Genomic DNA, 109,922 nt, shown 5'->3' on the forward strand with positions numbered 1-109,922 from the left:
TGCAACAAAAAATGCTGCTTTCTCCTGATCCGAGTACCTCCGATGGCACTTCGATTCACCACTTAAACGCGACACGGTCGTTGCAACTCCCAATAACGGGTGTTGCAACGACCGCTAGAAGCCGCCCCCCGGGATGCGGGCCGCCGTCGTTGTTCAGTCGCCGCCCCCGCGGCCGAGCCCGGCTTAGCGTGTGACGGGCTGCTGCAGCTCGGTCACCCAGTCCGGCTGGTCCTCCGACTCGGCCCTCAGGTACACCTCGCGGCACGGTCCGGACGGGGTGTAGCCGCGGGCGATGATCTCGGCGTGGACGGCCTGCCAGCTTTCACCGATGCGGTCCATCGCGCCCAGGTGGACACCGCAGACCGCCGTGGGGACACGGGGAAGCTCCACCGCCTCGACGCCGTCGGGAATGGTCCCCGTGGCGGCGTACCCGGCGGTGATGCGCATGCCGTCCTCGCCCGCCTCGTACTGGGCGATCGGAGTCTCGAGGGAACCGCCGGCGGCGCTGAACACCCCGGCCACGCCGTCGAACAGCGGCCCGACGACGCCGGCCACCTCGGTTGTTCGGCGACTGCGGCGGTCCGTGCCGCGAGACGGACGGCGGGGAGGGACTTTTCGATGATTTCGATCTGGGTCATGTGCTATTCCTTCTCAATCAGGTGGAGCCTCCGCTCGACGTCGATGAGCCGTGCCGTGGCCAGCCGCTGTTCCTCCGCCACTTCGGCGCGCCGGATCTGCAGCAGCCGGGCCATCCGCTCCGCATCAACCCCGGTCTCCAGCATGGCGGCAACGTCCGCCAGGCTGAACCCGAGCTGGCGGAGCGCGACGATCCGGTGCAGCCGTTCCAGCTGGGCGGGATCATAGGAGCGGTAACCGCTTAACTCATCCACATGCGCGGGAACGAGCAGCCCGGAGGTGTCCCAGTGCCGCAGCATGCGGTGGGTGACCTGGCCGAGCTGCGCGAACGCTCCAATGGATAACATGACTCAGTTCTCCTGCCTTCCACAGTGTCAGAGTCAAGTATCGCGGCCCAACGGAATCTCCGGCTCAGGAAGCCAGCAGGTCGCGCATCCACAAGCTCGGTCCCACTCACAGGAACGGCCGCACCTCGACTTTGCGGTTGCAGGCCTTGGATCCCTCGGCGGCGAGCTTGAGCGCCGCGTCGAGGTCTGGGGCCTCGATAATCCAGAAACCCGCGAGGAACTCCTTGGTTTCGACGAACGGACCGTCGGTCACCACGGGAGCGGCGCCACGGTTGTCAATGACGGTGGCGGTGTCGGGAAAGCCGAGGCCACCGGCGAAGACCCAGTGGCCGTCAGCCTGCAGCCGGTCGTTGAATTCGTCGATGGCCGCCATCTCGTCCGAGGGGGCGAGTCCACGCTGGTCATGGATCACGGAAAGCAAATACTGCATGTCGCATCATCTCCTGTGGTTGGGACCCACCCGGCGTGGACCTCTCACCCTTGCTACGAACCACTCTGCCCCGATTCGACAGGAAGGGGGCGGATATTTGTCCGGCGTCAGCCGGCAACGCAATTCTGGCTCCGAGCTTGGCCCTACAGAATCAGCCGTCCAGGACCTGTCCGATCCCGAAGGCCCCCACGGAGAACATGCGCGGATTGTCGTCTGACGTGCTGACCATGGCAGTGGATAACACGAGGGCCCAGCCACGCGCCCGCGTCCACATTTCCTCGTCAGCGGACGGGCCAAGGGCCTCACGGAAGCGCCGACGGGCGCCGGCGTCGAACATCAACCACCCGGCGGCAAGATCCACGGCCGGATCCCCGGCGCCGACATCGCCAAAATCGATCACGCCGGTCAGCGAGCCGGAAGCATTAAGGAGGATGTTGGCCGGGTGAAGGTCGCCGTGCAGCATCATCGCGGGACCGTCCCATGCGCTGGCCTCGCAGGCCGCTGCCCAGACTGCCTCCAGTTCCGCGGCCCGGGGATAGCGTTCCCTGTCCCGGAGCCGCTCGCGAACCGCCGTATCGCGGTGCATCAGCGGCACACCGCGGACGGGGTTCACCGGGACTCCGGCGCCGGCCGGAATATGGAGGGACCGCAGGAACGCGGCAAGGCCAGCGGCGGCCGGTCCGCGATCAGCTGCCCCGGCATCGGCCGCCGGGGCACCGGGAATCCAGCGCACGACGCTCCACGGCCATGGAAAGTCATCCGTTGGCCGGCCAATGTGGACCGGGAAAGGCACCGGAACCGGCGCTCGCTTGGCGATTCCGGGCAGGTACAGCTGCTCATGCAGGATCAGCGGCACGGCTTCGGCCCGGCGGGGCAATCGGACGGCCAGATCGTCCCCGAGGCGGAACGTCACGTTATCCCAGCCATGGGCTTTCCGGACCAAGGAGAGGTCGGCGAGGTCTGGACGCTGGGCGCGGAGCAGCGAACGGACGACGGCTGCATCCACTTCCAGCGTGGCGCTTGGCATGACCGCCATTCAGGGGACCCTTCTTCCGCTTCAAAGCTCGCGATAGTAGTAAAGCATTGGGTCTGCCCGGCCCGCTTCCGTGTTGGTGAACCCGTGGGCCTCGTAGAAACGGCGCGCATCGGTGTCCTCGCCGTCCACGTTGATCTCAAGGAGTTCGCCGCCCCGGCCCCGCACCAGATCCAGGGCCGCGTCCAGGAGTGCGCTGCCCAGGCGGTGGCCACGGAGCTCAGGGCGGACGTAAAGCTCGTCGAGGATCGCGACCGGCCCCCGGTACCAGACGTTAGGCCGAAAACTCAGCACAGCAACCCCACTTGCTGGCTCGCCGGTCAGCAGGATCATTACATCGTCACCCGTCAGCAGTTGCGTCAATCGCGATTCGAGCTCCTGGGTACCGGGCGTCGGCGTCGAGAACTCGGTGTTGAAGTCGTGGAGCAGCCGGGCAACGGCGGCGGCGTCGTCCGGCGTTGCCCGCCGCGGCGTCGGGTCGCCTGCAACATCGTCGGAAGTCATGTCTTTCACCGCTTAGTGAGGGCCCTACGTGGCCCAGTCTTCCTCGTTGAAGGGGCGGCCGCGGAAGTGTGCTCGGAGGTATTCGCCGACGACGGCGGCGCCCAGGTCACCGGTGTCCGGCGCCACCACGCGGCCCTCCACCCGGCGGGCCATCCGGGCCACGAACCGTTCCAGCCCGGGGTCGTCGCCCAGCCGGAAGAACGTCGCTTGCACCCCGGCGCGGCCCAGCCGGTCCAGCTCCGCCACGGTCAGCCGGATGGTTTCGGCGTCCGGCGGCCAGTTGAACCAGGAGTCGCCGTCGGCTTCCAGGTGGGCGGTGGGCTCGCCGTCGGTGACCACCAGCAGCACCGGCTGCATGGAGGGGTGCTTGCGGAAGAACCGGCCGGCCAGCAGCAGCCCGTGGTGCAGGTTGGTGCCCTGTTCGCGCACCGCCGGCAGGGCCGTCAGCTCGCCGATGTCCATGGTTTGGGCGTACCGGCCGAAGCTGATCAGCTGCAGCCGGTCGCCGCGGAACCGGGTGGAAACCAGGTGGTGCAGGGCCAAGGCGGTGCGCTTCATCGGCACCCAGCGGCCCTCGGCGGCCATCGAGAAGGAGACATCCACCAGAAGGGCGACGGCGGCCTGGGTGCGGGCCTCGGTCTCGATGACCTCAATGTCGTCAACGGCCAGGCGCAGCCCGCGGCCCGGGTCGTCGCCGTCGCCGATCGTGCGGCGGATCGCGTTGGTGATGGTCCGGGTGACGTCCCACGGCTCGGCGTCGCCGAACTGCCAGGGCCGGCTGGACCCGGTCTGCTCCCCCGCGGCACCGGCTGCCCTGGTTTCCCGGCGGCCCTGCCGGCCGGAGAGCTGCTTGGCGGTATCCCGCAGCAGCGAGCGGCCAAGCCGGCGCATCGCCTGCGGCGAGAGGCTGAGATCACCGTCGGCGCCACGGCGCAGGAAGCCGCCGTCGTGCATGGCCTTCTCGATCTCCGCCAGCGTCCGGGCGGACACCGCGGCGTCCTGCCCCAGCTGCCGGGCCAGGGCGTCCAGGTCCACGTCGTCCAGGCTGGAACCGCTATAGGACTGGGAGAGCTGGTCGGCCAGTTCATCCAGCTCGGCAAGGTCCTGCAGCACCCCGGTGCCGTCGCCCAGACCCAGTCCCTCCTCGCCCTCGAAGCGCTCGGACCCGGACCAGTCCTCGCCGGGACGCAGCGCCTGCAGGTTCGCGTCGAGTTGGCCCAGCTGTGCCATTAACTCCGGGGAACCGAAGGCCTGGGCGGAGAGCTGCATCAGTTCGGCGCGCTGCTCGGCGGTCATGGAGCGCATCATCCGCTGCGCGGCGGCGGCACGCTGGGCGAGCGCGTCGATCAGTTCCTCGACGGATTGCGGGTTCTCCGGGAAGAAGTCACCGTGCTTGGCCATGAAGTCCTGGAAGTCCTGGTCCGTGTCCTCGCCGCGGCGGTGCTTGTCCAGGAGTTCGTTCAGGTCGCCCAACATGGCGGCGACGGCGGCCCGGTCCTCGTCCGTGGCGCCCTCGAGCGCCTGCTTCATCCCGGCGAAGCGTTGCTCCAGCACCTCCCGTCCCAGCAGGTCCTTGATCTGCTCGTAGGCCTCCCGCGCGGTGCTGGACTGCCAGTCGTAGGAGGAGAGCTCGTTGACGGCGGCGGCCGTGGATTTGGGCAGGTTCTGCATCTGCATGTCGCGGAATGCCCGGTCCGTGTCGTCCATCCGGACGTCACGGGCCAGCTGCTTGCGCTCCTCCAGCACCGCGGTCTCCAGCAGCCTGCGGACCTCCTCCAGCGTCCCGTCCAGCTTGTGCCGGCCCAGCAGGTCCTTGCGCCGCTGCTGGATCCGGCCGGCGAGGTCGTCCAGGCCGTCCCGGTTCCTGCCGCCACGGCGCAGGTACTCCTGCAGGGCACGCCGGGGTGAGTACCCGGCCATGACGTCCTCGGCGACTGCGTCCAGGGCCTCGGTCAGGTCCACCGGGGGCGCCAGCGGATCCGGCCCGCCGCTGTAGCGGCCGTACCGGGACCGGTTGTGAGCACTCATCTGGTCTCCCGTGTCAGGACGGAGCTACCCGTAAATGGTTTCCTCGTCGTCGGAGTCCTTGGAGATCCGGCGGGCGAGGTAGAGGCCCTCCAAGGCCAGTTCGACGGCGGCGGCGCGCTGGCCGTCGTTCTCCGCGCCCAGCCGCTCACCCACCTCGTCGTACAGCCGCGAGCCGTTGAGCGAGGGCAGGCCCTCGAGGAATTCGCGCGCGGTGACCAACTGCCCGGTGGTGACAGTGGAGGACCCGTCCAGGGCGGAGACCAGCGGGCCGAGGTCGATGCCGTGCAGATGTGCCCGGACCGTCTCCGCCGTGGCCATCCGCAGCAGGTGGTCCAAGATGTCCTGTTCCCGGCCCTCCTCGCCGGACTCAAACTCGATCTTCCCGGCCAGCACGTCCACGGCCGCCTCCAGGTCGATGATCCGGGCGACGGCGTTGTCTTCGCCGCGCACGCTGGCCCGGCGCAGCGCCGCGGCAGCCACGGTCTCGGCGCCGGCGATCGCGAACCGGGCCGAGACGCCGGAGGTCTGATTGACCGCCGGGGACTCCCGCAGCGCCCGGGTGTAGCGGGCCAGGATCTCCAGGATCACAGGCGGGACGGCCGCCACCAGGTGGCCCTCCTGTTCGATCACGGCCACCTCATCCTCGAGTTCGATCGGGTAGTGGGTGCGGATTTCGGCGCCGAAGCGGTCCCGCAGCGGGGTGATGATGCGGCCGCGGTTGGTGTAGTCCTCCGGGTTGGCGGAGGCCACCACCAGCACGTCCAGCGGCAGCCGGAGCACGTAGCCGCGGATCTGGATGTCCCGTTCCTCCATCACGTTGAGCATGGACACCTGGATCCGCTCGGCCAGGTCGGGGAGTTCGTTGATGGCGATGATGCCGCGGTTCGAGCGCGGGATCAGGCCGTAGTGGATGGTTTCCGGGTCACCCAGGCGGCGTCCCTCGGCCACCCGCATCGGGTCGACGTCGCCGATCAGGTCCGCCACGGAGGTGTCCGGCGTCGCGAGCTTCTCCACGTACCGCTCCGACCGGTGCCGCCACGCCACCCGCAGCCGGTCCCCCTCGGTGAGCGCCAGGGCGCGGGAGTGCTCGGTAATGGGCTCGTAGGGGTGTTCGTTGAGTTCGGAATCCTCGATCACGGGCGACCACTCGTCCAGCAGCCCCGCCAGGGTGCGCAGCAGGCGGGTCTTGCCCTGGCCGCGTTCGCCGAGGAGGACGACGTCATGCCCCGCCAGCAGGGCGCGTTCGAGCTGCGGCAGGACGGTGCGACTGAACCCGAACATGCCGGGCCAGGGATCGCGGCCGGCGGCGAGCGCTGCCAGCAGGTTGTCTCGGATCTCGCGGCGCAGGTCCTTCTGGACGTGGCCGGAGGCGCGCAGTTCACCAACGGTGTAGATCTCGGGGCGTTCACTCACTCCTCCACCGTAGACCTGCACCCGGGGCGTAATCGAGGGATTTCCTGAGAAACCTCGGCGCTTCCTCGAGCCGGGAAGTTAGGGTTGGTAGCGATGGCTACCGCAACAGCAGACAACGCCCCCGTTCCCCCGGCACCGGCGCGCCCGGCGACGCTCCTGCTGCTGGTGCGGCACGGGCAGACCCCCACCACCGGCAGCGTCCTTCCCGGCCGGGCGCCGGGGCTGCACCTCTCGGACCGCGGCCGGGAGCAGGCCGAACGCGTCGCGGAACGGCTCGCCGGGCTGCGGGTGGACGCCCTCTACTCCTCGCCGATGGAACGGGCGCAGGAAACGGCGGCCCCGACGGCGGCGCGCACCGGCCTGGCGGTCACCAACGAGGAGGGGCTGCTGGAGTGCGACTTCGGCGGCTGGACCGGCTCGGCGATCTCGGACCTGGCGGCCCTGCCGGAGTGGCAGACCGTGCAGCACAGCCCGTCCCAGTTCCGGTTCCCGGACGGCGAGAGCTTCCCGGAGATGCAGGCCCGGATTGTCGGGGCGATGGAGCGGGCCCGGGACGCCCACGCCGGCGGGGTGGTGGTCTGCTTCTCGCACGCGGACCCCATCAAGGCCGCCGTCGCCCACGCCCTGGGTACCCCGCTGGACCTGTTCCAGCGCATCTACATCAGCCCGGGGTCGGTGTCCGCGATCTCCTACACGGACGGCCAGGACCCAGCGGTGCTGATGGTGAATTCGACGGCGGAGCCGCTGAGCGGGCTGAGGCCGGAATGACCGCCGCTTCCGGACGGGTGGAACCGTGGCCGGCCGCGAACTGACCCTGCTGACCGAGGGCAGCATCGAGCTGGTGGGGGTCATCCCGCGCAGCAGCAACCAGACCTTCCTGGTGCAGGTGTCCCTCGGCGAGGACGTGGGCTTCGCGGTGTACAAGCCGGAGTCCGGCGAGCGGCCGCTCTCCGACTTCGACCCCGGGCTCTACAAGCGGGAGCGTGCCGCCTACCTGCTGAGCGAGTGGCTGGGCTGGGGGTTCATCCCGCACACCGTGATCCGGGAGGACGCGCCCCTGGGCGTCGGCTCGCTGCAATGGTTCATCGAGTGCGACTTCCAGCACCATTACTTCACCCTGTTCGAGGATGCCCCGGAGACGCATCCCGCACTGGCCCGGATGGCTCTGTTCGACTTCGTCGCCAACAACACGGACCGCAAGAGCGGCCACGTGCTCCGAGGCGACGACGGCCGCATCTGGGGCATCGACCACGGGCTCTGCTTCTCGGCAGTGTTCAAGCTCCGCACGGTGATCTGGGACTTCGCCGGCGAACCGATCCCGGAGGAGTTGCTGGCGGACATCGCCCCGCTGGCCGAGGCGGTCCCCGCGGAGCTGGCGGAGCTACTGGACGACGACGAGGTCACCGCCCTGCAGCGGCGCGTCCAGCGGATGATGCTGGCCGGGTCCCTGCCGGTGGACCGCACCGGCATGCGGTACCCCTGGCCGCTGGTGTAGAGGGCGCCGTTGGGCCAGGCGGATGGTCGCGGTCCCCCCTGCTGTTAGCCGCCGTGCACGGCAGTGAATTGCCCGGGAGTTAGCCGTTTCACGGCGTGTACGCCATCGCGGACGGCGGCCGCCGGATAGTCTGCCGTTCCTGCCCGGCTTACGTGAGCTCACGCGCCGGACGCAGCAGACACCCCGCACGGCCGGCATGAATCAAGGAGAACAGCGATGGGCACCCTCATCAGGACACCCCGCCCGCGGCCGGCCCGCGCGCGGCGGGAACCCGGCCGGATCCGTACCTGGATCGGGGATGACCCCTCGGATCGGCAACGGCCCATCATCCTGGCCGTGGTGCTGACGCTTGCCGCCATCGGTTTGGTGGAGGTGGCCTCCGCCTCCTCCGTGGAATCCGTCGCCGCCGGCGCGAACCCCTACGACCTGCCGCTGAAACAGGGCATGTGGACCGTGGCCGGGATCGTGCTCATGCTCTTCCTGGCCGGGCTCAGGGAGCAGCACATCCGGAGGCTGGCCTGGCCCATGCTGATCACCGCCGTCGTTTCCCTTGTCCTGGTCTTCACCCCGCTGGGCATGACGGTCAACGGCAACCGCAACTGGCTCAGCGTGGGCGGGTTCACCGCGCAGCCGTCCGAATTCGCCAAGCTCGCCCTCATCGTCTGGGCCGCGGACATCCTGACCCGGAAGCAGAAGCTCCTCGGCCAGTGGAAACACGCCGTCGTCCCCCTGCTGCCCGTGGGAGGCATCATTATGGGACTCGTCGCGCTGGGCCACGACCTCGGCACCACCATGATCGTCATGCTCATCCTGGCTGCCACGCTGTTCTACGGCGGGGTGCCCATGAAGGTGATCTCGGTGACGGGGTCTATCTCCGCCTTCGCGGCGCTGATCCTCGCCGCCACCAGCGGCAACCGCATGGGGCGGATCTCCTCCTGGCTGGGCGGCGGCTCCGCCGACGATTCCCAGGGCCTCGGGTATCAGGCGCTGAACGGCCAGTACGCCCTGGCCTCCGGGAGCTGGTTCGGCACCGGGCTGGGCCAGAGCCGGCAAAAGTGGAATTGGATCCCGGAGGCGCACAACGACTTCATCTTCACCATCCTGGGTGAGGAACTCGGATTCGCCGGCACCCTGCTGGTGCTGGCACTTTTCGCCGTGCTCGCCGTCGCCATCTTCAAGACCATCGCCCGGACCGAGGGGACCTTCGCCCGGGCGCTCTCCTGCAGTGTCGTCACCTGGATCATCGGCCAGGCCGTCATCAACATCGCCATGGTCAGCGGCCTGCTCCCGGTGATCGGCGTGCCGCTGCCGTTCATCTCCTACGGCGGTTCCGCGATGGTGTCCTCCCTCGCCGGCATCGGCATGATCCTCGCCGTCACCCGGTCTCCGGCCGGGCCTAAAACGGGTTCAGGAGCCGGTTAACGAACTGCCGGGTGCGTTCCTCGCGGGGATCCCGCAGCACCGTGTCGGGGTGTCCCCGTTCCACGACGACGCCACCCTCCATGAAGATCACCTCGTCGGCAACTTCCCGGGCGAAGGCGAGTTCGTGGGTGACCACCACCATGGTCCATCCCTCGTCCGCCAGTTCCTTAATGACGGTCAGGACGTCACCGACCAGTTCCGGGTCCAGGGCCGACGTCGGCTCGTCAAACAACAGCAGCTGCGGGCGGAGGGCCAGGGCGCGGACGATTCCGACCCGCTGCTGCTGGCCGCCCGACAGCTCAAAGGGGTAGCTGTTTTCCTTGTCCGCGAGCCCGACGCGGGCAAGGAGTTCCCGCGCCTCCTGAACCGCTTGGGCCTTGGGCTTCTTCTGAACCTGGACCGGGCCCTCGATCACGTTTTCAAGGGTGGTCTTGTGCGGGAAGAGGTTGTAATGCTGAAACACCATCGCGCTTCGATCCCGCACCGCCGCCAGCTGTTTCTTGGAAACAGGGGCGGAGAAATCCACGCTCAAACCGCCAGCGAACTCCACGACCCCGGCGTCGGGGATTTCCAGGCCGTTGAGGGAGCGCAGCACGGTGGTCTTCCCCGACCCGGAGGGCCCGATCAGCGTGACGACTTCACCGCGGCGCACGGTGAGGTCAATGGATTTCAGCACCTCCTGCTGGCCGAAGGCTTTGCGGAGTCCGCGGACCGCCAGGAGGGCGCCGTCGTCCGGGAGTGCGGATTCAGTGGGCGACATAGCGGTCCAATCTCTTCTCGAGGGCCGACTGACCGCCGGCGAGGACAAGGCAGATGACCCAGTAGATCACGGCGGCTTCCAGGTACAGCAGCATGAACTCCTGGCTGAAGGCCGCCACCTGCTGCGCCTGCCGGAACAGCTCCGTCACCAGGATCAACGACGCCAGGGAGGTGTCTTTGATCAGGCTAATGAAGGTGTTGGACAGGGGCGGGACCGAGACCCTTGCCGCCTGCGGCAGGATGATCCGCACCAGGGCCTGCCGGCGGGACATGCCGATCGTGTGACCGGCCTCCCACTGTCCCTTCGGCACGGACAGGATGGCAGCCCGGATGACCTCCGCCGCGTAGCCGCCAACGTTGAGGGAGAAGGCGATGATTGCGCTGGGCCAGGGACTGATGGTGATGCCGACGGACGGCAGCCCGTAGAAAATGACGAAGAGCTGGACCAGCAGCGGGGTCCCGCGGATCACCGAAATGTAGACACGGGCGATCGATGAGAGGACCACGTTGCGGCTGAGCCTCATCAAGGCGACCAGCAGGGCCAGCACCAGGCCCAGGCCGAACGAGGCCAGCGCCACCGGGATTGTTCCGGTGACGGCGCCCATGAGGATCGGTCCGAGCGAACTCCAGACCAGCTCCCAGTTCACAGTCATGGCCGGACCCGATCTACGCCGAGGGTACCCATGCCGTTACTTGGTGACGTCGGCGTCGAAGTACTTCTGTGAGATCTTCGTCAGGGTCCCGTCGGCCTGGAGCTCGGACAGGGCCTTGTTGACGGCGTCGGTGAGGCTGCTGGAGCCCTTGCGGAAGGCGAACGCGCTCAGGGACTTATCGGTGGTCTCGGCCGCGATCTTGATGCCGTCGTCCTTGGCCGTCTTCTGCTGGTCCAGGTAGGTCAGCTTGTCGTTGATGGTCGCGTCGACGCGGCCCTGCTTCAGCAGGGTGATCGCCTGCGCCCAACCCTCCACCGACTGCACGTTGGCGCCGCTCTGCTGGGCCAGCTTGTACCAGTTGCTGGTCAGCGACTGGGCCGTGGTTTTGCCCTTGAGCCCGTCGAAGGAGGTGATGCTGGAATTGTCGGACTTGGTGACGATGACGCCGGTGCTCACCGTGTACGGGGTCGAGAATTCGTACTTTGCCTTGCGCTCGTCCGTGATCGAGACCTGGTTCGCGACGACGTCGAACCGCTTGGCTTCGAGGCCGGCGAAGATCGCGTCGAACTGCGTCTCCTGGAACGCCGGCTTGACGCCAAGCTTGCCGGCGACGGCGGTGATGATTTCGACGTCGTAGCCGGTGAGCTCACCGTTGCCGTTGGCATGGAAGGTAAAGGGCTTGTACGTGCCCTCCGTGCCGACCTTGAGCACGCCGGCATTCTTGACGTCACTCAACGAGGTGTCAGCGCCGCCCGCCGGCGCCGAACCTGCGGGGGTCGTGGAGGCAGACCCGCAGCCGGCCAACGCCAGCCCCGCAGCTGCGATCAGACCGATGAGGGAAATTCGTGTGCGCTTCATGGTGGTCCTTCGTCCAGGCGCCGGGGGCAGCTATCTTAGCCAAATAGCCGGCTTCGTACCTGCGACGATAGCAACACCTGCGGAGGACGGAAGAGCCCCGGTGACGGCTTGTGACGCCGTGCGGCGCCTGGGTTGCCGTGAGGATGGTTTCGCGGTACCTGCGACCCCTCGGCCGGGCCACTGCTACGCCGATATCCCGGTGCGCCCGCCGGGAGCTGGCCGCGCTTCGGCGCAGCTGCGAACGCCTTTAGTTGCTTCAGCGGCACTTCGGCCGGTGAGCCGGACCGGGTTGCCGCCCGGGCACCAAGCGGCGCTACCCTAGTCCCACTACAGGACAAACCCGGGAGGAACCCCATGCCGTACGTCGTCGACTTCAAGGACGTGTCCACCGCAGGGCTCGAGTCCTCCCCGGTTGCGGAGGCACTGGCCGGGCTGCGCGCCAACGAGGCCCGCTACTACAACACCAAGTACGGCCACGCCTTCACGGTCAGCCCCGCCGAGGAGGCCCAGGCCACCGTGGACCGAGTGGCCCGGATCCTCAAGGAGGAGCGGGACCTGGTCATCGGATCCCGCCCGCTGGAGGCCACCAGCTTCGAGGTGGACGGCCTCCGCATGGACTACGTGTTCTACGAATCCGGCCTGTCCATCAACGTCATGTACAGCATCGAGGACGGCGGCAAGCGGGCCGTCGGCTTCAAGCTCTCAGACGGCATGGAGGTCCCGGAGGAACTGGCAGACAAGTTCAAGTTCGCCCGGCAGAAGTCCAAGCTGGCCGGCACCATCCGCGGCTCGTACTTCGTGATCAAGGGCGAGTACTGAAGTCATCCTTAAACCGGATACCGACGGGCTTGCAGTGTCTTACGACTCCAGCAGGGAGGCAGCCTCGGAATCCAGGAACAGTGACGTACGGGGATGGAGCTGGAGGAGTGAAGCGGGGAAATCCTCTGTTACGGGCCCAGTAAGTGCTCGTTTGATAGCCGTTGCTTTACCTCTACCGTGTGCGATCAGTAGCAGATGCCGGGCTTCAAAGATCGTGGCGAGACCTTGCGTCATCGCGTGGGTTGGCACGTCTTCGGGCGCCGCGAAAAACCTGGCATTGTCCTGTCGGGTTCGCTCCGCCAGTCTCACCACACGGGTCCGGGATGAGAACGCTGCGCCGGGCTCGTTGAAGCCGATGTGGCCGTTCGAACCTATGCCGAGGATCTGCAGGTCGATTCCTCCTGCCGCGCCGATCGCCGCCTCGTACGCTTCGCCGGACCGATGCTCATCCCGGGGGTTCCCGTCCGGCACGTGGACTCGGCCGGGCGTCATTCCCAAGGGCTCAACGACGTGGTGGCCAATGACAGCGGCGTAACTCTGTGGGTGGCCGGGCGGCAGCCCGATGTACTCGTCCAAAGCAAAGGCAGTCACTGCCGCGAGGTCGACCTCATTCTTAGCCAGGGCTTCATAGAGAGGCAGCGGCGAGGATCCCGTCGCCAGGCCCAGGACCGCCGCAGGGTGGCACTGCACGAGCGCCGCCACCTCGCTGGCGGCAGCTTCACCGGTTTGCTCGGCGGAAGGGTGGATGCTCAGGGTCATCCTCGTTTCGTCTACGGTGCTCATCCCTTAATCCTGGTTTCCTGTTCGGTGGGGGCAGCCGCTGCGGCTGAGGCCGGTTCCCAGTCGTTGAGTTTGAGTAGGCGGGCGGCGTTACCCCCGAAAATCTGCTGGACTTCGTCGGCAGGCATGCCCATCTCCCAACAGATACGCAGCTGGTCGGCTAGGTATCGCCTGGCGAAACCACGCGGAAACCATGACGAGTCCGAGCCAAAGACGATTCGCTCGGGCCCCATCGTCTCGTAGAACCTGCGGAACAAGTCCTCCAGGGTGAGGCGCTGCGGCATGTACCTGACCCACTGGTTGGAACCTGACGTATCCACCACCACATTCGGACACGCCCACATCAGGAAAAGAACTTCCTGTACGTGCTGGATGCCGAAGTGCGGGATCACGAAGGTGACCTCCGGGTACCTCTTGGCAGCCTGCTCCAGGCTGGCTGGGTTACTGAAGGCATTCTGGGCGATGCCGCCCGCGGATCCGCAGTGCCCGAAGTGAATGAGGACAGGCACCTTGTGACGGGAAGCAACATCCCAGACCGGGTTGGCCGCCGTGTCATCCATCCGGGACGAGGCCAGCGGTGCAAAAAGTTTCAGCCCGCGAAGACCTCCGTCGGTGACGGCCGCTTCAAAGTCCCGCACGGCACCCGGGGCGAAGGGATCTGCCATGGCGGCCATCCCCAGGAACCGCCCCTCCCCGCGGTCCACGAGGGCGGTCATGGCGTCATTCCCGCCTGCGGTAACGAAGGCTGCATGTTCGATGCCATGACCGCTGAGTTCCTCAACCCAGCGGTCCGCTTCGGCCTCCCAGCCGGCGTCGTCCGACAATGGCTCCGGGTCGGAGAAGTCCCAGCTCTTCCGCCATTGGGCCGACGTTCGGGCGACCGCGGCGGAACGGGCCGCCTGTCCGGCGTCGAATTCCTCGCAGCCGCTGCGTGCTGACGTGTTTGATGGCCCGAACTGACCACCGCTCAGCGAGCGGGTCAAGGGGTCGTGCGGCATCCGGAAATGCAAATGAAAGTCGATGATCGAGAGGCCTTGGACGGTGGGCCGGCCCGCGATGAACTCGTTACGCAAGACTTGCGCTCGTTTCTGTTGTCGTTTGGGGCGTCATGGCCGGGAGGCCCACCTCAGAACGTAGCTGCGGCGGGGTGGCGACCATCTGGGTGGCATAGCTGACGGCAGATGCGAGCGCCGCCTGCCACGGGGCGCCCCTGGCGGCCGAGACGAGGAAGGCGGCATTGAAGCCGTCCCCGGCACCGGTCGAATCGACGACGCTGACCGGCGACGCCATAACTGCCGTCCACGAACCATCCGGCATGGCGAGGCCAGCGCCGCGGGCCCCCATCTTGACGGCAACGAGGGTTTCCGTCCGGACTGCCAGTTCGCGTGACGCCCGTTCGGTGTCCTGGTCATCCATGAGCCCGTGGAGTTCGTCGTCGTTCGGCACGAAAATATCAACGGAGTCAAGGGCTGTCAGGACCTCGTGCCGCGTACTCTGCGTCCACCCCTCCGGCGGCCAGCCGGTGTCCAGCACCGTTTTCGCACCTGCGCGGCGGGCGCGGCCGAACAGCTCGGAAAGCGCTGCGCCACGCATCTCGGGGAGCAGGAAGTAGCCGGCCAGGGCAACGCACTCGGCGGCTAGCATCTCCTCGGAAATATCCGCGGGACGCATCCGCGCCATGGCGCCGAGAGATGACAGAAAGGCGCGGTCCCGTCCCGGAGCCTCGATGGCTACCGAGATGCCGCTGGGTTCTCCTGCCGTCCGGAGCAGCCGCGGGGTGAGGGATGGGTACTGCAGTTCGGCTTCCAGGATCGGCAACGAGGCATCGTCTCCGACCCTGCTGACCAAGGTGGTCGGATAGTCCAGACCGGCGCACCGGACCGCCCAGTTTCCCGCGGAGCCTCCGAGCCGTAGGGAGATCGACGGCACCACGCGCTCAGTTCCCGGGGCGGGGAGATCCCGCGTGTCGGCGACCATGACGTCGATGTTGGTGTTTCCGATGATGGTAATTCCACCGTTCACCACCGGCCCCCTTCGGCGGCCGCGGTGGCGGATTCCAGCAGCCGTTTCCGTGCGGCGTCAATCAAACTCAAGCGGCGCTCAAGGTCGATGCCTAGGGCCTCGGCCCGGTCTTGGGACTCGGTCGCGTTACGCCGCACGGCATCCGCCCCCGGACTCCCGGGCTGGGCCCGAGAGAGTATCAGGGCGGGCCGCTGACCCGCGTTGAGCGTCGTGGCTACCATTTCGGGACTTGCCTCGAGACCAGCGTCGGCGAAAGCCTTCTCGACGCCGTCCTCGGTCCAGTCCGCCGGAGCGTTGGCGCGAACCAGGCGCCCCACGATGTCGTGGGCACCTCGCCATGGAATACCAAGAGCCGCGAGAGCCTCCGCGACCGCCGTGGTCGTCGCTCCCGAAGCGACGATTTCGGCGTGGTCTGGCAACTCCAATACGCGGAGGTCCAGCATGAGCCCGTCCATCATGCGCATGAAGCGCACCACGCGTTCCCCGGCCCGCCACAGATGTTTTTGAACATCGGTGGTGGCATTGTTCGAGTCCTCATACCAGGCCGAACCGATGTTGGCGTACGTGGCGGACATGTCCGCCGCGGTCACGCCCGCCATGGACACCATGTGCTCCAGGACCACGGGATTCTTCTTCTGCGGCATGATGGATGAGCCTTGGGTGTAGGCGGTGGGGGTTTCGACCCACTTGAACGTCATCCATTCCAGCAGCACCCGGGAGAACCGGGCCCCGGTAGCGGTTATCCGGGCCTGGACCGCCGCCAGCCGCATGAAGTGCTCGGCGCCCGCGACGGCTTCGTAGCTGGATGAGAAGCTGGCGTCGAAGCCGGTCAATTCGCCGACCATCGCAGCGTCGACTGGCAGGTCCGTGCCGGTGAACGCCGCCGACCCGAGCGGCGAAATGTTGAGCTCTTCGTAAATGCTGAGCATTTCCCGGCCTTGGCTGAGGAGCGCCTCGGCGAACCCCGCCAGCACGTGGCCGATCGTCGTCGGCTGCGCCGGCCGGCGGTGGGTGAAGCCAATGATGAGGCTTTCCGCGTTGGCAGCGGCCTGCGCGGCAGCGTCCGCCGCCGTCTGGATTACCAGGGCGGCCTGCTCGAGCACCTGGCGCCGCAGCACCATCCGGAAGACTCCGGCGTCGAGGTCGTTCCGGCTCCGTGCCAATTGAACGTCCAACTCCGCGGTGGAGATCCCGCACTCGGCGGCCAGCTGCTGCTCCAGGAAGTAGTACGGATCTTCAACACTGCCGTCGAAGATATACCGCTGCTCGCCCGACTCACTCCTGGCCCACAACGCCAACAAACCCTTGAGCAGAAGTTCCCCTCGGCTGCGTGGCAGGATTCCCTGGCGGGTCAGCATCAGGACGTGGGCCAGGCTGGCCTCGACCATGGCCGGGTAAATGTGCGGCGCGGCCTCGTCAAAGGCCTGCCGAAGGTGGTTATCCCAGTAGACCGAGAGGTCTTCGCGGCCCTTAAGCGCGGGGCGCGGCATTGACTGGTTCGTTGGCGTGTTCATTCGTATCACCGGTTTCGTGGATCGGATTGAGCGCGGGGGCCAGCACGGGCGTCAGTGCGACGGCGGAATCACCGCGTGAGACTTCCCTCGGCTTCTTGGCCCGGCGCGGGTTTTCAAGTCGCTGTGAGACGGCCAGCACCAAGAGGATCAGCACCATCTGGAGTGTGCCGTAGGCCGCAGCCGTGCCGAACTCGTTGGAGTAGATGCGGTTGTAAATCTCCACGGACAGAGGGGCGTAACGGGCCGGATAGACCACGACGGACGCCACGTATTCTCCGAAGCCCTGAATGAACGCCATGAGCGCTCCGGCGATAATGCCGCGGGACATCAGGGGCACGGTTACGGTCCGCAACGCCCGCCACGGCCCGGCACCCAGGCTCCGCGCAGCTTCTTCCACACTCGGGTCGATCTGGGCCAACGACGCGTTGGCCGATCGGAAGACGAGTGGCAGGAACCGGACGAAGTAAGCCACCGGGAGGATCCACAACGAGCCGATGAGGACTTGGCCCAGGTTGAAGGGCGTGGGGCTGGCGAAGGCCGTGACAATGTTGACACCAACCACCGTGCCGGGCAGGGCCCACGGCAGCATCACCATCACATCCAGCAGAGCCTTCCCGGGGCCTTTCCACCGGGTGACGACCCAAGCGGCCAAGACGCCAACCAACACGCAGCCGATCATGGCTACGAAGGCCATCTGGGCGCTGACCAGAATGGGGCGCAGGGTGAGCGGATCGGTGAAGATTCGGGCGAAATTCGCCAGCGTGTATTCGGGCGGCAGGATTTGAGTGGTCCACGTGCCGTCGACGGTAAAGGACAGCAGCGCGATGGTGGCCGGAGGGGCCATCAGGACCAGGACCAGCAGGAGAGACCCGAGGCCCGCAGCTGTGCGGGGCAGGGTCCCATGGAGAACCTTGACAGCCTGCGGAGTGCCTTTGGATGATCCCCGGTGAATGCGGCGGTTTTCATACCAACGCATGGCCAGCAGGAAGCCGATGGAGACGACGGAAAGAACGACGGCCTGGGCGGCCGCCACGTCGTACGCTCCGCTGGTTCGGGAAGCCACGATCTGCATTGTCAGGGTCTGTACGTTGTAGAACTGCGGCGCCGTGAAAGAGGCCATCGAGACCATGAACGTCAGCAGCGTCCCGGAGACGAGCGCCGGGGTCAGCATGGGCAGCAGCACGGTGCGCCACATGCGGAAACGACTCGCCCCCAGATTGAGTGCGGCCTCCTCCATGGACGCGTCGGAGCCCGCCAGGGCGGCGGTAACGGCAAGGTAGAAGTACGGGTACATGGTCATCGTGTGGACGAGCAGGACGCCCCACACCCCGTTCGCGGAGACGGCCGCTGCATCGGCTCCAAAATACTGAGCCAGGAACCGGGGAAGAATCCCGCTCTCGGCATACAGGAAGTAGAACGAGACGGCGCCGATCAGGGGCGGAAGGGCCATGGGCAGCAAGGCAAAGAGCCGGAGGATTTTGCGCCCGGGGAAGTCAAACCGGGACAGCAGGACGGCCAATGCTGTGCCCAGGATGCCGGTGGTGAAAACCGAGGCCAGCGAGATGCCTACCGATAGACCCAGGGCCGTGGCCGAGGTGCCGTTGAGGAATCCTTTATAGGCGGTGCCACCACCCTGCGCGCTGGTGGCGGCGGTGGCAAGCATCGGCACCACCAGGTAGACCAGCAGGACCAGTACCAGCGGGGCAGCGAGCAGGTAGACAAAGCGGTCCGAAGACGTGAGCGCCGACCGTTTCCGAACCTGGGCTGTGGCTAGGCTCACGGTTCCACCATCCACACCCGGTCCTGATGCGGAGCCATGGCCACCAGATCCCCCGGTTCTGCGCGGTCGAAGCTGTCCGGGGCCGATACAACGATTCTCTGCCCCTGCCAGTCGATCTCGTAGATGTTCACCGCGCCGGTGAACTCCGCCGTCACAACACGGCCCGTCAGTTTCCCTGCCTCTTCGGGGCCCGGGTTGATGGCCAAGGCAATCGACTCAGGGCGCAGAGAGACGGCCGCCTGGTCTCCGGCCGACACGCGGGCGGAGATGGTCCCCTCGACGCGGGGAGCCTTGAGGACGGTTGAGTCGGCAAGCCTGACGGAAACAGATCCGCCGTCGACGCCGAGGACGGTGCACGGCAGCACATTGGAGCGGCCGATAAATTTGGCCACGAATGCGGTTGCCGGACGGTTGTAGACGACCCTCGGGGAAGCCACTTGGTGCAGCTCCCCGGCGTTGAGGACCGCGACCCGGTCGCTCATCGCCATGGCTTCCGCCTGGTCGTGGGTGACATAGAGGCAGGTCGTCCCCGCCGCCTTCTGAGTGGACCTGATTTCGGTGCGGGTCTCTTCCCGCAATTTAGCGTCAAGGTTTGAGAGCGGCTCATCCAGCAAAAGAGCGGCCGGACGTATCACCAGTGCCCGAGCGAGAGCCACGCGTTGCTGTTGGCCGCCGGAGAGCATGTCAATGCGGCGGTCGCCGAGCTCCTCGAGACCAACCTGGGCCAGAGCCGCATTGATCCTCTTGGCCTTTTCTTGCCTGCCGACGCCGCGGACGTCCAGCCCATAGGCGACATTCCCCCGGACGCTCATATGGGGAAAGAGGGCATAGTTCTGGAAGACCATGCCGGTGTCCCGCTTGTTCGGCGCAGTGTTGGTCACGTCCTTGTCGCCGAAGTGGATGCTGCCGCTGGTGGGCTGGATGAACCCTGCCACCATACGGAGGGTGGTTGACTTGCCGCAGCCCGAAGGTCCCAGCAGGGTGAAGAATTCGCCGTCTTCGATGGTGACGGTGAGGTTGGACACCGAGGGCTTCGCCCCCGGATACTGCTTGCTGATCCCGTTGAGGAAGACGCTTGTCATGGATGCTCCACTGAAAAATTGTTAGGTACGGACCGGCGAAGGTGGCTGCCGGCGGCGAGCGGAATGCCCGCCGCCGGTTCCGCTCTTAGCTCTTGTTCTGGCCCTTGATGTTTGCGGCCCAGTACTTGCTCCACTCGGGCTCGTTCTTGTTGACGCGGTCCCAGTTGACCTTCATTTCCTTCAGGTCCAAGTCCGCCAGCCAGGCCGGCTCTTTGGCCAGGGTGACGGTGGGGATCTGGAAATACTTCTCGGAGAGCTTGGCCTGTTCGTCCTTGCTCAAAAGGAAGGAGAGAAACGCGTCTGCGCCGGCCGACGAGGGCCCGTTCTTAATCTTGGCGACGCCGTCGACAAGCATCGGGGCTCCGGAGGAGGGGACCACCGGGGTGTAGGGAGCCTTCTGGTTTTGGATCTGCAGCATCACGTCCTGAAGGTTCCAGGCGGTGACTGCAGCTTCCTGACGGGTGATGCGGAGATAAAGGTCAGTGGGGTTGGCGGCGTACACCTTCGTATTCGCGTCCAACTTCTTGAGCCACTCGTACCCGGCGTCCGGGCTGCCGGCCGCGTCGAACTTACGGTCGATCATGGAGGCGAAAATGCTGCGCATCGTTCCGGACGCCAGGACATCGCGGATGGCGATCTTGCCCTTCAGTGCCGGGTCCACCAAGTCATCCCAGTCCTTGGGAGCCTGATCCGGGGAAAGCATGTCCTTGTTATAGAAGATGACCTCGGCGAGCTTCATTTCGCCGACCCAGAGACCTTCCGGGTCCCGGTCCGTTGCGGGCACGGCGTCGATGACGTCCTTCGGCGCGGCGGCGAGAACCTGCTCGCCGGCGGCCTGCTGCATCTGCTGCTGCGTACCACCCCACCAGATGTCGCCTTGGGGGTTGGACTTCTCGGCCTTAATCCGCTCCAGCGCTTCCTGCGCGCCCAGGGTCAGCACCTGGACCTTGCCGGCGTAAGCCGGGTTGGCCTTTTCGAAGTCGGCGACGACATCGGTTGCCAGCCCCTTGTCCCTGGCGGTATAGATCGTCAGGGTTCCGGACCCGGCGGCGCCGGCCGATGAACCGGAATCCTTGGGTGCGTCGAGTCCGCAGGCGGTCATTCCCAGAGTGAGGGCGAGACCGCTGGCTAGAAGTGCGAATCTCAAGGGTCGTGACGTCATTGATTTCTCCCATTGATTGTGTTGGCTGAGGTGAGTGAACATGTCGTGGGTGCGCTCATCCGACGGATCCGGAAAAGAGAACAGCGGGCGCCTGCATCACTTTCGCGATAGCGCCGTGCAGGATGGCTGCCTCCCCCAGTTCGGCAAAGACGACCTCGGTCTGGGATGGCGCTGCATCCTGCACCCGGTCGCGGAGCAGTTGACGCGCGTCGACTCCCAGGGCGACGGCGTCGCCGGAAAAGATCACCCTGGACGGGTTGACCACGCACACGCACACGACGGCGGCGAACGCCCAGGCCCTGATCACATCGGCCAGGAGGTCCCGGCCCGCCGTCGCCCCGCTGCTGCAAAGTCGCTGAATTGTTTTGTCGTGCGGCAGTGGCAGGCCGCGCCGGTCCGCCTCTTCCTGAATGCCCGAGGCAGTCCATCGCTTTTCGAATTCTCCCCGGTCCCCGTGCGGGCCTGTCTCCAGCCCCTGCGGCAGGAAGCCGATCTCGCCTGCGGAGCGGGAGGCTCCGTCCAGCACCTCCCCGTTGGCGATGATGGTGGCGCCAATTCCTTCCGCGACATGAATCAGAACAAGGTCGTCGACACCGTTGCCGGCGCCGCTGGCCCGCTCCCCCATCGCGATGAGGTTGACGTCGTTTTCCACGGTGGTCCTCAGACCGGTCGCGGCCTCCAGTTCGTCCGCCAGGCGGAGATGGGCAACCGGGCCAAAGGCCGGCGAGAGTGCCAGGGAACCGTCGGAAGCGACGACGCCGGGCAACGCAACCACAACGTGCACGGGGGGAATTCCGGCCCGCTCGTGCAAGCTCATGACTGCCTCCGCGATGCTGCCCACGGGGTTCTGGGGGTCGAAATCGTGGTCGGTGGAGTCAAGCTGGCTGCCTTCGAGATCGATCACTGTGCACCAGACCCGTGGGCCGCGGAAGCCGACGACGGCGGCGGTCACGGCGGACTTGTTGAGTTCGATCAGCGTGCGCCTCCGGCCACCGGTGGACTGCTGTTGCCCCACCACGCGCAGGTAGCCGGCATCGCTAAGTTCCTGCACGATGCCGGTGACGGTGGAGGGGCTGTACCCGGTCCGTTGCGCCAGTTCCGTCCGCGCCAGTGGGCCGGAGGTCAGCAGCGTGCCGAAAATGGCGCTGGATCGGATGCTGCGCAGCGCATCCCGCCCGGTCGGTGCGGCTGGGTGTGACTCGGATAACATTCTTACTTTATACGGTGAAAAAAGAAAGAATGCAAGAGCGGCCCTCCCCGGGGGCGAAGGTTTTACATCCCCGAAACGTAAACGCCTTCCGGCAATGGAATCTGCAGAGTATCTTAGATGCAATTCCACTTGCAGAGTGATCTGCATTACAGAACGGTTCCTCGGTGCAGACATCTCCCCCATCTAGCGACAACCCTCAGGCCGAACGGGCCGCCGGGTCCCCCGCGTGGTTGGGGGACGCCTTGCCGGACCTTCCGCTGACCAAGGCCCAAAGCCGCGTGGTTGAGGTCATCGTGCGAAACCCCCAGCTCTCCTCCTACGCGGACATCGCAGAGATCGCCCAACGGGCGGACGTGAACAGCTCCTCCGTGGTCCGCACCGCCCAGCACCTGGGCTACCGGGGCTGGCCAGACTTACAGCGGGAACTCCGCTCCCGCTACCTCGTCATGATCTCGACGGAAGACACCCTCGCCGTACACGGCGAAACCCGCAGCCCACTCCATGCAGCCATCACTCACGACATCGAAAACCTCCGGCTGACCCTGGATTCCAACACCCCTGACGATGCCGGGGCCGCCGTCGCCGCATTGGCAGCGGCCACATCCATCACCGTCGTCGGCATCGGCTCCTTCGCCGGGCCCGCAGGCGTCATGGCCCATCTCGGATCCACCATGGGATACCCCATCACCCTGGAAAACCGCGGCGGACCCCACCTGGCCTCAAGCACCAACAGCCTCGGGCCCGGAGACGTCCTGGTGGTGATCAACATGTGGCGTTCGGTGAAGCAGATCATCGTGGCCGCCGAGGCTGCCAAACAGGCTGGCGCCACCGTCATCGCCATCAGCGACCAGCGCCGCGGCCGCTTGGCGTCCGCGGCTGACCACCTCATGATCGTAGCCTCGGAGGGCATCTCGTTCTTTCAGTCAGTCACCGCCGCAAACTCCCTCATCTACGGGCTGCTCGCCGGTATGGAAGCGGCTCATCCGGAGCGTAGCCGGGCCACTATCCGCCGGACCCAGCAACTTTGGAAAGACCTGGACATCTACCTCGACTAGGCGCCAGGGCCCACAACGACGTCCCAAGACCCTTCACCAAAGCCCCAGGAGTACCACTATGAACGTGCCACAAGATAACCGCGTCGCCGTGATCGGACTCGGCGCCATGGGAGGAGCCATGGCCACCGCCCTGCACCACGCCGGATGGCGCGTCACCGGATTCGATCCCTCGAAGACTGCCCGGGAGGCGGCCGAGGCAACCGGAATCAGCACCGCCGACACCCTTGCTGCCGTCGCCGGCACGCCGTATGTTGTCCTTTCGTTGCCCGCGGCGGCCATCGTGGAGGCCACGGTGCCGCAGCTGCTGGCGGCCCCCGGAACGGTGGCCATCATCGACACCACCACATCCGAACCGTCCACCAGCCGGCACATGGCGGAACTGGCCGAGAACAGCGGCGCCGCCTTCATCGATGCCCCGGTCTCCGGCGGTCGCGACGGCGCCGCCACCGGCACACTCAGCGCCTTCGTCGGCGCAACGGATGCCGCCCTCCACGCGGCCGAACCGGTACTTCTGGCACTCACGTCCGGGAATTACAGCCACATCGGCGGTCCGGGCAGCGGCAACGTAGTCAAGCTCCTCAACAACGTCCTGGCCGCCGCGAACCTCGCATCCGTCGGCGAGGCACTGGGCGTAGCGAAGGCGTACGGGATCGACCCCGCTACCGCAGCGGCGAGCATCAGCGGCGCTTCCGGCGGCAGCAAGGTCTCGGCCACTATGTACCCCAACTGGGTGCTGAGCGGCAGCCATGACTCCGGCTTTTCCCTGGGCCTGATGGCACGGGACGCGGCCCTCGCTGTGGACGTGGCCGAACAGGTCGGCCAAAAGCCGGAACTGCTGGGCGCCGTCGCCCAGCAGTGGCAGGTTGCCCTCTCGCTGCTCGGACCCAAGGCCGACTTCACCGAGATCGCCCGTGCCGTTGCGCCGGCCATTACCCCCGCTGGCGCTCCCGCTTCCCAGCCCGCCGCGTAGCGCCGGCATCCCGCCCCACTCTGAAGGAAAACCGCATCGTGACAATCACCACCGCCCCCACCGCCTCTTCCACGGCCACCGCCCGCGCGGTCCTGGACGCCGCCTTCCCCACGGGTCTGGGCGCATTCGTCAGCGGCCGGATCGTCCCCGGCGGCGGCGAGACCATTACCCTGACCGCAGCTGCCACCGGCGAGGCTTTCGCCAGTTACGCCGACCCCGGAGCCGAGGGCGCGGACGCCTTACTGCAGAGCGCGACGGCGGGTGCCGCCGCCTGGGGCCGGCTCAACGGTTTTGAGCGCGCCGCCATCCTCCGCAATGTCAGCCGTGCCGTCGAACAACACACCGAGGAATTGGCCATCCTGGAATCGGCCACCACCGGTAAACCCATCCGCGACGCCCGGGCCGAGGCGGCCAAGGTCGCCGAGATGTTTGGCTACTATTCCGGCTGGGCGGACAAGCTCACCGGGCAGACAATTCCCGTCCCGGGCAACTGGCACACCTACACCGAGCGGGTGCCCTGGGGCGTCGTCGTCGCCATCACCCCGTGGAACGCCCCGCTCTTCACCGCAGGCTGGAACTCCGCCGCCCCGCTTGCCGCCGGTAACGCCGTCATCATCAAACCGAGCGAATTCACCCCCGCGTCCTCGGTCCGGCTTGCCCAGATCGCGTATGAGGCCGGCCTGCCGGCCGGAGTCTTCAACGTCGCCGCCGGACTGGGACAGACCGTCGGCGCGGCCCTCACCACGGACCCCCGTGTGGGGAAGGTCAGCTTCATCGGCTCCGTCCCCACCGGCCGCCGCGTCGCCGTCGCAGCCGCCCAAGCCGGCATCCCGGCACTGCTGGAGCTCGGTGGTAAGAGCGCCAACATCGTCTTCGCCGACGCGGATCTGGACCGCGCCGCGGACGGCGCCATCTCCGCAATTTTCTCCGGGGCAGGCCAGTCCTGCGTTGCGGGCTCAAGGCTCCTGGTACAGCGCAGCGTCCACGCGGAATTCGTCGAGATGGTCGCTGCCAAGGCCGCGCTGCTCCGCGTGGGCGACCCCTTGGACACGGAAACTGAGGTTGGGCCCATCATCACGGCGCGGCAGTTCGCCACCGTCACCGGCCTGATCGACGCAGGACTGGACGACGGCGGACGTCGCCTCACCGGGGCCGACCTGCCGGAGGCCCTGCGCGGATCGGCGCTGCGGGGCGGCCACTGGGTGATGCCGACGCTCCTCGACGGGGTGACCGCGGAGAACCGGCTGGAAACTACTGAGGTCTTCGGTCCGGTGGTGGGTGCTGATGCGTTCGACACCGAAGCAGAGGCTGTCGCCCGCGCCAACAACACCAGCTTTGGCCTGGCCGGTGCGGTCTGGACCTCGGATGTCTCCCGTGCCCACCACGTGGCCCGCGAGGTTAAGGCCGGTACGTTCTGGATCAACGCGTACAAGACCATCCACGTCGCCGTGCCATTCGGCGGATTCGGAGACTCCGGCCACGGCCGATCCTCCGGGCCGGGCGTCCTTGACGAATACACGCAGGCCAAAGCCGTCTGGGTGCCCACCCGGGCCGCCGATTCCCCCTTCCCGTCGCTGTCCTATTAGGAGACCCATGGACACCACACAGACAACCACGGCGGCGGACGGGCTCCGGCAGTCCCTGGCGGATGGCGTTGACCGTTGGAAGCCCCGCGTGAAAGCACTGGCCCGGGACATCCACGGGTTCAAGGAGATTTCCTTCGAGGAGGCCCGGTCCGCGGAGGCGATCACCGCGCTGCTGGCCGAGGGCGGCTTCGACGTAGAACGCGGCACGGCCGGACTGCCCACCGCCTTCACCGCGAGCGCGGGCACCGGCGATCTGACCGTGGCCCTCTGCGTCGAATACGACGCGCTGCCGGGGATCGGCCACGCCTGCGGACATAACCTGATTGCCGGAGCGTCGGTGGCAGCGGCCCTGGCGCTGCAACCGTTCGTGGATGAACTGGGCCTCACACTCAAGGCCATCGGCACCCCCGCGGAGGAGCACGGCGGCGGCAAGTCGCTGATGCTGGAGCGGGGAGCGTTCGACGGCGTCGGGCTGGCCCTGATGGTCCACCCGGTGCAGGACGGCTTGACCTACAACCCGGCCGGGACCAGCGCCCAGGCCGTGGGCCGGTACAAAGCCACCTTCACCGGCAAGGCCGCGCACGCTGCCGCGGCGCCGCACCTGGGCGTGAACGCGGCCGACGCCGCAGTGCTCAGCCAGGTGGCGATCGGCCTCCTGCGCCAGCAGATTCCTTCCGACCACCGGGTGGCCTGTTATGTGGCCGAGGCCGGGCACGTCACCAACATCATCCCGGAGAAGGCGGTAGTGGAGTTCGAATGCCGGGCGTTCACCCTGCCCGAGTTTGAGGCACTGTTGGTGCGGGTGCGACGCTGTTTCGAAGGGGCGGCCCTCGCCACCGGCACCAGCCTGGAGTTTGAGGACACCGAGCCACTCTACGAGCCCCTGATCCAGGACCACGACCTCGCCGCCCACTGGACCGCCGCCATGGATTCCCTCGGCAAGGACACCTCCCCCGCGCCCGGCCTGAGCGGCGGCTCCACCGACATGGGCAACATCTCCCAGGTCATCCCCTCGCTGCATCCCTGGCTGAGCATCCCCGGCGCGGACGTTCCTATTCATTCGCACGCGTTCGCCGCCCTGGCTGACACGCCCCCGGCGTACCAGGTGATGTCCGAGGCCGGCCTGGCGTTGGCCTGGACCGTCGCCGCGGCAGCCTCGAACCCCACTCTCCGTCAACGTTTCACTCACGCGGCATACCGCCGTCGCACTCTCTCCCAGGAAGGCGCATCATGACCACTCTCACCACAGCCCGGACCGAGAAAGCCGGCACCAAGCTGACCATTCCCATTGCCGCGTTGGCGTTCGTGATTGCACTCGCCGTGCAGTTCATCGGCCAGGCCAAGATCGATCTGGGCATCGGCGCGATCGTCATCTTCCCGATGGTGTGGGGCCTGATCCTTGGCCTGCTGGTGTCCATTCAGAAGTTCAAGCCGCTAGGGATTGACCTTCAGCGCGTCGCCGCCGCCCTGGTGGGAGTCGCCGTCCTGCTCCTGGTGGCCCGGCTCGCCTTCAATATCGGCCCCAGCCTGCCCACCCTGCTCAAGGCCGGTCCGGCCCTGCTGCTGCAGGAGGTGGGCCACCTGTTGGGCACCATCGTGCTTGCGCTGCCTTTGGCCGTGCTGCTGCGGATGGGCAAAGCGACTGTGGGTGCCACGTTCTCTTTGGACCGCGAACCGTCCTTCGCGATGGTGTCCGAGAAGTACGGCCCGGACTCGGACCAGTACCGCGGCGTGCTGGCCATGTACGTCTTCGGCACCCTGTTCGGCGCCGTCTTCATCACATTGTTGACCTCCCTCGTTGCCAACTGGAAGATCTTCGATCCGCTGGCCCTCGCCATGGGCGCCGGCGTGGGCTCCGGCTCCATGATGGCCGCATCTGCCGCGAGCATCACCGCCGCGTACCCGGCGGACCAGGAAGCCATCCTGGGTATGGCCGCGGTGTCCAACCTGATCACCACCGTGCTGGGTGTCTACGTCGGCATTTACCTCGCTCTGCCGTTGGCGGACAAGTTCTACAAGTTCCTGACCCGCAAGCAGGAGAGCCGTGAGTTGGTCACGGCTCACGGAAGCCGCAGCGCCGCCGACGTTGAGCGGCAGGCAGCGCAGGAGGAGGAGAACCGCCAGTTCCGCGAGCGGGTGGCCGAGTCTTCAGCCGAGATGAAGCTGCCGCTGTGGCTGTCCCTGTCGGTGCTGACGGTGCTCGGCATCGGCACGGCAGCCGTCGCCGCGAAGGGCCTGAGCCTGTCCATCGTGGTGGGATATGCCATCATGCTGGCACTCGTTCTCGTGAGTATCGGTCTGGCTAAAGTAACCAAGAAGATCTCAGCGATCGTTTTCATCACCACCATCGGCGCCTACATCTCCAGTCCGTGGTTCTTCGGCGCCGGAGCCCTGAACGCCGCGGTCAAGACCGTCGATTTCCTTTCCATCGCCACCGTGATGCTGACCCTGGCCGGCCTGTCGCTCGGCAAGGACATCCCGCTGCTGAAGAACATCGGCTGGAAGATCATCCCCGTGGGGCTGGTGGCCATCACCGCCTCATTCCTGCTCTCCACGGTGATCGCCGAGTTCGCGCTGGGGTTCTGGCACTAAGGTAGGTTGCCGGCCGCCGTGGCGGCGGCCCGAACTAGGCGGACGACGGCGGGCGGGAGCCCGGCGTCGTCCGCTCCGGTTGGGTCCGCCAGTGGTTCATCGCGCACGACTTCACGGACCACTACTTCACCCTGTTCGCGGACGCCCCGAGACGCACGCCGAGCTTGGCGGATCGCCCTGTGAGACCCGAGGAACTGCCGGCGGGCGGTAACACAGGTCGTTCGAGGTGGACGGGCTTCGGATGGACTACGTCTTCTACGAGTCGGGCCTGTCCATCAACGTCATGTACAGCATCGAGGACGGCGGCAAGCGGGCCGTCGGCTTCAAGCTCTCGGACGGCATGGAGGTTCCGGAGGAACTGGCGGACAAGTTCAAGTTCGCCCGGCAGAAGTCCAAGCTGGCCGGCACCATCCGCGGCTCGTACTTCGTGATCAAGGGCGAGTACTAACGGGCGCTAATTAGCCTCGGGCCCCGAGCGTCCCGGCGAGGTCCTCGATCGATTCCACGACGACGTCGTAGTCGCCGTCGGACGCCTGGTCCGCGTGCCCGCCTGGCCCGTATTCGTCTGGCCGGGAGACGAAGGCCGTCCCCAGGCCCAGTGCCGCGGCGGCGTCCAAGTCATATCGGTGCGAGGCCACCATGAGTGTCTCTGCCGGCTCTACGCCCAACAGGTCGGCCGCGCCCAGGTAGGTTGACTCGTGCGGTTTGAAGGCGCGGAACTGCTGCGCGGAAAAGACCGCGTCCCAGTCGAAGCCGCAGGTTCGTGAGGTTGAGATGACGGCGGAGAGGTCGGCGTTGGACAGGGCCGCTACGTGGTGCGACCGCCGTAACCGCCGCAGTCCTGCAGCCGCGTCCGGCCAGGGACGCAACTGCTCCCACCCGTCCGTGAGGAGAGCGATCTCGTCGTCCGTCACCCCATCCTCGAGACCACGCCGTCGAACGATGTCCGCCAGCCCGTCGGCATAGATGGACCGGACCGACCGCCACTCCCTCGCCTCGGAGAGCTCCGCCACCATGGTCCGGTAGACCGCCCGCCACTCGTCCACCACCGACGGCCAGTCGAGCGCCGCGGCCCTGCTGCCCAGGACGGACCGGCCGTGGTCCAGCAGAGTGGTCCGGAAATCCGTGAGGGTCCCTTGGACATCGAACAGGACTGCCTTGTAGTGCTCGCGGGGCATCTATGCTCCTTCACGGACGGGTGGCGTTGGCCGGGGCTCAGATGTGCCGAGCCTAGCGGATAGCAAAAGCGCATAAAGAAACCGCAACGGGGCGGCGCACGTTGCGAATAGGCGATGGTCCCGGTGACCATCATTCGCCGCCCCACTGCGGTTCGTTGCCCGGGCCGGTGAAGGCCCGGGCAGCTTGCGGGTTACTTGCTGTAGCCGAAGACCTTGTTCCACTTGGCCAGGTCGTCCTTGCCGAAGCTGATCGCATCGGTGTTGGCCATACGGTAGACCTTGCCGGAGTCGGCGGCCGGCAGCTTGATACCCATGATGGTGGGCGGCTCAACGTCGGTGCGGGCCGGGTATTCGCCCAACTGTGCGAAAACCTTCTGGCCCTGCTTGGACAGGTTGTAGTTCATGAACACCTTGGCCGCCTCAACGTTCGTGGCGGACCCGGCCATGCCCAGGTAGTAGTCGTACGCCACCAGGCCCTCGTCCGGGACGATGAACTTCACCGGAGCCTTGTCCTGCACGGCGGAGATGTTGGTGCCGCTGATGGTCACGGTTCCCACCGCCACCTCGCCGCGGGCCAGCGCGGTGGCCTCGGCGCCCAGGGAGTCGTAGATGGTGGGCTTCTGCGCGGCGTACTTGGCGAAGTAGTCATTGCCCAGCTTCGATTCCATGAAGCGGTTCAGGGAGGCGGTGCTGCCGCCGGAGCCGCCCTGGACGATGCCCAGCTTGCCCTGCCACTTGCCGCTGACGGCGTCGTTCCAGGACTTCGGGGCGTCCGCATCCTTCACCAGCTGGGTGTTGTAGCCCAGCGTGTAGACGGAGTTGAACATGCGGGTGAACTGCCCGCCGTCCACCGAGACGTCCTTGAACTGCGAAGCGCCCGGCACGTCGTAGGCCTTCCAGACCTTCGCGTCCTCCAGGGTCTTGGCGATCCGGTAGTCGGAGGTGCGGATGACGTCGGCGCCCAACTTGCCGGCGCCCTGTTCGGACTGGACGCGCTCGGCCAGCTTGTTCGGGGTCAGGCGGACCACGTTGACCTTAATACCGGTGTCCTTGGTGAAGGCGGCCACCAGGGCGCTCTCGGAGGATTCGGTGTAGCCGGAGTAGAGGCTCAGGGTCTGGGTCTTGGCCTTGTCGTAGGTGGCCTTGTCCGCGATGTTCTCGCCGTTGATCACCAGCCCGTCGTCGGTCTTGACCTCTGCCGTGGCGGTGACCACGCTGTTGCTCGCGGCGGCGCCGCCGCAGGCAGCCATGCTCAGGGAGAGGACGACGCCGAGGCCGAGCAGGGGGATTTTGGACGCTAACTTCATTGTTTAGACCCTTTCAAATGGTGTGGTGCGGGAAGCGTTACTTGGTCTCGAGCTTGCGGTCGGCGCCCACCTTCTGGGCGATCACCGCCAGCACCGCGATCACGACGATGTACAGGACGCTGACGGCCGCGGCCGACTGGCTCTGGCCGTTGTCGAAGTTGTCGAAGACCAGGATCGAGAGGATCCGGGTGTTCGAGGTGAACAGGAAGATCGAGGCGCTCAGTTCACGCATCGAGAGCATCAGGAACAGCAGGAAGGAGGACGTGATGCCCACCCGCATCAGCGGCAGGGTCACGTTCACGATCGCCTTGGAGCGGCGGGCGCCGAGCATGACGGCGCTGTCCTCCAGGTCCTGGTCCATCTGCAGCATCGACGCCGAGATGCCCCGGTAGCCCTGCGGCAGGAACACGGCCACGCAGGCGATCGCCAGGATCAGCAGGGTGCCGTAGACCGGGACCGGCAGCAACAGCCAGGTCCACAGCAGGCCGATGCCCATGACGATCGCGGGCACCGCCAGTGGCGTCATGGCGATCAGTTCAATCAGCTGGCCGCCGCGGGTCTTGGTCCGGTAGCGGACGTAGGAGGCGATGAAGCTGAGCGTGGTGCCGGCGATCGCGGCCAGCAGCGCCACCATCACGCTGTTGCGCAGCGCCAGCTGGAAGTCGTGCGAGGCCAGGACGTCGGCCAGCTTGGCGAAGCTCATGGCCCCGGTCTCGAAGAGCTGGGAGATGGAGGCGACGAACGGGGTGGCCTGCATGGAGGCGGCCAGCAGCGCGAGCATCGGCAGGACGACGGCGACGGCGAAGTACGCCAGGGCGATGATGGTGAACGGCCAGCGCAGCTTCCTCAGCGGCACCTGGCGGGGACGGTTGCCCTTGCCGGTGACGGTGGTGAACTTGCGCTTGTTGATGATGCGCTGCTGGATCACGGTGATGACCAGCAGGGCCGCGGTCAGGACGATCGCGATGCTGGCGGCCTGGTTGCTCTTGGCCGGCGTCGCGCTCATCAGGCGGTAGATGTACGTGGGCAGCGTGTCGATGCCGGCGGGGTTGCCGATCACCTGCGCCACCGGGAAGTTCTCCATGGTCAGGGCGAAGACCAGGATCGCCGAGCCCAGCACGGCCGGCAGGGCCAGTGGCAGGGTGACGGTGCGGAGCATGGTCTTCAGGGTGGCGCCGTGGACGGTGGCGGCCTCTTCGAGGTCGGCGTTCATCATCGACAGCGAGCTGTGCATCAGCAGGAACGCGTACGGGGCGTAGAAGATCCCGAGGACGAAGATCAGGCCCGGCAGGCTGTAGATGTTGATGACGAAGTCGATGCCGAGGTCGCGGAGCAGGATGTTCAGGTAGCCGGCGCTCGGGGAGGACAGCAGCGACCAGGCCAGCGCACCCACCAGGGCGGGGATGAACATGGGGGCCATGCCGATAAAGAAGATGAACTTGCGCATCGGCGCGTCGGTGCGGGCGCAGACGAAGGCCAGGAACGCGCCGATCACCAAGGCGACGACGGCGGATCCGGCACCCACCATGAGCGAGTTCCCCAGCGCGCCCAGGGCCTCCGGGCTGGCCAGGAGCATCAGATTGTCCAGGGTCAGCCCGCCCAGGGAGATGTTGCCGGGCCGGGGCACGGCGTCGGAGAATGCCGCGAGCAGCACCAGGGCCAGCGGCAGGAGCACCAGGACGGCCAGGATCGCGATGATGATCATGGCGGGGGTGCCCTTGCGCAGGTTCCCGAGGGCTTTGGTGCCGCGGGAGGACGCGGGGACGGGGGAAGCCGCGACGGCGGGATCCGCCAGCGGGGTCTTGAGGCTCATACCAGCACCTCCGCCGGGAGGATCTGGACCTGCGCGGGATCGATGCTGACCCAGACGGAGTCGCCCACCTCGTGCTGTTCGCCGCGCTTGATGGTTCCGAGCGCGTCCAGTTCCAGGCCGCCGTCGAGCTCCACGGCGTAGCGGACGTCGTTGCCCTGGAAGCCGGCCACCCGGACCTTGCCCTTCCAGGCGTTGGCGGCCGCGGTGGGCTGGGCGGACAGCTGCAGGTCCTCGGCGCGCATGCAGACCTTCATCTGCTGCGGGGCCGTGGTGGCGCGCTGCGCGGAGTGGATGGTGAGCCCGTGGTCGGTCACCTTGGCGGTGGCGGAGCCGTCCGGGGCGGCCACCGACTCGCAGTCCATGACGTTGGAGACGCCCAGGAAGTGCGCGATCGAGGCGCTGGCCGGGGTCTCGTACATCTCGCGCGGGCCGCCAATCTGGACGATCTTGCCGCCCTGCAGCAGCGCAATCCGGTCCGCCAGGGCGAACGCCTCGTGCTGGTCGTGGGTGACGTAGACGCAGGTCAGGCCCAGGCGGAGCTGGATTTCGCGGAGCTCCACGCGGAGCCGGTCACGGAGCCGGGCGTCAAGGTTGGAGAGCGGCTCGTCGAGCATCAGGACGCTGGGGCGCATCACCAGGCTGCGGGCCAGGGCCACGCGCTGCATCTGCCCGCCGCTGAGGAGGCTGGCGCCGCGGTCCGCGAACTTCTCCAGGCCCACCAGGGTCAGGACCTCCATCACCCGGTCCCGGGTTTCGGACTTGGAGAGCTTCTGCAACTTCAGGGAGTAGGCCACGTTCTGGAAGACGGTCATGTGCGGCCAGACGGCGTAGGACTGGAAGACCATGCCCACGTTGCGCTTGTTCGGCGGCAGGTTGATGCCCTTTTCCGAGTCGAACACCACGACGTCGTCGATGATGATGCGGCCGGAGCTGGGCTCTTCAAGCCCGGCGAGGCAGCGCATGGTGCTGGTCTTGCCGCAGCCGGACTGGCCCAGCAGGACCAGGGCCTCGCCGTCGCCGATCTCGAGGTTGAGGTTTTCGATGGCGACGAAGTCACCGTATTTGAGCTGCAGATTCTGGATGCTGATTTTCATGACACGTCCTTGTGAATGGTGGTTTGCCTGCCGCCCGGTCAGTCGCCGGGGACGAGCACGGTTCCTTCGCTGATGACCCGGGCCGACCGCTGGAAGGCGACCTTGCTGGGAACGGGCGCGTCCAGGGCTGTCCTGGTGGCGCCGTTGAGGAGGTGGATCGCCAGGGTGTCCCCTCCGTCGTTGTCTGTGTTGCCGGCATTGCCGGAGTTACCGGAGGTGCCGACGGCGGCGTTGGCGACGATGGAGCCGGCGCGTCCGGAGGCGGCGGCGATCGCGACGGCACTGGTGAGTCCGATCGCCGGGTGCAGGGCACCCATCGAGATCATCCGCGCGGAGACGCCGGTCTCCCCCGCCGGCGGCGGGCCCACGATGCCCACCTTCGGGATGGACGTCAGGTGGCTGGGGATGCCCATGACCTTGGCGGCGGCGGCCCGCAGCTCCGGCGCCAGGGCCACCAGTTCCTCCAGCTCCTCCGCGTCCTCCCGTCCGGTGAAGCCGAAGTCCCGCGGATCGAAGATCGCCGCCGGGGCGCCGGCATCGATCAGCGTGGCGTGGAAGGTGCGGCCCTGGACGGTGACCTCGTCGACGGCGTGGCCGGTGGGCATTTCCGTCTCGAAGCTGGTCCAGCTGCTGCTCTCGAAGATGATGTCCACGGGGACGCCCGGGTAGTACTGGCCCGGGATCTGCCGTGAGCCGTAGGTGGGGACCTCGCCGCCGGGGGTTGGGACCTCGCAGACCAGGCTCAGCCCGGTGACCGTGTTGACGATGGTGACGCGGGAGACGCCGTCGGCCGGCGGAACCAGCCGGGCGTGGAGCGCGTACAGGCCCAGGCCGGTGGCGCAGTTGCCGCAGTTGCTGTCCCATTCCACGGAGGGCTTGTCGATCGCCACCTGCGCGAAGCGGTAGTTCACCACGCCGTCCGCCGAGCCGAGGTCGTCCACGATGATCGCCTTGCTGGTGGTGGAGGACGCGCCGCCGACGCCGTCGATCTGGCGGAGGTCCGGGGAGCCGAAGGTACGGATCAGCAGGCGTTCAATGTCGGCGGTGTCCGCCGGCAGGTCGCTCTGGCGGAAAATCCAGCACTTGCTCGTCCCGCCGCGGACCAGGGCGGCCGGGACCTGAATGACTGACGTTCGCGGGGAGTCCGATTCCCCCAGTTGGACCGTGCCGGTGGGGCTGGTCATGGTGTCTCCTCAATGGTGCCTGCGTACCGTCGTTGGTACCGGTCGATCTTTGAAGCACTTTCGGTACAGTTTTAAGAAACTGTCCTCGCTTTCGGTCGAATGTATACCGTTTGCAGGAAGCGAGCAACAAAAATGTGTGTTGGCACACACCCGTTACCGAAATGTGACGAGCGTCTTGACGCCGTCTGAGATTGCTGTTCACGAAAAGAGCCAGCTGTATACCGTGTGTTAAAATGGCCTTCGACTGTATGGTGAGTTGCATCAGGCCCGCCTGATGTTCACACCGTTGCTGCCACGAGGAAGAGACCAGCGATGAGCAATCCGGCCCTGATGAGCCCGTACCTGATGATCCGCAACGCGATCATTGCCCAGGAGCTCCCGCCCAAGGCCCAGCTGGTGGAGACCGCCTTGGCCAAGAAGTACAACGTCTCCCGCACCCCCATCCGCGAGGCCCTGCGCCGGCTGGAAACCGAGGGCCTGGTGGAGCGGATCGGCTCGCGCATGCAGGTCCGGGAGTACCGGCCCGAGGAGATGCTGGACCTCTACGAGGTGCGCTCCTTCCTGGAGGAGGCCGCCGCTAAGACCGCCGCCCTGCGCCACACGGACATGGACCTCATGCTGATCGAACGAGCGCACCAGAGCATGGTGGACCTCAAGTTCGAGGAGGCCACCGCGGCGCAGCTGGCCGCCGTGAACCGCACCTTCCACGAGCGCATCTGGGCCGCGAGCCACAGCGCGGCATTGCTGGATCTGCTGGACCGCATCCTGGTGCACTTCATCCGCTACCCCGGGACCACACTGTCCACTCCGGCCCGCTGGAGCCAGGTGCTGAAGGAACACGAGGAACTCGTCGCCGCCATCCGGGACCGGGACGCCGAACGCGCCGGCAAGATCGCCAGCGCCCACCTGGAAGTGGCCAAGAACATCCGCATCGAGATGTACATCGACGCCCAGGAGATCCCTGCGCCGTGAGACCCACGCACGTCACCCGGTGCCCGTGGGGCTCCGGGAGCACAGCCATGAGGAACTAACGAAGGAGATCGACCAGTGTCAGGCATTGTCATCGTCGGCGTCGACGGATCAGAAACAGCCATGAAGGCAGCACGTACCGCGGCGGACCTGGCCCAGGCCATGGGCGCCACCCTCAACGTGGTCACCGCGTACGCCAGCGACAAGACCGAGGTGGTGGAGATCGCGGGCGAGGACTGGACCGTCTCCGACTCGGAGCAGGCCCACAAGGTGGCCCAGCGCGTAGCCGCCCTCCTCGGCGCCTCCGGCGTCAGCACCACCTACACCGCGGCGCGGGGCAAGCCGCACGAGGTGCTCATCAGCGAGGCCGAGCGCCTCGAGGCGAAGGTGATCGTGGTGGGCAACCGGCGCATGCAGGGCCTGGGCCGCGTCCTGGGCAGCGTGGCCAACACGGTGGCGCACAACGCCCCGTGCGACGTCTACATCGCCAAAACGAACTAGAGCAACGCCAACTAGAACCAACAAAGCGAGCCCCTCGCGGGCGCAGCGCGTCATGCAGGGAGCCCGGCCGGGCTGGAGAAATCCAGACCACGGCCGGGCTCCCTGCTGCATTCCGCGCTTCTAATGCCACTCCCCCGCAACACTTTGGACCACCTCTTGTCGGATTGCATTCTGTTGTATACATTCGTATTCATCATCGACTGAGGAGCTTGGACAATGGTGGAGAACATAGACGTTCTGGTGGTGGGCGGCGGCAACGCCGGGTTTACGGCGGCGCTGGCGGCGGCAGAAAACGGCCGCTCGGTGCTGCTGCTGGAGAAGGCGGACAAGGACCGCGCCGGCGGCAACAGCTACTACACGGCCGGCGCCACCCGCATCCCGCACGGCGGGCTGGAAGACCTGGCCGACGTCGTCGAACCCGACGAGCGGCACGCCGTCACTGAGGTGCCGCCCTACACGCAGGAGGACTACCTCGCGGACCTGGCGAAGGTCTCCGGCGGCCGGAACGATCCGGAGCTGTCCCGGGTGCTGGTGGAGGAGAGCCAAGGGACGCTGCGCTGGCTGCAGCGGCAGGGGTTGAAGTACCGGCTCATGTATGAGCGGCAGGCGTACAGCCAGCCGGACGGGTCGTACCTGTTCTGGGGCGGCCTGCACATCGGCAACGTGGGCGGCGGCAAGGGCCTCATGGCCGACCACGCCGCGGCGGCCGGACGCGCCGGCGTCAGCGTCCGCTACGGCCACGCCGTCACGGAGCTGATCGTCGAGGACGGGCGCGTGGCCGGCGTGCGGTTCCACGACGCCGACGGCGGTTCCACCGGCGAGGTGCGGGCCGAGTCCGTGATCCTGGCCTCGGGCGGCTTCGAGGCGAATCCGGAGATGCGGCAGCGCTACCTGGGCGAGGGCTGGCAGAACGCGAAGGTCCGCGGCACCCCGGGCAACACCGGCGAGATGATCCGCGCCGCCCAGGACGCGGGCGCGGCACAGGGCGGGGACTGGTCCACCTGCCACAGCGTCGCCTGGGACTCAGGGTTCGCGGAGAACGAGAGCAACTATGAGCTGACAAACCAGCTCACCCGCGGCGGCTACCCGCTGGGGATCGTGGTGAACCGTGACGGTGCGCGGTTTGTGGACGAGGGCGCGGACTTCCGCAACTACACCTACGCCCGCTACGGCAAGGACATCCTGCAGCAGCCCGGCGCTGTGGCCTACCAGCTCTTCGACGCCACCACCCGGCCCATGCTCCGCGCCGAGGAGTACCAGATGCCCGGCGTCTCGGTAATCGAGGCCGACGACCTGGCCACCCTGGCCGAACGGGCGGGCATCGACCCGGCGGGGCTGGAACGCACCGTGGCCGAGTTCAACGCCGGCATCGACACCGGCCGCGCGTTCGACCCGAACGTCAAAGACGGCCGGGCGGCCGCCGTGGTGCCACCCAAGAGCAACTGGGCGCTGGCGCTGGAGACGGCCCCCTTCTACGCCTTCCCCGTCACCTGCGGCGTGACATTCACATTCGGCGGCCTGAAGACGGACACCTACGGCCGCGTGCTGGACCACGACGGCGCGCCCATCCCGGGCCTGCTGGCCTGCGGCGAGGCGCTCGGAGGGCTCTTCAGCGGCAACTACCCGGGCGGCAGCGGGCTGGCAGCCGGGGCGGTGTTCGGCCGGCGGGCCGGGTCCATCGCCTAAGTCCTATCCGGCTCCTGCCTCCGTGCGCTTCGCTACCCGGCGACGACGGCGTGGAGGGCGGCTGCGGTGCCCGCGGGGTCAGTCAGCATGGCGCAGTGGTCCCCGTTCATGGTGACCAGCCGGGTGGCAGCCGGCAGGTTGGACAGGGACATCCGCATCCGCCGCTCGGTGTTCTGCCGGTCCTCCTCGGGCCAGATGTAGGTCACGGGGACGCCGTCCAGGGAGCCGGCGGCCAAGGTCCACGGTTCGAGGAGCGGTCCGACGGGCTGCGGGGTGAGGCGGAAGCGGATGGCTTCGATCCTCGGGTCTCCCGGGTCCAACGAGGAGAGCCAACGGGCAGCCACCACCTCGGCGGGGACCACGTAGCTGCCGTCCCCGCGCTCGGCGGCCTCCCGTTCGTAGGTCTCGCGGATGGCGGGGTCCAGGGTGTCCGCCCAGGACTGGCCCGGTTTGCGGGCCTGGGCGCTGAAGTAGACCAGGTGCCGGACCTTCTCCGGGCGCTGCAGGGCCGCGGCGGCGATCGGGTACCCAGCCATGCTGTGCCCGGCGAGGACCACGGGTTCCGGCGCGGCGTCCAGACGTTCGACGACGGCGGCCACGTAATCCGCCACAGTCACCGAGCCGCGCGGGGTGGCGTTCTTTCCGTGGCCGGGGAGGTCGAAGGCGGCGGCCTCCGTACCGAGCGCGGCGAGTTCGGCGATGGTGTCTTCCCAGCACCAGGCGCCGAGCATGCTTCCGTGGACCAGCAGGATCTCGGCGGGCATGGACGCTCCTTCTTCGTTGCCGGGCGCGGCCGTCCGGGCTCCGGCGCCGCAATTGAATGCAAATGTATACTGCCAGCTGGGTGATGGGAACCCGGATAAGTTGCCTTAGACGCCGGTCCGGGCCCCGGTGAGGAGCGTGCATGGTGTTGGAGAAGTCGGTCTACAGCCGCCTGCGGGAGGACATCCTGAGTTCGGCGATCACGCCGGAGGAGACCCTCACCGAGGTCAAGCTCACGGAGAGGTACGGCGCCTCCCGCACGCCGGTCCGCGAGGCGCTGCAGCGGCTGGAGCAGGACGGCTTGCTGGAGCGCCGCGGCAAGATCCTGGCGGTCCGGACGCACACGGCCGAGGAGATCGTGGACATCTACGAGTCGCGGATCGTGCTTGAGGAGGCGGCAGCGGCAAAGGCTGCGCGGAAGCGGACGGACCTGGACGTCCGGCTACTTCGGGCCAAGTACCAGGTCATGCGGTCGCTGGATCCGGCGGACGGGCCGGCGCTGGCCGAGGCGAACCGGGAGTTCCACGGCCTGATCTGGACCGCAGCCCACAGTCTGTCACTGGTGCGACTGCTGACCGGCCTGGACCAACAAGTCCGCCGCTACACCCTGACTACGCTCACCCACCCGGGCCGCTGGAACGCGGTACTGGCCGACTACGAAGCCCTGGTTGCCGCCATCGAGGCCAGCGACGCGACCACAGCGGGCGACATCGCCGCCCGCCACATGACCGAGGCTCTGGAAATCCGCCTGCAAATGTACGCCGAGGACCCGCAGCGGTTGTAGGGATTTCCAAGCCGTGGCTCTACAAGCGCGAACGCTCCGCCTAACTGCTCAGTGAATCGCTGGGCTGGGGCTTCGTCCCGCCCACCGTGATCCGCGAGGACGCTCCCCTGAGCGTCGGCTCGCTGCAGTGGTTTGTCGAGCGCGAATTCCGGCAGCACTACTTCAACCTGTTCGAGGATGCCCGGAGACCCACGCCGTGCTGGCCCGGCTCACCCTGTTCGACTTCGTCGCCAATAACACCGACCGCAAGAGCGGCCACGTGCTCCGCGGCGACGACGGCCGCATCTGGGGCATCGACCACGGGCTCTGCTTCTCGGCCGTGTTCAAGCTCCGCACGGTGATCTGGGACTTCGCCGGCGAACCCATCCCCGAGGATCTGCTGGCGGACATCGCCCCGATCGCCGAGGCGGTCCCCGCAGAGCTGGCGGAACTGCTCGACGACGACGAGGTCGCCGCCCTGCAGCGGCGAGTGCAGCGGATGCTGGTCGCCGGTTCCCTGCCGGTCGACCGGACGGGGACGCGTTATCCCTGGCCGCTCGTGTAGGTGGTTATCTGTCAGCGTGCTCGCGCGTATGCCGCCCGCACCGAAAAGCGGGGGCGGCGGTCAGAGACCTGAGAAGCCCGGCCGCGAAATCGACTGTCGCACATGCGCGCGACTCCCGATCATCAACGGCGAGCCATCTGCTCAACAATAGTTGCTTTGACGGTAGAAAGAGCTTCGCGGTCAAAGCCGGATGGAATGATTCCGAACCGATGAAGCTGATGGGGCTTATCACCTTCGGTACGACCATCCGGGTGGCGATCGCTCTCAGTCACTTCGATAAGGCCGAACCATTCCAGGGTTTTTCGTGCGCGTGCATAAACGTCCGGTCCAATCCCGTAATGGAGTACTCTGTCCTCGCCAGAAATAGCCACGCCCCCGCCGGCCAGGCTCCTGGCGCCGCAAGCGATCATAAGCAGAAGGTTGATCTCCGAGTCTTCAAGGACATGGAGCCAAGACATGGTAATGAAGCCCGACGGCAACGTGATGGTAGCGTCCCTAGGCCTTGGAACTTTATAGACGCTGGGTTCCATAACGGAACCGCCAGCTTCGTCGAGGAGAGTGTAATTTTCGAAATCAGTGCTACCTCCCGGCTTTGAACCGAGATCGACCAAACCGGCGCTGCTGAGCGTTAGCATGCTGCTGCGAATAGACCTGGCACGTTTGTCACGCGCATGGAGGAAGTGGTTTTTTTCTTTGGTTTTGACCGCATTCGTTGCGACAACGTCGGTCAGGCCGAGAAGGTCTGTATTCTTCTCGGCGTCCCCAATGATGGGCAGGGAATCAGCTGTCGCGCCAGCCGTCTTGCTCATCTGGGCGATAGCAATGGTCATGAGGTAGAGCCTGAGTGTTGCCCCCTGGCTAGATGAGATCCAGGTCGCAGGCGGCCGGAGATTATGCGGAGGAACCTTTCTGTCGGAATAGTCGCCCGGAGGAGGGGTGGACTTGTAGGAGAAGGCAGGTCTGACCCGAAATCCTCTTGAGGCAAGGGGGCCCTTTCCGCCGAGAAGGTGGGCCGTACTAGCAGCAACGCGAGTCACGGAGTCACCGTAGCCCCCTTCAAGCCGCCCCAACCTAGCGGCGAGAGCCCTGCGCTCCTTGACGTTAGGAGCTCGGGAAAAATCCACTGTAAAAACACTCATGTCCCTTAATTTCCGCGCATAAGTCTGAACGCATAAAGCCGCATGAATATGACTTACGTCATTTCTATTTTCTACGTCTCACAACTTGCGGCTTTAGCCGTCATCTCAGTGTAGTGGAAATGCCCGCGGCCAGTCCATAGAGTCTTGCTTGTTCGATCCACACAGACCCGACATCCTCAAGGTTGGAGTGGTTCCACTTCAACGGCGGGATAGAACAGGAGGTGATTACCTGATGGCTAGCATGCGAAAACCCCGCGTACGCGTTAAAGTGAACGCCGCCATCCACTTGGACTGCACGAAAGTCCTCTATGGGATAGCGGCGATCATCCTTGCATTTGGTCAACTCGCCAACGATTGGGCCTTCTAGCCAATCTGAACCGAGAGGCCTCGCTCTGCCAGGAGCGGGGCCTCTCCATATTTGCTCTGGAGAGTCGCTACCAGCATAACCCGTCACGCCTCTGTGAACTATGCACAGTCCCAGCGCTGCTCCTTTTGATAATGGGAATAGACCTAAGGCTACTCCCCCATACAGGCAAGAATTCAGTCTCCTGCAATCTCCGCAGTGGACGTATGGGCTCCGATTACGGGCGGCAGATTCGTTCTCCTAGTCCGCCTTAGAGTTTCAAACCTCTACGTACCAGCGATCACAGAACGCCGCCACGAGGCGCTGAGCTCCAGGCATGATGCTGAACCTGGCACAGTGGCTGGTGCTGGTTGATGGTGGGGCCGGGTGCCACGGCGTTGGAGCGCAGGCCCCGGACCTGTTCGTCACCGAGGAGTTCTCACCCACTCCGACGTGTGCTTGAACGCGGTGTACGCTGCAACGGCGGCCGAAACCCCGGAGGCCGGCCCAGAGGCGACGTTGACCGCGGAGCCGGAACCGGCTCTAAGTATCAGCGGCACAACGGCGCGGGTCGAGCGGATGATGGCCCCGACGTTGATTCTGAAGACCCGCTCCTACTTGACGTCGTCCACATCGTGGATTGTGGCGAAGTGGGCTTTGAATCCGCGTGGCAGGACATCGCAAGATTCCCGTCGACAGCGATGTCCACCCTCGAAACGCCATTCAAGACGTGCCGCGACTCCCTTTTGGATCGGTTAGTCCGCTTTCACTTAAGCTAATCCTATGTATCGCCCGTTGGTCGCATTCGACGACATCCGAAACCTCCCGCTACCCCATCTCGCATTGAAGCTATTAGAAAGGCTGGGAAAGGGAGACGTCAGCGCCAACAGCACTTTCAGAAATCTTGATGAGGCGATTAGGGTCAACCCCCAAGTGGACCATAAATTCTTATTGAACCGGCTCAGTGACGCCTGGGCGTGGCTGGAGAGCCACGGCCTCATCGGCCCGGGTACGGCGGCGGCCTCAAAATGGCAGCGGGTAACGGCCCCGGGGCAGGAGCTGGCAGACGACCCGAACTCAATCTCAAAAGTATGGGCCGCTGAAAGGTTGGCCGGTCCTCTGAACCCTCTGCTGTCGTCGGCTCAGACCAACTTTTCCCTTGGGGACTTCGAAACTGCTTGCTTCGCTGCGCTCAAGACCGTAGAGGTGGAGGTCAGACGTGCAGCCGGGCTCCCCGACGAGTTGGTCGGTGTAAAACTGATGCGAAGGGCGTTTCACGCAGCTGATGGACCCTTGACGGATGCTGATGCTGAAGGTGGAGAGAGGGAAGCAACCGCCAGCCTCTTTGCCGGTGCCATAGGCGCCTACAAGAACCCGGCAAGCCATCGCACAGTCCAGTTCGATGATCCCGTAGAAGCGGCTGAGATCATTCAACTTGCAGATCTTTTACTGAGGATTGTTCACAGAGCTGAAAGACGGCTTATTTCCTAACTCACGTTACTCGGGTTCGGTGCCGACGTTGGCCAAGGCCCCGCATTTGTAAAAACGAGCACAACTGCGGTCCTGCGTTCAGCGCCGTGCGCTAATTGGTGCGGTGAAGAGAGCCCCATCCTAAAAGCCGAACACCTGTCAGCGACGGTCGAAGACCGAGCCGATTTGTGGGTTGAAAAGCGAGCCACGTTGACGTTCGCTATTCGGCCTAATTTTCCGGTCGTGTCGGGTAACGAATCCGTGCGGCGCGTTTGAGACGGTAGCTCGAGGCCAACAAGGTCACGACTTCGGTGGGGACGATGCGGTGGAGACGATGACCTGGTCTCCGAACACGACCCCCCATCGTGCGAACGGCAGGTTCGATGTCAGAATCAGCGAGGCGTGCTCGTAGCGCTATGAGACGAGCTGGAAGAATAGGTTCGCTGCACCCCCTTCGAGCGGGATGTAACCGACTTCAATCACGATGATCAGCCCGTAGCGGAGCAGCCGGACTAGTTCCGATGGCGGCCGTTCGCTCTGCCGGCGGCATTAAGCCGGGCGACCCAGTCGATGGCGGTCGCGAACAGGACTCAAGGGCGCGGCTGAGTGGCGCGCAACCCCAGACCGGTCGCGATGCGTTTTTCGCCAGTTCCGGCCGGGCCGAACCGGACGATGTTGGATGTCTCGCTGAGCAAAGCGCTCGGGGCCAGGTGCACGCTCGCGTCGCATTTGGGGCCGGGATGGTGGTCGAAGCTGAAGTCATGGAGTGATCTACGGGCCGGGGAGCCGGCGGCCCGGGCGCGCGCTTAGTAAGCGGACCTGCGGATGACCTCCATCCCCGTGAACTTTGCCGGTGCCCTGCCCGGACTGGGTACGCTCGGCGGGCTCGTTTGGCGTCAGAGGCAACACGTTCACCTTCATAACGTTGTCCCTGGTGAAGGCCTCCACCAGGGCTCCCGTCGAGGGCTCCGGTAGCCGTAGTATAAATTTTTGTGATTCCTCGTGCATGCCACCCATGGGACGCAAAGCTCGTTTGGCAGAAGTCGCAGGTCAATCTAGAGCGATTCATGAACTCACCGACTTCTAACCTAGCTGTCATTCAACTACTGCGTGAAAGAATCACTGTATGGCTTCAACGACTGCAACCAATATCCGTTCTGCGAAGCAGGACGATCACGCTGACGTATGGCGGCTTGTAACAGAAAACATCACTTGGAACCAAGGTGACAGGGCGGCGAATCAGCGGGACTTTTTGCAGGACATAGTCGATTGGAGGAAAAACAAGCGAAGGCACTTCGTCGCAACGACAGAGGATGGTCTAGTTATTGGCTTTGCGAGTGTCAGAGAGTGGCCCAAATCCGTAGGTAAACCGACGAGCGTAGGTATGGCGACAGTAATCGCTGTGGATCCAGAGTTCCAAGCCCAAGGCGTAGGCTCAAACTTGTTGCATGCCTCAGTTCAAGCAGCCAGCAAGGTGGGATTCTCCATGTTGATTGCAGCTGCAACTGAGTCGAGCGGAAAGTTTCTTTCGAAACGGGGATGGCAGATCGGCGCGCCAAATACCGGCATAGGGTGGATAGAACGGGAACGACCTGATTCTGCAGGGGGCCGTATGCCGGATGACATAGTCGGCATCCTAGACAGCGCAGCGCCCATCCGTAGTACCCCCGCTGATGACGGGCAGGGATACAACCGACCCTGCTACATAGTCCTGGACAGCCATGAAGTCACTGACGTGTGGCAGTACGACATCGATCCAGAGAGCGGCGATAACGGCGTGTTTAAGAGCTTTGCCGAACGAGTTGCCGGTGACCACTCGCGCGTCGAGAAGCTACAACTGTCAACAATGCTTTGGGCGTTAGGGGCCATAGCCGAACTAGAGTCCCGACTCGCCGCCCGCCAAGTCGCGCAGCAGTGGTTGCAAGCAAACCCGAGTGGGACGTATGAGGCGCCCAAGCGCCTGAAGTTTCCGTCTAAAACGGCCGCCGAAATCTTCGACTACTACTTCGGCCCGCTGGACTGATGCCTAAGTCCAAGGCGAGCCAAAATCCGACAATATGGCTGTCAAAGCTACGGCCATTTGTCTAGGTTTTGCTCAATGTGAATGGCTCAGAACGAACGCGTCTTGAACAACCTGCCGGAATCACCATCATCGTGCAGCCTGTGCACCACCTCATCCAGACGAATGGTACTGTCACTTGACTCTATGGTATCGGGCAAATCAGAGCTAAGAGTCGTTATTACCGGCTGTAAGCCGAGCTCCGCGTATTCTCGCAGCACCTCGATTAGCCGGCGCTTGGCCCGTGGCTCAAGACTCTCGAATACGCCGTCATGAAAAGAAAATCTTGGAAAATTTTGCGCCTGATACGAACGCAAAACAGCAAGATCAAATGCAATGCATAGCAACTTCTTAAAGGTGAAGCCTCTACTCGCGCTAGTTGCACTCCCCGTTGAGTCAACGATATCGGCAGAAAACTCAAGACTGCCCGTGGAGGTCACCGAAACTGATAGTAGGGCATGCTCGTCGAGAACCGAATGCACGATGCCATCAAAGTATCTCTGGATCTCCTGATACCGACTAGAAGAGTTTCCTGCCTGTGCCCGTACGTCTTGCTCTATCGCCGTCTGCAGCTGATTTTTGCGGTCCTGAATCTGACGTAGATCCTGCCTCAGGTGCACAATCTCGTTAAGGGCATCCCGCTGTCTCTCCAAAGATGAGATGTCGGCACGAAGCAAAATGACCTGCCCCGAAACTTCTTTATACTTCGCGAGCGTGTCCGATCCCTCAAGGAAACTAAATAGCCTACCTCTTTCACTCTGCAATTCGTCCAATTCAGGCCTTAGTTCCTGCAACCTCGACTCAACTTCAGCACGTTCAGCGAGCAAATATTCACGTCGCTCCTCAGAGATTGCACGATTAAAAGCGACCAACTGTTCAAAGTCCCTCTTGATCTGCCCCTCGAAAGCTAACCCCGCTTCAGCGAATAGCCTTGTGGCTTGGTCAGGACTAAACAGAATTGCCTCGTCACCCAGCGACTCGTCGAGGCGCTGCAGGAGTTGCGACAGGCGGTAGGTCTCCTCATTTCGTTTGGCAATATCTTCCTCTACTCGCTCAACTAAATCCTGATTAGCATCCGCATCAGCTCGTGAGAAATCGAAACTATCTAACGTTCGTTCAAGCTCGGAGAGATCTCGCTTTCTAATACCGATGATGCCTTCGAGTTTCACAACGTCAGCGTCATTGGCTGTTCCGCCCTCTCGCTTGTAACGAGCTATTGCTTGATCAAGTTCGGCTGCACGTTCATTCTCTGCATAAAGCTCGACAGTAAGATCGGCGTTCAGACCCAAGAGATGGGCTAAAAAGGGCTTCCACTCCTGATGTTTTCCGCGAAACTTCTTCAAATGGAAAACGTCTCCATAGTCGTCCTGCTCTCGCAGGACGTAGCCCATGATATCGCGGTAATCGTATGGCGAAATGACCGAGAATCCAAAAAGGCCGTCGAGCAGACGCTTGGCGGGGGCAATTCCCAATCCCACGTGGGACCAGTTGCTCAACTCAACCTCTGCCGCGTTCTGCACATCTTCATCCGAAGTGAGAATGGAAACCGGGTTTCGAGATTCAAGCGATCGAGCTATCGTTAGGTAGCTACCATCTCGAAGCTGCAACTCGAGGAAGAATGTGAATCCGGCAAACAGCTCCTGGTGTTTGAAAAGAAAGAACGATGCTGAGCGGCCTTTGAGCAGACAAAAATCGACGAGACGCGCAACTGTGCTTTTGCCCAGATTATGAACCGTTTTTCCCCGATTCTCCGAACGCCTTATTTCAGCAAGTATGGCTGATAGGCCCTGATTGAAGTGGATAGGTTCAAAAACGTCAGGCCTATTTGAGTAGAGTCGTACCAGCTTCATTCTGTTCCCCCTCTAAGCCATTCGAAAGAGTCCGACTTAGGTAGATATTGAACAAGCCCAAGTAGATATAAGAGACTAATGGCCGGCGAGAACAAATATTCCACGTGCAGGCTCGCGCGCTGGCAGTGTTCAAACAACGAATCATATTTCGCAACTCTATGTCGCGATAAATACTTGATCATCGTTGTCGCAAGAGCGATGACAGTATGATCAGGGTTCTCATGCTTGCCGGGAAACAGCACGCGCATCCTCTTCCGTGTCGCCTATATCGCAATTCCAGTACATGTAAAATACGACCGCCCGCGTCAGTCTTCTATTACGACCCAGGAGGGAATCGCGACTGACAAGAATATCAACCAGACGTCCAAATACTGAATCAAACGTGTGATGCTGCTGCTTATGCGCAACAATCTTCAGGTCAAAGTCTTCGGCGCAGTCAACATATATCTGTCGAATGCGGGCGTTCCCTGGTTCAGCCAAGAACTTCTGGATTTGGCGAAGTAGATGTCCGTAGTTCCTCATTAGGCGCGTGGAAGTCTTTTCAGTCATGGCGTTCAATTCGTTCTTCCTGGCAAGCGAAGTGCGATCCTGAGGGCGACTGTCCGCGGAAGCGAACTCGAAGTTAATCCCCTGTGCAATTGCTTCGACCACCTCTGCCAGTTCGCGGCTGGAGACGATAAGAGGCCCGTCAAGGGGATTGATTCCGGCGAGCTGTGCTAGTCGCGGCTCCTCCCGAAATGCTTCATCCAGCGCCTCTACGCCGCAAAGGTGGATGCTTTCGGTGGGAATGCCGATCCCTGACGCCAGCTGCCGCACCAAGGCCTCGTTCGAATTAGCTGTCAAGAAACGATTTGAGTACAGGAGATAGTTGTCCAGCATACCTTCATCGTGAAGTCTCTTGGCTCGCACGATTTCCTTGTTCAAAACTGAGGTTTCCGTATCGCCGCTGAAGTCTGAGTCGCTGAAATAGCCATACGAGTAGGTGTGTTTGGCTTGAATTATCGAGATGCCATCCCACGGACGCGAGTAGCTGGGAAAACCATCTGCGAGGCCCTCGAATCGTGCGTCTCGGCCACCGTCTACACCGGTCGCGAACGCTTGGACACCTTTACCCAACTGCACCTTGGCAGCTTGCACGACCAGTGCCTCAAATTGCGCCTCAGCGAGATCCTCATACGGGTAGCCCATGGGTCAAAATTGTACCGGCGCATCGCTCCGGCGTTGACTCGGCGCGTCCGAGCGCGAACAACCTTAGTAGAAGAGGGTGTTAGTACTTGTCCCGCCTGCCTAATAACCCCGCATCGCCTCCACACGACTCTGGAGATCGCTCAATGAGGCAGCAGGAAATATGTCCTCGACTACTTATTCGGCTGTCGGAATTCGCAGCGAAGTGAACTCCTCTAAACCTCGGCCACCGGTGCCGCGAACTGGGCCTCGTAGAGCCGGGCATACGCCCCGCCGGCCTCCAGCAGCGAGGTGTGCGTGCCCTGCTCCACGATCTGGCCGGCCTCCATCACCAGGATGAGGTCGGCGTCGCGGATGGTGGAGAGCCGGTGGGCAATGACGAACGAGGTCCGGTCGGACCGCAGCGCACTCATGGCTTTCTGCACCAGCACCTCGGTGCGGGTGTCCACCGAGGACGTTGCCTCGTCCAGGATCAGCACCGACGGCCGGGCCAGGAACGCACGGGCGATGGTCAGCAGCTGCTTCTCCCCCGCGGACACGTTAGCGCCTTCGTCGTCGAGCACGGTGTCGTAGCCCTGCGGCAGGGACCGGACGAACCGGTCCACGTACGTCGCCTTGGCCGCCTCGAGGATCTCGGCCTCCGTGGCAGAGGGCCGGCCGTAAGCGATGTTGTCCCGGATGGTCCCGCCGAACAGCCAGGTGTCCTGTAGCACCATGCCCATCCGCGAGCGCAGCTCGTGCCGGGACATCAGCGCCACGTCCACCCCGTCCAGGGTGATCCGGCCGGCGTCGAGCTCGTAGAACCTCATCATCAGGTTCACCAGGGTGGTTTTGCCCGCCCCGGTGGGCCCCACGATCGCCACCGTCTGCCCCGGCTCGGCCACCAGGGACAGGTCAGAGATCAGCGGCTTGTCCGGCGAGTAGGCGAAGGACACGTCCTCGAAAACCAGCCGACCGCGCGTCGCCTCCGGCGTGACCGGCGCGTCCGGGTCGGTCAGCTGCTCCTCCGTGTCCAGCAGCTCGAACACCCGCTCGGCCGACGCCACGCCGGACTGCAGCAGGTTCGCCATCGAGCCCAGCTGGGCCAGCGGCTGGGTGAACTGCCGCGAGTACTGGATGAACGCCTGCACGTCGCCCAGCTGCATCGCCCCGGACGCCACCTGCAGGCCGCCCACCACGGCGATCCCCACATAGACCAGGTTCCCGATGAACGTCATGGCCGGCATGATCAGCCCGGAAATGAACTGCGCTCCGAAGCTCGCCTGGTACAGCTCCGCGTTCTTCTGCCGGAACGTCTCCTCCACCTCGCGCTGCCGACCGAACACCTTCACCAGCGCGTGCCCGGTGTACGTCTCCTCGATCTGCCCGTTCAGCTCGCCGGTGTTCTTCCACTGCGCCACGAACAGCTTCTGCGAGCGCTTGGCGATCAGCGCCGTCGTCACCAGCGTCAACGGAATCGTCACCAGCGCGATGATCGCCAGCGTGGGCGAGAGGATCACCATCATCACCAGCACCCCGGCCACGGTCAGCAGCGAGGTCACCGCCTGGCTGATGGACTGCTGCAGGCTCTGGGAGATGTTGTCCACGTCGTTGGTGACGCGGCTGAGCAGCTCGCCGCGCTGCACGGTGTCGAAGTAGCGCAGCGGCAGCCGGTTGATCTTCGCCTCGATCCGCTCGCGCAGCCGGTACACGGTCCGCTGCACCACGCCGTTGAGGATGTAGGCCTGCATCCACATGAACGCGGACGCCAGCACGTACAGCGCCAGCGCCCACAGCAGCACCGAGGACAGCGCGGTGAAGTCGATCCCGGTGCCCGGCGTCAGGTTCATGGCGCCGAGCATGTCCGCCTTTTGGTTCTCCCCCGCTGCGCGCAGCCGGTCGATCAGCTGGTCCTTGGTCACCCCGGCGGGCAGCTGCTTGGAGACGACGCCGGCGAAGATCAGGTTGGTGCCCTCGCCCAGGAGCCGCGGGCCGATCACGGAGAACGTCACGCTGACGACGGCGAGGAGCAGTACCAGCGTCAGCCAGAGCCGCTCGGGGCGGAGTTCGCCCAGCAGCCGCTTCGCGGACGGGCCGAAGTTCATCGCCTTCTCCGCGGGGACGTTCATCCCAGCGAACGGGCCACCGCGGCCGGGTCCGCCGGCCGGGCGAGGAATGCGGAGCGGGGCGTCCTTGCCGGCGCCGGGACCTCCGGAACCGCCGGGAGTGGAAGCGCCGCCGGGGCGCGGACCGCCCGGGCCGTGCCCGCCAGCGCCGCCGCCGCCGGGCCCGCCTGCCCCGCCGCCCGCCGTCGGGGTCTGCGATTCGACCTTGCTCATACCGCCTCCTCCGCCGCGAGCTGGGAGTTCACAATCTCGTTGTACGTCTCCGAGGTCTCCAGCAGCTCCTCGTGCGTGCCCTGAGCGACGATCCGGCCGTCGTCGAGCACCAGAATCCGGTCCGCGTCCGCGATGCTGGAGACCCGCTGGGCGATGATCACCAGGGTGGCACCGGCCGTGTGCTGCTTGAGGGCCTGCCGCAGCCGGGCGTCCGTGGCGGTGTCCAGCGAGGAGAACGAGTCGTCAAAGATGTACAGCTCGGGCCTTTTCACCAGCGCCCGGGCGATCGCGATCCGCTGCCGCTGCCCGCCGGAGACGTTGGTGCCGCCCTGCGAGATGGGCGCGTCCAGGCCGCCCTCCATCTCGCGGACGAAGTCCTCGGCCTGGGCGATGGCGAGGGCCTGCCAGAGCTCGTCCTCGCTGGCGTCGGGCTTTCCGTAGAGCAGGTTGCTGCGGACCGTGCCGGAGAACAGGTACGGCTTCTGCGGGACCAGGCCGATGTGCCCCCAGAGCAGGTCCGGGTGCAGCTCGCGGACGTCCACGCCGTCGATCCGGACCGAGCCGGAGGTGGCGTCGAAGAGCCGCGGCATCAGGTTCACCAGGGTGGTCTTGCCCGAGCCGGTGGAGCCGATGATCGCCGTCGTCTGCCCCGCGCGGGCGGTGAAGCTGACGTCGGAGAGGACCGGGGCCTCGGCACCCGGGTAGGCGAATCCGACGTCGCGCATCTCCAGCTCGCCGCGGGCGCTGCCGGCAAGGCTGACCGGCCGCGCGGGCGGGCGGACGCTGGATTCGGTGCCCAGCACCTGCCCGATCCGGTCCGCGGAGACGGCGGCGCGCGGGATCATGACCGCCATGAACGTGGCCATCATGACGGACATCAGGATCTGCATGAGGTAGCTCAGGAACGCGATCATGGTGCCCACCTGCATGGACCCGTCCTCGATCCGGTACGCCCCGAACCAGATCACCGCCACGGAGGAGACGTTCAGGACCAGCATCACGGAGGGGAACGCGAGCGCCATCAGCCGGCCGGCGCGCAGCGCGGTCTCGGTGACGTCCGCGTTGGCACGGCCGAAGCGTTCGGTCTCGATGTCCTCGCGGACGAAGGCGCGGACCACCCGGATGCCGGTGAGCTGTTCGCGGAGCACCCGGTTCACGGTGTCGATCCGGGTCTGCATCCGCCGGAACAGTGGCACCATCCGGGTCACGATCAGGCCCACCGCCAGCAGCAGCACCGGGACGCTGACGGCGATCAGCCAGGACAGCTGCACGTCCTGCCGAATGGCCATGATGACGCCGCCGATGCTGAGCATGGGGGCGGTGACCATCAGCGTGGCGGACATCAGCACCAGTTGCTGGACCTGCTGGACGTCGTTGGTGGAGCGGGTGATGAGGCTGGGCGCGCCGAACCGGGTGACTTCCTGTTCGGAGAATTCGGCCACCCGGGTGAAGATCGCCCCGCGCACGTCCCGGCCCAGCGCCATCGCGGCTTTCGCGCCGAAGTAGACGGCGGCGATGGTGCAGGCGATCTGCAGCAGCGTGATCATCAGCATCCAGCCGCCGGTGCGCAGGATGTAGTCCGTGTCCCCGCGCGCCACGCCCTGGTCGATGATGTCCGCGTTCAGGGTGGGCAGGTACAGCGAGGCGATGGAGGCGGCCAGCTGGAAAAAGACGACGGCGAGCAGCAGCGCGCGCTGCGGCCGCAGGTATTGGACGAGCAGTTTCCAGAGCATCCGGTCTCCACTTCTGAAAGCGCCACTCGCAACGTCCCCACGCGCTGCTGGTTCGAACGCCAGTTTACGTCCGGATGCTGGGCGTGAACCGGGTTCCTCTCAGGGCTGATCCGGGGCGAGCGCCTGACCTCCAGTGCCGCTTGAGATCAGGAACCGTTGATACGTGGACGAGGTTGCTCCCAGTCGCGGGCGAAGTCATCACTCACGAAAGGCCACACGAGACGAAGCCCATCTTCAACTGAGCCGACGCCGTCAGAGAATGGCGGAAATAGCACGAACTCGTGCGGGATCACTCTTCCTGCTGCATCGCGGCGTCTCTCCGGATCCAAGAACCGAAACGCTACAGTGTCTGCGGTTCCTCGGAAGGCCTCCGTGGTGTCCCCGACTCCGGCGAACGCGGCTTCGTAAATCTCTAGCGGGTTCGAGCGACCGGCCGTGCGCAGGAAGCGGAAGCCCCAGTTCTTCCCGCGAGTAGCCCAAATGAAGGCATTCTCATGATCCGCACCCGTACCGTAGGAAGTCATGCCCGGCTCCTCAACAGGACCTTCTCGACGTCGCCGCGGTCCAGCTCCAGTTGGAAACCGGTCAACGTCCCGGTGAGGAAGTCGTGCTTTGCTTTCGCCTCAGTATGCATGTCCAGCACTTTTTTCCCGGTCAGATCGAGAACGGCCTGCATGAGGTCAGGGCCGATTAGGTTCACCACATAACTGACCGGGCCAGGCATCTTGGCTATCAGGCCCGGGATCTTGGTCTTTACAATCAATTCGGCCACCGGTGTAGCGACGCGCACCAAATGCTCGGCTACGTCAGTTCCTTTTCGCATTGCTTGAGCCCAGCCCACGTAGCGAGAAAACGGAAGCATGGCCGCGATTGGCAGGATCAAATCCAGACCCACACGTTTGGTTATCTCGATCTTCTCCGGCTCGAACTGAGCCGAGGAAAGCAAAACGAAATCGTCGCCCACCGACAAGGCCTCCGGAGCCTCCACGAACGTTGCGATCACCCCTTGCAGATTGTTAAGTTCTGCTCCAGCTTTCTCGACGAGCAGGTCGCGGAAACCGATAACGTCCATCTCAGGCAGCAGATCGGCCTTAGACAGCGCCATCAGCCAGATTCGCGGGAACGTCACCAGCGGTTTGCCATCTGGCAGAAGGTTGTCACGCAGCTTGCGCAGTTGGGTGCTGAGGTTGGCCAGAAGCGCTTTGAGATAGCGCTCCTCCTCGCCCGCATTGTCGAGAAGCTTCTGGCCATCCACCAGCACGAGCGCGACATCCGAACCCAACAGAGCTCGGAACGTGTCGATCCGGCGGGTCTCTTCTTCAGGCCCGTTTGACTCCTGTTCGAACCACTCGCCGGGGTAGTCGTGCCACACCAGCCGCAGTTCATCGGGAGCCTTTTTCCTCACGCTGGAAAGCGTCCCCGGCTTGCGTTTGATTGAAAACGCATACGACGTGGAGGAAAATCGATTCTGCATCGGGAGCTTGGCCGCATTTTTCATGCCTAGGTAGTTCTGATGAAGACGCCGACCTTCGCCGCTATCGTCTGCTAGAACGTCAAATTGCTCCGTGCCGGACAAAAGCTGCTCTATCGCCAATCCGTAGAAGGAAGACAAAAGCACCGTCTTGCCGCTTCCGCTTTCGCCGAATACGGCAATCTGTTGCTCTCGTGCGATCTTTGTCTGCCCCATAGGACCAACTTACGGCACGACGGACAACGCGTGCTTCGTTACCGCCGTGTCTCTCTACATGCAGTCCGAGGCAGTGCGAACCCGTGGGATTTCTTGCGGACCCCGCGAGATCCTTATGCCCGGGCGTGGCCTAGCCGAATGCGGGGCAGCGGATCAATCGTAATCAGGTTTCAACGACTCAGAACGCCACGCGGCTTATTGTCGGGCCGCACTGGACTACTGGCACGAGCTCATCGACGATTTTGTCCTCCGGCAGCCGCCGGCGGTGCCAGCCCCAGCACTTCCTTGGACCGCGTCTCCGCGGCATTCCAGACCCCGCCGCACCTGCATCTGGATCTGGATCTGGATCTGGATCTCTAGACGACTACATGGTCCTCGCCGATCTGGAGGCCAACCGGTTCAACGAAGACACCGGCCTGAAGGTCAATTTGCAGTCGTCCATTGAAGAACGCTAGAAGTCCTTGTGCTTGTGCTCGTGGCAGGCCAGGATTAGCCTCCCAACCAGCGGTTCACCACCACACGGGAGGCAGTCCATGCTGAGGCAGGTCGCGGAGGGCGTTCTGGTGCACGTGAGCGAGTTCCTTCAAAGCAACTGCGTGGTCGTCCAGGGCCGCGACGGGGTTCTGCTGATCGACCCCGGCATCACGCGCACCGAACTGGCCGGCCTCGCGCACGACGTCCGCGAGCTGGGCCAGCCCGTCGTGGCAGGCTTCGCCACGCATCCGCACTGGGACCACGTCCTGTGGCACGAGGCCTTTGGCGACGCGCCCCGCTACGGCACGGCCCGGTGCGCGGCTTCGCTGCAGGCCTTGCTGTCCACGGGGGACTGGCAGGACCGCGTGGCCGGCGTCCTGCCACCTGAGTTCGCGGACGAGATCCCGATGGAGCTGTTCGGGCTCATCACCGGCCTGCCCGACAACGCGTCGCACCTTCCCTGGGACGGCCCCGCCATCCGGATCATCGAGCATCGGGCCCACGCCCAAGGCCATGCGGCGCTGCTCATCGAGGAGCACCGCGTCCTGGTTGCAGGCGACATGGTCTCCGACGTCCTGACGCCGTTCCTCGACCTCAACGCCGAGGATCCGATTGCCGACTACCTCGCAGCGCTGCAGCTGTTCGACGGCGTGGCCGACGAGGTCGATGCGGTCATCCCCGGGCACGGCTCGGTGGGCGGAACCGGGCAACTGCGGCAGCGGATCAGCCGGGACCGCGCCTACGTGGAGGGCCTTCGCGCCGGCGGCGCGCAAGGCTCGGCCGGCAGTACCGACTAGGCGGCGGGGTCGGCGTCCTGTTGTGCCGGCTGACGGTCGCCGGCGGCGTGGCCTTCGTGGCCGCCGTCGTGCTTCTTCCCGAAGGGCAGCACCTTGAGCAGCGGCGTCAGCACGGCCATGACCACCAGGCCCCAGGCGAGTCCCAGGACCGCAGAGCACAGGGTGTTCACCAGCCAGGCAAGGAACCCGCCCACCACGGCGACCCCGGCGACGGGGTGCTCGAGGGCGTGAACCAGGTCGTAGGGACCGTGCCAGCCGAGGTCGTGGGCGCCCTGCAGCATGATGTGTCCGCCCACCCACAGCATGGCGCCCGTCCCGATGACGGTGATGGTGGTCAGCACCTTCGGCATACCCCGGACCAGGAGCTCCCCGAATCGCTTCGAGCCGGCGGAGTCCTTGGTGGTCAGGTGCAGGCCGATATCGTCCATCTTGACGATCAGCGCGACGGCGCCGTACACGGCCGCGGTGATGGCTATGGCGACGGCCACCAGGACGACGGCGCGGACCCACAGCGATTCGGCCGCCACCTCGTTCATGGCGATGACCATGATCTCGCAGGACAGGATGAAGTCGGTGGTGATGGCGCCCTTGGTGACCTTGGCTTCGGCCTCCGGGCCCCGGTCCACCGCCGGGGTGTCCTCGTCCGCCTCGTGCTGGCCGCGGAGCTTGTGCCAGATCTTCTCGGCGCCCTCGTAGCAGAGGTAGGTGCCGCCGGCCATGAGGATGAACGGGATGATCCACGGGATGAAGGCGCTGATGAGCAGCAGGGCCGGCAGGATGATCAGGAGCTTGTTGCGCAGCGAACCCCGGAAAATCTTCCAGATCATCGGCAGTTCGCGGGACGGGTCCGCGCCGGACACATACTGCGGGGTGACGGCGGCGTCGTCAATCACGACGCCGGCGGCCTTGGCACCGGCCTTGGCCGCACCCGCCGCGACGTCGTCCACGGAAGCGGCGGCGATCCTGGCCAGGGCGGCGATGTCGTCCAGCAGGGCGACCAGACCGCCGCTCACCGGGCGCTTCCGGGCTGTTGAGAGTCAGAAGGAAGGTCGCGGCAGCCTCTGTCCAGGCACGTTGTCGGCATCTCCGAAGTATATGCGGGCGCTTCCTCAGACGCGGAGCCAGCGGAGACCGTGCGGCTCCAGGGTCAGACCGTCCCGGAGCGGAACCCGTCCGCCGCCGATGAGGTCCTCGGCGGTGTCCGGCATCCCGCCGAGCGTCGCGGCCTCGAGGTGCTGGGCGGTGTCGCCGAAGTTGGCGAGCACCAGGATGGTGGATTCCCCGCCGTCGGAAGTCCCCGGGCGCTGGTAGGCCAGCACGTGCGGGTTGTGGGTGTGGAACGGGACCAGCCGGCCGCCCGCGAACTCGGGGGTCCGCCGTCGCACGTCGATCAGGTGGGTCAGTCCGGCGAAGATCTTCCCGGCGTCCGTCGCCGGGTCCGTCCGTTCGGCATACCGCTCCGCCGGGTACTCCGGACGTCCCACCCAGCGGCTGTCCTCGGCCTTGGCCGGGTCTTGCCGGTAGGCGTAGTCGTTCAGCTGCCCCACCTCGTCGCCCAGATACAGCAGCGGGATGCCGCCGGTGCTGAGGACGATCGAGTGGGCCAGCAGGATCCGCGCCACGGCGGAACCGTCGCCCGCCTCGAGCCCGGCGAGGGACGCCGTCGTGCCCGAAACGCGGCAGTCCCCCGTGCGGGGGTTGTCCTGGAACGGCACGCCGCGCGCGAAGCTGCCCGGGAACCGGTTGACGAAGAAGGCGTTGAGGAAGCTGCGGTGATCGTGGCCGTTGATGCCGAATTCCGCCGCGTCCTCGTCGGAGAAGGTCCAGCCGATGTCGTCGTGGCTGCGGACGTAGTTCACCCACGCGGTCCCGTCCGGGATGTGGTGGCGGCGTTCCAGGGCCTGGGCCAGCAGGTTCACCTCGCGGGTGGCCAGCGTGTTCCAGATCAGGGCCATCTGCAGCGGGTTGTAGCTGAGCTGGCACTCCCCCGGGCTGATGTACTGCACCACCTCGTCCGGGTGCACGATCGCCTCGGACTTGAACAACAGCGACGGCGCCGCGAGCCGGCACACGGCGTTGAACGCCTGCAACAGCAGGTGCGCCTCCGGCAGGCTCTCGCACGGGGTACCCAGCTGCTTCCAGATGAACGCGACCGCGTCCATGCGGACGATGTCCACGCCCTGGTTGGCCAGGTAGAGCATTTCCCCGGCCATGGCGCGGAACACCCGCGGGTTGCGGTAGTTCAGGTCCCACTGGAAGGAGTGGAAGGTGGCCCAGATCCAGCGCCCGTCGTCCAGCTGGATGAAGGAGCCGGGGTGGTCGTCCGGGAAGATCTCCCGGACGGTCTCCTCGTACGCGTCAGGCATGGTCCGGTCCGGGAAGATCAGGTAGAAGTCCTCGAAGCCGGGTTCCCCGGCCACGGCCTTGCGCGCCCACTCGTGTTCGTTGGAGGTGTGGTTGAAGATGAAGTCCACCACCAGCGCGATGCCGTTCTCGCGGAGTTCGCGGGCGACGGCGGCCAGCTCGGCCATGGTGCCCAGGGCCGGGTTGACGTCGCGGTAGCTGGAGACGGCGTAGCCGCCGTCGGAGTTCTCCTCCGGGGCGCGGAACAGCGGCATCAGGTGCAGGTAGGTCAGGCCCAGCTCCCGGAAGTACGGGATGCGGTCGCGCAGCCCGGAGAGGTCACCGGCGTAGAGGTCCACGTAGCAGACGCCGCCCAGCATCCCGTTCGATTGGAACCAGTCCGGGTTCGCCGCGCGGTCCGCGTCCAGGGCCTTCAGGTCAGCCGGCCGCGCCTGCCAGGACGCCGCCGCGTCGAGGACCAGCTGCCGCAGTTCGGCGTCGCCGTCCGGGCCGTAGATCCGCCGGAACAGGGACTCCAGCCGCGGGAATTCTGCGTCGAACCGCTCCTGGAAGGCTGCCCAGTCCCGGTCCGTGGTGCCGGGCCGGCGGGCGGAGGCCAATTTGGGGGCCAAGTTTGCGCGGATGCCGTCCCCGGGCACGGTTCCGGGGGAGGTGGTGGGCGGCACGGTGCTCCTTCGCTGCGGTGGCGGCCGACGGCGTGTGCGGCCCTGGAGATAAGGCTGTGGCCTGCGGGGCGGCGTTGTCCATCCCGGACCGCGGGCCGGTCGTCGGAATCTGTGGCGACGGTCACGATGGCCAGCCGATCGTCAGCCTGATTACTACCTCCACCGCGCGCCGGTTCGACCCAGCCTCCCCGATGGCGTAGACATGAGGACCATGACCTCTACCCAGACACCGTCTCCGCTGGAAACCCCGGCCGCGGCTTCCGCCCACGCAGCGCTCTTTTCCGAACCCGAGGTCGTCACCGCCGTCGTCGTTCCCGGCCTGGATCCGTCCAAGGTCGCCGCGCAGTTCTCCGACCCGCTGTAGCCTGCGCCTGGCGGGCTTCCTAGGTTGAGGCCGGCCAGTCCGACCCCACGGCGAGCCAGGCACGGTCGATGGCCGCCAGGGTGCCAGCGTCCAAGGGTCCGCCGGCCGCCGCCGCGATGTTGTGGCGCAGGTGTTCCAGCTTGGCCGTGCCCGCGATGGCGGTGTGCACGCCGGGCGCGTACACCGTGAACCGCAGGGCGAATTCGGCCCAGTCCAGGGCCCCGGGGTCCAGTTCAAGGGCCCGAAGCCGTTCCCAGTACAGCTCGGCGTAGTTTCCCACCGGCCGCTCGATGAAGCGCCAGGGCGCGTTCGCGATCGGACGCTTGGCGATGACCCCCAGCTCGGGTTGCTTGCCCACGACGTTGCGCAGGTTCCACTGATCGGCGATGTTGACGCTGGTTTCGATGGCGCCGAACCGGCCGGACTCTGCCGCGAAGGCGAGTGCCTCGTTGTCTCCGCTGTAGCCGGCGACGCCGATTTTGCCGTCGGCGACGGCCTGGTCCAGGGTGTCCTGCAGGTCTCCGCGCCGCAGCACGTCGAGCGGGCAGGAGTGTAGGTAGAAGATGTCGAGGCGTTCGGACTGGGTCAGCCGCAACGACCGTTCGATGCTTTCCCGCACGCTGCCGGGCGACCAGTCGCGTTGGCCGTTGATCTTCGGACCGCCCTTGGTGGAGAGCAGGAATTCGTCCCGCCGGTGGCCGAGGTGCCGGCCGATGCGCTCCTCGCTCAGCCCGTAGCTGGCCGCCGTGTCGATCAGCGTGACACCCAGATCCAGTGCCCCGTTGAGCACGTCAGCGGCATCGCGCTCGGTGACGTCGGATTCCCCGATCTGGCCGGCACCGAGCCCCACGATGGAGACGTTCAATCCGGTATCGCCGAACGGCCTTGTCTCCAGCATTGTCGCTCCCTTGTCTCCGGCCGTGCCCACCCTCGCGGGGTGGGCCGGTCATTGGTCTCGTGGGGAAGCGTTGACGCTCCCCGCCCTCAGGCTATCCGCCGTGCACCGCAGACCGGGCACGGCGGACAGCCTGTGGGACGCCCGTCCTAGTTGGTGGTGAGAACCACGCGGAAGCGGGCCTTGCCGGACATCATGTGGTCGAAGCCCTCCGCCGCCTTCTCCAGCGGGTAGGTCTCGATCATCGGGCGGACGCCGGTGAGCGCGGAGAAGCGGAGGGTGTCCTCGGAGTCCTTCGCGGTGCCGGAGGCGTGGCCGTTGACGGAGCTGCTGCCCATCACCAGGCTGGCCGCACTGACCTCCAGGTTTTCGTGCGGGACGCCCAGGACCACCAGGCGGCCGCGCGGGGCCAGGCCGCCGACGGTGCCGGACATCGCCGCGGCGTCCGTGACGGTGGCGAGGACCACCTTGGCGCCGCCGAGCTTCTTCAGTTCCTCGGCGACGTCGGACGTGGTGCTGTCGATGTAGTGGTGCGCGCCAAGCTCCTTGGCGAACGATTCCTTCTCCGAACCGCGGGCGATCGCCACGACCTCGAAGCCCATCTTCGCGGCGAACTGCACACCCAGGTGGCCCAGGCCGCCCAGGCCCAGGACGGCGACGACGTCGCCCGCGCGGGCGCCGCTGTGCCGCAGGCCGTTGAAGGTGGTGACGCCGGCGCACATCAGCGGCGCGGCCTCCTCGAAGCTCAGCCCCTCCGGGATGGCGGCCAGGGCGTCGGCCGGGGCCACGAGGTACTCGGCGTAGCCGCCGTCAGCGCTCAGGCCGGTGGTCTTGCCCACCGAGCAGGTAATGAAGTCGCCGCGGCGGCAGGAGTCGCACTCGAAGCAGGCGCCGCCGAACCAGCCGACGCCCACGCGCTGCCCGGCTTCCCACCGGGTGACGCCCTCGCCCACGGACTCGACCGTACCGGCGACCTCGTGGCCGGGGATGCGGGGGTAGGAGGACGCGAAACCGGCAGCGGCCATGGCGTCGGAGTGGCAGATGCCGCTGGCGTGGACCTTGACCAGGACATGGCCGCGGGGAACCTCGGGGACCTCACGGTCGACGGTTTCGAAGGAGGAGCCGGGAGCTGCAAACTGGATGGCTTTCATGGGGGTGCCTTTCCATAGTTCTCGATGGCGGCCCGGGTGGGGAGAGCCGGGCCGTTCAGTCATGCGGGGGCAGACGGCAGCGGGGCCGGCCGGCCGTCATGGCCAACCGGCACCGCGATAACCGCAGGCCCGTCCGTCAGTTTACGACCGGAGGCTGGGCGTGGGCAGGGTGGGGATCCTCCTAGTGCACCAGCGCCGGCTGCGGCGCCTTGACCGGCTCCGCCGGCTGGCCGGCGTCGGGGGCCACGACGGCGCCCGCCGGGGCTTCGGTGCCGTGCCCGGCGTCGGGCGTCACGACGGCGCCCGCCGGGGCTTCGGTGCCGTGCCCGGCGTCGGCCGCGTCGGCGTCGGCCTCGGTGGGAACGAACCCGGCCTTGAGCTCGCGGTGCAGGGTCACGGTGTCCAGCGACTTCTGCCACTTGGCGACCGCGATGCAGGAGACGATGTTGCAGACCGTGCTGGTCAGGGCGCGGGCCTCGCTCATGAAGCGGTCGATGCCGACGATCAGGGCCACGCCGGCCACCGGGAGGGTGGGCATGACGGTCAGGGTCGCCACCAGGGCCACGAAACCGCTGCCGGTCACGCCGGCCGCGCCCTTGGAGGTCAGGAGCATCATGCCGAGCATCACCAGGATCTGGCCCCAGCTGAGCTGGATGTCGCACGCCTGGGCTATGAACATGGAGGCGAGGGTCAGATAGATGGCCGTGCCGGAGAGGTTGAAGCTGTACCCGGTGGGGACCACCAGGCCCACGACGCTCCGGTCGCAGCCGACGCGCTCCAGCTTGGAGAGCAGCCGCGGCAGCACCGGTTCGCTGGAGGAGGTGGCCAGGACGATGAAGAACTCGTCCTTGAAGTAGCGGAGGGTCTGCCAGAGGCTGAAGCCGGTGATCCGGGCGAGCAGGCCCAGGCCGACGACGACGAACACGATGCAGGCGGCGTAGAAGGCCACGATCAGCATGCCCAGGTTGCCGATGGAGTGCGCGCCGTACTTGCCGACGGTGAAGGCCATGGCGCCGAAGGCACCCAGCGGGGCGACCTTCATGATGTAGCCGAAGACCACGAAGAGCATCTTGTTGAAGCTGTTCACCACGGTCAGGGCCACCTGGCCGGGGGCGCCGAGCTTGCTGAAGGCGAAGCCGCAGAGCATCGCGATGACCAGGACGGGCAGCACCTCACCGTCGGCGAAGGCGCCCACGAACGTGGTGGGGATGATGTTCAGGAAGAAGTCCACGGGATTGCTGCTGGGCAGCTGACTGGTGTACTTCGCGGCCACCGAGGAATCCAGGTGCGCCGGGTTGATGTGCATGCCGGTGCCGGGCTGGATGATCATCACCGCGGCCAGTCCCAGGGCCAGTGCCACCGCGGTCAGCGCGTAGAACAGGCCGAGGGAACGGAGCAGGGTGGGCCGGACCTTCTTGGTGTCCGTCAGGGAGGTGATGCCGCCGACGATCGTGCAGAAGACGATGGGGGCGATCATGAACTTCACCAGCTTGACGAACCCGTCGCCGATCGGTTTCAGCCCGGCGCCGAGATCCGGCCAGAGGGAGCCCACCAGGACGCCGAGGGCGACGCCGATGAGGACCTGGACGTAGAGATGCCCGAGGATGGATTTGATCTTCATTGAACAACTTCCTTGCTGAATGCGGCCCTCTCATGATGACAGGGCAACAGGTACGGGTGCTAGGCGGAGATGCCAGATGATCTGGCGACGTCAATATCGGCCGTAGCGAGGTGCCGGGCCGCGCGGTGCAGCGCGACTTCGGTGATGGAGCCGTCGTCCCCGGCGACGACTTCCGTGGTGACCACGCCGGCGGGGGTGCCGATGCGCAGCAGACGGGAGGTGCCCGGGGCGAGTTCCGTGGCCTGGCGGAGGAGCCCGGCCGGAACGGAGCCCGGAAGGGCGGCGGCCAGGGAGACGGCCACCGCGGAGGTGAGGCCGATGGCCGGGTGCGGAGCGAGCATGGAGAGCATGCGGACCCGCAGGTCATGGGAGTCCGCGGGGACCAGGGTGCCGTCCGCGGCGGTGTAGTCGCCCGTTTCGTCGACGACGCCGACCTTGGGTACGGCGTTCTGCGGCGGGTCCTCGGGCCTCCGCAGGCCCATCATCAGGCCCGCCGCGGCCCGGGCCGCCACCAGGGTTCCGAGCTGCCCGGCGAGGTTGCCGGTCATGTCGGAGAGGTCCACGCCGGCCTGGTCCGCCGGGATCAGGACGGCGGGGGCACCGGCGTCCACCAGCGTGGCCGCCACGGAGCGTGGGCCGAGGTCGATGCTGTCGGCCGGGGCGTCGGTGGGCAGGACGGCGCCGGTGCTGCGGCCCCAGGGGCCGTGGAAGGACAGGCTGACGGGGACGCCGACAGCGGAGCTGCCGGGAACCCGGGCCAGTCCGGACTTCGGGACGGTGCCGCCCGGGGTGGGGACGGTGCCGCTGAGCACGGCGCCGGTGTTGAGGTTGCGCATCCGGACCCGGGTGAGTCCGTCCGCGGCGGGGACGATGCCCGTCTGCACGGCGAACAGGGCGATGGCGGTGGCGCAGTTGCCGCAGTTGGAGCCGAGCTCCACGGTCCGGTCCCCGATTCCCACCTGGGCGAACAGGTAGTCCAGGTCCGCGTCCTCGCCCGGGGTAGCCCAGATGACGGCCGCCTTGGAGGTGGTGGAGGTGCCGCCGCCGACTCCGTCGAGCTGCCGGGCGTCCGCCGCGCCGAACGCGTCGGCGAGCAGTTCGCGGATCTCTTCCCGGTTGGTGGCGAACGGGGCGACGTCTTTCGCGTCAAACAACCAGCATTTGCTGGTCCCGCCCCGATACCAGTGGCCTCGCAGTCCCACGGCCTTCTCCTTCATGTGGTGCAGATGGTTCATCGCGCATCCCTGCGCTTCCCCATCTACGATCCGGCAGTCCAGACTTCAGCACAATCACGATAAATTCCACACCTATTCACTTTTGCTAAAGTCAGTGCATGGCAAAGCTTGACCTTCACCGACTCCACCTACTCCGCGAAGTGCACCGTTCCGGGTCCCTGACCTCCGCCGCGGCGGCCCTGTCCTTCACCACCTCCGCCGTCTCGCAGCAGATCGCGAAGCTCGAACACGAGGTGGGAGTGTCCCTGGTGGACCGGCAGCCGCGCGGCGTGGTCCTGACCGAGGCCGGGCTGGCGCTGGTGGGCTACGCGGACAGCATCGACCGCACCATCGAGGCGGCCCGGGCGGAGATGGACGAGTTCGCCGGGCTCCGCCGGGGGCAGCTGCGAATGGGCACCTTCCCCACGGTGGGCGCGTCCCTGATGCCTGATGTGGTGCTGGCCTTCCGGGCCCGGCACCCGGACGTGGCCGTGACGGTGATCAGCGCCCGGCGCGAGGGGCTGCTGGAGTCGCTGCGCCGGCGCGACGTCGAGCTGACCCTGCTCTGGGACTACCCGTGGCAGGAGATCGCGGACGAGGACCTCTCCCTGGTCCGGCTGATGAACGACCCCACCATGCTGCTGGTCCAGCGCGACCACCCCCTGGCCGGGAAGAAGTCGGTGCGGATCGAGGCCCTGCGGGACCAGGAGTGGATTGTCCGGGATGAGCACCCTGTGGCTGACGTGCTCCGGCGCGTCTGCCGCGAGGCCGGGTTCGAGCCCCGGATCGCCTTCGACGCCAACGACTACCAGGAGACCCAGGGCATGGTGGCGGCGGGGATCGGAATCGCCCTGGCCCCACAGCTCGCGCTCAGCGCCCTGCGGCCCGACGTCGTCGCCGTTCCCCTCGCCGGCGCCCCGAAACGCCGGATCCTCCTGGCCCAGCTGGCCAACCGCAGACTGAGCCCGGCGGCGCAGCAGGCGGCCGCGGTCTTCCGGTCGACGGCGAAGCGCCGGGCCGCGGGGCGTATAACGGAGACACCGGCAACCGAGGAGCAGCCATGACCGCACCGCTTTCCGTCATCGTCTTTGACGTCAACGAGACCCTGTCCGATATGTCCCCGATGGGCGGCCGCTTCGAGGAGGTGGGAGCGCCGGCGGAGCTGGCGAAGCTCTGGTTCGCCTCCCTGCTGCGCGACGGCTTCGCGCTGGCCGCGGCCCGCGATAATCAAGGCTTCGCCGGGATCGGCGCGGCCGTCCTGCGGGAACTGTTCGCCGGGGTGGAACTGAACCGTCCACTCGAGGACTCGGTGCAGCACGTGATGGACGGCCTCGGCAGCCTGGGCGTCCACCCGGACGTGGCGGAGGGTATCCGGTCCCTGGCCGACGCCGGGTACCGGCTGGCCACGCTCAGCAACGGTTCGGCGCGGATCGCCGGGAAACTGCTGGGCGATGCCGGGATCCGGGAGGCGTTCGAGGCGCTGCTCTCGGTGGAGGACGCGCCCGCCTGGAAGCCTGCCCGCGCGTCCTACGAGTACGCGGCCGGGAGCTTAGGCGTGGAGCTGGGAGACATGTTGCTGGTGGCCGTGCACCCGTGGGACATCCACGGCGCGGCCCGGGCCGGGCTCCGGACCGCGTGGCTGAACCGGTCCGGCCACGGGTATCCGGCCCATTTCGGGGCGCCGGACATGACCGTCGCGGCGTTGACGGAGCTTCCGGCGGCGCTGGGCTCCTCCCGGGGCATACTGTGATCATGAAATTCACCACCACAATCCAGGGCAGCGCCACAAAAACCGGAATCGTCGTGCCGCAGGAGGTGGTCGAAGCCCTGGGCGCCGGCCGGAAACCGCCCGTTGTGGTGACCATCAACGGGGCCAGCTACCGCAGCAGCATCGCGGTGATGGGCGGGCAAAACATGATCGGCGTCAGCGCCGCCAACCGGGCCCTGACGGGCGTGGCCGGCGGCGACACCGTAGAGGTCGACGTCGAGGTGGATACCCAGCCCCGCGTCGTCGAGGTCCCGGAGGACCTGGCCGCCGCGCTGGAGGCGGACCCGGAGGCGAAGGCGTTCTACGCGACGCTGAACTACAGCAGCCAGCGCCGGTACGTGGAGCCGCTGGCGGACGCGAAGACCCCGGAGACGCGGGCGCGCCGCGTGGCGAAGGTGGTGACCGACCTCCGGGCGGGAAAGAAGTAGCTTCCCCGTTAGGGGCGGTTCCCCCAGTGGCGGCTCCCGGCGTCGTCCCCGTTCCTACCGGTCGCTAACCTCCAGGCCGTAGCGCCGCTGCCCCATCACGGCCGTGAAGACCGCGTCCTCCGAGGCGGCGGAGAAGGGGCCGAAGCGCCCCTCCACCGCCCAGCGGGTTTCTTCGTCGATGAGGTCCGCGTTGATCCGGGCACCGCTCATCACACCATCGGCTGCGGCGGTGACCACCTGCGCCATCGGGTTCGTGACGTTGCCGGCCGCGTACACGCCGCGGACGGCCGTGGCGCCACCCATGGGATCAACCGCCACAAACCGGCCTGCCCCCGACGGGTGCGGCTGGGGCACCAGCCCGAGGGATTCAAGAAGGTGGGACCGGGCCTCCAGCCGGGACGCGACCGCCACCGCCTGGACGTCGAAGGCGTGTCCCGAGCGGAGGGTGACGCCCCGCAGGACGCCGTCCGCGGCGTCGACCGAGGCCACCGCACCATCCACCACCGTGATGGAGCGTGCCGCCAGCTTTTCCCATTCCTCGTCGGTGGGTTCCACCGTGTCGTTGAGGAACAAGGTAATTTCCGGCGACCACTGGCGGAACAGCAAGGCCTGATGCATGGACAGCGGCCCCGTGCCCAGCACCCCGATCCGCTGCCCACGGATTTCCCAGCCGTGGCAGTAGGGACAGTGCACCACGCCCTTGCCCCACTGCTCCCGAAGCCCTTCGATCGGGGGCAGCTCGTCGGTCAGGCCGGTGGTGACCAGAAGCCGTCGCCCCGAAATCCGGCGCCCGTCGTCGGTCATCACGTCGAAACCGTCGGGGGTGCGCCGGGCCGAGACCGCCTCGCCGTCGATCAGCGTGCCCCCGTAGGAAAGCACCTCCCGCCGGCCGGCGGCAAGCAGCTCGCCGGGCCTGATCCCGTCCCGGGAGAGGAACCCGTGCACGCCCGCCGCCGGCGCATTGCGGGGTGCACCGGAATCAATGACCATCACCGAGCGCAGCGCCCGGGCCAGGGTGGTGGCCGCGCTGAGACCGGCCGCGCCGCCGCCCACAATCACAACGTCACATCGCGTGTTTTCCATACTGCTGAGCCTCTCGATCTATCGCTAAACCTCCCCGCCTCCGCGGGCGGGGCATAGCAACAGCCTGATACTCCTGCGCTGGAACTGGCAAAGAAGTTTGCCATTCTGGCAAAATAGGCGCATGACCAACGACCTCGACGCCGTCCTCGGAGCGGTGGGCCCACGGCTCAAAGCACTCCGAGTTGAACGAAACCTCACCCTCACCGAGGTTGCCGCCGCGTCCGGGGTGTCCGCCAGCACCCTGTCCCGGCTCGAAGCCGGTCAACGGCGGCCCAACTTGGAACTCTTGCTCCCCCTCGCGAGGCTCTACGGGGTACCCCTCGATGAGATGGTCGACGCCCCGTCCACCGGGGATCCGAGAATCCATCTGAAGCCCATCACCCACGCGGGGATGACGGCTGTACCGCTCACCCGCCGGCCGGGCGGTTTGCAGGCTTTCAAGATGGTGCTGGAGGGCGACGCACGCGGGGAGGAACCGGATCCACGCGTTCACGAGGGCTACGAGTGGCTCTATATCCTCAACGGCAGGCTGCGCCTGGTCCTGGGCGACAAGGACTTCGTCCTGCGCCCGGGCGAAGCCGCCGAATTCGACACCCACACACCGCACTGGTTTGCGAGCGCCGACGGGCGGCCGGTGGAGATGATCAGCCTGTTCGGCCAACAGGGCGAGCGGATGCACGTCCGCGCCCGGCCGAAGGCCGGTTCAACCGGGCCCGGGCGGGACTAGCCCAATGGCGGGTTCCTAACGGTTTCCGGCGTGGATTAGCCGTTCAGCACCACGTTGACGGGCGGTTCGCCGGCCAGCATGAGGTCGATCTGGCGCTGCAGCAGCTTGCCCATGCGGGGGCGCATCGCGGCGGAGGCGCCGCCCACGTGCGGAGTGATGATGACGCCGGGGATCTCCCAGAGCGGGTGGTCGGCGGGCAGCGGTTCGGGGTCGGTGACGTCGACGGCGGCGCGGATCCGGCCGGCGGAGGCGTGCTTGACCAGCGCGTCGGTGTCAGCCACCGGGCCACGGGCGATGTTGACCAGCAGGGCGCCGTCGGGCATGGCGGAGAGGAACGCGTCGTCAATCAGGTGCCGGGTGGAGTCGCTGAGCGGGACGCCCACGATCACTATGTCGTGCTCCGGCAGCAGGGCGTGGAGTTCGTCGATGCCGTGGATGGGTCCACGGTCATCAATTCGGGCGCGGCTGGCCACGCGGGTCACCGTGGTCTCAAACGGCAGGAGCCGGTCCTCGATGGCCTTGCCCACGCCGCCGTAGCCCACGATCAGCACGCGCTGGTCCGCCAGGCTGGCGGTGGGCCGGCCCTCCCAGAGGCGTTCGCGCTGGTTCTGCAGGATGCGGGGGAACTCGCGCTGGCTGGCCAGGATCAGCGCCAGGGTCAGTTCCGCGGTGGAGGTCTCGTGCACGCTGGCGGCGTTGGCGAAGACGTGACCGTCCGGCAGGAACTCCGCCACGCCGTCGTACCCGATCGACTGGCTCTGCACCAGCCCCGTCTCCACGCCGTCCAGGCCGCGCAGCACCGCCGGGCCGCCCATGTACGGCGGCACCACAATGTCGAGCCGCGGCGCGGGCGGTTCGCCGGAGAGGTCCCACTCCAGGACCGTGACATCCGGGTCCGGGGTGAGGTAGTCGCGCAGGGTGGCATCCGGCAGGGAGACAGTGATTTTCCTAGGCATGGCAGCCAGCCTAACCGTACGGTCCGACCACGGCCCGCAGCGTCCGCCAGGCGGGAAGCTGGGAGTTGGCCCACACCTGTCCGGCCGGGCCGCGTGGGGCGTGGACTTCGCCGCCACCCGGGCCTACATTCGAGGCATCCCCCCGGCCTGCCGCCCAGGCCAGCACGTGAAAGGCCCCGCACCATGGACTCCCCCGCCCCCCGCAAGCCCGCACCGGAGAGCTCACGGGCCGGCACCGGGGGTGCCGGAATGGCACCATCCGGTGGGCCGCGGGTCAGCCCGCGGGTCCGGGCACGGCGCCGGATTTTGGCGGTGTGGTCCACGACGGCGCTGGTCCTGGCCGGGGCCATCACGGTCGGAACGGTGCGGACCGGCCCGGAACCGAAGACCGACTTCTGGGCCACGCTGAAGAGCCAGCTGCAGCCCCTGCCCGCCCGGGACGTCAAGGTGAACACGCCGCCGCCCGCCGCCGTCGACCTCTCCAGCGAGATCAAACGGATCCTGGCCGAGAATCCCGACTACCGGATCGGCGTCGTCGTGCAGGACACCCGGGGCGGCGAGCCGCAGCGCTTCGGCGACACCGCCGATTACACCGCCGCCAGCACCGCGAAAATCCTGACCGCGGTGGCGTATTACGCGCTCGTGGAGCGGGGTGAACGCTCGCTGGACACCCCGCTGGGCAGCTACGACGCCGGCTTCCAGATCCAGGCGATGGTCAACACGAGCAGCGACGACTCCTGGTTGCTGCTGATGAAGGACATCGGCTACCCGGAGCTGATCACGTACGCGGCGTCGATCGGCATCAGCTACGACCCGGAACAGAACCTGCTGACCCCCGTCGAGATGGCGTCACTGCTCAAGCAGCTCTACGCCGGGCAGTTGCTCAGCCCCGAGCACACCGAGGAACTGCTGGGCTTCATGCAGCACACCAACGACGAGGAACTCATCCCCGCCGCGGTCCCGGAGGGCGTGACGGTGAGCCACAAGTACGGACTGCTGGAGGGATTCGTGCACGACGCCGCCGTGCTCAGCTCCGGGAACGCCGCCTACGCCGTGGCGATCTACACCTGGGGCGGGTCCGACGCCGACAGCCCGGAGCGGATCGAGGTCTTCCACGAACTGACGACGGCGGTCACCGGGGCGCTGTTCCGGCGGTAGGGGCGGGGCGGCCCCGGCGTCACAATGCTGCGGGCGCCCGGTTCAGGGGCGCTCGCGCCGAGGGATCAGCGGCCGAAGAGCTTGGCGAAGAAGCCGGTCTTGGGCTCGTTCTCGTGGCCCTTGCAGCGGTCCGCGGCCTTGACGCCGCGCATCACCTGGTCAACGTGCTGGCCACAGCCGGCCCAGGTGGTCTTTCCGCATTTCCTGCAGGTCACTGCACGGCACATTCGCTACTCCCTTGTTGTAGGTCTTTGTAGCTCAGTATACCCCTGGGGGTATTTTCTGCAAGCCGCAGGAACAGCCGGCCGCCACCGGTCGTTGCTCCCTTTAGCGGGCTCTTCCCTTCAGCGGCGCAGCTGCCCGCAGAGACGTCAGACCGTACAGATCAGAACACGACAGTACCGAGAGGACCGCTCCATGGCTTACATCAAGGTTGGAACCGAGAACACCACCGACGTCGAGCTTTACTACGAGGATCACGGCAGCGGCCAGCCTGTAGTCCTGATCCACGGCTACCCGTTGGACGGCTCATCCTGGGAGAAGCAGACCACCGCGCTGCTCTCCGCAGGCTACCGTGTGATCACCTACGACCGCCGCGGCTTCGGCAAGTCCAGCAAGCCCACCGACGGCTATGACTACGACACGTTCGCTGCCGATCTGGACACCCTGATGAACGGGCTGGACCTGAACGATGCCGTCCTGGTCGGCTTCTCAATGGGCACCGGCGAGGTTGGCCGGTACCTGGGCCGCTACGGCTCCTCCCGGGTGGCGAAGGCCGTTTTCCTCGGCTCGCTGGAGCCCTACCTGCTGCAGGCGGACGACAACCCCGACGGCGTCCCGCAGTCCGTGTTCGACGGCCTGCTCGAAGCGGTCACCGCGGACCGGTACGCGTTTTTCACCGACTTCTTCAAGAACTTCTACAACAGCGACTCCTTCCTGGGCACCCCGCGGCTCAGCGAGGAGGTCATTCGCGCCGGCTGGAACCTGGCCAGCTCGGCCGGACCCACCGCGTCCGTCGCCGCCCAGCCGACCTGGCTGACCGACTTCCGCGCCGACGTCGCCAAAATCGATGTGCCTTCCCTGATTGTGCATGGGACCGCCGACAACATCCTGCCGATCGATGCCACGGGCCGGCGCTTCGCCAAGGCCCTGCCGAGCGCGGAGTACATCGAGATCGAGGGCGCGCCGCACGGCATGCTCTGGACCCACGCCGCCGAGGTCAACGAGGCGCTACTGGGCTTCCTGGCGAAGTAACTTCCGCGCCGATTCCCGCATTCCGCGCCGATTCCGGACCGGGGCGCCCCTGACCCGGGGTGCGCCGGTCCGGAACCGGCGCGGTTTTCCGTTTCCGGCGCGGTTAGGGACCACAACCGCGGTCAGAACAAGGCGCCGGTCACCGCGCCGGTGATCCGGTGGATGATGTCGGTCCGTTCGGGAACGCTGTCCAGGTCATCGCCCTTGGTGTAAACCACCAGGGCGTAGGCGCGGCCGTCCTTGGCGAGGATGCCGGCGTCGTGCAGTTCGCCGCCGAGCAGGCCGTACTTGTGAAACACGGTGATGCCGGCGGGGACGGCGGCCGGGATGAGGGTCTCATCGTTGGTGTCCTGCATGGTTGACAGCAGCTGGGAGGTGTCCGCGGGGTCAAGCAGCTTGCCGGAGTAGAGGTCGGTCAGGATGCGGGCCGTGTCCGCCGGCGCCAGGGTGTTGCTCTCCGGGGTGTACTGGATTCCCAGGGCGGACGCGTAGTCGGAGAGGTTGCTGTGGCCGATCGCGTCCATGATCAGCGACCAGGAATCGTTGTCGCTCTGCTGGACCATGGACTGGAGCTGGAAGCCGGCGGAGTAGGCGCCGAGCGTTCCGGTCAGGGTCGCCTCCCCGGTTTCCACCAGATGGTAGTAGGCGGCCGCGGCCAAGACCTTGGCGGTGCTGGCGGCTTCGAACTGCTCTTCCACGCCGTATTGGTGCACCGCGTCGCCGGCCGTGATGTCCTGCAGCGCGACGCCGATTTGGTACTCCGGGTTGGCGTCGATGATGGCGTTGATCTTCGCGTCGAGGCCGACGTCGATCGTGCCCGCAGGGGTGGCAGTGGAAGCGGCTGCTGCGGGAGCGGCTGCCGGGGCCGCGACGGCGGAGGCGGGCGCCGGAGTTGCCGGGGAGGCGGGGGCAGGGGCGTTCACGGTGGGAGCGGCAGCCGCCACGGGCGACGACGGCGCCACGCGGGAGTTCGCGAGGGCATGGATACCGGTGGTCAGCAGCGCGCCCAGCAAGAGGGTCGAGCCCGCGAGGACAACAGCCCGTCGGCGCCGGAAAGTCCGGGAGGGCCTCGGCCCGGGTCTATGGGCCGATGTGGTGGTGCGGCCCTTCCGGGACGTGCTCTCTTCCATGGGGACAAGCTAGCCCTCGAAGCTATGCCGGAGCTATGAAACGGCTGGAGCTTGGCCGCCCGTCACCGCGGCGCTTCCAGCCCACTCGCGGGCCGGGTGGCTGGACCCGCAATGCCCCGCGGCTAGACCTCGTCATCCCAGGTCCCCTCGGCCGCGGCGTCCTCGGGTTTGTCTCCCTGGCCTGGCTCTCCGGGGCCGACGTAGGCGGCCGGGACGCCGCCCGCGGCCTGGGTCATCTGCTCCTCGCGGATGTTTCCCGCGGCTTCTGCTTCCGGCTGCGGCTGTTCCTTCGGGGCGGAGTCCGGGTCGCCGGGGCCACGCAGGCCGGAGGGTTCGGTTCCGGGCTGGTTCGGGTCGCTCATGGTGTGCCTTTCGTCCGCGGCTGGCGTTTACACCACCCTAGCCCCGTGGGCCCCTCGGCGGGCGGTTACCGGGGCATCCCGGCGTCGAACAGTTCCTCCAGCCCGCGCTTGAATTCCGCCCGGCCACCGTGGGCCGGGTGACGGATCTTCGGGGCGTGGACGCCGCTGCGAAGCAGGCTCCGGTGGGCGATGTTGCCGACTGCCACCACGGTGGTGATGCCGAAGAGCGCCATCAGTTCCTCCCGGAAGTGGATGCCCGCCGCCGCCTCGGCCGCCGAGGGGGTGCGGTTGGACTGCGGTTGGCCCGGCCGGTGGGTGTGCCAGGGGCAGGCGCTCCAGAGCAGGGGCAGGAAGTCGAGCTCAGCCAGGACCTCCCACATCACGGTGGCGGTCGGCTCGACGGCAACCCCGGCAGCCTCCGGCGGGAGTTCGTAGCCCTGGTCCTTGCCGAACAGGCCGAAGTGGTTGGGCGCTCCGGTGAACATCGAGCGGTTGGTGAACGGCACGCCGGTGAGCCGCATGCCGCGGAAACCCGGCGCCTCGCCCAGCAGCAACACCGGTGGCCGCGGGTCCAACAGCGCCTGCAGGTAGAGCTCCAGGTTCCGGCGCCGGACGGCGTTCGCGGGAACGGTGTCGGCGAAGAAGTTGTTGCAGGCAGGGCCTGTTTCCGCGGCGGCCAGCCGCCGCACGAAACCGTGGATCGCCGCCGTCGTCATCGCCACCGTCGCCTTGGGCTGCGTCGTCATGGGAAGTGCCAGCGGGATGAGCCGCTACCAGCGCGGGTGGATCGCCGCCCGGAAGTAGCGGTCGTAAATTTCGTGGACGCCGACGTCGAACGTGGCGTCGATGCCCCGGACGGATGCCGCCTCCGCGTTGGCCCGCGCCTGGTCCACGCTGCGGGCACCCGGGATCACCGTGCTGACGCCGTCCTGCGCCGCCACCCAGGCGAGCGCCGCCTGGGCGGTGCTGACGCCGTCGGGCACCAACTGCTCGAACTCCGCCACCGCCTTCAGCCCCTCCTCGAAATCCACGCCGGAGAACGTCTCGCCGACGTCGAACGCCGAGCCGCTCCGGTTGTAATTGCGGTGATCGTCCGGGGCGAACGTGGTCTCCGGCGTGTACTTGCCCGAGAGCAGCCCGGAGGCGAGCGGCACGCGGGTGATGATGCCTACGCCCGCCGCCTGCGCCGCCGGCAGCAACTCGTCCAGCGGCTTGAGCCGGAACGCGTTCAGGATAATCTGCACCGTGGCCGTGCCCTCGTGCCGGAGCGCCTCCATGGCCTCATCCACTCGCTCCACGCTGACGCCGTAGTTGCGAATGGCCCCCTCCGCCACGAGCGTGTCCAGCGCATCGTAGACTTCGGCGTTGCTGTAGACGGCCGTGGGCGGGCAGTGCAGCTGGACCAGATCCAGCTGGTCAACGCCGAGGTTGCGGCGGGAACGGTCCGTCCACGCGCGGAAATTCTCCAGGGTGTAATTTTCCGGCCGCTGCTCCACCCGGCGGCCCATCTTGGTGGCCACGGTGATGTCCAGGTCCGGGTTCGCCGCGAGGAAGGCGCCGATGGCCTGCTCGCTCCGGCCGTCTCCGTAGACGTCCGCGGTGTCGAAGAACGTCACGCCGGCCTCCGCCGAGGCGCCGAGAATGGCCTGCGCCTCCGCCGCGTCCACGGTGCCCCAGTCCGCGCCGAGCTGCCAGGTCCCCAGCCCGATCACGGAGACATTCCTACCGGTCTTGCCCAAGAGTCGCTGTTCCATGGTCCGACTATAGGCCCGGCCACCGACAGTGGAACACGTCGGGCACCGGCCGCGGGCTTGCTAGCCTGAGCCTGTGAAATACGAGTCGCTGTGGATCGGGATGCTCATCGGTGCGGCCATCGGCTATGCGGTCGGGGTGGCCACCGCAGACAAGCCCTTCACCGGGCTGCTCATCGGCGTCGCCGTCGGAGCCCTGGTGGGCCTGGCCGCGCGCCGCGACCCGCGCAAGCGCCGCTAGGAGCAACCCATGACGTTCACCGTGAACTGCTCGATCCTCCTCACCGAGCTGCCGCTGCTGGAACGCCCCGCCGCGGCGCGGGCCGCCGGCTTCGACGCCGTCGAGTTCTGGTGGCCGTTCGCCTCGTCCGTGCCCGGCGACGCCGAGGTGACCCGGTTTGAACGCGCCATCACCGACGCCGGGGTGCAGCTGACCGGACTGAACTTCAACGCCGGGGACATGCCCGGCGGGGACCGGGGCCTGGTCTCGTGGCCGGGCCGGGAAGCGGAATTCCGGGACAACGCCGACGTCGTCGCCGGTATCGGCGGGCGGCTCGGCTGCACGCTCTTCAACGCCCTGTACGGCAACCGGCAGGACGGCCACACACCCGAATCCCAGGACGAGCTGGCGGTCTCGAACCTCGCCGCGGCGGCCGCGGCGGTGGGCCGGATCGGCGGAACCGTGCTGCTTGAACCGGTCAGCAACGCCCCGCATTACCCGCTGCGCCGCGCGGCGGACGCGGTGGACGTGATCGGCCGGGTGCAGCGGGAGACCGGCGCTGGAAACGTCCGGCTGCTGGCCGATTTCTACCACCTCGCCGTCAACGGCGACGACGTCGACGCCGTCATAGAGGCGCACGCGGCGGACTTCGGCCACGTCCAGATCGCCGACGCCCCCGGCCGGGGCGCCCCGGGAACCGGCGAGCTGCCACTGGAACGGTGGATCGGCCGCAGCCGCGAACTCGGCTACGCCGGCCGGGTGGGACTGGAGTACATAGCCCCCGCCGAATCCGCCTTCGACTGGGCGCGACGGCAACCGGACCGGCACGCTCGGTGAGGCTGTTCGGCCCCGCGGAATAGGGTCCCGGCGGCCGGCGTTGTGCACCACAGATCAGGCCCACCCGACCAAAGGAGCTCCCATGAGCCAGGCCCCCGTCAAGCTTCAGCCCGGAACCCCGGCCCCCGAATTCACCCTGCCCGACGCCGAGGGAAAGCCCGTCTCGCTGGCCGATTACCGCGGCAAGAACGTCATCGTGTACTTCTACCCGCAGGCGGCGACCCCCGGATGCACCACCGAGGCCTGCGACTTCCGCGACAACCTCGCCTCGCTGCAGGGCTCCGGCTACGAGGTCCTGGGCATTTCCCCCGACGCCCCGGACGCCCTGGCCCACTTCACCGGCGACTTCGCCCTGACCTTCCCGCTGCTCTCCGACGAGGACCACGCCGTGGCGCTGGCCTACGGTGCCTGGGGCGAGAAGCTGGTCCGCGGCGAGATCACCGAGGGAATCGTCCGCTCCACCGTGGTCCTGGACCCGGAGGGCAAGGTCACGCTGGCGCAGTACCAGGTCAAGGCCGACGGCCACGTCGCCGCGCTGAAGGCCGAGCTGGGGGTCTAGGGCGCGGGTGCGGTTCAGTTCGCGGGGTCCGGTGCGCGGCTCGCGGCCGGGTTGGGGTCTACGCGGCTGTTCCGGATATCCGCTGCGGTTCCGGACGGACGCACCCCGGGTCCGGCGGGCGCTCGTCCGGAACCATAGCGAAAACCAGGCGCGGCCTTCCGCCCCCGGCTTTCTCCACATAGCCGCATGCCTCCGTCGCTCCGGTGACGGAGGCGGCGCACTGTGGAGTCATGAAGTCTTCTTCCCTCATCCTCAGTAGCGATTCGGCCAGGCTCGGCCGGGATGTCCGGACTCTGGGACGCCGCGCGAGTGCCGGTGAGCTCCGACGGATCCGGCAGGGCGTCTATGTTCCGGCGTCCACCTGGGATGCCATGCCTTTCTGGGATCGGTACCCCCTGCTGATCTTCGCGGCGGCCAGCACGCTGCAGTCCCGGACCGTGTTCTGCCGTCAGTCGGCCGCGGCGTTGTGGGGGCTGCCGCTGCTGGGCCGTTCAGCTGTGGTGCACGCGTGCACGTTCGACGGCGGCGGCGGCCGTTCGCGGGCCGGCGTCAGGCGGCATTTCGTCGATCCGGACGGGCTGGAGGTCGAGGAGAGGGCCGGGCTGCTGGTGACTTCACGGCTCCGGACCGTCTTGGACCTGGCGGCATTCGAGAGCTTCGAACAGGCGGCAACCGTCGTCGACCATGTCCTCTCACCGCGGCCGGACCTCCCGCCTCTGATGAAGGACGAACTCATGGCGGGTATTGGCAATTCCTACTCGGCAGCGGCCACGCGAAGAATCAAAGCGGCCGTGGACTTCGCGGATGCCGGGTCCGGGTCACCGGGAGAATCGGTCAGCCGCGCGCTGATGCACCGGTTGGGTTTCCAGGCCCCGGTCCTCCAAGCAGAAATCCGGGACGCCCGCGGATTGGCCGGCTACACCGATTTCGAGTGGGAGCTGGAGCGCCTCTGCGGTGAGTTCGACGGCGCGGTGAAGTATCAACGGGCCGAGTTCCTGCAGGGCCGGACCCCCTCGGAGGTGGTGATCGCGGAGAAGCGGCGTGAGGACCGCATCCGCTCCACCGGCCGCCGTGTCATCCGCTGGACCTGGACAGAACTGGCGCGTCCCGAACGGTTTGCAGCCTTCCTCGACACAGAACGGGTTCCGCGCCGCAGGCTGAGATCGTGCGGCCCATGAGGCCCCGCCAACCTGGGGTCAGATCCGCTGCGGTTTCGGACAGCGGCGCCGATTCCGGACCGGCGCGCCCCGGACCCGGTACGCGCCGGTCCGGAACCGTAGCGGAAACCCGAAAACCCCGCGGCCACGGTCCCGGCACCCACCCAAGCTGCCTCGTGCCAGGCACCCGCCGGCTACGGCCGGGTGCCGGAGACAATGGTCGCGGTCGAGCGCAGGCGGATGGCGCCCTCGTGTTCGTAGCGGCCCAGCATCTGGAAGACGTCGGACCGGATCAGGGACTGCGCTTGCGGGTCGGCCTGGGCGAGGCCGAGGCACACCGTGGTGGCGATGTCCGTCATGAACTGCCAGTAGCTCTCCGGGGACTCGTGGATCAGGTCGGCGCTGACAGACCGCTCCGTCACGTCCGCCAGGCCCGCTTCCCGAAACAGGGCCGGCAGGAATCCCGGCGCGGAGCAGCGGAACACTCCAGGCATCCAGACCGGCGGCGGCATCAGGCCGGCATGCTGGGCGAGGGAGCCCAGGACCAGAGTCGCCCAGGGGTTCTGCGCCGCCCGGCCCCACACCGCCGCGCTGATCCGGGCACCGGGCCGGGCCGTCCGCACCATCCGGGCCAGTGCCGCCCGAAGGTCCGGGAAGTACAGGAACCCGAAGCGGCAGAGGACGGCGTCGAACGAGGCATCCGGAAACGGGAGGTCCACCGCGGCGCAGACCGTGAAACTGACATTTCCCAGCCGCGCAGCCGCGGCCTTCTCCTCCGCTACGTGCAGCATCCCGGCGGAAATATCCGTCAGCGCCACGGTGCCCCGCGGAACAAGCGAGGCGGCGGTCAGGCCGGGATCACCCGTTCCGGCGGCCACGTCCAGCACCGCGAAGTCCGGACCCAGCCGGGCGTCGTCGAGGACGGCGTCGCCGAACGGACCCTGCCAGCCGAGCACCTCCGCGTCCCACTTCTTCCAGCCGGCGGCGAAGGAGTCCCAGATGACCCGCTGCTGATCCCGGAGGTTCTCCGAGGAGACTGACATGGTGCTTTCCTCACAGTCCGGACCGCACCCTCCCCCGCAGACCAGTCTGCTCCCCGGGACCGTCGCACGCTAGGGTCCCTTTTCCCGCTGCCGAAACGGACGGGCGCACCCCGGGTCCGGGCCGCGCAGGTCCGGTATCGTCGGGGCCGCCCCGGTCCGGTATCGGCGCGGGATCCGCACCGGCCGGAGGACAGTAGGCTTAAAGGCATGGCTCCCGAAGACACCCCCGTAGCGCCCGAACGCCGATCCGTCACCGTCCGCCGCGCTCCGAAGTACGTCCCGTTCCTGATCGCGGGCGGCCTGCTAGGCATCGTCGTGGCGGCGGTGATCGCCTACGGGATTCCCACCAGCGACCAGAGCTATGACGCCAACGCCGTCTTCGGGTTCTTCCTGACCTTCTGCATCGCCGGCGGAGCGATTGTGGGCGCCGTCGTCGCGCTGATCCTGGACCGGGTCAGCGTGCGCCGGTCCGAGCGCGCCGTCGTCGAATCCGTCCCCGATTCGGTGCCGGACACCGATAACGAAGACCGCGCCTAGGCAGGCAACGAAAGGGCCCCTCATCCCCCGAGGGGTCACATTCGATCCCCTCGGAGCGGCACCGCCACTCAACGTGAGATAATCGACCAGTGGCACGCGGCGACGGAAAACTTTCTCATGACCTTCTCTCTGGCGAAAAAGGCCCGCAGGACGCATGTGGCGTCTTCGGCGTCTGGGCTCCCGGCGAAGAGGTAGCAAAACTCACCTATTACGGGCTGTACGCGTTGCAGCACCGTGGCCAGGAGTCGGCTGGCATTGCGACCAGCGACGGCAAGCGGATCAACGTCTACAAGGACATGGGCCTCGTGTCCCAGGTCTTCGACGAGACCACGCTGAACACCCTGACCGGGCACCTCGCCGTCGGCCACTGCCGGTACTCCACCACCGGCGCGAGCCACTGGGCCAACGCCCAGCCCACCCTGGGTGCGACTGCCACCGGCACGGTGGCCCTGGCCCACAACGGCAACCTCACCAACACGGCCGAGCTCAAGGCCATGATTATGGACCGCAACGGCGGCCAGCTGACCGGTGAGATGAAGCAGGGCAACACCTCGGACACCGCCCTGGTCACCGCCCTGCTGGAGGGTGAGGAGGGCAAGTCCCTCGAAGAGACCGCCCTGGAACTGCTGCCTAAGATCAAGGGCGGCTTCTGCTTCGTCTTCATGGACGAGGGCACCCTCTACGCGGCCCGCGACACCTACGGCATCCGCCCGCTGGTCCTCGGCCGGCTGGAGCGCGGCTGGGTGGTCGCCTCCGAGCAGTCCGCCCTCGCCACGGTGGGTGCGAGCTTCATCCGCGAGATCGAGCCGGGCGAATTCATCGCCATCGACGAACAGGGCGTCCGCTCCCAGCGCTTCGCTGAGGCGACGCCGGCAGGTTGCGTCTTCGAATACGTCTACCTGGCCCGTCCCGACGCCGCAATCGCCGGCCGCTCGGTCTACGAATCCCGCGTGGAGATGGGCCGCCAGCTGGCCCGCGAGAACACCCAGGAAGCGGACATCGTCATCCCGGTCCCGGAATCCGGCACCCCCGCCGCCGTCGGCTACGCCGAGGAATCCGGCATCCCGTTCGCCCACGGTTTCGTCAAGAACGCCTACGTGGGCCGCACGTTCATCCAGCCTTCGCAGACCCTGCGCCAGCTTGGCATCCGGCTCAAGCTGAACGCCCTCGAATCCGTGATCCGCGGCAAGCGCGTGGTGGTGGTGGACGACTCGATCGTCCGCGGCAACACCCAGCGCGCGATCGTCCGGATGCTCCGCGAGGCCGGCGCCGCCGCCGTGCACGTGAAGATCTCCTCCCCGCCGGTCAAGTGGCCCTGCTTCTACGGCATCGACTTCGCCTCCCGCGCCGAGCTGATCGCCAACGGCGCCACCATCGAGGAGATTTCCCAGGCCATCGGCGCGGACTCGCTGGCCTACATCTCCGAGGACGGCATGATTGGCGCCACCCGGCAGCCGCGCGAACGCCTGTGCACCGCCTGCTTCACCGGCAAGTACCCGATCGAACTCCCCGGCGCGGAGAAGCTCGGCAAGAACCTGCTCGAGCGCACGGAAGCCAAGAGCCTGCCCGCCATGGCTGCCACCCCCGGGACCCCGGGCGCCACCTCCGGAGCCACGGCCGACGCCGACGCCGCCATCCCGGTCGGCGAGGACCCGGCGGAGAAGGCCGGCGCCACCGGCTGCGACCCGGGCCCGGATGCCGAGTTCGAAGGACTGCTCACCGACGCCGACCGCGTCCCCGCCGACCAGCTTGATGCCGACAAGAAAGAGCCAGTATGACTTCCGCCTCCCCGGCCGCTGACACCAACGACGCCGGAACCCCCGGCATCACCTACGCCTCCGCCGGCGTCGACGTCGAAGCGGGCGACCGCGCCGTCGAACTCATGAAGGACGCCGTCAAGGCCACGCACAACTCCTCCGTGATCGGCGGGGTGGGCGGCTTCGCCGGCCTGTTCGATGTCTCCCGGCTGCTGACCTACCAGCGTCCCCTGCTGGCCACCTCCACCGACGGCGTCGGCACCAAGGTCGCCATCGCCCAGGCCATGGACGTCCACGACACCATCGGCTTCGACCTGGTGGGCATGGTGGTGGACGACATCGTCGTCGTGGGCGCCGAACCGCTCTACATGACCGACTACATCGCCTGCGGCAAGGTGGTCCCCGAGCGCATCGCGGACATCGTCCGCGGCATCGCCGCCGCTTGCTCGGTGGCCGGCACCGCCCTGGTGGGCGGCGAAACCGCCGAGCACCCGGGCCTGCTGGGCGAGCACGAATACGACGTCGCCGGCGCCGCCACCGGCGTGGTCGAGGCCGACTCCCTGCTGGGCCCGGACCGCGTCCGCTCCGGCGACGTGGTGATCGGCATGGCCTCCTCCGGCCTGCACTCCAACGGCTACTCCCTGGTCCGCCGCGTCATCAACCACGCCGGCTGGGCGCTGGACCGCGAGGTCTCCGAGTTCGAACGCACCCTGGGTGAGGAACTGCTGGAGCCCACCCGTGTCTACGCCGCGGACTGCCTGGACCTGGCCCGCACCTTCCCGGTCAATGGTCCCAAGGGTGTCCACGGCTTCAGCCACGTCACCGGCGGCGGCCTGGCCGCCAACCTGGCCCGCGTCCTCCCGCAGGGCCTGCTGGCCACCGTGGACCGCTCCACCTGGCAGCTGCCGGCCATCTTCAAGCTGGTCTCCGAGCTGGGCAACGTCCCGCTGGCCGACCTGGAGCGGACCCTCAACGTGGGCGTCGGCATGGTCGCGATCGTCTCGCCTGAGGCCGCCGACGCCGCCGTGGCCCACCTGAACGCCCGCGGCCTGCCGTCCTGGGTCATGGGCACCGTCGGGGAGAACTCCGACTCGATCGACAAGTCCGGCCCGGATTACGTCCAGGGCGCCAAGGGCGTCGACGGCGGCGCCGTGCGGATGGTCAACGCGTACGCCGGCTAGTTACTGAACACCGTCCGGGCGCTTCCCAAGATCGTGGGGAGCGCCCGCGGCGTTTAAGCGTGGAGGCCGTGAGGTCCGCGTCGGGAGGGGCCTAGACCTCCAGCAGGCTGATCACGCCGCCCTGGGGGTCCCGGATGGTCGCGATGGTGCCGGCTTCCTCGACATCCTCCGGCTCCACCAGGACGGTGGCGCCGGCGGCGCGGGCCGCTTCCACGGCCGCGGGGACGCTGTCGACGCCGAAGTACACCTGCCAGCCCGGGTCCAGGTGCTTATCGCCGGCCGGGACAGTGGCGATCCCGGCCACCTCGACGCCGTCGACCATCAGGGTGGTGTAGGTGCCGCCGTCGTCCTGCGGGTACTCGGTGACGTCGTGGCCGAAGAGCGTCTGGAAGCACCCGACGGCGCGCTGCGGTTCAGGCGTGAGGAGCTCCACCCAGGACAGTGCCCCGGCCTCACCGGCGCGGGCGGCCCCGATGTGCGTGCCCGGCTGCCAGGCTCCGGTGGCGCCTCCGCCGGGAGGGGTGAAGAAGACCATGGTGCCGGTGTCACCCACCGCTTCCGGGCCGAAGTCCACCGCGCCTCCGGTGTGCGGCACGTCCGCGGCGAGCCCGGCGGCGTCGTCCACGGCGAAGTACACGTTCCACTGTGCCGGGGTACCGGACTGGCCCTGCGCCGGGTTCTGCGGGGCAATCACGGACACCAGGTCCCCGCCGAGGAACGCCTGAGCATAGCTGCGGCCGTCCGGGGTGGGCAGGTCCTCGAAGCGCCAGCCGAACAGCGCGCCATAGAACTCCTTGGCCGCCGCGACGTCAGGGGTCTGGAGATCCGCCCAGCACACCTCGCCCGGGGCGTAGGCCTTGTGAAACGCCATGCTGGCTCCTTTCAAACGGTCCCGGCAACGGGAATCGGTGAGGGCATGCGAAAGCCCGCCGGGCACACCCAGTAAGGGTGCGCCCGGCGGGCTGAAAATCACGTCCGGCGCTCAAGGACCGCGCCGGAAAGGGAACGACTAGCCGATGCGACGGGTGTCAACCTCGTCGTCGTCTTCTTCCACATCGTCCGCGTACTTATCCACGTAAGCCGAATAATCCGGTTCAACCGGTTCATCCGCGAAGTGGCTCGAGGGACGACTTCCCGGGCCCGTCAGCTCGCGCTGCAGGGCGGAATAGTCAGTGTTCGGGGAGTAGTACTTGATGTCCCGAGCCTGCTTGGTAGCTTTTGCCTTTTGACGGCCGCGCCCCATGGCGTGACCCCCTTTTGTACTTGGACCGGAGGTGGTCACCTTGGCGATCGGTGAGGCCCCGGAATGATTGGTCAATTTGTCGTACACCTAGATTACATGCTTTCGGCAGGTACCGCTTGCCGGCGGAGGCTAAAGGCACTTCCCCGGCCTTCTCCGCCGCGCACGCGCGAGGTTACCGGAACGTAACCTTCGTGGCATATTCGATAGAGTCTCCTGATGGGCCTCCCACCAGCGGGGCCCAGCCGGACCGTCAGGCTGGCCAGATGCACTGAAAAGGTGGGTTCCGAGTGAGCGAAAAGCCGGACAGCGACGCTACGGCCGGGGACGGCAATACCCGTAACCCCGCAGTTCCGCCGGTGAACGCCGACGGCGACGGGGCACCCCAGGCACCCCGCGCGCCCTTCGGCACCGTCATTCCGCCCCGGCCCGCCGCCCCGCCGACGTCGTCCTTCGCCAGGGTCCCTGCCGCCGACTCCCCCGCCGACGAACATGCCGGCGAACCCGCCCCGCAGACCGCAACGAACCGCACCCGCCGCACCTCCCCCACGGGACAGGTGGGGCAGCTGCTCTCCGACCGGATGGGCCAGCTCCGCGCCTCGGGCGCCGTCGCCAAGGCCCGCGGCCTCGCGGCCCGGGCCACGGCAGCCGTGCGCCGCCCCGGCCGGACAAAGCTGATCGCCGGCGTCGCCGCCGTCGTCGTCCTGGCACTGCTCATCTGGTGGATCGCCGCGCTGGCGGGCGGCTCCCGGGACTCGGGTGCGCCCGCGCCCGCCGGCAGCTCCGCGTCCCCCACCGCCGAGCGGGGAGCGCTGCCGCTGGAGAACGTCAGCCCGCTGGACTACCGGCTGGGCGACTGCTTCAAGGACTTCGACGCCAACGCCGCCAAATCCACCGTGGTCGCGTGCGACACCGCGCATTCGGCGCAGCTGATCCAGGTCGAGTCCTATGCCGCCTCGGACGCCTACCCCGGCCGGGACGTGCTGAAGCAGAAAGCGCTGGACGCCTGCAAGGCCGCGCAACTGACCGAGAAGTCCGGCAATTACGCATTGAGCTACAAACTCGCGTACCCCAGCTCATCGAGTTGGGGTACGGGAGACCGGCGGGTGGACTGCTACGCCGCCTCGGACGCCGGGAACGTCATCATGGAGTCCCTGCTGCCGTAGCGGTCCGGCCGGGTTGGTCTTTCGACGCTAGTCCTTGCGGCGGACCGAGAGCCCGCTGCCGGTGGAGGCGCCGCCGTCGGGCCGGGCGGAGACGTCCGGGCCGCCCATGGTGAGCTCCATCAGGTCCGGAGCGGTGTCCACCAGCACTGTGTCGCCATCGGCGATCTCTCCGGCGAGGATGGCCTTGGCCAGCCTGTCGCCGATCTCGCGCTGCACCAGCCGGCGCAGCGGGCGGGCGCCGTAGGCCGGGTCGTAGCCGGTAACGGCCAGCCAGGCGCGGGCCCCCTCGGAGACCTCCAGGGTCAGGCGGCGGCCCTTGAGCCGTTCGCCCAGCTCCTTGACCTGTAGTTCCACGATGTGGGCGAGCTCCTCCACGGTCAGCGGGTCGAACAGGACCACCTCGTCGAGCCGGTTCAGGAACTCCGGCTTGAAGGAGGCGTGCACGGTGGCCATCACGGCGTCCCGCTTGGCGGCGGCATCCAGGGTCGGGTCCACCAGGAACTGGCTGCCAAGGTTGGACGTCAGCACCAGGATCACGTTGCGGAAGTCCACGGTGCGGCCCTGCCCATCGGTGAGACGGCCGTCGTCGAGCACCTGCAGGAGGATGTCGAAGACCTCCGGGTGGGCCTTCTCCACCTCGTCGAGGAGGAGCACGGAGTACGGCCGGCGGCGGACGGCCTCGGTTAGCTGGCCGCCCTCTTCGTAGCCGACGTAGCCCGGAGGGGCGCCGACCAGCCGGGCGACGGAGTGCTTCTCCGAGTACTCGGACATGTCGATCCGGACCATGGCGCGCTCGTCATCGAAGAGGAAGTCGGCCAGGGATTTGGCAAGCTCGGTCTTGCCGACGCCGGTGGGGCCGAGGAACAGGAACGAGCCGGTGGGCCGGTTGGGGTCGCTGATGCCGGCGCGGGCGCGGCGGACGGCGTCGGACACTGCGGTGACGGCCTTGGTCTGGCCGATCAGCCGCTCGCCCAGGACATGCTCCATCTCCAGCAGCTTCTGGCTCTCGCCCTGCAGCATGCGGCCGGCGGGGATGCCGGTCCAGGCTGAGATGACCTCGGCGATGTCGTCGGCGGTCACCTCGTCGGCCACCATCTGCCCGGACTTGTCCGGCACGGCGGCCTCGGCCTCGGCGGCGGCGGTCAGCTCCCGCTCCAGCGCCGGGATCTCGCCGTAGAGGATGCGGGAGGCGGCCTCCAGGTCGCCCTCGCGCTGGGCCTTGTCCGCCGCGGACCGCAGTTCATCGAGCCGGGCGCGCAGGTCACCTACCCGGTTGAGGCCGGCCTTCTCCGACTCCCACCGGGCGTTGAGAGCGGCCAGCTCTTCCTTCTTGTCCGCCATGTCCGCCCGCAGGGCCTCGAGCCGTTCCACCGACGCCGGGTCGGTCTCGCCGGTCAGGGCGAGTTCCTCCATGGTCAGTCGGTCCACCTGGCGCTGCAGCTGGTCGATCTCCTCCGGCGCGGAGTCGATCTCCATCCGCAGCCGGGAGGCGGCCTCGTCCACCAGGTCGATGGCCTTGTCCGGCAGCTGGCGGCCGGAGATGTACCGGTTGGAGAGGGTCGCGGCGGCCACCAGCGCGGAGTCGGCGATGGAGACCTTGTGGTGGGCCTCGTAGCGTTCCTTGAGGCCGCGGAGGATGCCGATGGTGTCCTCGACGCTCGGCTCGCCGACAAAGACCTGCTGGAAGCGGCGCTCCAGGGCCGGGTCCTTCTCAATGTTCTCGCGGTATTCGTCCAGCGTGGTGGCACCGATCAGGCGCAGTTCGCCGCGGGCCAGCATGGGCTTGAGCATGTTGCCGGCGTCCATCGAGCTGTCACCGGAGGCGCCGGCGCCCACCACGGTGTGCAGTTCGTCGATGAAGGTGACGATCTGGCCCTCGGAATTCTTGATCTCCTCCAGGACCGCCTTCAGCCGTTCCTCGAATTCGCCGCGGTACTTGGCCCCGGCCACCATGGAGGCCAGGTCCAGGGCGATCAGGGTCTTGCCGCGCAGGCTTTCGGGCACGTCGCCGGCGACGATGCGCTGGGCGAGGCCCTCGACGACGGCGGTCTTGCCGACGCCGGGCTCGCCGATGATCACGGGGTTGTTCTTGGTGCGGCGGCTGAGGACCTGGATGATGCGGCGGATCTCGGCGTCGCGGCCGATCACCGGGTCCAGCTTGCCGGAGCGGGCGACGGCGGTCAGGTCCGTGCCGAACTTCTCCAGGGCCTGGAAGGTGTTCTCCGGGTCCGCGTTGTCCACCTTGCGGTCGCCGCGGACCCCGGGCAGCGCGGCGAGCAGCGCCTCGTGGGAGGCGCCGGCCTCACGCAGCAGCCGGCCGACGTCGTCGTTGCCGGACGCGAGGCCCAGCAGCAGGTGCTCGGTGGAGACGAAGGTGTCGCCGAGGCGCTCGGCCTCATTCTGGGCGTTCTTGATCGCCTGCATGGCGGTGCGTGACAGCTGGGCCTGCTGCACCGAGCTGCCCGAGGTGGACGGGAGGGCCTTGATGGCGGAGCTCGCCTGGACGCTGACGGCATCCGGATCCGTGCCCGTGGCGCGCAGCAGCGCGACGGCGACGCCCTCGCGCTGGTCCATGAGCGCCTTGAGCAGGTGCGCCGGCTCCAGCTGCGGGTTGCCGGCCGTCGAGGCGTTCATGGCTGCAGCCGAAAGAGCCTCCTGGCTCTTGGTGGTGAATTTGGCGTCCAAAGAGAGCTCCTTCCGGGTGGGACTGATTGCTAAGTTGAGTGTACCCCGCTCAACTTTTTCCAGACCCTCTGTGGCTCCATGTTTGCCCACGGCGAAACCGCTGTCTAGGGGCGCAGGTTCCCCGCGCCCCCGACTACCGCGCGGGGGCGGCGGCGGCCGGGAACCGCTGCTCGGCCCGGCGGTTTTCCCCGAGGTGCCTACCCTGCCCGAAGTAGTGCCGGAAGGTATAGAACACCGGCGACCATGCCGCGACATCGACGCGGCCGGAATCGAGCACCAGGTCATGCCGGGCATGGACCCGGCGGACCCGGACCTGGACCGCGTGCAGGCCCTCATCCAGCGGCCAGGCGTTCTCCAGGCCCGCCTCGATGTGGACGGGGGCTTCGGAGATGCGCTGCGGTGCCACTGTCTCGCTCGGCATCGGCGTCCATCCTGCCAGGGACCACTTATCCGGCTCCGACCGGTACATCCCGGCCTTTTCCCGGGGGACCTCCGGCGAGCCCGTGGTCATGGCGATGCGCTCGATGCTGCCGGCCATGGCCTCGTCCGGGAGGTTCAGAACCACCTCGCCCGTCCGGATGAGGTTGGCGAACCCCTGGTGCAGCGAACTCAGGCCGAGGACGAAGTGGTCCCCCAGCGACCACGCCGATGACATGGGCGTGATGTTGGTGCTGCCGTCGGGATTCTCGGTGGTCAGGAGGGCCACCAGCGAGCCGAAGTAATGGGCGCCGGGCGTAATGGTGCTGAACATGGGTCAATCCTCACCGCTGGACAGTTCGCCGCTGGCCAAACCGTGCCCGTGATTAGATCGAAGGATGCCGTCACAGTGGGCCGAGGATCTCGCGTCGATTGCCCAGGCCATGGGAAACGCGTCGCGGGCAACCATGCTCGTGGCCCTGATGGACACCCGCGCCCGGACCGCGGCCGAGATGGCCGCGAGCGCCGGCATCAGCCGCGGCACGGCCACGGCGCACCTCAACCAACTGGTGGACGCCGGCCTGCTCGAGGAGGTCCGGCAAGGGCGGCACCGCTACGTACGCCTCAAGAACTCCGCCGTCGCCGGGGCGATTGAGGCACTGATCGCCCTGGCCCCGCCCGGCCGCCCGGCCGCCTCGAGTTACCGGGAGCACAAGCACGACGCCGAACTGCAGCACGGCCGCACCTGCTACGGCCATCTCGCGGGCGCCCTGGGGGTTGCGCTGGCCCTGGACTGGCGGCGCGCGGGGCTGGTCACTCCCACTGGATGGGATCTCACGGACGCCGGACACGCGTGGTCCCGCTCGTTGGGGATCGAACTCCCGGCACACCCGTCCCGCCCGCTCGTCCGGCCCTGCCTCGACTGGACCGAGCGGCTCGACCACGCCGCCGGAATCCTGCCCGACCTCCTGGTGACGACGGCGCTGGAGCACGGGTGGCTGAGGCGGGGATCCCATCCGCGCTCGATCCGCCTGACGGCCGAGGGTGCGCAGGTCTTCGCCCGGGAGGGGCTGCTAACGACCCTCCCCGGCTTGTAGGCCGGGCGCTGAGGAGTGCCGGGGGCAACTTAACGTTGCTTAACGCTCAAGCGGCAAAATAGCGTAACTGACGTCACATCACGCCAACACCAGTGAAGGAGGCCCGTGATGCAGGACCGCACCCTCACAGTATCCGCGGATCGCCCTCTTTCGCCGGTATCCGCGGCGGCGGTGGCCAGGGCCGCCGGCGTGTCCGCCGCGTCGGTGTCCTACGTCTTGAACGGCAAGGCCGGGGTTTCCCCCGAAACCCGGCGACACATCATCCACGTGGCCAACGAGCTGGGCTTCAGGCCCCGTAAGTCCTCGCAGTCCACGGACCTGCAGCGCAGCCGGGTGGTGGGACTCATCCTTCCGAACATCATCAACCCGATGTTCCCGCGCTGGGCCCAGGGGGTCATCTCCTCCGCGGCCGACTCCGGCTATGAAGTCTTCGTGGCCACCACCCAGGACGACCCCGAGATCCTGGCCCAGGTCACGGCCACCCTCGCCAACCGCGCGGTGGACGGCGTCATCCTCGCCGCCTCACTCCGGGACGATGCCCGCGCCCTCCGAACCCTGAGGGCCGCACGCATCCCCTACGTCTGCCTGTCCCGGCGGGCCGACTTCCTCGACGCCGACTTCGTCGGCATCGACGACGACGCGGCCGCGACCGAGCTGATGCAGCACATGCTGGGCCACGGCTACACGGAAATCGCCACCGTGATCGGGCCGCGCGTCTCCACGGCGTCGCTGGCCCGCGAGCAGGCGTTCGTCCGCACGGCGGCCACCGCCGGCGTCGTCATCAGCGGGGACCGGAAAATCAGCACCCGCGTCAACAACGAAGGCGGCCGACTGGCCGCCGAACGGCTCTTCGCCGGCGGCAACCCGCCGCGCGCCGTGGTCTGCGGCAGCGACGAACTCGCCATTGGCGTCATGGAGTACGCGATGGCACGCGGCCTGCGCATCCCGGAGGATGTGGCGGTGGCCGGCTGCGACGGGCTGCCGCACAGCCGCTCCGGACTGATCAACCTCACCAGCATCGTCCAGCCGCAGCAGGACATGGCGCAGGAGGCCTTCGCCATGCTGCTGCAGCGCATCGATGCCCCGTCCCGCAGCTACACCTCCCTGGTCTGCCCCCACCGGCTCCACGTCGGCCGCACCTGCGGCTGCCCACCGGCAGGCGCCTGACCTTCCTTCCCGTTCACCCCGCACCACCAGCCAGTATCCGGGCTGCCTTCCGGCTGCCCGGCGTCCCATCAACCTGACCCCAATTCAAGGACGAAGAACCATGTCAGTTGTTTCCGCACCAACGACGATGCGTACACCGCAACAAATCAACGGCGTCATCCTCCGCAGGGTCATGCCGCTGCTCATCGGCGCCTACATCATGGCGTTCCTGGACCGCACCAACATCGGCATGGCCAAGGACCGCCTCGAGATCGACCTCGGGATCTCCGCCACCGCGTACGGCATCGGAGCGGGCCTGTTCTTCCTGACTTACGCCCTCTCCGAGATTCCGTCCAACCTCATCATGCACAAGGTCGGCGCACGCTTCTGGATCATGCGGATCATGATCACCTGGGGCCTGATCTCCGCCGGAATGGCCTTCGTCCAAGGCGAATGGTCGTTCTACATCATGCGGATGCTGCTCGGCATCGCCGAGGCCGGCCTCTTCCCAGGCGTCATGTACTTCCTCACCCAGTGGTTCGTGGTCAAGGACCGCGCCAAGGCCAACGGCATGTTCCTGCTCGGCGTCTCGATCGCCAACATCGTGGGCGCCCCGCTCGGCGGCCTGCTCCTGACCATGGACGGCTTCGCCGGCCTGCACGGCTGGCAGTGGATGTTCCTGGTGGAGGGCCTCCCCGCCTGCGTCCTCGCCTACGTCGTCTGGAAGAAGCTGCCGGACCGGCCCAGCAAATCCACCTTCCTCACCGCCGAAGAAGCCGCCGACCTCGAGGCCCGGATCGCAGCCGAGGAGAAGGCCGGCGCGGAAGCCTCCGGCAACCACCGGCTCCTCGACGCCATGAAGGACAAGCAGATCCTGCTGGTCGTCGGCGTCTACTTCGCCCACCAGATCGCCGTCTACGCCCTGTCCTACTTCCTGCCGTCCATCATCGGCACCTACGGAAAGCTCAACCCGCTGCAGATCGGCCTGCTGACGTCCATCCCTTGGATCTTCTCCGCCGCCGGAGCCCTGCTGCTGCCCCGGTTCGCCACCGACGCCAAGCGTTCCCGGCTCCTGGTCACCGGAACCATGACCGGCATCATCGCCGGCTTCGCACTCGGCGCCGTGGGCGGCCCGCTGCTGGGCATGATCGGCTTCTGCCTGGCCGCATTCAACTTCTTCGCCCTGCAGCCGATCCTCTTCACTTACCCGGCAACCCGCCTCAGCGGCTCCGCCCTGGCCGGCGGCATCGCCTTCGTCAACACCATCGGCCTGCTCGGCGGGTTCCTCGGCCCCTACGTCATGGGCTTCATGCAGGACGCCACCGGCTCCAAGCTCTCGGGCCTGTGGTTCATCGTGGCCGTGTGCATCGTCGGGGCACTGCTGTCCCTGCTGCTCAAGCGGGGCACCGAAACCCCGGACACCGTCCCCGCCGCCCACTAGCCGGCCTCCCACACTCCGTTCCGCCGGTACCGCCCCCAAGGGCCGGCGGAACGGTCCCACTCCCACCGCAAGGAAAAGTCATGGATTTCACCGCCAAACGCGTTCTGGTCACCGCCGGTGCCAACGGCATCGGCCTGGCCATCGCCACCAAGTTCAAGGACCTCGGAGCCAGCGTCTTCGTCACCGACATTGACCCCGACGCCGTCGAGAAAGCGCAGGTCAACGGGCTCTCGGCCGCCGTCAGCGACGTCTCCGACGAAGCGCAGGTCCGCGAACTCATGGACACGGTGGCCGCGGAACTCGGCGGCCTGGACGTGCTGGTCAACAACGCCGGGATCGCCGGGCCCACCGGCCCGCTGGAGACCCTCGACGCCGGCGCCTGGAAGGCCACCTTCGACGTCAACATCCACGGCCAGTTCTACTGCATCAAGCACGCGCTTCCGCTGCTCCGGCAGGGCACCGACGCCTCGATCGTGAACCTCTCCTCCGCCGCCGGCCGGCTCGGCATGGCCGGCCGCAGCGCGTATTCCGCGTCCAAGTGGGCCGTCGTAGGGCTGACCAAGACCCTCGCGATCGAGCTGGGCCCGGACCGGATCCGGGTCAACGCCATCTGCCCGGGCGCCGTCAACGGCCCCAGGATCGACGCCGTCATCGCCGCCAAGGCGCAGATGCTCGACCTGCCCGAGGAACAGGTCTCCGAGCTGTACCACAACCAGTCCTCGCTGGGACGGCTGATCGAGGCCGAGGACATCGCCAACATGGCCGCCTTCGCCGCGAGCGACCTGGCCCGCAACGTCAACGGCCAGGCCCTCGCGGTCGACGGCAACACCGAGAAGCTGTACTGAGTCCCGAAGGAGCGATTCCCATGGCTGCTGCACGCAAAGTCATCATCACCAGCGCCGTCACCGGCGCCATCCACACCCCCTCCATGTCCCCGCACCTGCCGGTCACCCCGGACGAGATCGCCGACGCCGCGATCGGCGCCGCGGCGGCCGGCGCCGCGATCGTGCACATGCACGCCCGCGACCCGAAGGACGGCCGGCCCTCCCAGGACCCGGATCACTTCGCGCCCATCCTGGACAAGCTCAAGCGCAACACCGACGCCGTCATCAACATCACCACCGGCGGCTCGCCCCACATGAGCGTGGAGGAGCGGATGCAGCCGGCCGCGCTGTTCAAGCCGGAACTGGCCTCGCTGAACATGGGGTCGATGAACTTCGGCCTCTACCCGATGCTGGACCGTTTCACCGAGTTCGGCCACGAGTGGGAACGGGAGGGTCTTGAGAAGAGCCGCGACCTGGTCTTCAAGAACACCTTCCAGGACATCGAGACCATCCTCGGCATCGGCAACGAGAACGGCACCCGGTTCGAATTCGAGTGCTACGACATCTCCCACCTGAACAACCTGGCCCACTTCCACGCCCGCGGGCTGGCCCGCGGACCGCTGTTCGTGCAGTCCGTATTCGGCCTGCTCGGCGGCATCGGGGCTCACCCCGAGGACCTCATGCACATGCGCCGCACGGCGGACCGCCTGCTGGGCGAGGACTACCAGTGGTCCATCCTGGGCGCCGGCAAGAACCAGATGCCGCTTGCCACGATCGGTGCGGCGATGGGCTCACACGTCCGCGTGGGCCTGGAGGACTCGCTGTGGATCGGCCCCGGCCAGCTCGCCGCGTCCAACGCCGAGCAGGTCACCCGGATCCGCACGATCCTGGAGGCGCTCAACTTCGAGGTGGCAACCCCGGACGAAGCCCGTGAGATGCTGCAGCTCAAGGGCCGTGACCAGGTCGGATTCTAGGGCCGTGGCCATCCTCGTCGCCCCGGACAGCTTCAAGGGCACCTTCGCCGCCGGCGAGGTCGCCGCCCACATCGCCGCCGGAATCCGTTCAGCGGGAGGAACCGCCGTAGAGCTGCCGGTGGCCGACGGCGGCGAGGGAACCTTCGAGGTGCTGGCCCGCAGCCTGGACGCCCGGCCGGTCCGGGTCCGCACCGTGGGTCCCTGGGGCGACGACGTCGAGACGGTCTTTGCGCTGGCCTCCGACGGCACCGCCGTCGTCGAACTCGCGTTCGCCAGCGGATTGAACCTGCCCACCGCCGGCGACCGGGATCCCGTCCGGGCCAGCACGTACGGGACCGGGGTGATGATGGCCGAGGCCGTCCGGCACGGGGCGCGGCGCCTGCTGGTGGCCGCCGGCGGCTCCGCCACCACCGACGGCGGCGCCGGGGCCATCGCGGCGATCGAGGACCGCGGCGGCCTCAACGGCGCCGAGGTGGTGGTCCTCAGCGACGTGACCACCCGTTTCGGCGACGCGGCCCGGGTTTTCGGGCCCCAGAAGGGAGCCGGACCGGCCGAGGTGGAGACGTTGACTCTGCGGCTCGAGGCCCTGGCGGACCGGTTCTCCCGGGACCTGGGCCGCGACCCGCGGGCCGTGGACCGCACGGGCGCCGCCGGGGGATTCTCTGGCGGGATGTGGGCGCGGTACGGGGCCCGGCTGGTCTCCGGCGCGGACCATGTCCTTGACCTGCTCGGCTTCGACGCCCTGGCCGCCGCCAGCGAGGCGGTGGTGGTCGGCGAGGGCCGGCTGGACTCCCAGACCGGGCAGGGCAAGATCATCGCCGCCATCCTGGCCCGGAGCGGCGCCACCCCGGTCCACGCCGTCGTCGGCTCCCTCCACGAGGACCTGGGTGCCTACGCGGAGAACTTCGCCGGGATCACGGTCGCCAGCACCGGCAAGGACCTCGTGGCGGCCGGGGCGTCACTGGTCAGGGCCGGTTCGGCGGGCGCCCCGCAGACTGGCGTATCCCCGTCCACCCCCGCATAGCAAACGATCCGGCTGTCGGTTCCCCCAAGGAACCGACGACCGGATCGGATAAGTGCTACACACAGAGTGTGTCACACATATGACAAAGTTGTCACATGCTGCTCTGCGGGTCCGTCTGGCGTGTCGGTACGCTGGGGTCATGAAAGAGACTTCCGCCGCAGAGCACGGCGATCGCAACAGTTCCCCCGGCCGCCTGTTTCTGGACAAGGAGCACCCCGCCGCGTGGCGGGCCCTCAACGGCCTGGGCCTGAAGGCCAAGGAGGCCGCGACCGAGGCCGGCCTGGACCAGGCGCTGATCGAACTGTTGAACGTGCGGATCTCGCAGATCAACGGCTGTGCGTTCTGCCTGGACCTGCACGTCCACGACGCCGTCAAGAACGGTGAAACCGCTCAGCGCCTGGCGGTCCTGCCGGCCTGGCGGGACACGGATCTGTTCAGCGCCAAGGAGCGGGCCGCCCTGACCCTCGCCGAGGCGATCACCGACATTTCGGACCAGGCGGCCCGGGAACACGAGGGCTGGGCGGCCCGGCAGCAGCTGAGCGAGGCGGAGTTCTCCGCGATCAGCTGGCTGGCAATCGCCATGAACGCCTTCAACCGGGTCTCGATCGTCAGCCAGCACCCGGTCCGCGCCCGCTAGGGAATCAGCCGGTCCGCCCGGAACCTGTCGAACAGATCCGTGAACGAGTCGAGGGTGCGGCGGTACCCGGTGAACCCGGCCACCCGGCTCTTACTCATATCCGCCAGCACCTCGATAATGCGGCCGAGGTCGCCGTCGGTGTGCCACCAGGACGAGACCCGGCCCAGGTCCGGCTCCGCAAGGACGTTCCGGGCCGCGAGGTCCGCCCAGGTCTGCTCCATGCCCTGCATCTGGATTTCCAGCGGCCGGGGTTCGCCCTCGAAGCCGACGGGTTCGACGCCGAAGTAGGCGGCCAGCCGCGGCCACATCCAGCGCCAGCGGAAGACGTCGCCGTTGACCACGTTGTACGCCTGGTTCGCCGCGCCGTCGTCGGTCGCCGCCCAGACCATGTGCTCGGCCAGCAGGCCGCTGTCCGTCATGTCCGTCAGGCTGTTCCACTGCGTTTCGGAGCCCGGGAAGATGAACGGCCTGCCGAGTTCCTTGCAGAGCGAGGCCTGCACGGCGAGGGTGAGGCCCATGTTCATCGCGTTGCCCACGGCGTGGCCGATCACGGTGTGGGCGCGGTGCACGGACCAGGTGAAGCCCTGCCGCTCCGCGGCGGTCCAGAGCTCGTCCTCCTGGTTGTAGTAGAAGTTGGCGACCGGCAGCCGGGGCTCCTCCTCGTGGAACGGCGTGTCCGGCATCTCGCCCTCGCCGTAGGCCTCGAACGGGCCGAGGTAGTGCTTCAGGCCGGTCATGAGGGCAACGTGGCGGACGGGACTGTGCGCGACGGCGCCCAGCAGGTTCCTCAGCAGCGCGGCGTTGACCCGGATGTTGTCCTGTTCCGTGTCCTGCCTGGACCAGGCGGTGAAGAACACGTGGGTGGGCCGCTCGCCGGCCAGGGCCGCGGCAAGGCTTTCCGGGGAGCCGAGGTCCGCCGCGATGGAGCGGGCACCGGGGAGGACGGCACCGCTGCGGGTCAGGGCCAGGACGTCCCAGCCGGTGCCGGCGAGGAGGTTGACCAGGGCCGATCCGGCGATCCCGCTGGCGCCGACCACCAGCGCGGTGTGTCCTTGGCCTGTTTCAGAGTGCTGCACGGTATTCCTCCTGGTTGCGGGTGGGGCTCCCTCCACCCTAGGCCGGATAGATCGCGACCGCCGCCGCCTTGACCACGAAGTAGGCCCGAACCCCCGGGGCCAGGGACAGGTCCGCCGACGCGGCGGGGGTGATGTCCGCGGCGAGGTCGCCCGCCCTGACCCTGGTCTGGTCACCGTGCGGCTCCAGGTCCGTGACGGTGACGGCGAAGGCGTTGCGCGGGCTGCCGTGCGGCTGGTCCGGGAAGACGGAGACGGCCGACGGCGGGAACGCCGCCACGCCTGCCTGGCCCGGGATCGGGGTGTCCTCGTGCCGGCCAGCAAGCTCTGTCACCGGGGAACCCTGGGCACCCGGGCCTCCCGGCCCTCCGCCGGCCGGGTCCGGCAGCAGTCCGGCAGCCGTCACGGTGCCGGGGACCAGGTTGAGCCCGGCCAGTCCGGCGGCGAACCTGCTCCGTGGCCGCGTGAGCACCTCGCGGGTGGGCCCCTGCTCCACGATCCGGCCCGCCTCGAGCACCACGACCGTGTCCGCGAGCATGTAGGCGTCCAGGACGTCGTGGGTGACGATGATGGCGCGGCGGCCGGTCAGGACCCGTTTCAGCAGGCGCCGCAGCAGGGGCGCGGCGTGGACATCCAGGGCGGCCATCGGCTCGTCCAGCAGCAGCAGGCCCGGGTCGGCCGCGAGCGCGCGGGCCACCGCCACCCGCTGGGCCTGGCCGCCGGAGAGTTCGCCGGGCCGGCGGCCGGCCAGGTCCGTGGCCTCGACCTCGGCCAGCCAGCGGGCGGCCGCATCCCTGGCCGCGGCGCGTCCGGCGCCGGCGCTGCGGGGGCCGAAGGCCACGTTGTCCAGGGCGGTCAGGTGTGGGAAAAGAAGGGCTTCCTGGGCAAGCAGCGCGGTTCCGCGGCGGTGCGGCGGGGTCCACACCGTGCGGCCGCCGCCGAGGTGGAACAGCGGCCGGCCGTCGAGCGCGGCCGCGCCCGAGTCCGGGCGGATCAGGCCGGCGATAACGGAGAGCAGGGTGGATTTTCCGGCGCCGTTGGGACCCAGGATGGCGACGGTCTCCGCAGCGCCCAGGGTCAGCGAGACGTCCAGGCCCCGGTCCGAGACCACGGCATCGAGGGTGAACGTCATTGCCTCGCCTCCGCCGGTTCGGCGTTCGCGTTGCGGGACGGCGCGGCGGACGGAGTACCTTGCCCGCGGTAGCTGACGCCCACGACGATGACCGCCACGGCCACCAGGAGCAGCGACAGGGCCACGGCGGCATCCGCATCGGTCTCCCGTTGCAGGTAGATCTCCAGCGGCAGGGTCCGGGTGATGCCCTGCAGGCTGCCGGCGAAGGTGAGGGTGGCGCCGAACTCGCCCAGGCTGCGGGCGAAGGAGAGGACCGCCCCGGAGGCCAGGCCGGGCAGCACCAGCGGCAGCGTGACACGCCGAAGTACGGTTCCGGGACGGGCGCCGAGCGTCGCGGCCACGGCCTCGTAGCGCTGGCCGCCGGCCCGCAGCGCCCCCTCCAGGCTGACCACCAGGAACGGCAGGGCGACGAACGTCTGCGCCAGGACCACTGCCGTCGTGGAGAAGGCAATCTGGATGCCCGCCACCTCCAGGCCGCGGCCCAACAGCCCCTGCCGGCCGAAGGTGTACAGCAGGGCGATGCCGCCCACCACCGGCGGCAGCACCAGGGGCAACAGCACGAAGGACCGGAGCAGCCGCTGCCCGGGGAACTCGCCGCGGGCCAGCACCAGCGCCAGCGGCACTCCCAGCAGGATGCAGAGGACGGTGCTCGCCGCCGCCGTCCGCAGGCTCAGGCCCAGCGCCGTCAGGGAGGCATCCGAGGTCACCAGCGGCAGGAAGTTGGGCCAGTCGACACGGGCCACCACGGCCGCCAGGGGCAGCAGGATGAACGCGGCGGCGACGACGGCGAGCGCCGCCACCCAGCGTGGGATGCCGCTGTAGTCGTGGCGTCTCGCCCCCGGGCGCCTCACGGACGCCCGAACCCGGCGTCGGCCAGCACCTTCTGGCCCTCGGCACCGGTGACCTCGTCGAGGAAGGCCTGCGCCAGGTTCTTCTCGCGGCCGCCCCGCAGGGCCGCGATCGGATAGGTATTGACGGCGGACGCGGCCTCCGGGAAGGGCACGCCCTTGACCTTGCCCGCCGCGCCCAGGACGTCCGTGACGTAGACCAGTCCGGCGTCGGCCTCCCCCGACGCCACCTTGCCGAGGACGTCGGTGACGGCGGATTCCTCGCTCACCGGCGCGAGGCGCATCCCGGTCTTGCCTTCGACGGCCACTGCGGCCGCGCCGCACGGCACCTGCCGTGCGCAGACCACCACGCGGGTGCCCGGCCTGGCCAGGTCCCCGAAGGACGTGATGCCGGCGGGATTGGCTGGCGGCACCGCGATGGTGAGGGTGTTGGTGGCGAAGTTCCGCGGGCTGCCCTCGGCGAGCCCGGCGCCGGTCACCTTGGCCATGTTCGCGGGGTCGGCGGAGGCGAAGACGTCCGCCGGGGCGCCCTGGCCCAGCTGGGTGGCGAGGTCGGAGGAACCGGCGAAGCTCAACGTGACCTTAGAGCCGGGGTGGCTGGCCTCGAAGCTGCGGGCGAGCGCCGTGAAGGGGGCCTTGAGGGAGGCCGCGGCGAAGACGGTGAGGACCCGTGCCCCGGAGCCCGAGCCGCCGGTGGCGCCGCAACCGGCGGTGCCCGCGGCCAAGGCTGCGGCCAGGAGGATGGCGGCTGTTCGGCGGCTCATGCCTGGGTCTTCCCGTTCGGGCCGCCGCCGTGCGGGCCGCTTCCGTGCGGGCTCTCGATGATCACCGTGGTGGCTTTGACGACGGCGGTGGCGACGGAGCCGAGTTCCAGCCCGAGGTCCCGGACGGCCTCGCTGCTCATCAGCGACACCACCCGGAATGGTCCGCACTGCAGCTCCACCTGCGCCATGACCGTGTCCGCGGTGATGCCGGTGACCAGGCCGACGAACCGGTTGCGGGCCGAACTGCCGCCGCGGGACGGGTCCTCGGGGAGCCTTGACTGGTCCCGGGCCACGCCGGCGAGCTCCAGCCCGTCCACCACCAGCCGGCCGGTGTCGTCCCGGTGCGGGGTCAGGGTTCCGCTCTCGGTCCAGCGGCGGACGGTGTCGTCGCTGACGCCCAGGAATCGGGCCGCTTCGGAGACGCGAAAAGTAGGCATGGCGCCACTATAGTCCGCATATGCGGATGTGGTGACCCGCTAGGACCGCATCTGAGGCTTTCCGATGGGCGCCGCGGGCCCCGGCTGACCATAGTTCCGCCGGCCCATCCGGCCTACCATGGGAGGGTGGGGTGGGCCCCGGTCGGCTAGGAGCACAGCCATGGAATGGGTCCGGCCGGAGGACACGGCCTACGACGAAACGCGTAAACTCTTCAACGCCATGATCGACCGGCGCCCGGCCGTCATCGCCCGATGCGCCGGCGCCGCTGACGTGGCCGAGGCCCTCGAGCACGCCCGAGCCAACATGCTCGACGTCGCCGTCCGGGCCGGCGGGCACTCGGTGGCGGGAATGTCCACGAACGACGGCGGACTGGTGGTGGACGTCCGGCCGATGAAGTCCATCACGGTGGACCCGGACAACCGCACCGTCACGGTCGGCGCCGGGGTCACCTGGGGCGAATTCGACCGGGCCACCCAGGAGCATGGGCTGGCCAGCACCGGCGGACGGGCCTCCACCACGGGCGTGGCCGGCTTCACCCTGGGCGGCGGATCGGGATGGCTGGAGCGTTCCTACGGCTTCGCCTGCGACAACCTGCAATCTGTAGACCTGGTCACCGCGGACGGAGACCGCGTCACGGCGAGCGCCGTCGAGAATCCGGAGCTGTTCTGGGCCCTGCACGGGGGCGGCGGCAATTTCGGCGTGGCCACCGGCTTCACCTTTGGGCTGCACGACCTGGGGCCCACCGTGCACGCCGGCATCATGCTCTTCCGTGGCGAAGACGCACCCGACCTGGCCCGCGCCTACCGTGACATCTCCCTGAAGGCACCGGACGCCGTCGGCACGGCACTGGTGTTCCTCACGGCGCCCCCGGAACCCTTCGTTCCCGAGGATATGGTGGGCAAACCCGCCGTCGGCCTGGCATACCTCTACGCCGGCGACCCGGCTGCCGGGGCCGAGGAGGCCGCCCCGTTCCGTGCGCTGGGGCCCGCCGTCGACCTGGTGGGCGACATGGACTACACCGCCTTCCAGTGCATGATCGATGACCCGCCCGACCTCTACCACTACTGGAGCGCCGAGTACCACGACGAGTTGCCGGACGCCGCGCTGGACGTGATCGTGGATGCGGCGAGCCGCCTTCCCGGACCCCACTCCCAGCACCTCGTGGCCCGGTGGGGCGGCGCCGTGGCCGGCCCCGCAGCGGCGCAGACTCCGCTGCAGAACCGCGGCGCCCAGTGGGTGACGCACCCGTACGGCATGGAGGCGTCGGCGGCGGCCGCGGAGGAGGCCAAGGCCTGGGTCAAGCAGTTCCGTCGGGACATCGCCCCCTACGCCAACGGCGGAGTCTGGCTGAACTTCGTCGGTGACGAGGGCCGGGACCGGGTCCGTGCCGCCTTTGGCGAGGAGAACTACGGGCGGCTGGCCCGGGTGAAACGCGAGTTCGATCCGGAGAACGTCTTCCGCGGCAACCAGAACATCCTGCCGGCCGCCTCGTAAACTGCCGGAATGGCCATCTACATCGATCCCCCGCTCTGGCCCGCCCACGGCACCGTCTTCTCGCACCTGGTGTCCGACAGCTCCCTTGAGGAGTTGCACGCGTTCGCGGGGGCGGCGGGAATCCCGGAGCGGGCGTTCGACGGCGACCACTACGACGTCGCCGAGGCCCGCTTCGACGCGCTGGTGGCCGCCGGCGCCATCCCGGTGGAGGGCCGGGTCTTGGTGCGCAAGCTGATCGCCAGCGGACTCCGGATTCCCGCCCGGAGGCGCAACGGCTCCCTGAAGCTGCCGCTCCTGACGCGCTGGAACGAGACCCTGCCCGGCCACGACGCGCTCTTCCTGGACCTCCTGGACCGGTGGGGTGAGGAGCACCGGAACTACCACGGCCGCACCCACCTGCTCGCGGTGCTGGAGGCGCTGGACTGGCTGGCCGCTCCCGGCCTGCCGTCCCGGACGGTGCGCCTGGCGGCCTGGTTCCATGACGCGGTTTACCACGGGATCGCGGGCGAGGACGAGGAGGAGTCCGCGCGCCTGGCCGAGGAACGGCTGGCCCACACCGGCCTGCCCGACGGCGAGGCGGAGGAGGTGGGGCGGCTGGTGCGGATGACGGCGGACCACCGGCCCGAGCCGGGCGACGACGCCGCGGCCCTCCTCAGCGACGCCGACCTCTCCATCCTCGGGAGCGACCCCGCAGAGTACGCCCGCTACCTCGCGGCCGTGCGGAAGGACTTCGCGCACATCGGCGACGCCGACTTCGCCGCCGGCCGCGCCGCAGTCGTCCGGCAACTGCTGGCACAGGAGCCGCTCTTCCACACCAGGCGCGGGCGGTCCCTCTGGGAAGACACCGCGCGGCGGAACCTCGCGGGCGAACTGGCTTAGGCTCCGGGCCGCCTCACCGGTCCCCGGAACCGCCGGCTGTGCGGCGGAGGTGTTCGGCGAGACGGTCGAAGGATTCGCGCCAGCCGGAGCCGTGGGTGTCCCGGTGGTCGGCGGTGTCGAAGGGGCCCTGGGTGAAGACCAGGCGGGTGCCGCCGTCGATATCCTCGAGCCGGAAGGCGCCCTCGGTTTCGAAGCCGCGGGTTCCGTCCACCTTTTCCCAGGCATGGGTGAAGACGAACAGTGTGGGCGGCTCGAGATCGGTGATTACTCCGCTGAACCAGTGTTCCTGGCCGGTCGCGTCCTCAAGGAGGCAAGCCCGGTACGGGGTGCCGATTTCCAGGTCCGCGTCGATCGTTTCGCGCAGTGCCCGGAAGCCCCGCGGCCCCCACCAGAGGGCCGCCTGGTCCGGATCGACCAGCGCCGCCCAGACAGCACGGGCGGGCACCTGGAACTCGCGGGTGATCACCAGCGTGAGCTCGTCCTGTTCCGGCACGGCCTCCGCACCGGTGGATTCTGCGTTCTCCAGCATTGCCCTCTCCCTCCGCGCTGCGGCGACGGTTGAGCCTGTTTCCTAGCGGTAGACGCCGGCGAACGGCCGGTCCGTCGTGACGATCTGCTTGCCCAACGGCATCAGGGACACCGGGATCAGCTTGAGGTTGGCGATGGCCAGCGGGATCCCGATGATGGTCACGGCCATGGCGAACGCGGTCACCACGTGGCCCACGGCGATCCAGATGCCGGCCACCAGCAGCCAGATGACGTTGCCCAGCAGGGACAGGGCACCGCCGCCGCCGGGCCGGTCCACCACGGCGCGGCCGAAGGGCCACAGGGCGTAGGACGCGATCCGGAAGGAGGCCAGGCCCCAGGGGATGGTGACGATCAGCAGGCAGCAGACGACGCCGGCCGCGAAGTAGCCCAGCGCGAGCCACAGTCCCCCGAACAGCAGCCAGATGATGTTGAGCAGAGTCTTCATGGCACCATTCTCCCCCGCCGGCGGTGGATCTGTCCTCGGGGATGGCCCTGAACCGCCCCTGAATCCGTGGCCCCGGTGTGGACGCCGGCGCCGGGCACTGTCCGGGGACGCGTGCCCCGGTTTACCCTAGGGGTAGGCCGGGCTGTTGCCCGGAAACGGCCTGCTGAAGGGCGGAACGCATGGGTTCGTGGCTGGCACGGAGCCGCCGGAGTTCGCCCATGGCCGCACTCTCTGCCCTGTTCGCCCTCGCGCTGCTCACAGGATGCACCGGCGGGAGCCCGCAGCCGCCGTCGTCCGGCACGCCGTCGGGGACGGCATCCGGGACCAAGGCGCCCCGCTCCACCCCTGCTCAGGCACCTGTCGTCTTCACCGCACAGGGGGACATCGGCGTCGGCTCCAAGGCCCGCAAGGTGCTCGAAACGGTCGCGAAGATCAAGCCGGCGCTGAACCTCGCGCTGGGCGACTTCAGCTACCAGGCCGGCCTCGAACAGCAGTTCTGCGACATGGTCACCGGCGTCCTGGGCACCGGCTTCCCCTACGAACTCGTCACCGGCAACCACGAGAGCGACGGGCACGACGGCGACATCGCCACCTTCGCCCAGTGCCTGCCTAACCGGCTGCCCGGGCTGGTGGGCGAGTACGGCACGCAGTGGTACGTCGACGTGCCCCAAGAGAACCCCCTGGTCCGCATCGTCATGGTCTCCCCCGGGATCAAGTTCCGGGACGGGAAAACCCTGGACTACGGCCGCGGCAGCGAGCGCTGGAAGTGGACCGCGGACGCGCTGGACGGCGCGAAGGAACGGAACATCCCCTGGACGGTAGTGGGCATGCACACCCCGTGCTTCAACCTGGGCGCCTACTCCTGCCAGCCCGGCGCGGACTTCACTAACCTGCTGATCGACAAGAACGTGGACCTGGTCCTCACCGGCCACCAGCATCTGTACCAGCGCACGCACCAGCTGGGACACGGAAAGGACTGCCCCGCCCTGGTCCCGGATGAGTTCTCGAAGCAGTGCCTGGGTGGCACCGGCGGCACGCTCAACCAGGGCCGCGGCACCGTGTTCGCCGGCGTCGGGATCGGCGGGGTGGGGCTGCACGACGTCCGCGAGGACGACCCGGAGGCCGGCTACTTCGCGGAATGGTCCGGAAAGAACGTCAAGCCCACCTACGGCACACTCAAGGTGTCCGTGGCGGAAGATGCGCTGACCGCCGGACTGGTCCCGGCCGAGGGCAGCTTCACGGATACCTTCACCATCACGCGGTGACCGCGTCTTGGATGGCCCCCGGGGCGGCGGTCAGTGCCCCTTGGCGGCGGTGACGAAGGCCGTGACCCGGGCCGGGTCCTTGACCCCACGGGAAACCTCGACGCCGGAGGAGACGTCCACGCCCCACGCACCGGCCGCCGCGGCAGCGTCTGCCACGTTCGCCGGGTCCAGGCCGCCGGCCAGCAGCCAGTGCCGGTCCCCCAGCCCACGGGCGCGGACCGAGGCATAGTCCCAGGCCTCGCCGGAGCCGGGCACGGCGGCGTCGACCAGCAGCAGGTCCTCGCCCCAGTCGGCGAAGGCCTCCGGCGCGGCGGACATCGTGATCGCCCGGATCAGCCTCATCCCGGCGTCGTGGACCACCCGGACGTCCTCCCGGGTCCGGCCGCCGTGCAGCTGGACCCAGTCCAGCCCGGCGTCCCGTGCCGCGGCGACGGCGTCGGCCGCCGATTCGTGCCGGAAGACGCCCACCGCGGGAACCCCGGACGGCACCCCGGGCAGCAGCTCGCGGACCCGTTCAGGCGCCACCTGACGGGGGCTTGCGGTCAGGACGAAGCCCACCGCGTCCGCCCCGGCGTCGACGGCGGCCCGGACGGCCTCGCTGGTGCTGAGACCGCATACCTTGACGAACATTCCGGCTCCCTACCGCTGTGCTGTGTCGCTTTGACTGCTGTGCTGTGTCGCTTTGACGTTGCTTCGACGTTAGCAAGTCCCGCGCCCGGCCACCGGCGCCGCGGCTAGGCTGATCCCCATGGACATCATCCGTTACGCCGACCTCAAGCCCGCCCCCTGGCGCAACGGCGGCGGCACCACCCGTGAACTGGCCCGCTTCCCGCTCGACGCGGCCGACGGCGGCTGGGACTGGCGGGTGAGCATCGCGGAGGTCGGCAAGGCCGGAGACTTCTCCGCGTTCCCCGGGATGGAGCGGGTCCTCACCGTGGTGGACGGCGACCTGCTGTTCCTCACGGTCGACGGCGCCGAGCACCCGCTGGAAAAGTACCGCCCGTTCCGGTTCTCCGGCGACGCCGACGCGGCCGGAGCCCTGCCCACCGGTGACATCCGGGACCTGAACGTCATCTGCCGGCGGGGCGCCTTCAAGGGCTTCACCTCCATCATCGAACTGTCCAAGAAGCGGGCACACCCGGTCTTCGAGGGGCAGTTCGGCATCCTGCTGCAGGGCCAGGCGACGGCGGACGGCGAGGCGCTGGGCCGGTACGACGCCGTCGTCGGCTCGGACACGGCGACGCCCGAGATCGTGGGCCGCGGCTTCCTGGCCGTCGTCTCGATCGACCCTGTCGACTGATTGATCCCGGTCGTCGCGGGGAGCCCCGTTCAACCGGAGGCCTAGCCCCCGGATTTTGCTAGGCTGAAGGCAAGGCCGGATCCCGGCCTCCGGACGACGGTTCAGTACCCGGCACGCGACAAGACTGGCCAAAGGATTGTTGTCATGTCGTGGATCATCCTCATTGCCGCCGGATCCTTAGAAGCCGTGTGGGCCGCCGCGTTGCACCGCACGTCGCAGGCCACAGGCCGCCGCCGACTCCTGCCGGGCGCACTGTTCCTGGTCTCCGTCCTCGCCAGCACCGGCGGACTCGCGATCGCCATGCAGACCATACCCACCGGGACCGCCTACGCCGTCTGGGTGGGAGTCGGCGTCGTCCTTACCTCCGCTTATGCGATGGCCACCCGGGTTGAACCCGCCAGCGCCGCCCGGATCCTGCTGCTCGGCGGGATCGTGGCGTGCGTGGCCGGCCTGAAACTGGTGGCGTGATGCGCGCCGGCACCCGCGGAACAGGTTCTTCCTGGCTGATCCTGCTCGGCTCCGCCGTCCTCGAGGCGGTGTGGGCCACGGCTCTGGGCCTCTCCGACGGGTTCAGCCGTCCCGTGCCTACCCTGATCTTCGCCGTGGCCGCGGCAATGAGCATGGCCGGACTGGGCATAGCCGTGCGGCGCATCCCGCTTGGCACTGCGTATGCCGTGTGGGTAGGAATCGGCGCCGCCCTGACCGTGGGCTGGGCGATGGCCACCGGCGTCGAAGCCGCCAACCCGCTGAAACTGCTGTTCATAGCGGGCATCGTCGGCTGCGCGGCCGGGCTGAAACTGCTGCCGGGCGATTCCGAGGACGACGAACCGCCCGCTCCCGAGCCGTCGTCCCGTACGCTCCCGCCCGGTTAGTCCCGCCGGCAACCCCCGATCCGGACGGACACGCCGTGTCGCGGGCCCGAGTCCGGCAGGTAACCGGGGAGAAACGCACGCAGGCTTGCTGCCGGGCCCGGTCGAACGCTGGCAACCCCCGGGAACCCGCCCGGAATACCGGGACCGGGCGGGAGGTTCTTGGCTGGGACAGCGGTTCCGGCAATGACAGGAGACTCCAGATGACAGCCACAGTTCAGCTCGGCGACAGCCTCAGCGTCAGCCCCCTCGGATTCGGCGGAATGGCCCTGACCCCGGTCTACGGCGACGTTGACCCGGCCGAGGCGCTGGCCACCCTGCACCACGCCGTCGACGCCGGGGTGACCTTCCTGGACACCGCGGACATTTACGGCGGCGGCAGCAATGAAGAACTCTTCGCCCAATTGCTCAAGGACCGGCGCTCCGAGGTGCAGTTGGCCACGAAGTTCGGCCTGGTGGGGAACCCGGCGGAGGGCTACACGGACATCCGGGGCGACGCCGCCTACGTCCGCGAGGCCGTGGACCGCAGCCTGTCCCGCCTCGGCACCGACAGCATCGACCTGTATTACATGCACCGCCGTGACCTCCGCGTTCCGATTGTGGAAACCGTGGAGGCCATGGCGGAGCTGGTCAAGGCCGGAAAGGTCAAGCACCTGGGCCTGTCCGAGGTGACGGCGGCGGAACTCCGGGAGGCCCACGCCGTGCACCCGATCGCCGCCGTCCAGAGCGAATGGTCCATCTGGAGCCGGGACGTGGAGCGCAACGTGGTGCCCGCGGCCGCCGAACTGGGTGTCGGCTTCGTGCCCTATTCGCCGCTGGGCCGGGGGTTCCTGACCGGCACCGTGGATGCTTCCAAGCTGGGCAGCAACGACTTCCGCCGCAACATCCCCCGCTTCGCCGCGGACGCCGTGGACGCCAACCAGGCCGTGGTGGCCACGGTCCGCGAGGTCGCCGCCGAGCTGCAGACCGCCAACCGTCCCGCCACGCCGGCGCAGGTTGCCCTGGCCTGGCTGCTGGCCCGGGGCGAGGCGCTGGGCCTGCCCGTCGTCCCGATCCCCGGCACCCGCAAGGCCGCCCGGATCGATGAAAACCTCGGCGCACTGTCCCTGGAGCTGAGCCCGGCGCAACTCGACCGGCTCAACACCGCCGCGGACGCCGTCGTCGGCTCCCGCGCGGCGAACCCGGGCTGGGTCTCCGAGGGTCGGGAATAGGCGGTCCTAGACTGATGCCCATGGACTCACTCATTCATTCGCTCCGCGACGTCACCATCCGCAGGATTTCGGTCAGCGAGATGGACAACAACGTGTACCTGCTCACCGCGAAGGCTTCCGGCGCGCAGCTCCTGATCGATGCGGCCGATGATGCGGCCGCCATCGAGGCGCTGCTGGCCGACGCCGCCGCGGACACCGAGGCGACGCCGAAGCTGGCGCTGATCGCCACCACGCACCAGCACTGGGACCACGTCCGTGCGCTGCCCGAGGTGGTCAAGGCGACCGGCGCGAAGACCGCCGCCGGAACCGACGACGCCCCCGCGCTGCCGGTGCCCGTGGATGTGTTGCTGGATCACGGCGACGTCGGCAACTTCGACGGGTTCGACGTGACGGCGGTGCACCTGCGCGGCCACACCCCGGGTTCGGTGGCGTTGGTGTACCAGGACCCGGCAGGGCCCGCGCACATCTTCTCCGGCGACTCGCTGTTCCCGGGCGGGGTGGGCAACACGGACAAGGATCCGGAACGCTTCACCCAGCTGCTGGACGATGTCTCCGCGCGGCTGTTCGATGTCTACCCGGACGACACGGTCGTGCACCCGGGTCACGGCAAGCCGACCACCCTGGGCGCGGAACGCCCGCACCTTGAGGAGTGGCGCGCCCGCGGCTGGTAGCTGGCGCTAGGCCCTGAGACTTGCGCTGCGCATAATGCCGGTCGCTGCGGGAATACCCATAGCGACCGGCATTTTGCGCTTCGCCAGCTACTTTGCGTAGCGGAAAGCCTTAGCGGCTGCGGCGGTCGTTCGACGCCGGGGCCGACGCGCGGCGGGGACCGCCGCTGCGGGCCGGACGGCCTTCACCGGAGCGGCCGTTGCCGCCGCCTGCGTAGGATCCGCCGGAGGTGCCGCCGGTATTGGAGGACCAGACCGGAGCCGAACCGCCGCCGGAGCGACCGCCCGACTTGGCGCCTGCCGCGGCACGCTGGCCGGAGGCCGGACGTCCTCCGCGCTGGCCGCCGGTGGAGCCGCCGGTACGCGGGGCGCCGCCCCGGCCCGCGGCCGATCCGCCACGGGGTGCCCCGCCGCGGGAGTCATTCCGGCCCTCGGCTGCACGGCCGTCGGAACCCCGACCCGCGGCCGGACGGCCACCGGCGGACGGAACATCGTTGTGGTGCGCGTAAGCGGTGGCACGGCCACGGCCCCGGGCATTGCGGCGCTCGGAACGCTCGGCGTCGGACCGGTCCTGGTTCTGCTCGGCGATGCGCTCGGCGGCGCTGCGGGCAGCGGCCTGGCCCTCGTAGGCCACGGCGCGGCGCTCGGCACGCGGCAGGTCGGTGCGCGGAGCCTCGGCGGACACCTTGCCGCGCCCACCACGGCCGCCGCGGCCACCCGCGGTGGGGGCTGCCTGGCGGCGGGCCCGCTTGCGCTCGGCGTTGGCGCCGGTGGAGCTGCCGCCGCCCTGCTGCGGAGCCTTGGCGGCCAGCAGCGCGGCGCGGGTGCGGGGGTCTACCTTCTCGGCGATGTCGCCGACAAGCTCGGCCACGATCGGCGAGCTGGCGGTGACGCGCTCGAAGCTGACGTCCACGCCGGCGGCCTTCATGAGCTTCTTCACGTCGGACTGCTGCTCCGGCAGGGTCAGCGTGACCACGGTGCCGTCGGAACCGGCGCGGGCGGTACGGCCCGAGCGGTGCAGGTAGGCCTTGTGCTCGGTGGGCGGGTCCACGTGGATGACGAGCTCGACGTCGTCGACGTGCACGCCGCGGGCGGCGACGTCGGTGGCGACCAGGACGCGGACGTCGCCGGAGGAGAACTCGGCGAGGTTGCGGTCACGGGCGTTCTGAGACAGGTTGCCGTGCAGATCGACGGCGGGGATGCCGGCGTCGGTCAGGGTCTTGGCCAGCTTGCGGGCGTGGTGCTTGGTGCGCATGAACAGCACGCGGCGGCCGGCGCCGGAGGCGAGCTCCACGATCAGCTGCTTCTTCACGGTCTGGTCGTTGACCACCAAAACGTGGTGCTCCATGGTGGTCACCGCGGCCTGCGGGTCGTCCACCGAGTGGGTCAGCGGGTTGGAGAGGTAGCGCTGGACGATCTTGTCCACGCCGTTGTCCAGGGTGGCGGAGAAGAGCAGGCGCTGGCCCTGGGTGGGGGTCATGTCCATGAGCTTCTTGACCACCGGGAGGAAGCCGAGGTCGGCCATGTGGTCCGCCTCGTCCAGGACGGTGATCTCGACCGACTCGAGGGTCAGGATGCGCTGGCGGATCAGGTCCTCCAGGCGGCCGGGGCAGGCGATGACGATGTCGACACCGGCGCGGAGGGCCTTTTCCTGGCGGGCCTGGGAGATGCCGCCGTAGATCACGGTGGTGTTCAGGCCGACGGCCTTGGCCAGCGGCTCCACCGTGGCGTTGATCTGGGTGGCCAGCTCGCGGGTGGGGGCAAGGACCAGGGCCATGGGGCGGCCGGGCTTGCGGAAATGCGCGGCCTCGCGCTCGGCGAGACGGGCCACCAGCGGGATGGCGAAGGCGATGGTCTTGCCGGAGCCGGTGCGGCCGCGGCCCAGGACGTCGCGTCCGGCCAGGGTGTCCGGGAGGGTCTTGACCTGGATGGGGAACGGCTCGGTGATTCCCTGGGCGGTCAGGGTGTCGGCAAGGGCCTTGGGCGTGCCGAGGGCAGCAAAAGTAGTCATAGGTATCAAAGGTCTTTCAGGCGGTATCCGTGCGGATATCGGCCCCCGGCGCCGGTTGGACCAGGGGTTCGCCGAAGAAAAGTCAGGTGGTCGACCGGGCCGTCTGCGGGTAGCCGCTCATTGCCGGGACCAAATGGAACGCGTTCATCGACGCAGGATGTGCCTCTCACATGAAAAAACCCCACTCCCGCGGGGACATTCCGAGGAATACGCGGGCGATCCGGCGGTCTGCCGAGGCTTTCCAGCCGGATCAGGAGTGGGCATCACTGCACATCAAGTTCACCCAGTCTATCATCCGGGACCCTCCTCCCGTTTCCGGCCGGTCCCGACCCTCCTGTAGGTCCCGTCCCAACTGGCTCGCAGTTGTTGCCGTTTTGGGGTCCCACAACGGCAACAACTGCCAGTCAGTTGGGTGCGCCGCGGCGGGCGACGCGGGGCGCCACCAGGACGCCGGCGACGCCGATCGCGGCCGTGAGCGCGAAGACGCCGGCGAACGGTGCGGCGGCGCCGGCAGGACCGGCTCCCGCCGTCGTGAACGCCGCGAAGATGATGCCTGTGGTGGCCAGCGAGAGCGCGCCGCCGAGGGAGTCCGAGATGGACATCGCGGAGCTGTTGAAGCCCTCGTTCTCGCGGGTGGAGAGGGCCAGTGTCATGACGCTGAGCCGCGCGTACATCAGGCCCATGCCCGCGCCGGCGAACACCCAGCCGGCGATCGCGACTGCGGCGGGCCAGCCGAGGACGGTGGTGGCCAGGGCCAGGACGACGGCGGCGAGCACCATCGCCGCCCCGATCCGGATTGCGCGCCGGTGCTCCAGCCGCGGACCCAGCCGGCCCTGCACAGCCGACGCGGAGGCCCACGCCACGGCGCCGGCGGTGAGGGTCAGCCCGGCAAAGGTGGGCGCGAAGGCGTACCGCTCCACCAGCAAGTACGGCAGGTAGACCTCGGCGCCGAAGAACGCCGCGGAGGCCAGCCCGCGGGTGAGGATGACGCTGGGGAGCCCGCGCCGGGCGGTCAACGTGCCGCGCGGCATCAGCGGGCGGACGGCTAGCAGCGCGACGGCGACGGCGGCTCCGGCCAGCAGGCCGCCGATCCCCGGGAGGGTCGAGGAGAGGTTCAGGGCCAGGACCGCGGCGGCG

General features: G+C 67.6%; 109 protein-coding genes, 1 pseudogene and 1 riboswitch (1 of these 111 running past the window's edge). Of the genes and pseudogenes, 48 read left to right on the plus strand and 62 right to left on the minus strand.

Annotation, left to right across the window (positions count from 1 at the left end; all coding sequences use genetic code 11):
- Positions 1–183: 183 nt before the first annotated feature.
- From ACFVY3_RS13920 to ACFVY3_RS13950, 7 genes are all read right to left on the minus strand, one after another.
- Positions 184–555, minus strand: coding sequence for a GyrI-like domain-containing protein (locus ACFVY3_RS13920; RefSeq protein ID WP_400160153.1), 372 nt, complete (start codon positions 553–555; stop codon positions 184–186).
- A gap of 86 nt (positions 556–641) precedes the next feature.
- A complete protein-coding gene (locus ACFVY3_RS13925; protein WP_400160154.1) occupies positions 642–983 on the minus strand; it encodes a helix-turn-helix domain-containing protein in 342 nt (113 codons plus the stop codon).
- Between the two features lie 106 nt (positions 984–1,089).
- Entirely contained in the window at positions 1,090–1,413 is a 324-nt protein-coding gene (locus tag ACFVY3_RS13930) for a YciI family protein (RefSeq protein WP_400160155.1), read from the minus strand.
- Between the two features lie 151 nt (positions 1,414–1,564).
- Positions 1,565–2,449: an aminoglycoside phosphotransferase family protein gene (locus ACFVY3_RS13935; protein ID WP_400160156.1), complete on the minus strand. Its 885-nt coding sequence runs from the start codon at positions 2,447–2,449 to the stop codon at positions 1,565–1,567.
- A 21-nt stretch (positions 2,450–2,470) separates the two neighbouring features.
- A complete protein-coding gene (locus tag ACFVY3_RS13940; protein WP_400160157.1) occupies positions 2,471–2,950 on the minus strand; it encodes a GNAT family N-acetyltransferase in 480 nt (159 codons plus the stop codon).
- Between the two features lie 24 nt (positions 2,951–2,974).
- Entirely contained in the window at positions 2,975–4,978 is a 2,004-nt protein-coding gene (locus ACFVY3_RS13945) for a VWA domain-containing protein (protein ID WP_400160158.1), read from the minus strand.
- Between the two features lie 24 nt (positions 4,979–5,002).
- Positions 5,003–6,391 (minus strand): sigma 54-interacting transcriptional regulator, encoded by a 1,389-nt coding sequence (locus tag ACFVY3_RS13950; RefSeq protein ID WP_377971615.1) that lies wholly within the window; start codon positions 6,389–6,391, stop codon positions 5,003–5,005.
- A 93-nt stretch (positions 6,392–6,484) separates the two neighbouring features.
- Between ACFVY3_RS13950 and ACFVY3_RS13955 the strand changes: the two genes are divergently transcribed.
- From ACFVY3_RS13955 to ftsW, 3 genes are all read left to right on the plus strand, one after another.
- Positions 6,485–7,159, plus strand: coding sequence for an MSMEG_4193 family putative phosphomutase (locus tag ACFVY3_RS13955; protein WP_400160159.1), 675 nt, complete (start codon positions 6,485–6,487; stop codon positions 7,157–7,159).
- 25 nt (positions 7,160–7,184) lie between these two features.
- Positions 7,185–7,886 carry an SCO1664 family protein gene (locus ACFVY3_RS13960; protein WP_400160160.1) on the plus strand — a complete coding sequence of 234 codons (702 nt, stop codon included), beginning with the start codon at positions 7,185–7,187 and terminating at the stop codon, positions 7,884–7,886.
- A 216-nt stretch (positions 7,887–8,102) separates the two neighbouring features.
- A complete protein-coding gene (ftsW, locus tag ACFVY3_RS13965; protein ID WP_400160161.1) occupies positions 8,103–9,308 on the plus strand; it encodes a putative lipid II flippase FtsW in 1,206 nt (401 codons plus the stop codon).
- Here ftsW and ACFVY3_RS13970 read toward each other — a convergent pair.
- The 3 genes from ACFVY3_RS13970 to ACFVY3_RS13980 are packed head-to-tail and all read right to left on the minus strand — an operon-like array spanning position 9,283 to position 11,578.
- A complete protein-coding gene (locus ACFVY3_RS13970) occupies positions 9,283–10,068 on the minus strand; it encodes an amino acid ABC transporter ATP-binding protein (RefSeq protein ID WP_290256292.1) in 786 nt (261 codons plus the stop codon). The two genes, ftsW and ACFVY3_RS13970, sit on opposite strands and share 26 nt — an antisense overlap.
- Positions 10,055–10,720: an amino acid ABC transporter permease gene (locus ACFVY3_RS13975; RefSeq protein WP_377971608.1), complete on the minus strand. Its 666-nt coding sequence runs from the start codon at positions 10,718–10,720 to the stop codon at positions 10,055–10,057. The genes ACFVY3_RS13970 and ACFVY3_RS13975 overlap by 14 nt, the downstream gene beginning before the upstream one ends.
- A 36-nt stretch (positions 10,721–10,756) precedes the next feature.
- Positions 10,757–11,578 carry an amino acid ABC transporter substrate-binding protein gene (locus tag ACFVY3_RS13980; RefSeq protein ID WP_400160162.1) on the minus strand — a complete coding sequence of 274 codons (822 nt, stop codon included), beginning with the start codon at positions 11,576–11,578 and terminating at the stop codon, positions 10,757–10,759.
- 354 nt (positions 11,579–11,932) lie between these two features.
- On the opposite strand from ACFVY3_RS13980, the gene ACFVY3_RS13985 reads away from it, so the two are divergent.
- On the plus strand, positions 11,933–12,397 hold the full coding sequence (locus ACFVY3_RS13985) for a phage tail protein (protein ID WP_400160163.1): 465 nt from the start codon (positions 11,933–11,935) through the stop codon (positions 12,395–12,397).
- Between the two features lie 39 nt (positions 12,398–12,436).
- Here ACFVY3_RS13985 and ACFVY3_RS13990 read toward each other — a convergent pair whose 3' ends face one another.
- The 8 genes from ACFVY3_RS13990 to ACFVY3_RS14025 form a co-directional block, all read right to left on the minus strand.
- Positions 12,437–13,180: a glucosamine-6-phosphate deaminase gene (locus ACFVY3_RS13990; protein ID WP_400160164.1), complete on the minus strand. Its 744-nt coding sequence runs from the start codon at positions 13,178–13,180 to the stop codon at positions 12,437–12,439.
- Positions 13,177–14,250 carry an amidohydrolase family protein gene (locus tag ACFVY3_RS13995; protein WP_400160165.1) on the minus strand — a complete coding sequence of 358 codons (1,074 nt, stop codon included), beginning with the start codon at positions 14,248–14,250 and terminating at the stop codon, positions 13,177–13,179. The genes ACFVY3_RS13990 and ACFVY3_RS13995 overlap by 4 nt, the downstream gene beginning before the upstream one ends.
- Entirely contained in the window at positions 14,243–15,199 is a 957-nt protein-coding gene (locus tag ACFVY3_RS14000; RefSeq protein WP_400160166.1) for a carbohydrate kinase family protein, read from the minus strand. The genes ACFVY3_RS13995 and ACFVY3_RS14000 overlap by 8 nt, the downstream gene beginning before the upstream one ends.
- On the minus strand, positions 15,196–16,713 hold the full coding sequence (locus tag ACFVY3_RS14005) for a lyase family protein (protein ID WP_400160167.1): 1,518 nt from the start codon (positions 16,711–16,713) through the stop codon (positions 15,196–15,198). The genes ACFVY3_RS14000 and ACFVY3_RS14005 overlap by 4 nt, the downstream gene beginning before the upstream one ends.
- The gene (locus ACFVY3_RS14010; RefSeq protein WP_400160168.1) at positions 16,670–18,508 is read right to left on the minus strand and encodes an ABC transporter permease; all 1,839 of its coding nucleotides are present in this window, start codon (positions 18,506–18,508) and stop codon (positions 16,670–16,672) included. The genes ACFVY3_RS14005 and ACFVY3_RS14010 overlap by 44 nt, the downstream gene beginning before the upstream one ends.
- Positions 18,490–19,575: an ABC transporter ATP-binding protein gene (locus ACFVY3_RS14015; RefSeq protein ID WP_400160169.1), complete on the minus strand. Its 1,086-nt coding sequence runs from the start codon at positions 19,573–19,575 to the stop codon at positions 18,490–18,492. The genes ACFVY3_RS14010 and ACFVY3_RS14015 overlap by 19 nt, the downstream gene beginning before the upstream one ends.
- A gap of 85 nt (positions 19,576–19,660) precedes the next feature.
- On the minus strand, positions 19,661–20,677 hold the full coding sequence (locus ACFVY3_RS14020; RefSeq protein ID WP_400160170.1) for an extracellular solute-binding protein: 1,017 nt from the start codon (positions 20,675–20,677) through the stop codon (positions 19,661–19,663).
- A 115-nt stretch (positions 20,678–20,792) separates the two neighbouring features.
- A complete protein-coding gene (locus ACFVY3_RS14025) occupies positions 20,793–21,947 on the minus strand; it encodes an ROK family protein (protein ID WP_400160171.1) in 1,155 nt (384 codons plus the stop codon).
- Positions 21,948–22,111: 164 nt separating this feature from the next.
- Here ACFVY3_RS14025 and ACFVY3_RS14030 point away from each other — a divergent pair, with 164 nt between their 5' ends.
- The 6 genes and pseudogenes from ACFVY3_RS14030 to ACFVY3_RS14055 all read left to right on the plus strand — a co-directional run.
- Positions 22,112–23,002, plus strand: a complete 891-nt coding sequence (locus tag ACFVY3_RS14030) for a MurR/RpiR family transcriptional regulator (RefSeq protein WP_400160172.1) — start codon at positions 22,112–22,114, stop codon at positions 23,000–23,002.
- On the plus strand, positions 22,929–23,972 hold the full coding sequence (locus ACFVY3_RS14035) for an NAD(P)-dependent oxidoreductase (RefSeq protein WP_400160304.1): 1,044 nt from the start codon (positions 22,929–22,931) through the stop codon (positions 23,970–23,972). Before ACFVY3_RS14030 ends, ACFVY3_RS14035 begins: the two co-directional genes overlap by 74 nt.
- 38 nt (positions 23,973–24,010) lie before the next feature.
- Positions 24,011–25,558 carry an aldehyde dehydrogenase family protein gene (locus tag ACFVY3_RS14040; RefSeq protein WP_400160173.1) on the plus strand — a complete coding sequence of 516 codons (1,548 nt, stop codon included), beginning with the start codon at positions 24,011–24,013 and terminating at the stop codon, positions 25,556–25,558.
- A gap of 7 nt (positions 25,559–25,565) precedes the next feature.
- On the plus strand, positions 25,566–26,792 hold the full coding sequence (locus ACFVY3_RS14045) for an amidohydrolase (RefSeq protein WP_400160174.1): 1,227 nt from the start codon (positions 25,566–25,568) through the stop codon (positions 26,790–26,792).
- Complete coding sequence (locus ACFVY3_RS14050; protein ID WP_400160175.1) at positions 26,789–28,150, plus strand: DUF3100 domain-containing protein; 1,362 nt, start codon at positions 26,789–26,791, stop codon at positions 28,148–28,150. Before ACFVY3_RS14045 ends, ACFVY3_RS14050 begins: the two co-directional genes overlap by 4 nt.
- A 217-nt stretch (positions 28,151–28,367) precedes the next feature.
- Positions 28,368–28,598: pseudogene (locus tag ACFVY3_RS14055) on the plus strand (phage tail protein); the annotation flags it as partial.
- Between the two features lie 10 nt (positions 28,599–28,608).
- Here ACFVY3_RS14055 and ACFVY3_RS14060 read toward each other — a convergent pair.
- From ACFVY3_RS14060 to ACFVY3_RS14080, 5 genes are all read right to left on the minus strand, one after another.
- On the minus strand, positions 28,609–29,328 hold the full coding sequence (locus tag ACFVY3_RS14060) for a haloacid dehalogenase type II (protein WP_400160176.1): 720 nt from the start codon (positions 29,326–29,328) through the stop codon (positions 28,609–28,611).
- 191 nt (positions 29,329–29,519) lie between these two features.
- Positions 29,520–30,635 (minus strand): ABC transporter substrate-binding protein, encoded by a 1,116-nt coding sequence (locus ACFVY3_RS14065; RefSeq protein WP_400160177.1) that lies wholly within the window; start codon positions 30,633–30,635, stop codon positions 29,520–29,522.
- Positions 30,636–30,672: 37 nt separating this feature from the next.
- Complete coding sequence (locus ACFVY3_RS14070) at positions 30,673–32,448, minus strand: ABC transporter permease (protein ID WP_400160178.1); 1,776 nt, start codon at positions 32,446–32,448, stop codon at positions 30,673–30,675.
- Positions 32,445–33,542: an ABC transporter ATP-binding protein gene (locus tag ACFVY3_RS14075; RefSeq protein WP_400160179.1), complete on the minus strand. Its 1,098-nt coding sequence runs from the start codon at positions 33,540–33,542 to the stop codon at positions 32,445–32,447. The genes ACFVY3_RS14070 and ACFVY3_RS14075 overlap by 4 nt, the downstream gene beginning before the upstream one ends.
- Positions 33,543–33,580: 38 nt before the next feature.
- A complete protein-coding gene (locus ACFVY3_RS14080) occupies positions 33,581–34,726 on the minus strand; it encodes a PrpF domain-containing protein (RefSeq protein WP_400160180.1) in 1,146 nt (381 codons plus the stop codon).
- Positions 34,727–35,038: 312 nt separating this feature from the next.
- Between ACFVY3_RS14080 and ACFVY3_RS14085 the strand changes: the two genes are divergently transcribed.
- The 3 genes from ACFVY3_RS14085 (at position 35,039) to tcuA (ending at position 37,882) form a co-directional block, all read left to right on the plus strand.
- On the plus strand, positions 35,039–35,698 hold the full coding sequence (locus ACFVY3_RS14085) for a GntR family transcriptional regulator (RefSeq protein ID WP_400160181.1): 660 nt from the start codon (positions 35,039–35,041) through the stop codon (positions 35,696–35,698).
- Between the two features lie 75 nt (positions 35,699–35,773).
- A complete protein-coding gene (locus tag ACFVY3_RS14090) occupies positions 35,774–36,196 on the plus strand; it encodes a universal stress protein (protein WP_290256301.1) in 423 nt (140 codons plus the stop codon).
- Positions 36,197–36,412: 216 nt separating this feature from the next.
- A complete protein-coding gene (gene tcuA, locus ACFVY3_RS14095) occupies positions 36,413–37,882 on the plus strand; it encodes an FAD-dependent tricarballylate dehydrogenase TcuA (RefSeq protein WP_400160182.1) in 1,470 nt (489 codons plus the stop codon).
- A 32-nt stretch (positions 37,883–37,914) separates the two neighbouring features.
- Here the strand turns inward: tcuA and ACFVY3_RS14100 are convergent, their stop codons facing one another.
- Complete coding sequence (locus tag ACFVY3_RS14100) at positions 37,915–38,646, minus strand: alpha/beta fold hydrolase (protein ID WP_400160183.1); 732 nt, start codon at positions 38,644–38,646, stop codon at positions 37,915–37,917.
- 140 nt (positions 38,647–38,786) lie between these two features.
- Here ACFVY3_RS14100 and ACFVY3_RS14105 point away from each other — a divergent pair, with 140 nt between their 5' ends.
- Together ACFVY3_RS14105 and ACFVY3_RS14110 are read left to right on the plus strand one after the other, a co-directional pair.
- Positions 38,787–39,428, plus strand: a complete 642-nt coding sequence (locus ACFVY3_RS14105; RefSeq protein WP_400160184.1) for a GntR family transcriptional regulator — start codon at positions 38,787–38,789, stop codon at positions 39,426–39,428.
- Between the two features lie 196 nt (positions 39,429–39,624).
- A complete protein-coding gene (locus ACFVY3_RS14110; RefSeq protein ID WP_400160185.1) occupies positions 39,625–39,972 on the plus strand; it encodes a hypothetical protein in 348 nt (115 codons plus the stop codon).
- A gap of 122 nt (positions 39,973–40,094) precedes the next feature.
- Here ACFVY3_RS14110 and ACFVY3_RS14115 read toward each other — a convergent pair whose 3' ends face one another.
- Both ACFVY3_RS14115 and ACFVY3_RS14120 read right to left on the minus strand, forming a co-directional pair.
- Positions 40,095–40,802, minus strand: coding sequence for a hypothetical protein (locus ACFVY3_RS14115; protein WP_400160186.1), 708 nt, complete (start codon positions 40,800–40,802; stop codon positions 40,095–40,097).
- Between the two features lie 1,077 nt (positions 40,803–41,879).
- Positions 41,880–42,014 (minus strand): hypothetical protein, encoded by a 135-nt coding sequence (locus ACFVY3_RS14120; protein WP_400160187.1) that lies wholly within the window; start codon positions 42,012–42,014, stop codon positions 41,880–41,882.
- Positions 42,015–42,249: 235 nt separating this feature from the next.
- On the opposite strand from ACFVY3_RS14120, the gene ACFVY3_RS14125 reads away from it, so the two are divergent.
- Entirely contained in the window at positions 42,250–42,945 is a 696-nt protein-coding gene (locus ACFVY3_RS14125) for a TIGR02391 family protein (RefSeq protein WP_400160188.1), read from the plus strand.
- A gap of 279 nt (positions 42,946–43,224) precedes the next feature.
- On the opposite strand, the gene ACFVY3_RS14130 is transcribed toward ACFVY3_RS14125, so the two are convergent.
- The gene (locus tag ACFVY3_RS14130) at positions 43,225–43,320 is read right to left on the minus strand and encodes a hypothetical protein (protein WP_400160305.1); all 96 of its coding nucleotides are present in this window, start codon (positions 43,318–43,320) and stop codon (positions 43,225–43,227) included.
- 730 nt (positions 43,321–44,050) lie between these two features.
- On the opposite strand from ACFVY3_RS14130, the gene ACFVY3_RS14135 reads away from it, so the two are divergent.
- The gene (locus ACFVY3_RS14135) at positions 44,051–44,947 is read left to right on the plus strand and encodes a GNAT family N-acetyltransferase (RefSeq protein WP_400160189.1); all 897 of its coding nucleotides are present in this window, start codon (positions 44,051–44,053) and stop codon (positions 44,945–44,947) included.
- Between the two features lie 86 nt (positions 44,948–45,033).
- On the opposite strand, the gene ACFVY3_RS14140 is transcribed toward ACFVY3_RS14135, so the two are convergent.
- From ACFVY3_RS14140 to ACFVY3_RS14170, 7 genes are all read right to left on the minus strand, one after another.
- Positions 45,034–46,833, minus strand: coding sequence for a DUF2326 domain-containing protein (locus ACFVY3_RS14140; RefSeq protein ID WP_400160190.1), 1,800 nt, complete (start codon positions 46,831–46,833; stop codon positions 45,034–45,036).
- On the minus strand, positions 46,830–47,081 hold the full coding sequence (locus ACFVY3_RS14145; protein ID WP_400160191.1) for an ABC-three component system middle component 8: 252 nt from the start codon (positions 47,079–47,081) through the stop codon (positions 46,830–46,832). The genes ACFVY3_RS14140 and ACFVY3_RS14145 overlap by 4 nt, the downstream gene beginning before the upstream one ends.
- Complete coding sequence (locus ACFVY3_RS14150) at positions 47,053–48,021, minus strand: ABC-three component system protein (protein WP_400160192.1); 969 nt, start codon at positions 48,019–48,021, stop codon at positions 47,053–47,055. The genes ACFVY3_RS14145 and ACFVY3_RS14150 overlap by 29 nt, the downstream gene beginning before the upstream one ends.
- Before the next feature lie 212 nt (positions 48,022–48,233).
- Positions 48,234–50,336 carry an ABC transporter ATP-binding protein gene (locus ACFVY3_RS14155; protein ID WP_400160193.1) on the minus strand — a complete coding sequence of 701 codons (2,103 nt, stop codon included), beginning with the start codon at positions 50,334–50,336 and terminating at the stop codon, positions 48,234–48,236.
- Complete coding sequence (locus ACFVY3_RS14160; protein ID WP_400160194.1) at positions 50,333–52,069, minus strand: ABC transporter ATP-binding protein; 1,737 nt, start codon at positions 52,067–52,069, stop codon at positions 50,333–50,335. Before ACFVY3_RS14160 ends, ACFVY3_RS14155 begins: the two co-directional genes overlap by 4 nt.
- A 146-nt stretch (positions 52,070–52,215) precedes the next feature.
- Positions 52,216–52,593 carry a hypothetical protein gene (locus ACFVY3_RS14165; RefSeq protein WP_400160195.1) on the minus strand — a complete coding sequence of 126 codons (378 nt, stop codon included), beginning with the start codon at positions 52,591–52,593 and terminating at the stop codon, positions 52,216–52,218.
- Positions 52,590–53,756 carry an ATP/GTP-binding protein gene (locus tag ACFVY3_RS14170; RefSeq protein WP_400160196.1) on the minus strand — a complete coding sequence of 389 codons (1,167 nt, stop codon included), beginning with the start codon at positions 53,754–53,756 and terminating at the stop codon, positions 52,590–52,592. The genes ACFVY3_RS14165 and ACFVY3_RS14170 overlap by 4 nt, the downstream gene beginning before the upstream one ends.
- A gap of 533 nt (positions 53,757–54,289) precedes the next feature.
- Here ACFVY3_RS14170 and ACFVY3_RS14175 point away from each other — a divergent pair.
- Positions 54,290–55,027 carry an MBL fold metallo-hydrolase gene (locus ACFVY3_RS14175; RefSeq protein WP_400160197.1) on the plus strand — a complete coding sequence of 246 codons (738 nt, stop codon included), beginning with the start codon at positions 54,290–54,292 and terminating at the stop codon, positions 55,025–55,027.
- Here ACFVY3_RS14175 and ACFVY3_RS14180 read toward each other — a convergent pair.
- Together ACFVY3_RS14180 and ACFVY3_RS14185 are read right to left on the minus strand one after the other, a co-directional pair.
- Positions 55,024–56,040 carry a DUF808 domain-containing protein gene (locus ACFVY3_RS14180; protein WP_400160198.1) on the minus strand — a complete coding sequence of 339 codons (1,017 nt, stop codon included), beginning with the start codon at positions 56,038–56,040 and terminating at the stop codon, positions 55,024–55,026. The two genes, ACFVY3_RS14175 and ACFVY3_RS14180, sit on opposite strands and share 4 nt — an antisense overlap.
- A 96-nt stretch (positions 56,041–56,136) precedes the next feature.
- Entirely contained in the window at positions 56,137–58,002 is a 1,866-nt protein-coding gene (locus ACFVY3_RS14185) for an alpha-amylase family glycosyl hydrolase (RefSeq protein ID WP_400160306.1), read from the minus strand.
- A 265-nt stretch (positions 58,003–58,267) separates the two neighbouring features.
- Here ACFVY3_RS14185 and ACFVY3_RS14190 point away from each other — a divergent pair, with 265 nt between their 5' ends.
- Positions 58,268–58,420: a hypothetical protein gene (locus tag ACFVY3_RS14190; protein ID WP_290256312.1), complete on the plus strand. Its 153-nt coding sequence runs from the start codon at positions 58,268–58,270 to the stop codon at positions 58,418–58,420.
- A 19-nt stretch (positions 58,421–58,439) separates the two neighbouring features.
- Here the strand turns inward: ACFVY3_RS14190 and ACFVY3_RS14195 are convergent, their stop codons facing one another.
- The 4 genes from ACFVY3_RS14195 to ACFVY3_RS14210 all read right to left on the minus strand — a co-directional run bounded on the left by ACFVY3_RS14195 (position 58,440) and on the right by ACFVY3_RS14210 (position 63,322).
- Positions 58,440–59,318 carry an aldo/keto reductase gene (locus tag ACFVY3_RS14195; RefSeq protein ID WP_400160199.1) on the minus strand — a complete coding sequence of 293 codons (879 nt, stop codon included), beginning with the start codon at positions 59,316–59,318 and terminating at the stop codon, positions 58,440–58,442.
- A 146-nt stretch (positions 59,319–59,464) separates the two neighbouring features.
- A complete protein-coding gene (locus tag ACFVY3_RS14200; protein ID WP_400160200.1) occupies positions 59,465–60,466 on the minus strand; it encodes an alcohol dehydrogenase in 1,002 nt (333 codons plus the stop codon).
- 181 nt (positions 60,467–60,647) lie between these two features.
- The gene (gene dctA, locus ACFVY3_RS14205) at positions 60,648–62,087 is read right to left on the minus strand and encodes a C4-dicarboxylate transporter DctA (protein ID WP_400160201.1); all 1,440 of its coding nucleotides are present in this window, start codon (positions 62,085–62,087) and stop codon (positions 60,648–60,650) included.
- Positions 62,088–62,146: 59 nt separating this feature from the next.
- Positions 62,147–63,322, minus strand: coding sequence for a PrpF domain-containing protein (locus ACFVY3_RS14210; RefSeq protein ID WP_400160202.1), 1,176 nt, complete (start codon positions 63,320–63,322; stop codon positions 62,147–62,149).
- A gap of 98 nt (positions 63,323–63,420) precedes the next feature.
- Here ACFVY3_RS14210 and ACFVY3_RS14215 point away from each other — a divergent pair, with 98 nt between their 5' ends.
- From ACFVY3_RS14215 to ACFVY3_RS14225, 3 genes are read left to right on the plus strand one after another with little or no spacing between them, the layout of a single operon-like run.
- Positions 63,421–64,365 (plus strand): LysR family transcriptional regulator, encoded by a 945-nt coding sequence (locus ACFVY3_RS14215; RefSeq protein ID WP_400160203.1) that lies wholly within the window; start codon positions 63,421–63,423, stop codon positions 64,363–64,365.
- Positions 64,362–65,051 carry a haloacid dehalogenase type II gene (locus ACFVY3_RS14220; RefSeq protein WP_400160204.1) on the plus strand — a complete coding sequence of 230 codons (690 nt, stop codon included), beginning with the start codon at positions 64,362–64,364 and terminating at the stop codon, positions 65,049–65,051. The genes ACFVY3_RS14215 and ACFVY3_RS14220 overlap by 4 nt, the downstream gene beginning before the upstream one ends.
- A gap of 2 nt (positions 65,052–65,053) precedes the next feature.
- The gene (locus tag ACFVY3_RS14225) at positions 65,054–65,497 is read left to right on the plus strand and encodes a YdeI/OmpD-associated family protein (RefSeq protein ID WP_400160205.1); all 444 of its coding nucleotides are present in this window, start codon (positions 65,054–65,056) and stop codon (positions 65,495–65,497) included.
- Between the two features lie 54 nt (positions 65,498–65,551).
- On the opposite strand, the gene ACFVY3_RS14230 is transcribed toward ACFVY3_RS14225, so the two are convergent.
- Positions 65,552–66,580, minus strand: a complete 1,029-nt coding sequence (locus ACFVY3_RS14230; protein WP_400160206.1) for an NAD(P)/FAD-dependent oxidoreductase — start codon at positions 66,578–66,580, stop codon at positions 65,552–65,554.
- A gap of 121 nt (positions 66,581–66,701) precedes the next feature.
- Between ACFVY3_RS14230 and ACFVY3_RS14235 the strand changes: the two genes are divergently transcribed.
- Complete coding sequence (locus ACFVY3_RS14235) at positions 66,702–67,307, plus strand: helix-turn-helix domain-containing protein (RefSeq protein WP_400160207.1); 606 nt, start codon at positions 66,702–66,704, stop codon at positions 67,305–67,307.
- 35 nt (positions 67,308–67,342) lie between these two features.
- Here ACFVY3_RS14235 and ACFVY3_RS14240 read toward each other — a convergent pair whose 3' ends face one another.
- Entirely contained in the window at positions 67,343–68,263 is a 921-nt protein-coding gene (locus ACFVY3_RS14240; protein WP_400160208.1) for a 2-hydroxyacid dehydrogenase, read from the minus strand.
- 183 nt (positions 68,264–68,446) lie between these two features.
- Here ACFVY3_RS14240 and ACFVY3_RS14245 point away from each other — a divergent pair, with 183 nt between their 5' ends.
- A complete protein-coding gene (locus ACFVY3_RS14245; protein ID WP_400160209.1) occupies positions 68,447–69,421 on the plus strand; it encodes a serine hydrolase in 975 nt (324 codons plus the stop codon).
- Between the two features lie 65 nt (positions 69,422–69,486).
- Here the strand turns inward: ACFVY3_RS14245 and ACFVY3_RS14250 are convergent, their stop codons facing one another.
- Complete coding sequence (locus ACFVY3_RS14250; protein WP_290256497.1) at positions 69,487–69,636, minus strand: hypothetical protein; 150 nt, start codon at positions 69,634–69,636, stop codon at positions 69,487–69,489.
- 202 nt (positions 69,637–69,838) lie between these two features.
- On the opposite strand from ACFVY3_RS14250, the gene ACFVY3_RS14255 reads away from it, so the two are divergent.
- Positions 69,839–70,675 (plus strand): alpha/beta fold hydrolase, encoded by an 837-nt coding sequence (locus ACFVY3_RS14255; RefSeq protein WP_400160210.1) that lies wholly within the window; start codon positions 69,839–69,841, stop codon positions 70,673–70,675.
- A gap of 122 nt (positions 70,676–70,797) precedes the next feature.
- Here the strand turns inward: ACFVY3_RS14255 and ACFVY3_RS14260 are convergent, their stop codons facing one another.
- From ACFVY3_RS14260 to ACFVY3_RS14275, 4 genes are all read right to left on the minus strand, one after another.
- On the minus strand, positions 70,798–71,805 hold the full coding sequence (locus tag ACFVY3_RS14260; RefSeq protein WP_400160211.1) for a serine hydrolase: 1,008 nt from the start codon (positions 71,803–71,805) through the stop codon (positions 70,798–70,800).
- Positions 71,806–71,927: 122 nt separating this feature from the next.
- Positions 71,928–72,167 (minus strand): hypothetical protein, encoded by a 240-nt coding sequence (locus ACFVY3_RS14265; RefSeq protein WP_400160212.1) that lies wholly within the window; start codon positions 72,165–72,167, stop codon positions 71,928–71,930.
- A 65-nt stretch (positions 72,168–72,232) separates the two neighbouring features.
- The gene (locus ACFVY3_RS14270; RefSeq protein WP_400160307.1) at positions 72,233–72,883 is read right to left on the minus strand and encodes a uracil-DNA glycosylase; all 651 of its coding nucleotides are present in this window, start codon (positions 72,881–72,883) and stop codon (positions 72,233–72,235) included.
- A gap of 54 nt (positions 72,884–72,937) precedes the next feature.
- Positions 72,938–73,921, minus strand: a complete 984-nt coding sequence (locus ACFVY3_RS14275; RefSeq protein WP_400160213.1) for an aldo/keto reductase — start codon at positions 73,919–73,921, stop codon at positions 72,938–72,940.
- Between the two features lie 73 nt (positions 73,922–73,994).
- Between ACFVY3_RS14275 and ACFVY3_RS14280 the strand changes: the two genes are divergently transcribed.
- From ACFVY3_RS14280 to ACFVY3_RS14295, 4 genes are all read left to right on the plus strand, one after another.
- Complete coding sequence (locus ACFVY3_RS14280; RefSeq protein WP_290256328.1) at positions 73,995–74,159, plus strand: glycine zipper domain-containing protein; 165 nt, start codon at positions 73,995–73,997, stop codon at positions 74,157–74,159.
- A gap of 9 nt (positions 74,160–74,168) precedes the next feature.
- Positions 74,169–74,975 (plus strand): hydroxypyruvate isomerase family protein, encoded by an 807-nt coding sequence (locus ACFVY3_RS14285; protein ID WP_400160214.1) that lies wholly within the window; start codon positions 74,169–74,171, stop codon positions 74,973–74,975.
- A gap of 82 nt (positions 74,976–75,057) precedes the next feature.
- A complete protein-coding gene (bcp, locus tag ACFVY3_RS14290) occupies positions 75,058–75,534 on the plus strand; it encodes a thioredoxin-dependent thiol peroxidase (protein ID WP_364134291.1) in 477 nt (158 codons plus the stop codon).
- A 371-nt stretch (positions 75,535–75,905) separates the two neighbouring features.
- Positions 75,906–76,712 (plus strand): hypothetical protein, encoded by an 807-nt coding sequence (locus ACFVY3_RS14295; RefSeq protein ID WP_400160215.1) that lies wholly within the window; start codon positions 75,906–75,908, stop codon positions 76,710–76,712.
- Positions 76,713–76,885: 173 nt separating this feature from the next.
- On the opposite strand, the gene ACFVY3_RS14300 is transcribed toward ACFVY3_RS14295, so the two are convergent.
- Positions 76,886–77,734: a class I SAM-dependent methyltransferase gene (locus ACFVY3_RS14300; RefSeq protein ID WP_400160216.1), complete on the minus strand. Its 849-nt coding sequence runs from the start codon at positions 77,732–77,734 to the stop codon at positions 76,886–76,888.
- Between the two features lie 207 nt (positions 77,735–77,941).
- Between ACFVY3_RS14300 and ACFVY3_RS14305 the strand changes: the two genes are divergently transcribed.
- The 3 genes from ACFVY3_RS14305 (at position 77,942) to purM (ending at position 81,209) form a co-directional block, all read left to right on the plus strand.
- Positions 77,942–78,271: a hypothetical protein gene (locus ACFVY3_RS14305; protein ID WP_400160217.1), complete on the plus strand. Its 330-nt coding sequence runs from the start codon at positions 77,942–77,944 to the stop codon at positions 78,269–78,271.
- Between the two features lie 89 nt (positions 78,272–78,360).
- A complete protein-coding gene (gene purF / locus ACFVY3_RS14310; protein WP_290256334.1) occupies positions 78,361–80,049 on the plus strand; it encodes an amidophosphoribosyltransferase in 1,689 nt (562 codons plus the stop codon).
- Positions 80,046–81,209: a phosphoribosylformylglycinamidine cyclo-ligase gene (purM, locus tag ACFVY3_RS14315; protein WP_400160218.1), complete on the plus strand. Its 1,164-nt coding sequence runs from the start codon at positions 80,046–80,048 to the stop codon at positions 81,207–81,209. The genes purF and purM overlap by 4 nt, the downstream gene beginning before the upstream one ends.
- Before the next feature lie 91 nt (positions 81,210–81,300).
- Here purM and ACFVY3_RS14320 read toward each other — a convergent pair whose 3' ends face one another.
- Positions 81,301–82,080, minus strand: coding sequence for a VOC family protein (locus ACFVY3_RS14320; protein WP_400160219.1), 780 nt, complete (start codon positions 82,078–82,080; stop codon positions 81,301–81,303).
- A gap of 138 nt (positions 82,081–82,218) precedes the next feature.
- Positions 82,219–82,452, minus strand: a complete 234-nt coding sequence (locus ACFVY3_RS14325) for a DUF3073 domain-containing protein (protein ID WP_290256489.1) — start codon at positions 82,450–82,452, stop codon at positions 82,219–82,221.
- 287 nt (positions 82,453–82,739) lie between these two features.
- Between ACFVY3_RS14325 and ACFVY3_RS14330 the strand changes: the two genes are divergently transcribed.
- Entirely contained in the window at positions 82,740–83,615 is an 876-nt protein-coding gene (locus tag ACFVY3_RS14330; RefSeq protein WP_400160220.1) for a septum formation family protein, read from the plus strand.
- A 27-nt stretch (positions 83,616–83,642) separates the two neighbouring features.
- On the opposite strand, the gene clpB is transcribed toward ACFVY3_RS14330, so the two are convergent.
- Positions 83,643–86,300, minus strand: coding sequence for an ATP-dependent chaperone ClpB (gene clpB, locus ACFVY3_RS14335; protein ID WP_400160221.1), 2,658 nt, complete (start codon positions 86,298–86,300; stop codon positions 83,643–83,645).
- A 133-nt stretch (positions 86,301–86,433) separates the two neighbouring features.
- Positions 86,434–87,051, minus strand: coding sequence for a flavin reductase family protein (locus tag ACFVY3_RS14340; RefSeq protein ID WP_400160222.1), 618 nt, complete (start codon positions 87,049–87,051; stop codon positions 86,434–86,436).
- 64 nt (positions 87,052–87,115) lie between these two features.
- Here ACFVY3_RS14340 and ACFVY3_RS14345 point away from each other — a divergent pair, with 64 nt between their 5' ends.
- The 7 genes from ACFVY3_RS14345 (at position 87,116) to ACFVY3_RS14375 (ending at position 93,860) form a co-directional block, all read left to right on the plus strand.
- Positions 87,116–87,814 (plus strand): ArsR/SmtB family transcription factor, encoded by a 699-nt coding sequence (locus ACFVY3_RS14345; protein WP_400160223.1) that lies wholly within the window; start codon positions 87,116–87,118, stop codon positions 87,812–87,814.
- Between the two features lie 108 nt (positions 87,815–87,922).
- Complete coding sequence (locus tag ACFVY3_RS14350) at positions 87,923–88,981, plus strand: LacI family DNA-binding transcriptional regulator (RefSeq protein ID WP_400160224.1); 1,059 nt, start codon at positions 87,923–87,925, stop codon at positions 88,979–88,981.
- Positions 88,982–89,081: 100 nt separating this feature from the next.
- Positions 89,082–90,401, plus strand: coding sequence for an MFS transporter (locus ACFVY3_RS14355; protein ID WP_290256342.1), 1,320 nt, complete (start codon positions 89,082–89,084; stop codon positions 90,399–90,401).
- 80 nt (positions 90,402–90,481) lie between these two features.
- Positions 90,482–91,246 (plus strand): SDR family oxidoreductase, encoded by a 765-nt coding sequence (locus tag ACFVY3_RS14360; RefSeq protein WP_290256343.1) that lies wholly within the window; start codon positions 90,482–90,484, stop codon positions 91,244–91,246.
- 20 nt (positions 91,247–91,266) lie between these two features.
- Positions 91,267–92,199, plus strand: coding sequence for a 3-keto-5-aminohexanoate cleavage protein (locus ACFVY3_RS14365; RefSeq protein ID WP_290256344.1), 933 nt, complete (start codon positions 91,267–91,269; stop codon positions 92,197–92,199).
- 4 nt (positions 92,200–92,203) lie between these two features.
- A complete protein-coding gene (locus tag ACFVY3_RS14370) occupies positions 92,204–93,223 on the plus strand; it encodes a glycerate kinase (RefSeq protein WP_400160225.1) in 1,020 nt (339 codons plus the stop codon).
- Between the two features lie 139 nt (positions 93,224–93,362).
- On the plus strand, positions 93,363–93,860 hold the full coding sequence (locus tag ACFVY3_RS14375; protein ID WP_364134325.1) for a carboxymuconolactone decarboxylase family protein: 498 nt from the start codon (positions 93,363–93,365) through the stop codon (positions 93,858–93,860).
- Here the strand turns inward: ACFVY3_RS14375 and ACFVY3_RS14380 are convergent.
- Genes ACFVY3_RS14380 through ACFVY3_RS14400 form a run of 5 tightly spaced genes read right to left on the minus strand, consistent with a single transcriptional unit; the run spans position 93,857 to position 98,114 of the window.
- On the minus strand, positions 93,857–94,936 hold the full coding sequence (locus ACFVY3_RS14380) for an SDR family oxidoreductase (protein ID WP_400160226.1): 1,080 nt from the start codon (positions 94,934–94,936) through the stop codon (positions 93,857–93,859). The genes ACFVY3_RS14375 and ACFVY3_RS14380 overlap by 4 nt on opposite strands.
- Before the next feature lie 37 nt (positions 94,937–94,973).
- Positions 94,974–96,065 (minus strand): sulfate/molybdate ABC transporter ATP-binding protein, encoded by a 1,092-nt coding sequence (locus ACFVY3_RS14385; RefSeq protein WP_400160227.1) that lies wholly within the window; start codon positions 96,063–96,065, stop codon positions 94,974–94,976.
- Positions 96,062–96,865, minus strand: a complete 804-nt coding sequence (locus ACFVY3_RS14390) for an ABC transporter permease (protein ID WP_400160228.1) — start codon at positions 96,863–96,865, stop codon at positions 96,062–96,064. The genes ACFVY3_RS14385 and ACFVY3_RS14390 overlap by 4 nt, the downstream gene beginning before the upstream one ends.
- A 47-nt stretch (positions 96,866–96,912) precedes the next feature.
- Positions 96,913–97,677: a molybdate ABC transporter substrate-binding protein gene (gene modA / locus ACFVY3_RS14395; protein ID WP_400160229.1), complete on the minus strand. Its 765-nt coding sequence runs from the start codon at positions 97,675–97,677 to the stop codon at positions 96,913–96,915.
- Complete coding sequence (locus tag ACFVY3_RS14400; RefSeq protein WP_400160230.1) at positions 97,674–98,114, minus strand: molybdopterin-binding protein; 441 nt, start codon at positions 98,112–98,114, stop codon at positions 97,674–97,676. The genes modA and ACFVY3_RS14400 overlap by 4 nt, the downstream gene beginning before the upstream one ends.
- Before the next feature lie 160 nt (positions 98,115–98,274).
- Here ACFVY3_RS14400 and ACFVY3_RS14405 point away from each other — a divergent pair, with 160 nt between their 5' ends.
- Positions 98,275–99,609, plus strand: a complete 1,335-nt coding sequence (locus tag ACFVY3_RS14405) for an FAD-binding oxidoreductase (protein WP_400160231.1) — start codon at positions 98,275–98,277, stop codon at positions 99,607–99,609.
- 9 nt (positions 99,610–99,618) lie between these two features.
- Positions 99,619–100,488: a DUF4031 domain-containing protein gene (locus ACFVY3_RS14410; protein WP_290256353.1), complete on the plus strand. Its 870-nt coding sequence runs from the start codon at positions 99,619–99,621 to the stop codon at positions 100,486–100,488.
- 13 nt (positions 100,489–100,501) lie between these two features.
- On the opposite strand, the gene ACFVY3_RS14415 is transcribed toward ACFVY3_RS14410, so the two are convergent.
- Together ACFVY3_RS14415 and ACFVY3_RS14420 are read right to left on the minus strand one after the other, a co-directional pair.
- Entirely contained in the window at positions 100,502–101,017 is a 516-nt protein-coding gene (locus tag ACFVY3_RS14415; protein ID WP_400160232.1) for an SRPBCC domain-containing protein, read from the minus strand.
- A 42-nt stretch (positions 101,018–101,059) separates the two neighbouring features.
- Positions 101,060–101,461: a YccF domain-containing protein gene (locus ACFVY3_RS14420; protein WP_377971490.1), complete on the minus strand. Its 402-nt coding sequence runs from the start codon at positions 101,459–101,461 to the stop codon at positions 101,060–101,062.
- A gap of 218 nt (positions 101,462–101,679) precedes the next feature.
- Between ACFVY3_RS14420 and ACFVY3_RS14425 the strand changes: the two genes are divergently transcribed.
- A complete protein-coding gene (locus tag ACFVY3_RS14425) occupies positions 101,680–102,726 on the plus strand; it encodes a metallophosphoesterase (RefSeq protein ID WP_400160233.1) in 1,047 nt (348 codons plus the stop codon).
- A gap of 30 nt (positions 102,727–102,756) precedes the next feature.
- Here the strand turns inward: ACFVY3_RS14425 and ACFVY3_RS14430 are convergent, their stop codons facing one another.
- Positions 102,757–103,356 carry a phosphoribosylanthranilate isomerase gene (locus ACFVY3_RS14430; RefSeq protein ID WP_400160234.1) on the minus strand — a complete coding sequence of 200 codons (600 nt, stop codon included), beginning with the start codon at positions 103,354–103,356 and terminating at the stop codon, positions 102,757–102,759.
- A 118-nt stretch (positions 103,357–103,474) separates the two neighbouring features.
- Here ACFVY3_RS14430 and ACFVY3_RS14435 point away from each other — a divergent pair, with 118 nt between their 5' ends.
- The 5 genes from ACFVY3_RS14435 to ACFVY3_RS14455 all read left to right on the plus strand — a co-directional run bounded on the left by ACFVY3_RS14435 (position 103,475) and on the right by ACFVY3_RS14455 (position 106,777).
- Positions 103,475–104,026, plus strand: coding sequence for a HutD family protein (locus ACFVY3_RS14435; RefSeq protein WP_400160235.1), 552 nt, complete (start codon positions 103,475–103,477; stop codon positions 104,024–104,026).
- A gap of 69 nt (positions 104,027–104,095) precedes the next feature.
- Positions 104,096–104,159: riboswitch (guanidine-III (ykkC-III) riboswitch) on the plus strand.
- Positions 104,160–104,170: 11 nt separating this feature from the next.
- Positions 104,171–104,494, plus strand: a complete 324-nt coding sequence (locus tag ACFVY3_RS14440; protein WP_400160236.1) for a DMT family transporter — start codon at positions 104,171–104,173, stop codon at positions 104,492–104,494.
- A complete protein-coding gene (locus tag ACFVY3_RS14445) occupies positions 104,494–104,898 on the plus strand; it encodes a DMT family transporter (RefSeq protein WP_400160308.1) in 405 nt (134 codons plus the stop codon). Before ACFVY3_RS14440 ends, ACFVY3_RS14445 begins: the two co-directional genes overlap by 1 nt.
- A gap of 200 nt (positions 104,899–105,098) precedes the next feature.
- Positions 105,099–106,106, plus strand: a complete 1,008-nt coding sequence (locus ACFVY3_RS14450; protein WP_400160237.1) for an aldo/keto reductase — start codon at positions 105,099–105,101, stop codon at positions 106,104–106,106.
- A gap of 20 nt (positions 106,107–106,126) precedes the next feature.
- Positions 106,127–106,777, plus strand: coding sequence for an MBL fold metallo-hydrolase (locus ACFVY3_RS14455; protein WP_400160238.1), 651 nt, complete (start codon positions 106,127–106,129; stop codon positions 106,775–106,777).
- 109 nt (positions 106,778–106,886) lie between these two features.
- On the opposite strand, the gene ACFVY3_RS14460 is transcribed toward ACFVY3_RS14455, so the two are convergent.
- Entirely contained in the window at positions 106,887–108,785 is a 1,899-nt protein-coding gene (locus ACFVY3_RS14460; protein ID WP_400160239.1) for a DEAD/DEAH box helicase, read from the minus strand.
- A gap of 404 nt (positions 108,786–109,189) precedes the next feature.
- Positions 109,190–109,922, minus strand: partial view of an MFS transporter gene (locus ACFVY3_RS14465; protein WP_400160240.1) — the end only. It continues 770 nt past the right edge of the window; only the last 733 of its 1,503 coding nucleotides appear in the window; its start codon lies off the right edge, out of view — the gene reads right to left on this strand; its stop codon occupies positions 109,190–109,192.

The organism is Arthrobacter sp. BPSS-3, from assembly GCF_044628475.1.
Taxonomy (GTDB): domain Bacteria; phylum Actinomycetota; class Actinomycetes; order Actinomycetales; family Micrococcaceae; genus Arthrobacter.

Excerpts from the sequence above, each read along its gene's own strand:
- dctA (WP_400160201.1), bottom strand. The coding sequence starts at position 62,087 with ATGAAGATCAAATCCATCCTCGGGCATCTCTACGTCCAGGTCCTCATC.
- ACFVY3_RS14355 (WP_290256342.1), top strand. The coding sequence starts at position 89,082 with ATGTCAGTTGTTTCCGCACCAACGACGATGCGTACACCGCAACAAATC.
- ACFVY3_RS14060 (WP_400160176.1), bottom strand. The coding sequence starts at position 29,328 with ATGCCCCGCGAGCACTACAAGGCAGTCCTGTTCGATGTCCAAGGGACC.
- ftsW (WP_400160161.1), top strand. The coding sequence starts at position 8,103 with ATGGGCACCCTCATCAGGACACCCCGCCCGCGGCCGGCCCGCGCGCGG.
- ACFVY3_RS14070 (WP_400160178.1), bottom strand. The coding sequence starts at position 32,448 with ATGAGCCTCAAGACCCCGCTGGCGGATCCCGCCGTCGCGGCTTCCCCC.
- ACFVY3_RS14420 (WP_377971490.1), bottom strand. The coding sequence starts at position 101,461 with ATGAAGACTCTGCTCAACATCATCTGGCTGCTGTTCGGGGGACTGTGG.
- ACFVY3_RS14440 (WP_400160236.1), top strand. The coding sequence starts at position 104,171 with ATGTCGTGGATCATCCTCATTGCCGCCGGATCCTTAGAAGCCGTGTGG.
- ACFVY3_RS14045 (WP_400160174.1), top strand. The coding sequence starts at position 25,566 with ATGGACACCACACAGACAACCACGGCGGCGGACGGGCTCCGGCAGTCC.
- ACFVY3_RS14140 (WP_400160190.1), bottom strand. The coding sequence starts at position 46,833 with ATGAAGCTGGTACGACTCTACTCAAATAGGCCTGACGTTTTTGAACCT.
- ACFVY3_RS14115 (WP_400160186.1), bottom strand. The coding sequence starts at position 40,802 with ATGACCATTGCTATCGCCCAGATGAGCAAGACGGCTGGCGCGACAGCT.
- ACFVY3_RS13930 (WP_400160155.1), bottom strand. The coding sequence starts at position 1,413 with ATGCAGTATTTGCTTTCCGTGATCCATGACCAGCGTGGACTCGCCCCC.
- ACFVY3_RS14020 (WP_400160170.1), bottom strand. The coding sequence starts at position 20,677 with ATGACCGCCTGCGGACTCGACGCACCCAAGGATTCCGGTTCATCGGCC.
- ACFVY3_RS13945 (WP_400160158.1), bottom strand. The coding sequence starts at position 4,978 with ATGAGTGCTCACAACCGGTCCCGGTACGGCCGCTACAGCGGCGGGCCG.
- ACFVY3_RS14325 (WP_290256489.1), bottom strand. The coding sequence starts at position 82,452 with ATGGGGCGCGGCCGTCAAAAGGCAAAAGCTACCAAGCAGGCTCGGGAC.
- ACFVY3_RS14085 (WP_400160181.1), top strand. The coding sequence starts at position 35,039 with ATGAGCAATCCGGCCCTGATGAGCCCGTACCTGATGATCCGCAACGCG.
- ACFVY3_RS14455 (WP_400160238.1), top strand. The coding sequence starts at position 106,127 with ATGGACTCACTCATTCATTCGCTCCGCGACGTCACCATCCGCAGGATT.
- ACFVY3_RS14225 (WP_400160205.1), top strand. The coding sequence starts at position 65,054 with ATGAAATTCACCACCACAATCCAGGGCAGCGCCACAAAAACCGGAATC.
- ACFVY3_RS13940 (WP_400160157.1), bottom strand. The coding sequence starts at position 2,950 with ATGACTTCCGACGATGTTGCAGGCGACCCGACGCCGCGGCGGGCAACG.
- ACFVY3_RS14015 (WP_400160169.1), bottom strand. The coding sequence starts at position 19,575 with ATGACAAGCGTCTTCCTCAACGGGATCAGCAAGCAGTATCCGGGGGCG.
- ACFVY3_RS14340 (WP_400160222.1), bottom strand. The coding sequence starts at position 87,051 with ATGTTCAGCACCATTACGCCCGGCGCCCATTACTTCGGCTCGCTGGTG.
- ACFVY3_RS13985 (WP_400160163.1), top strand. The coding sequence starts at position 11,933 with ATGCCGTACGTCGTCGACTTCAAGGACGTGTCCACCGCAGGGCTCGAG.
- ACFVY3_RS14285 (WP_400160214.1), top strand. The coding sequence starts at position 74,169 with ATGACGTTCACCGTGAACTGCTCGATCCTCCTCACCGAGCTGCCGCTG.
- ACFVY3_RS14430 (WP_400160234.1), bottom strand. The coding sequence starts at position 103,356 with ATGTTCGTCAAGGTATGCGGTCTCAGCACCAGCGAGGCCGTCCGGGCC.
- ACFVY3_RS14400 (WP_400160230.1), bottom strand. The coding sequence starts at position 98,114 with ATGCCTACTTTTCGCGTCTCCGAAGCGGCCCGATTCCTGGGCGTCAGC.
- ACFVY3_RS14300 (WP_400160216.1), bottom strand. The coding sequence starts at position 77,734 with ATGTCAGTCTCCTCGGAGAACCTCCGGGATCAGCAGCGGGTCATCTGG.
- ACFVY3_RS14365 (WP_290256344.1), top strand. The coding sequence starts at position 91,267 with ATGGCTGCTGCACGCAAAGTCATCATCACCAGCGCCGTCACCGGCGCC.
- ACFVY3_RS14270 (WP_400160307.1), bottom strand. The coding sequence starts at position 72,883 with ATGACGACGGCGGCGATCCACGGTTTCGTGCGGCGGCTGGCCGCCGCG.
- ACFVY3_RS14305 (WP_400160217.1), top strand. The coding sequence starts at position 77,942 with ATGGCTCCCGAAGACACCCCCGTAGCGCCCGAACGCCGATCCGTCACC.
- ACFVY3_RS14200 (WP_400160200.1), bottom strand. The coding sequence starts at position 60,466 with ATGAAAGCCATCCAGTTTGCAGCTCCCGGCTCCTCCTTCGAAACCGTC.
- ACFVY3_RS14345 (WP_400160223.1), top strand. The coding sequence starts at position 87,116 with ATGCCGTCACAGTGGGCCGAGGATCTCGCGTCGATTGCCCAGGCCATG.
- ACFVY3_RS14025 (WP_400160171.1), bottom strand. The coding sequence starts at position 21,947 with ATGTTATCCGAGTCACACCCAGCCGCACCGACCGGGCGGGATGCGCTG.
- ACFVY3_RS14240 (WP_400160208.1), bottom strand. The coding sequence starts at position 68,263 with ATGCCTAGGAAAATCACTGTCTCCCTGCCGGATGCCACCCTGCGCGAC.
- ACFVY3_RS13935 (WP_400160156.1), bottom strand. The coding sequence starts at position 2,449 with ATGGCGGTCATGCCAAGCGCCACGCTGGAAGTGGATGCAGCCGTCGTC.
- ACFVY3_RS14050 (WP_400160175.1), top strand. The coding sequence starts at position 26,789 with ATGACCACTCTCACCACAGCCCGGACCGAGAAAGCCGGCACCAAGCTG.
- ACFVY3_RS14075 (WP_400160179.1), bottom strand. The coding sequence starts at position 33,542 with ATGAAAATCAGCATCCAGAATCTGCAGCTCAAATACGGTGACTTCGTC.
- ACFVY3_RS14080 (WP_400160180.1), bottom strand. The coding sequence starts at position 34,726 with ATGACCAGCCCCACCGGCACGGTCCAACTGGGGGAATCGGACTCCCCG.
- ACFVY3_RS14215 (WP_400160203.1), top strand. The coding sequence starts at position 63,421 with ATGGCAAAGCTTGACCTTCACCGACTCCACCTACTCCGCGAAGTGCAC.
- ACFVY3_RS14375 (WP_364134325.1), top strand. The coding sequence starts at position 93,363 with ATGAAAGAGACTTCCGCCGCAGAGCACGGCGATCGCAACAGTTCCCCC.
- ACFVY3_RS14105 (WP_400160184.1), top strand. The coding sequence starts at position 38,787 with ATGGTGTTGGAGAAGTCGGTCTACAGCCGCCTGCGGGAGGACATCCTG.
- ACFVY3_RS14065 (WP_400160177.1), bottom strand. The coding sequence starts at position 30,635 with ATGAAGTTAGCGTCCAAAATCCCCCTGCTCGGCCTCGGCGTCGTCCTC.
- ACFVY3_RS14275 (WP_400160213.1), bottom strand. The coding sequence starts at position 73,921 with ATGGAACAGCGACTCTTGGGCAAGACCGGTAGGAATGTCTCCGTGATC.
- ACFVY3_RS14150 (WP_400160192.1), bottom strand. The coding sequence starts at position 48,021 with ATGGGCTACCCGTATGAGGATCTCGCTGAGGCGCAATTTGAGGCACTG.
- ACFVY3_RS14190 (WP_290256312.1), top strand. The coding sequence starts at position 58,268 with ATGACCTCTACCCAGACACCGTCTCCGCTGGAAACCCCGGCCGCGGCT.
- ACFVY3_RS14405 (WP_400160231.1), top strand. The coding sequence starts at position 98,275 with ATGGAATGGGTCCGGCCGGAGGACACGGCCTACGACGAAACGCGTAAA.
- ACFVY3_RS14245 (WP_400160209.1), top strand. The coding sequence starts at position 68,447 with ATGGACTCCCCCGCCCCCCGCAAGCCCGCACCGGAGAGCTCACGGGCC.
- ACFVY3_RS14460 (WP_400160239.1), bottom strand. The coding sequence starts at position 108,785 with ATGACTACTTTTGCTGCCCTCGGCACGCCCAAGGCCCTTGCCGACACC.
- ACFVY3_RS13925 (WP_400160154.1), bottom strand. The coding sequence starts at position 983 with ATGTTATCCATTGGAGCGTTCGCGCAGCTCGGCCAGGTCACCCACCGC.
- ACFVY3_RS14415 (WP_400160232.1), bottom strand. The coding sequence starts at position 101,017 with ATGCTGGAGAACGCAGAATCCACCGGTGCGGAGGCCGTGCCGGAACAG.
- ACFVY3_RS14295 (WP_400160215.1), top strand. The coding sequence starts at position 75,906 with ATGCCTTTCTGGGATCGGTACCCCCTGCTGATCTTCGCGGCGGCCAGC.
- ACFVY3_RS14135 (WP_400160189.1), top strand. The coding sequence starts at position 44,051 with ATGGCTTCAACGACTGCAACCAATATCCGTTCTGCGAAGCAGGACGAT.
- tcuA (WP_400160182.1), top strand. The coding sequence starts at position 36,413 with ATGGTGGAGAACATAGACGTTCTGGTGGTGGGCGGCGGCAACGCCGGG.
- ACFVY3_RS14220 (WP_400160204.1), top strand. The coding sequence starts at position 64,362 with ATGACCGCACCGCTTTCCGTCATCGTCTTTGACGTCAACGAGACCCTG.
- ACFVY3_RS14230 (WP_400160206.1), bottom strand. The coding sequence starts at position 66,580 with ATGGAAAACACGCGATGTGACGTTGTGATTGTGGGCGGCGGCGCGGCC.
- ACFVY3_RS14005 (WP_400160167.1), bottom strand. The coding sequence starts at position 16,713 with ATGAACACGCCAACGAACCAGTCAATGCCGCGCCCCGCGCTTAAGGGC.
- purM (WP_400160218.1), top strand. The coding sequence starts at position 80,046 with ATGACTTCCGCCTCCCCGGCCGCTGACACCAACGACGCCGGAACCCCC.
- ACFVY3_RS14450 (WP_400160237.1), top strand. The coding sequence starts at position 105,099 with ATGACAGCCACAGTTCAGCTCGGCGACAGCCTCAGCGTCAGCCCCCTC.
- ACFVY3_RS14435 (WP_400160235.1), top strand. The coding sequence starts at position 103,475 with ATGGACATCATCCGTTACGCCGACCTCAAGCCCGCCCCCTGGCGCAAC.
- ACFVY3_RS14100 (WP_400160183.1), bottom strand. The coding sequence starts at position 38,646 with ATGCCCGCCGAGATCCTGCTGGTCCACGGAAGCATGCTCGGCGCCTGG.
- ACFVY3_RS13975 (WP_377971608.1), bottom strand. The coding sequence starts at position 10,720 with ATGACTGTGAACTGGGAGCTGGTCTGGAGTTCGCTCGGACCGATCCTC.
- modA (WP_400160229.1), bottom strand. The coding sequence starts at position 97,677 with ATGAGCCGCCGAACAGCCGCCATCCTCCTGGCCGCAGCCTTGGCCGCG.
- ACFVY3_RS14385 (WP_400160227.1), bottom strand. The coding sequence starts at position 96,065 with ATGACGTTCACCCTCGATGCCGTGGTCTCGGACCGGGGCCTGGACGTC.
- ACFVY3_RS14410 (WP_290256353.1), top strand. The coding sequence starts at position 99,619 with ATGGCCATCTACATCGATCCCCCGCTCTGGCCCGCCCACGGCACCGTC.
- ACFVY3_RS14320 (WP_400160219.1), bottom strand. The coding sequence starts at position 82,080 with ATGGCGTTTCACAAGGCCTACGCCCCGGGCGAGGTGTGCTGGGCGGAT.
- ACFVY3_RS14425 (WP_400160233.1), top strand. The coding sequence starts at position 101,680 with ATGGCCGCACTCTCTGCCCTGTTCGCCCTCGCGCTGCTCACAGGATGC.
- ACFVY3_RS13990 (WP_400160164.1), bottom strand. The coding sequence starts at position 13,180 with ATGAGCACCGTAGACGAAACGAGGATGACCCTGAGCATCCACCCTTCC.
- ACFVY3_RS14170 (WP_400160196.1), bottom strand. The coding sequence starts at position 53,756 with ATGGGGCAGACAAAGATCGCACGAGAGCAACAGATTGCCGTATTCGGC.
- ACFVY3_RS14210 (WP_400160202.1), bottom strand. The coding sequence starts at position 63,322 with ATGAACCATCTGCACCACATGAAGGAGAAGGCCGTGGGACTGCGAGGC.
- ACFVY3_RS13980 (WP_400160162.1), bottom strand. The coding sequence starts at position 11,578 with ATGAAGCGCACACGAATTTCCCTCATCGGTCTGATCGCAGCTGCGGGG.
- ACFVY3_RS14260 (WP_400160211.1), bottom strand. The coding sequence starts at position 71,805 with ATGGAAGAGAGCACGTCCCGGAAGGGCCGCACCACCACATCGGCCCAT.
- ACFVY3_RS14165 (WP_400160195.1), bottom strand. The coding sequence starts at position 52,593 with ATGACTTCCTACGGTACGGGTGCGGATCATGAGAATGCCTTCATTTGG.
- ACFVY3_RS14265 (WP_400160212.1), bottom strand. The coding sequence starts at position 72,167 with ATGAGCGACCCGAACCAGCCCGGAACCGAACCCTCCGGCCTGCGTGGC.
- ACFVY3_RS13970 (WP_290256292.1), bottom strand. The coding sequence starts at position 10,068 with ATGTCGCCCACTGAATCCGCACTCCCGGACGACGGCGCCCTCCTGGCG.
- ACFVY3_RS14235 (WP_400160207.1), top strand. The coding sequence starts at position 66,702 with ATGACCAACGACCTCGACGCCGTCCTCGGAGCGGTGGGCCCACGGCTC.
- ACFVY3_RS14175 (WP_400160197.1), top strand. The coding sequence starts at position 54,290 with ATGCTGAGGCAGGTCGCGGAGGGCGTTCTGGTGCACGTGAGCGAGTTC.
- ACFVY3_RS14145 (WP_400160191.1), bottom strand. The coding sequence starts at position 47,081 with ATGCGCGTGCTGTTTCCCGGCAAGCATGAGAACCCTGATCATACTGTC.
- ACFVY3_RS14160 (WP_400160194.1), bottom strand. The coding sequence starts at position 52,069 with ATGCTCTGGAAACTGCTCGTCCAATACCTGCGGCCGCAGCGCGCGCTG.
- ACFVY3_RS13955 (WP_400160159.1), top strand. The coding sequence starts at position 6,485 with ATGGCTACCGCAACAGCAGACAACGCCCCCGTTCCCCCGGCACCGGCG.
- ACFVY3_RS14155 (WP_400160193.1), bottom strand. The coding sequence starts at position 50,336 with ATGAGCAAGGTCGAATCGCAGACCCCGACGGCGGGCGGCGGGGCAGGC.
- ACFVY3_RS14195 (WP_400160199.1), bottom strand. The coding sequence starts at position 59,318 with ATGCTGGAGACAAGGCCGTTCGGCGATACCGGATTGAACGTCTCCATC.
- ACFVY3_RS14360 (WP_290256343.1), top strand. The coding sequence starts at position 90,482 with ATGGATTTCACCGCCAAACGCGTTCTGGTCACCGCCGGTGCCAACGGC.
- ACFVY3_RS14350 (WP_400160224.1), top strand. The coding sequence starts at position 87,923 with ATGCAGGACCGCACCCTCACAGTATCCGCGGATCGCCCTCTTTCGCCG.
- bcp (WP_364134291.1), top strand. The coding sequence starts at position 75,058 with ATGAGCCAGGCCCCCGTCAAGCTTCAGCCCGGAACCCCGGCCCCCGAA.
- ACFVY3_RS14445 (WP_400160308.1), top strand. The coding sequence starts at position 104,494 with ATGCGCGCCGGCACCCGCGGAACAGGTTCTTCCTGGCTGATCCTGCTC.
- ACFVY3_RS14255 (WP_400160210.1), top strand. The coding sequence starts at position 69,839 with ATGGCTTACATCAAGGTTGGAACCGAGAACACCACCGACGTCGAGCTT.